Origin of the sequence: Thioalkalivibrio nitratireducens DSM 14787 (assembly GCF_000321415.2) — a bacterium.
GTDB classification, from domain to species: domain Bacteria; phylum Pseudomonadota; class Gammaproteobacteria; order Ectothiorhodospirales; family Ectothiorhodospiraceae; genus Thioalkalivibrio; species Thioalkalivibrio nitratireducens.
In genome coordinates this window covers 3,732,940-3,842,843 of sequence record NC_019902.2, presented here as the reverse complement: position 1 = coordinate 3,842,843, position 109,904 = coordinate 3,732,940, and the positions used below count along the sequence as shown (strand labels likewise).

Genomic DNA, 109,904 nt, shown 5'->3' with positions numbered 1-109,904 from the left:
CGGTGCCGGCGTGGCCGCCGCCGATCACGATCACGTCGAAGGGATTGCGCATGGTGCCGAGGAATACCGGGGTCGATTCGGCGCACAGTGTAGCAGCAGCGGCGTAAGACGTTGAATTGCCCTGCTGGTCCTGGCGGGGATTTCCGATGGGGAGTGGGGGGTGGGGAGTGGGGGGTGGGGAGTGGGGATGGGCGCCGGTGCCCCGACTTTCCTGTATGCGGTGCGGGCGGCTGGCGGCGATCCCGGGTTTCCGGGTATGTTCGCGGGCCATGAGCATACCCACCGTACCCGCGTCGCTCCGCCGCCTGGCCGGCAGGGCGATCGCGGATTTCGCAATGATTCGTTCGGGCGACCGGATCCTGGTCGGCCTGTCCGGCGGCAAGGATTCCCTCACGCTGTTGTGGCTGCTGCACGACCTGGCCCGTCGCGCGCCGGTGCGTTTCGAGGTCGGTGCGGTGACCATCGATCCCGAGATCCCGGGGTTCGAGCCCGGGCGGCTGCGCGACTACCTCGGGGCTTTCAGTATCCCGTATTTCTTCGTGTCCGAACCGATCGCGGACCTGGCCGGCAGGCACATGGGCAAGGATTCGTTCTGCGCGTTCTGTGCGCGCATGAAACGCGGCCTGATGTACCGCACCGCGCGCCAGCGTGGCTACAATGTGGTCGCGCTCGGCCAGCACCTGGACGACCTTGCCGAGAGTTTCCTGATGAGCGCGTTTCACGGTGGGCAGTTGCGCACGATGAAGGCGCATTACCGAATCGACGCGGGTGACCTGCGGGTGATCCGGCCTTTGGTCTACGTGCGTGAGCGCCAGACGCGCGACTTCGCCCGGACCGCGGGGTTGCCTGTGATCGCCGACAACTGTCCCGCCTGCTTCGCGATGCCGACCCAGCGCGAGCACATGAAGGCGCTGCTGGCGCGCGAGGAGGCGCAGCACCCGCGCCTGTTCCGCAACCTGCGCACGGCGCTCGATCCGCTGATGCGCGAGGGGCTGCCGGACGCATGGGAGGCAACGCAGCACGCGGGGTCACGGTCCGCGCCGGCAGGCGGCGCGGGTCCGGAGGGCGTGGCATGACGCGCCCGGCCCAGGCGGGGCACCGCCCGTGACGGTCCGGCGCGGGCGGCGGATCCGGGACCGGCTGCTCGGACTCGGGCTGCGCCTGCTGGCTGCGCTGCCCCTGCGCGCAAACCACGCGTTTGGCGGCGCGCTGGGCTGGATCGCCTGGGTGCTGCCGACGCGGATGGCACGGGTCGCGCGGATCAATCTCGAACTCTGCTTTCCCGAGCAGACGCCGGCCTGGAGGCGGCGGGTCGGGCGTCGCTCGATGATGGAAATGGGCAAGGCACTGACCGAGGCGCCCTGGCTCTGGCGAGCCGGGCCCGAGCGGCTACGGGCATTGTCCCCGTTCAAAACCGAATGCGACCTGTCGGCCACGCGCCCGCCGGGGCAGGCGCTGTTCCTGGTGGCGCCGCACCTCGGCTCGTGGGAATTCGCCGGGCTGCACGCAGCGAGTTATGGCCCGATGACCAGCCTCTACAGCCCGTTGCGGCAGCAGGAGATCGACCGCTGGATCCGCGAGGCCCGGGCTTCGACCGGCGCGAGCCTGGCCCCGGCGACCCGGGAGGGGCTGCGCCAGCTGCAGGCCGCGCGCGACCGGGGCGAGATGATCGGCCTGCTGCCGGACCAGAGCCCGCGCCGCGCTACCGGCGTGTATGCGCCGTTCTTCGGGCACCCGGCGCTGACGATGACGCTGCTGCCGCGCCTGCTGCGGGGGCGCAGCGATCGCGTGGTGTTCGCGTTCGCCGAGCGCCTGCCGCGCGGTTCCGGATACCGCTACCGCGAGATCGAGGCGGGTCCCGAGGTCGCGGACCCTGAACCGCAACGCGCGGCCGCAGCGATCAACCGCCTGGTCGAGGCACTCGTGCGCCAGTGCCCCGAACAGTACAACTGGGCCTACAAGCGTCTCAGCCCCGCGCCGGAAGGTCAGCCTGACCCATACCATCGCTGACCACCCTGTCGGTTGCGTGCAGCGACACGGGCCTTGCCCTTCATCGGAGGGTTTTTCTCCCCTCTCCCGCCTGCGTGCGACGGGTCAGCCGACGCCGCCGTAGTGCGCTGCGGATCCGAGCCAGCGGCGGATCAGGGCCTGGGTGCGCTGGCGGTCGGGGAACACCTGTCGGGCCAGCCGGGTCGCTGCTTCCATCAGATCCTGGTCGCGGCCCCAGTCCGCCACTCGATAGCCGCGTTCGCCGGTCTGGCGCGTTCCGAGCATTTCGCCGGGGCCGCGGATCGTCAGGTCGACCTCGGCGATCTCGAAGCCATCGTCGGTCCGGCGCATCGCCTCGAGCCGTTCCGTTGCGACTTCGCCGAGCGGCGGCCGGTATAGCAGCACACAGGCGCTGGCCCGGCGCCCGCGACCGACGCGTCCGCGCAGCTGGTGCAGCTGGGAGAGCCCCATGCGTTCGGCGTTCTCGATGATCATTAGGTTGGCGTTGGGAACGTCGACCCCGACCTCGATCACCGTGGTCGCGACCAGCAGGTCGATCGCGCCAGAGCGGAAACGGTCCATGACCGCGTCGCGTTCGGCTGGTTTCATCCGGCCGTGCACCCGTTCGACGCGCAGCTCCGGCAGCGCCGCACGCAGGCGTTCGGCGGTGGTTTCCGCGGCCTCCGCCTCCAGGGTTTCGGAGTCCTCGATCAGCGGGCAGACCCAGTAGGCCTGCACGCCGTCGCCGCAGGCGACGCGGATCCGGGCGATGACCTCGTCGCGGCGCTCGCTGCTGATCAGTGCGGTCTTCACCGGCGTTCGCCCCGGCGGGCGCTCGTCGAGCACCGACTGGTCCAGATCCGCGTACAGCGACATCGCCAGGGTCCGCGGGATCGGCGTCGCGGTCATGATCAGCTGGTGCGGCAGCAGCTTCGCACCCTTGTTGCGCAGCGCCATGCGCTGATGCACGCCGAAGCGGTGCTGCTCGTCGATGATCGTGAGCCCGAGGCGAGCGAACGCGACCTGTTCCTGGAACAGCGCATGGGTGCCGACCGCGAGCGCCCGCTCGCCCGAGGCGAGTCCCGACAAGAGTGTCTCGCGCTCGGACTTGCGCTGCCGGCCTCCGAGCCAGGCGATGGCGATGCCCAGCGGTTCCAGCCAGGCCGCGAGGTTGCGCAGGTGCTGGCGCGCGAGCAGTTCCGTCGGCGCCATGAACGCGACCTGGTGGCCGGTCTCGATCGCGGTGAGAGCGGCAGCGACCGCGACCAGGGTCTTGCCCGATCCGACGTCGCCCTGGAGCAGCCGGTTCATCGGCCGCTGCCGACCCAGATCCGTCTGGATCTCGGCGATCGTGCGCTGCTGGGCACCGGTCAGCGTGAAGGGAAGCTCGGCGACGACCTGCCGCCAGAGCTGTCCCGCGGGGCGCAGTGCCGGCGCGCGCCCGCGCGGTCGCGAGCCCGCGTGCAGCATCAGCGCCAGCTGGTGCGCGCACAGTTCCTCGAGCACCAGGCGGGTCAGCGCCGGGCTGCGGCGCGGCGCATGGGCTGGCAACGACCGGTTCGGGGGCGGCCGGTGCAGTGCCTCGAGTGCTTCGGCGAGATCGGGCAAGTCCCGCTCGCGCAGTTCGGGGAGCAGGTCGGGCAGACGGCCCGCTTCGGGCAGTGCGGCGCCGACCAGTTCGCGCAGCAGCCGCTGCGATACGCCTTCGGTGGCGGGATAGACCGGGGTCAGGCAGGGCTCCAGTGGCGGAGGCTGCCCGCGCAGTATGCGGTACTCTGGGTGCACGCACTCCGGCAGTCCCGGCATGCCGCGGATCTCGCCGTAGGCGCGCAGACGCACCCCGTTGCCGAAGGCCCGCTGCTGCCTCTCTCCGAAATGGAAAAACCGCAGCAAAATGCGCGCGCCTGCGTCCCCCAGGTGTACGAGCAGCATGCGCCGGCGGCCGTTGACCACCTCGGTTCCTTCTACCCGGCCCTCGAACAGCGCCGGGGACCCGGGACGCAGCGCGCGGATCGGGGTCAGGCGGGTGCGGTCCTCAAAGCGCAGCGGCAGGTGCAGCAACAGGTCATGGGTCCGAGCCAGCCCCAGCCGACCCAGTCGCTCTGCCTGTTTCGGGCCCACGCCACGGAGCGCGGTCAGCGGTGCGTCGAGATCCATTCAACGCGTTCCATTCGCGTGGGTCAGCCTTGGGGCAGGTACAGGATCGCGTCCATCTCGACCTCGGCTCCCTTGGGCAGTGCCGCGACGCCGATCGCGGCTCGGGCGGGGTAGGGCTCGCTGAAATACTCGCTCATCACCTGATTCACCAGCGGGAAATGGCTGAGGTCGGTCAGGAAGACGTTCAGCTTGGCCACATCGTTCAGCGTTCCGCCGGCCGCCGTGGCGATCGCGGCCAGGTTGTCGAGCACACGCCGTATCTGTGCTTCCATGCTGCCCTCGATCAAATCCATCGTCGCCGGATCCAGCGGGATCTGGCCCGAAACGTAGACCGTGGCATCGGTGCGCACGGCCTGGGAGTAGGTGCCGATCGCAGCGGGCGCGGCATCGGTCTGGACGATCGTTCGGGTCATGGGACTCTCCTTGGGGCCGTTGGGACTGGAGGGCGAAGATACCCGAAGCGGGCGCCGGGGTCAGTGTACCGGTGCGGGTTGGTCATCCCCGGCTGCGCTGGACTCGCAGCACGTCGTTCAGGCGCCGCAGCGAACGGATGACCTGGGCGAGGTGGCGGCGATCGCGCACGGTGATCGTGAAGGTCATCGCGGTCGAGTGGCCGTCGCGCTCGTTGAACGAGATGTGCTCGATGTTCGAGCCATGGTCGGCAATCACCGCCGCCATTTCGGCCAGCGCGCCGCGGCGGTTCGCGGTCTCGGCGCGCACCGAAACCGCGAATTCCGCCCCCGGCTCATTGGACCATTCGAGCGATACCGTCTTGTCGCTGCGCTCGCGGAGTTCGCCCAGGTTGCGACAGGCCTCGCGGTGGACCACCAGCCCGCGTCCCGCGCTGAGGATCCCGATCACCGGATCCCCGGGAATCGGAAAACAGCAGCGCCCGTAGTTGACGACGAGCCCCTCGGTACCCTTCACGGCCAGTGCCGATCCGGATCCCTCGCAGACTTCCTGCGCGGGTTCCTGTCCGACCAGCTGGCGCGCGACCAGGGCCGCCATCCGATTGCCGAGGCCGATCTCGACCAGCAGGCTGTCGATGTCGGGAATCTTCATCGCGTCGAGCACTTGGTCCATTCGCACCGGCGAGATCTGCCCCAGCCCCTGGCCCAGCGTGGCCAGCGCCTTCTCGATCAGGCGCCGGCCCAGTGCCGCCGCCTCGTCCGACTGCAGCGACTTCAAGCAGTGACGGATTCCCGAGCGGGCCTTGCCAGTGACCACGAACGACAGCCAGGCGGGGTTTGGGCGCGCGCCCGGGGCAGTGACGATCTCGACCGTCTGGCCGCTCTGCAGCCGCGCCGAAAGCGGCGCAAGCTGGCGGTCGATTCGCGCCGTGACACAGTGATTGCCGACGTCCGAGTGCACTGCGTAGGCGAAGTCCACCGGGGTTGCGCCGCGCGGCAGCACCATGATCTCGCCCATCGGCGTGAAGGTATAGACCTCGTCCGGGAACAGGTCGACCTTGACGTTCTCCAGAAACTCGATCGAGCTGCCGACGCTATTCTGGATCTCGAGCACGTCCTTGAGCCACTCGCGGGCCCGGCTCTGGGCGGTCATCGCGTGGTCATCGCCGGCCTTGTACTGCCAGTGCGCCGCGATGCCGCTTTCCGCCACCCGATCCATCTCCGCGCTGCGGATCTGGATCTCGATCGGGCTGCCGTGCGGCCCGAAGAGCACCGTGTGCAGTGACTGGTAGCCGTTCGATTTCGGGATCGCGATGTAGTCCTTGAAACGCCCGGGTACCGGCTTGTAGAGGTTGTGCACGACGCCCAGCGCGCGGTAGCAGGTGTCGACGTCCGCGACGACGATGCGCACCGCGAAGACATCGACGATCTTTTTGAACGGCTGGCGTTTGTCCAGCATCTTGCGGTAAATGCTGTAAAGCCCCTTTTCGCGCCCGCTGATCCGAGCCTCGATCCCGGCGGCTTCCATGCGGTGGGTAATCGCGGCCTCAATCTTCTGCATCGGTTCGCGCCGGTGGCCACGTGCTTGCCGCACCGACGCGTCGAGCACCGCGAAGCGGCGCGGGTACAGCGCGGCGAAGCCGAGCTGCTCGAGTTCCCGGCGCATGCGATTCATGCCGAGCCGCTGGGCGATCGGCGCATAGATCTCCAGCGTCTCGCGGGCGATCCTCCGGCGCTTGTCCGGCCGCATCACGCCCAATGTGCGCATGTTGTGCAGGCGGTCGGCGAGCTTGACCAGGATCACCCGGATGTCACGGGTGATCGCCAGCATCATCTTGCGGAAGTTCTCGGCCTGCGCCTCGGCCTTGGTCTGGAACTGCAGGTGGGTCAGTTTCGACACGCCGTCGACCAGGTCCGCAACTTCGGCGCCAAACTCCGCGCGGATGCGTTCCTTGCTGGTCCGGGTGTCCTCCATCACGTCGTGGAGGATCGCGGCCACGATAGCCCGGTGGTCCATCCGCATTTCGCCCATGGTCCGGGCGACCGCCAGCGGATGGTAAATGTACGGTTCCCCGGTCTTCCGCGTCTGCCCCTCGTGCGCCTCGGCCCCGAACAGGTAGGCCCGGTAGACCTCGTTGATCTGTTCGGGCGCGAGGTAGGATTCGAGTTCAGCGCACAGGTCGCTGATCAGGAATCGCGTGGAGTCGGTGGACGGTTCGGTGGCGGCCCCGACGAGGGTCGGCAGCGCGGAATTCATCGGCTCGGGGCTAACGCTCGTCGGCGTCGAGCTGCTCCAAGTGCCGGATCGTGCTGAAGTCCAGCATCTGCGGTTGCGGGCGCTCGTCCGGCTCGTCGAAAACCTCCGGGCCGACCAGGCCTTCCGCGATCTCGCGCAATGCGATCACGGTGGGCTTGTCGTTGTCGTCCGGCACCCGCGGGTCCTTGCCGTGGGAGATATGGCGCGCGCGTCGCGCGGCCATCAAAACCAGTTCGAAGCGGTTGTCGACGTGCTCGAGGCAGTCCTCGACGGTGATGCGGGCCATTTCGACTCCAGGAGGAAAAAGATCGGACCCCCCATCTTACGCCGAGGCAGCCCCCCCCGCCAACAGCGACCCGATCATCGTGCGGTAGCGGATCTCCTGCTCGACGGTGCGCAGCCGGTTCGCACGGAAGATGCTCTCGAGATCGCGCACCGCCTCGTCGAAATCGGTGTTCACCACGGTGTAATCGTACTCGCGGAAGTGTGTGCTGTCGGACTCGGCATCGCGCAGCCGGCGCTGGATCACCGCCTCATCGTCCTGACCGCGTCCACGGAGGCGGCGTTCCAGTTCGGCGCGTGAAGGCGGCAGGATGAAGATCGACTGGCATTCCGGGATCGCGGTCCGTACCTGGCGCGCTCCCTGCCAGTCGATTTCGAGAATCACGTCGTGTCCGGATTTCAGCTGCGCAGTCACCGCGGCCTTGGACGTACCGTAGAAATTGTCGAATACCTTCGCGTGTTCCAGCAGTTCCCCCGCCTCGATCATGTCGAGGAAACGCTCGGCGCTGACGAAGTGATAGTGCTGCCCCTCGACCTCGCCGGGCCGCGGGCGGCGCGTGGTGTGCGACACCGACAGCGCCACATGATCGAGCTGCTCAAGAAGCGCAGCCACAAGGCTGGTCTTGCCCGCACCGGAGGGTGCGGAAACGATGTACAGCGTGCCTCGCGGCAGGGGGCTCGGGTCGGTCATCACGGGATCCGGAACGGCACTCGGGCGCAGAGTGTACCCAGCCCGTGCCCGCATTGGCCACTGTGATCCGGTTGTGCCGGAACCGATGCACGTATCGCGTTGGCGCACTCGGGTGGCGCGGCTCGTGCCAGAACGGAATTCCCCGCTCCCGCGCCACGTCTTCGTCTGAACAAGGAGGCGCTCTGCAAGCCGGTGCCCGCGACGCTGTGGCGGGAGGCTTGCACGCAATGCCATGACATGGCCGAGAGAGATCGCGATGACCGAACGACCGCTCAGTGACGAAATGCTCAACGCCTTTGTCGATCGGCAGCTGTCTGCGGAAGACCGGCTGCACGTCCTGCGCGTGATCGCCGACGACCGTCATCTCGGGCAGGAGGTGTGCGACCGCCACCGGATCAAGGAGCTGGTGAGCCTCGCGTACTGCCAGCCGGGGCCGCCTCCCCGGGCGGTCCGGAGCTGCGGCCCGCGCTTCTGGCGCTGGTGGCGGTTCTAGACCGGCATCGGTCACGCAAGCGGGGGTTGGAGAGCGCGTTGCGCGAGCGCTCGGTCGGGACATGCATTGATCCGGCCTGTGACCCGATTCGCGTTTCGCGCACAAACCCCGCCGCGTCGAACATTGAGCATCCAGAGCGGACTTTGCCGTCAACGGCGCCGGCGTGACCTCGCCGGAGCTGGCGCACACTTGCGCGAGCGCCGGGGGCGGAAACGGCCAGGGGCCAGCGCGTGTGCGATTTTCCACGGTCCGGGCCGCGTGCGGCGACCGTGAATGGCGGTTCAGGCAGCGCGTGTGCCGGTGTTGCCGCGCGATGGTCCCGGCGTTCGCAGGCGGATCCGGTGCGGGAACTCGCGGGGGGAATCCTGATCGCACAAGTAGGGATAGCCTGAGCGCGTCCCGGTGTTTCCACGCGCTGTACTCCCACGCGCAAGGAGGTGTCACTATGAACCGCATGCAAGAACTCCTCTATCCCGACGATCCTGCCGAGGTGCGTCCGCGGCAGACACTCGAGTCGGGCACCCCAGGGGTGAATCCGATCAACGCCCCGGACGACCTGCTGCAATGGCTGCGTAGCGGCTGGAGCGACCTGTGGCAGGCGCCAGTGGCACTGCTGCACGGTCTGGTGGTGAGCGCAGCCGGAGTGTTTCTGCTCTGGGCGACCTGGGGCCAGCCCTGGCTCGGCGTTGCCCTGATCTTCGGTTTCCTGCTGCTTGGGCCGGTCCTGGCGGTCGGCGTGAATGACCTGGCCCGAAGGCTCGAACGCGGCGAACGCACGGGGTTCCGTACCGGTCTCGGGGCAATCGCGGAACTGGGCGGCGCGGCGTGGATTTTCGCAGCCGGTCTCGCGGCGCTCTTCCTGCTCTGGGCCAGTTTCGTCTGGCTCTGGATCGGCGTGATGAACGTTGGCACGATCGGCGGACCGGCGGCGTCGCCCGCGATCCTTGGAACGCCTCCCGCCGTTCTCTGGGCCATGCTCTCGACCCCGCAGGGCATCGTTTCGCTGATCGGCGCAATGGCCGCCTGGGCCGTGTTCGCGCTGGCGGTATTTGCCTTGAGCGTCGTCACTCTCCCGGCAATGCTCGACCGTCGCCGCGGCCTGGTGGATGCGGTGGCCACCAGCCTCCGGGCGCTGCGCAGTAACCTCGTGCCGCTGCTGTTCTGGGGGCTGATCATCACCGCGCTGTTCGCGGCCGCGCTCGTGACGGGCTTCATCGCGCTGATCGTGATCTTCCCGTGGCTCGGCTTCGCCATGTGGCATGGCTATCGAGCCATGGTGCGCCGCGACGATGCGGTGAAGTCCGGCGACGCGTCCGCTCTCGTGCACGGATAGCCGGCCTCGCGACCGCATGACCACGAGCCCGCTCGGGTGCGGGTGTACGGGGCCGAGGGCCATGCCCTTGGCCCCGTTTGCTTGAGCCGCTTCCTGGCGCCGCCGCAAGATCGGCCCACAGGACGGGAATGTCGAAAGTTGCCGGAGGGGCAGCCCAGCTCACCGGCCGACCCGGGCCGGAGGGCTGGACGCTTCGGCGGCGAGGCCCGGCACACGCTGCGGCTAGCGTACCGATTGGCATGCTGGCCGGCGTCGCCGGAAACCCGGGCCGGGTGTTGGCGGCGCACTCAGAAGATCATGACCTGATAACCGTCGGCAGCCAGCGCACGCAGGCTGGGCAGGCCCGCGGTTCCCGGGGCGTCATTGTCCTTGAGCATTGCGAAACCGGCCTGCTGCGCTTCACCGGCGGCACCGAAGAAATCCGAACAGGTCGCGGAGACACCGGCCACCTTGTCCTCCACCGTTTTGTACAACTGGTGCAACGGGTGGTCGGCGTTGGTGACCTGGGCGGCCCAGCGGGTTCCCGCGCCCAGGAAAATCACGGTGACATCGTCACCGTTTTGCTTGAAATCGTAGGCCACCCCGAGGGCGTTGAACACGCGTCCCAGAGCCTCGTCGCTGTTGGCCTGGGGATCGGACATCACCACGATCGCTGCTTTCATTTCGGTCTCCTTCGGTTGCTCGGTGTTGGTAACGCGCCGGCGAATCGCCTCCACGGCGCATCTGCAGATGCCTACGCCCACGCTCCGGTCTGGCAATGGCGGGACCGGAAGACGACGGCAGCACAGGAGAAGCGAAATTCCCCTCGCGCCCAAAAAAGCCACTACAACAGTAGGTGTTGTGCTGCGGGGCTCTCAGTCCGGCCTCCCGGCACGGCCCGTCCGCCGGACCGGCTTCTCTGCTCGGTGACGCCGTGACGGATGGCAGCGGCTTCCCGGCCGGATCCTGGGCCACGCCAGCTCCCGGTCACAAGGGACGTAATTAGGGGGAGCGGGCGCCGGCGCGTGGAGCGCTTGCTGCGCGAAAACCAGGAACAGTTGACGCGACAGGCCACCCACGATGCCCTGACCGGATTGCGCAATCGCCCTGCGCTGCAGCAGCACCTGGAACGGGCCGTCGTGTCTGCGCGGCGGGACGGCGCACGTCTGGTGGTTCTGATTCTGGACCTGGATCGATTTAAGAACATCAACGACAGTCTCGGGCATCCGTTTGGCGATCTGGTGCTCCGGGCCATAGGCGAACGGCTGCAAGAACGACACGGTCAGGGCGAGACGGTCGGGCGGTTCGGTGGAGACGAGTTTCTGATCGTGCTGGAGGATCTGTCCAAAGACCCCGTCGCCTACGTGACCGATCATGCCCAAAGCCTGCTAGATTGCATCGCCGAGCCATTCCAGACGGAGCGGCTGCGGAACCTTTATGTGGGTGGTAGCGTCGGCGTCAGCCTGTTTCCGGAGGACGGTACGGATGGCACCGTGCTGATCAAGAACGCGGATGCCGCGATGTACCAGGCCAAGGCGAAAGGCCGGAATACCTTCTGCTTCTATACCCAGGCACTTACCAGGGCCGCCAAGTCCCGCCTGACCCTCGAGACCCATCGGCGCAAGGCGCTCGAGAATGAAGAGTTCGAGGTGTTCTACCAGCCTCAGGTCAGGGTCGAATCCGGGCGATCGTCGGCGTCGAGGCGCTGGTTCGCTGGAGAGATCCCGAGCACGGAATGGTGTTGCCCGGGCGATTCGTGCCGGTCGCGGAAGAGACCGGGCTGACCAGGTCCGCCATGGGCCGGAACGCCCTCGCGTCGCGGGTGCGGCAGCGTAGGTGTGCCGCGGTCGGGGATATCACCCCGGTCGCACCCGTTTATCCCCGCCCGGCCTGATCCCCAGGATGTCTCGGTTGCCGATGTGGGCCTCGTGGAGCCCGTGCTGCAGTTGCCGCCGGGATCCCGCCGCGGCAGCCCGCCCCGAGTCGCCAGTCACGGCTGACTGCGGGTGCCGAGGCATGTACGGGAGATGCAATCGGTCGGGCATGGAGATCGCCTATACTGGGTAGTGCCGCGCGCGCTGCAGTATTCGGCGCGGTGGTTGGAATACAGCGTACCCGTGCCGGGGGGCGCACCGGGTCGGCGTTCCCCCGGCAGGATGGCGCATGACCCTTCACGGACCCTGATCCCGGCGTATTGCGCGAAACCGTTGGACGGTTGTCGAGGCGTATCGGGGCCGGGACTTGCGGCTTCGAGGGTATCGGGAGAGTATCCCCTTGCCGGTGGAGGAGCCCATGAAAACCCAACCCCGAAAAGGTCAGCGCAAGTCGAGGATCCGGGTTCCGTCGCAGCCCACGACGACTGAATACGTCTACCATTGGAACCGCATCATCGGCGTGTTGGTCGTGCTGGTGTTGCTGATCGGCCTGATTGGCTTCGCGATCAGTGGGTGGCTGTGGTCCCCGTCCGCGCTGCCCCGAGACACCGCGTTCGACGACGCGGATGTGCCTGTCGTCGGTCTCGAGATCGCCACTGAATCCGGTGAGCAGCACGTCGGAAAACCTGTGCCCGGACAGGCAGAGTCAAGCGTTGCACCGGCCCTCGAGGTTGCAACACCCCTCGAGACCGTCCCGCCCGTCGAGGCGGGCACGTCGGAGGGGCCAGCAGCACGCGAACCCGCCGACGACGAGCGGTCGCAGGTCTTCCTGCCGCCGGGCACGCGGGTCAATCTGCGCGCGGCACCCTCGCTCGCCAGCCCGGTGTTGCGCATACTCGACGCGGATTCGCAGCTGCGGTTTCTCGAAACCGCCGAGGACTTCTACCGGGTCCGCTCCGCCGACGGCGTCGTCGGCTGGGTCAGTCGGGATTTCTCATCGCGTACGCCGTATGCCACGCCTGTGCGTTGACTCGGGCACCCCCGCCGCGACGTGTCCTTCGGCCGGCGAAACGCAATACGGATCGAGTCCGTATCTGGATACCGCACCCGCGTCTGTGGACCCGTACGAACGGAATGTCAGCGTGATAGCCTGTCTCGACGGTACCGTGGCCTGCAGCGGATCGAGGAAGATGTCGATCAGCTCACGTGCCAAGAATAACTGTTCCCTGCTCACAGGGATATGATCACATGGGGCTTGACAGTTACGTCTGAGGCGCCGCTCCGAAGCGTTTGCAGAGCGAAATCCATGACCGAAGGAGATGAAGTGCTGTGGGTGGGACGGTACCCTACCCACCTGCGCGGTTTTTCAGCCTTAACCAGCCTGCAGGAAGGATATCGTCATGCACCGTTCACCACCGACTCCGTCCGCGCGTCTCGCCGGTGTTGCGGGGGCCGCACTGCTGGCCGCGCACCTGATCGGCGGCGCCTCTGACCGCGTCGAGGGTCAGATCGACGGCGACGCACGCAGTTGGCACGTGCTCGAGTTCGAGGGCGAGTCCACGGCCACTTTCCACGAGTTCAGCCATGGGATGATCGGCGTCTCGATCCAGGGGCATCAGGCACCGCGGTTTCAGGTGCAGGGGACGATCTCGATCGATTTCACGATCATGAACGATCAGGTGCTGGACGGGGCCGAAGTCGCGTATTTCCCGGAGCGTTCGATGACTCCGAACTACGCCAACGGGGGCGACGGCCGATTCGAGCTGCTGACGAGCGACCTCTCGGGTCCGGATGCGCGATTCGAGGGTCGCTTCGTGGGGACTTTGGTTCGCTTCGAGCGCATGGACGATGTGCCCGACCCGGATGACACCATCGAGGTGGAGCTGTATTTCGATGTGACCGCGACACGCGAGGAGTTCTGACCGGGGCGACCCTATCCTCTCTGTCGATGGCTGCGATTGTTCTGTTCCCGGGACGAACGGAAACGGGAGGTCTTCGATGCGACGGCGGCTGATGCTAATCAATGGCAGCCCAAAGAGTGCCGGCTTCCTCGGAGATGCGGAACGTGTAGCCGCCGGGCACGCGCAAGACCTCGGTGCCCAAGTGGACACACTGCACCTTCGCGAGGCGGCGATAGAGGAATGCATCGGCTGCTTCCAGTGCCTGAAGACGGGAACATGCTGCCACCGGGACGACATGGACGCGATCATCGAGCGGATGCTGGCCGCGGACGGATTCGTGGTACTGGGGCCGGTGCGGAACGGGCATGTCGCGGCCGGGTACAAGCGTTTCTATGAGCGCATCACGTATCGCGTCGGCTTCCCGTTGCTGATCGAAGACAAGTACACACTGGCGATTTCCTCCGTGGGCTATATGGGCGGCAAGGCCGCGTCGCGCCGGTTCCTCGGTTTGCAGGATGTATGTCATTCGCGGCTATCGGGACACCTGCATTTCGCGGTGGGAATCCCCTCGCGGCCCATCCATGACCGGCAGCGCGCACGGATATGCGCCGCTGTCGACCGGTTGCTCCGCGACATCGAGCGCAAGAAAGCCCGCGGATGGATCAACGCCGCGGGCTTTGCGCTGGACCGCTTTGCCATGCGCCGCCTCATGTTCGCGAAGAAACCGGATGTATATGCGAACGTGATCCGCCACTGGCGTGAAAAGGGGTATATGCGGTGACTTCCCGGGCCCTACGGGGGCACGACGTACGGGTTGCGGTATGCATCTGCACCCGCATCGAAAGAACCCTCGGCGCAGGACAGGAGGGGTTCGCCCTCAAGCAGCCCAAGTCCGGCAGGCTGCTAGATGGCCGTGTCCGGTGCCCTGGTGGCCCGCGGGCGATGTGACCGCGTACCGTAATCTCGCTCAGGGTCACGATGCATTTTCGACGAGCGCTCTCGCTTCGGTCCCGATCTCCGTTGGATTGCCGTCCAGCCCGAACGCGTTCACGCCATCCGGCCCCGAAACCACCACCGCCATGGGCCTCAGAGACGCAAGGATGTAACAATGACCCCTCTCGCGATCGCGCACGATCTCCAGCGTCTCGATGAGCACGATGGTCCGGTCGGCGTCGCGATGCAGCATCGTGGCCTTAAGCCGACGCATCGTTCAGCCGCCCGCCCGCATTGCCCGTAGCCCGCGCCAGATGGGCGGTGAAAACACCAGGCCGGCTGCGATCGCAAGAACCTGGAGCGGGATGACCCGAAGCCGGCCGCTGCCGTCGAAATCGAACACGGCGTCGACGAATTCAGGAACGATTCGGACCCGCCCGCCTTCGATATTCTGGAGGATTCCGGAGATGGGTCCGACGACCGCCCAGAGCTGACCCGTCTCCGCGGGATCGCCGGTGCCGATGCGCAGGTCCAGCCGCAGGTTCCGCCGGTCGACAGCACGCCAGAGGTCCATGGCCAGGCGCAGCACGCGCTGCCGGAACGGCTTCTGACGCAGCGCGGCGAACAGGTTCGGCGTCCGGGCGCGCCTGCGTTTCGCCGCACGCCCGACGGACCTGGCGTGCGCCCCAGCGTCAGTCATCGCCGGCGGCGCCCCGACCCCGGTCGGCACACGCACGTTCACCAGGCCGAATGCCCAGGTCAGGCGAAGCTCATTGCCGGCGGTCTCCGGCCAGACGACGCGAAACGTGAACGTTACCGGTATGACGAGGAGGCCGACCACGGTGGCCGCGACGACGAGCACAACCGCCAAAATCGCTCCGGCCACGTGTTATTCCGAAGGGCTCTTGCCCCCGTGCCCCGCGGCCGCCTTGCCCGCGCTCTCGATCACCTTTTCGAGCACGCTAGCGGTGCCGGACTTGATCGGTTCGACCCTGACGCCGTCCTTGTTGATCACGATCAGCGCGACCGGTTTTACGCCCCCGCCGCCGCCCGTGCCCCCGCCGGAGCCCGTGCCCTTGTCTGCCTCGCTGCCCTGGCCGGAGCCGACGCCGAACCCGAAGCCGACGTTGACCAGCGGGATCAACGTGTGGCCCTCGATCGTGATCGGCTCTCCAACCACGGTCTTGGTATTGAGCATACGCTCGATCTCGTTTACCGCCTTGTCGAACAGACTGCCGATGTCACTCATCCTGGCCTCCTTCGATTCCCCGCCTCATCGCCGAAGCATTGGCTGCAGCGTCCGTTCATTCTGCGCGCTCCGCGCCATCACCGATACCGTTTGCGGCGTTATTCGGCTGCTCTTTCCCGGAATCGACGGGCGGGTTCGGCGATGCAAGCAACGCCCATGCTGAAGACAGCCGCGCGGATCGTCCGGATCGCCGCTGTGGCGGGAATTGTGACAGGCTGTGGGGATATGTTGACTTCGGTTAATCGTATACTGGTCGTTTCCGACTGGATCGGAAAAACCAAGGATTAACTACATACGGGGGACTCAGCATGGGCTTGCGACCGAAATCCTTGCCAAACCGCAGGGCGTTGTTCATGGTGTTGGGACTTTTCTTCGGTTTGCTGCTTGGCGGCGGCCAAGCGTTTGCCGGCGATGCCCAGGCCGCGTTGGAACAGGCCCGCGAGGCCAGTAACTTGGTGCGCAGCGCCGAGCGGCATTTTCATTCCGGCCGATTGGAGCAGGCGCGGGACGAACTGGCCCAGGCCGAAGCCCTGCTCGAGGCCGCCGAGGCCGAGGGGGACTTGCCCCAGGTGCGTGGTGCGCGCAGCCGCTTCGACCGGCTCAATCAGAACGTGCAGCGCCGACTGGAACAAGCAGCCCCCGAACAGCCGGGCGCTCCAGCCGCCCCGGCCACGGCAGCGCCTCGAATGTCCGGTGCGCAGGCTCGCGACTACCGCTTGGTCGATCAGGATATGCGGCGCACGCGCGACCGGCTCACCACCCCACGCTGGTGGGATCTCAGCCAGTCCGACCGTGACCAGCGTCTGGCGCAAGCGACGACCGAAGCCGATGAATTCCGTGCCCGGCTCGATGCGCTCAATGCCGCACTGGATCCCGCCTTGTTGCAGGCCGACCCGGTCCATAACAGCGAGGCCGGGCTGACCGAGATTCGCGAGCTGATCGCTCAGCGCCGGGATGAAACCGAGCCGGCCGAGGAGGTTCCACCGGCGGTGGCCGCAGCCCTGGAGCTCAAGCAGACGCTCCTGGACCTGCATCAGGCCCACCGCGGTCGTTTCCAGGGTGTACACGGCAACAGCATGGTCCACGGCACGTCCATCGAAGAACAGTTGCAGGTCGGTCGTGACGCCATGGCCCAGCTCGATGCCCTGGATGGCGAGGTCATTCCGGCCATTCAGCCCACCATGCGGGCCATCGCCGAGCATTACGGCGAGACGGCCATGGCGATCAACAACTCCCTGCACGCCCTGGGCCTGTCGAATGAGCATCATTTCGGCAGCCAGTTCATGGATCTGTACCGGGGCATGGAAAACACTGCGAGGTCGCGCAGCGCCTCGGCCCAGGATCTGGTCCGACGGGCGAGCATGTTCACCGACCACATCGAAAGCTTCTCCGAGGAGATGCGTCTGCGCCGGCTCGGCGAAGCCCGCGAAATGCTGGTCCTGGGCCAGGCCTTCGATCCGACGGACCCCGAACTCAACCAGCTTCTGGCCCAGGTCGATGTCCAGTACGCGGCGATGGAGGAGCGCATCGAGCGCGACATCGATGCACGCCAGTGGGTGACCGATATCGGTGACTTTGCCGGCCCGGGTCAAACCGACGAACTGGCCCGTGCCGCGTTGGAGTTCTTCCGCGGCGCGCCGGCCTGGAACCCGGCCGGCCGCGGGGTCGAGGTTCTGGCCGTCTCCATCCAGGGCCAGTGGGATGTGGCCAACCGCGACTTGTTCGGCCGGCCCATCCAGTGGCGCGTGCCGGTGCACATGGTCATGACCAACCATGACATGAAGGAAGACAACATCGCCCGGGTCTACGAACTGAGCGTGCTGGCCCGCGAAGGCAGCCCGAGCCAGCCGGTCAAGGCGGCGCCGTTCGTCGACTACTGGGTCGGCAACTCCTGGAACATGCGGCTGAGCAACGTTCCGGCCCAGCCCTGAGCGAAGAGGAAACGCGCTTGTCCCGTGCAGGTTCACAGCGAGCCTGCACGGGGCGCTGAAGCCAACAGCAAAGCGGGTGGTGACCGATGAGCCGCGTCGGGCCGGTCCGTGTCGGCGCAGGCGTTGTGCATACTGCGGACCGTCTCGGCGCGGAGCGAACACCATAAGAGACGCCCGGGCGATACCCGGGCGTTTTTGTTCCGGCGGAAACTGGCCGGGCGAAAGGCCCGGCTCAGGCCGGTGTCACGGCTGCAACCGCTCCAGATCGAAACGGTCGGCGTTCATCACCTTGGTCCAGGCCTTGACGAAATCCTGCACGAACTTCTCCTGGTTGTCGTCCTGGGCGTACACCTCGGCGTAGCTGCGCAGGATGGAATTGGAGCCGAACACGAGATCGACGCGGCTGGCGGTCCACTTCACCTGGTCGGTCTTGGGGTCGCGAATCTCGTAGAGATTGTCGCCCGCCGGCTTCCAGGTGTAACCCATGTCGGTCAGGTTGACGAAGAAGTCGTTGGTCAGCTGACCCTCACGGTCGGTGAAGACGCCGTGCCTGGTGCCGCCGTGGTTGACGCCCAGCATGCGCATGCCGCCGATCAGCACGGTCATCTCGGGCGCGGTCAATCCCATTAGCTGGGCGCGGTCGAGCAGCATCTCCTCCGGCTTGACCACGTACTCCTTCTTCTCCCAGTTGCGGAAGCCATCCGCCAGGGGTTCCAGCGGGGCGAAGGAGTCGGCGTCGGTCATTTCCTCGGTGGCGTCGCCGCGGCCCAGAGTGAACGGCACCAGGATATCGTGACCGGCCGCCCTGGCCGCCTGCTCGATACCCACGCTGCCGCCCAGCACGATCAGGTCGGCGACGCTGGCGCCGGTGTCGGCGGAGAGCTGCTCGTAGACCTTCAGTACCTTGGTCAGCCGCTCCGGCTCGTTGCCTTCCCAGTCCTTCTGCGGAGCCAGACGAATGCGGGCACCGTTGGCACCGCCGCGTTTGTCGGAGTCGCGGAAGGTGCGTGCGCTGTCCCAGGCGGTGGCGACCATCTCGCCGACGGTGAGGCCGCTCTCGGCGATCCTCTGCTTGGCGGACTCGACGCAATAGCCGGTGTTGCCGGCCGGTACCGGATCCTGCCAGATCAGGTCTTCCTGGGGCGCGTCCGGACCGATGTAGCGGGTCTTGGGCCCCAGGTCGCGATGGATCAGCTTGAACCAGGCCCGAGCGAAGGCATCCTGGAAGCGCGCCGGATTCCTGCGGAAATCCTCGAGAAACTGCCGATAAACCGGATCCATTTTCATCGCCATGTCCGCATCGGTCATGATCGGGTTGTGACGAATGGAGGGATCCGTGGCATCGACCGGTTTGTCCTCTTCCTTGATGTCGACGGGCTGCCACTGCCAGGCACCGGCGGGGCTCTTCTTCAGCTCCCACTCGTGGTCGAGCAGCATGTCGAAGTAGCCCATGTCGAACTGGGTCGGATATTTGGTCCAGGCACCCTCGATACCCGAGGTCACCGCATTCGCGGCCTTGCCCTGCATGTTGGGGTTGCGCCAGCCGAGGCCCTGCTCCTCGACATCGGCCGCCTCGGGCTCGGGGCCGAGCGCCGCAGCGTCGCCGTTGCCGTGGCACTTGCCGACGGTGTGACCACCTGCCGTCAGCGCCGCGGTTTCCTCGTCATTCATCGCCATGCGGGCGAAAGTCTCGCGTACCTGCTTCGCGGTCTTGAGCGGATCCGGCTGACCGTTCACGCCTTCCGGGTTCACATAAATCAGGCCCATCTGCACCGCGGCCAGGGGGTTCTCCATGGTCTCGGGCTTCTCGAGGTCGCCATAGCGCCTGTCGGAGGGAGCCAGCCACTCCTTCTCCGCACCCCAGTAGGTGTCCTTTTCGGGATGCCAGATATCCTCGCGCCCGAAGGAGAAGCCGAAGGTCTTCAGGCCCATGTTCTCGTAGGCCACGTTGCCGGCCAGGATGATGAGGTCGGCCCAGCTGAGCTTGTTGCCGTATTTCTTCTTGATCGGCCACAGCAGCCGGCGCGCCTTGTCCAGGCTGACGTTGTCCGGCCAGCTGTTGATCGGCGCGAAGCGCTGGTTACCGGTGCTGCCGCCACCCCGGCCGTCGGCGATGCGGTACGTGCCCGCGGCGTGCCAGGACATGCGGATCATCAGGCCGCCGTAGTGGCCCCAGTCGGCCGGCCACCAATCCTGGCTCTCGGTCATCAGTGCGTGCATGTCCTTCATCAGCGCGTCGAAGTCGAGCTTCTTGACCTCCTCGCGATAGTTGAAGTCCTCTCTCATCGGGTTGGTCTTGCGATCATGCTGGTGGAGGATGTCCAGGTTCAGGCCTTCCGGCCACCAGTCCATGTTCGAATGGCCTGCGGCGGTGTTGCCACCGTGCATGACCGGGCACTTGCCGGTGTTCTGCTGATGATCCATGTCGCTCTCCGTTGGGGCTGCGTTGAGGTGGGATGCGGTTCGGGAACGGCTCCGCGTCGCGCCGAGGGTACTTCCGGGGCAAAGAGCAGCGTTGTCGATGCCCGGCCGTATCCGGCTGACGGGCGGCGGCCAGTGCCGCTGACTCTGAAAGTAGGCTGGGAGCTACATCAGCACAAGGCGAGATTTTCCATCATCGCGATAGCCACGCTGTATGGCGGCTGTCGGCCGCCGGGCAGGCGCGGTTGCGGTTCGGGCCCAGGGCCGGTTCGCTGGCCGCGCCCGTATGCAGGGCCAGGCTGGCTTCCAACGCCTTGTACCGGGTGCGTCATCACGGTCGCATGCAGTCCCATACCGTGTGCTGACCCGGCTCGCTTTGAGGTCGGTCACTGTCGCTGGCAGCAATCGAGGTTTCAAGTTGCCCCTTGGCGGTCTCCCGAGCGTTCGGCGTGAGTGGCTGCCCCTTGCAGGTACCCCGTTTGATGAAAGACGTTACACGGGGCGGTGGGCCGTTGCCCGAGGTCGGCAAGACTCTTGGAGCGCTGACTTCGCACGATAATCGGGCCCGAGCGACGAGCCCGCGCCCCCGCATTGTTGCCTCTGAGCACGAACGGTCACTCGGTCTCGCTCCCTTTTCGGACAAAGGCATATGAACACGCGGGGCATGACAGCAAGCCGATCCCGGCGCTTGTTTCGGGATCGAGGAAGGGCGCATCGGACGCCTCGGCCGGCGCGCCGCATCGGTATGCTTGGTGCTGGGTGACGCGCCGGGATCAGTTCCGGCCGGGGCGGTGCTCGAACGCCTGGGCGCCGAACAGCCCCGGCGCGGTCGGATCCGCCCCGCCGATGGACAGCAGCCGGTGCCAGACCGCTTCCACCGTGTGATCCATCACATGGCCTTCGCGCAGCACCGCATCCACGGCTGATTCCTGGCCGAGGCCGGCCTCGATCATCGCTTCGGCGAAGGGCTCCATCGGCCCCACGCCCTCGCGGTATTCGAAGCCGTCCCAGGTGATCTCGCCGCCGCGCTCCCGGGCGATGCGGGCCTCGCGGGTGAGCAGGTCGAGCACCGCCGCCGGGCTGTGCGCCCCGTCGCGCATCGATGCATAGGGCGGGTCGAACGCCCCCGGCGCGACCGCCTCCATTGCGTCCCACTCGGCGCCCAGCGCCGCTTCGGCCAGCGGTGCGGTGGACAGACAGGGCTGGCCGAAACAGCGCTCGGCAGCGGCGTCCCCGTCCAACTCGGCGCGCGACAGCCCGATCAAGTCGGTGGTGCGCCCCTGGATCGGACGGGTGACCATACGCAGGCTTACATGCGGGCCGGTGCCGAAATGCTCGGCCGGGGCCACCGGCGCGTCACCCGTGGCCTCGGCGATCTCGGCGTGGCGGGCGGGGCCCAGATTGAAGCGCGTGACCTCGACATAGCCCACCGGAACCGTGCCCCCGCCCGGACCGCCGGGAAGCTGATCCTCGCCATAGGTCAGCCGGTAGCGGACATGGGGAAGCGCGCCTTCCTCGGCCTCGAGCAGCAGGATCGCGGTGGTCAGCGGCCCCAGCCACTGGCCCGGCAGGAAGACCGAGGCGGGATCGCCCTCCAGCGAATCGAGGAGCCGGTTTTGCGCGGCCTGCGGGTCGAGAATGGTGAATCCCGGATGCGCGGGGAAGGCCTCCGCGGCTTCCGCCAGCGTCCGGGGCGCCGCCGGGGCAGCGTCGCCCTCGGCAGGGGGCGCCATGTCTTCGGCGGGCGTTGCCTGGGCGACCTCGCCCGACTGGATACGCGCAATCACCTCGATGCGCTGGCTGGCCAGCAGCCGGTGTTCGCCGCTCGAATGGTAGCGCAGCTCATATATGCCCGGTTCCTCGGGCGCGGTGCGGGTGATCGTGCCCTCGTCACCATCGACGGAATTCCGGATCCGCTGATAACGGCTGACGATGTCGTCCTCGTCCCGCTCGGCATCCACGATCACCACATGGCCGGAGACGCCGCCACCGATCTCGATCTCGAAGGACTCCTCGACCGTGACTTGTTCGGGCGCGGATAGCGTGACCTCGACATCGACCACCTCAACGAGTGCGCGCGCCATCAGGCGGTGGTCGCCGCCCATGTGGAAGCGCAGCTCATAGGTGCCGGGGTTGCTGGGCGCGGTGCGGGTGACGGTATCCTGCGCATCGACGGAGTTCCGGATGCGCTGATAGCGGCTGACGATGTCGTCGTCCTCCCGTTCGGGCGCGACGAGCACTAGGTGCCCCCCGCCCGGCGCGCTGACCGAGACCTCGAAACGCTCGTTGATGCTGACCTGTTCGGGCGCGGTCATCTCGGCGCCGGCATCGACGACCTCGATGGGAAAGCGCTTCACGAGCGCACGATCCTCGCGAATGTAATAGCGAAGCTCGTAGCTGCCCGGTGCCGCAGGGGCGGTGAAGTTCTTCTCGCCATCGCCGCCCACGGTATTGGTCATCCGCCCGTAGCGGCTGACCTCCTCGTCGCTGCCGACTGCGGCGAGCAGCATGTAATCGCTGTCGTCATGGCTGCCGGTGACGACCACGTCGAAAGCTGCGCCGACCGAGACCTCGTCGGGGGCCTTGATCTCCACGGTTATTTCGCGCTCGGCGGCCTCCAGGATCACGTCGAGATCCCGATCCGCCTCGCGCGTGGCGGTGACCAGTGCGCCGCCATACAGGTCGCCTTTTTCACCCTCGATGCGGTATTCGCCCGGTTCGAGGTGAAGCGGGAAGTTGCCGCCGCCCTCGTTGACGAAGCTCTCGGCGCTTTCACTGGCGATGTCGAGGACCGTCCATTCGACGCCCTGTAGTGTCTCGCCGGTTTCGCCATGTTCACCGCGCACCATGACAGTGGCGAGTAGCTTGGCCATCGCCACCTCGATCGGTCCCTCGGTCTGGGAAGTGACCTCGAACTCGGTGACGCCGGCGAAGGAGTCGTCGAACGCCTCGACAACATAGTCGCCTGGGTCGAGCTCGACATGGATGACGCCGCGGTTCGTGCCCGCATAGATCGTCTCGCCGCCGGTGGTGGTCAGGTCCCAGGTGATGGAACCGACCGGCTCCATGTCGCGTGCATCGAGCGCGTGAAGTTCCAGGTCGACGGGCCGGCTGGGCGCACTGATTCCGGCCAGCGCCTCGGTCAATTCCGCCCCGGAGTGGGTGATGAAGAGCTGCCCGCCGGTCTGCTCGGGCACGCAGGAGAGCGAAAGCACCGCCTCTTCCTCGAGCGCGAAGCCCACCACATGCGCACGGATGTCGATGCCCTCGGCCGCCATCTCGGCGGCCAGCGCGCAGGGATCGCCGCCGCAGTTTTCCAGCCCGTCGGTGATCAGGATGATGTCGGCCGATTCGGCGGTGCGCGGGATCAGATCGCGCGCCATCGCCATGGAATCGGTCAGCGGCGTCATGCCTTGGGGATTGAGCCCGCGGATGGTCGACGCCAGTTCATCGCCCGAGTGGGTTCCCAGCGGCAGCACCAGCTCGATGTCGCCGCAGTCGCCGCGGCGGTTATGGCCATAGGCAACGACCCCGATGGGTTGCTCGGGATCGCGGGTCGTGGCGTATTCGTCGATCACCTCGCGCGCAATCTCGATGCGCGACTTGCCGTCCTCGAGCTGCGCCCACATCGAGCCCGACGCGTCGAAGACAATCATCGTTGCCCGGTCGTCGGCAAATGCCGTAGCGCTCGCAAGCAGGGCCGCTATCGCCCCCGCACAGGCCCAAGCTGCAGTGCCACGCATTCGGAATTCCCCCAATTCTCGCCGACTAGTTCCAGGCGGCATGCCGCCACCTCTCGCAGCGCAGGGAGCCTAGCAAAGATGTCGCGCAAGGCAACCCGGCCAAGTGGGTTTGCCGCGCCTTCCTCGCCTCGCTGGGCAGAACGTTTTCCTTCCTCCCCTGCCGCTCCGAGCACGGTCCCGGCGCCCACGGGCTGGCGACGATCACCACCAGAACCGGTGCGCAACTGCGTTCGAGGGGGATTTGATGAACGCTTCGTCCGCCCGGCGGCGGAGCGATATCAACAACTCCCACGACCTGTCCGGCCAGTGCCCCCGAACGCAGGCAGCACGGCGTCGGTCAGGGGCAGTTCAGTTCGAACTCGACCTCAATGCCTTCCGGGTACGGGTACAGGCGGCCGGCGGCGTTATTGGCGGCAACCAGTAACGTCTGACCCGTATAACCCGTTTGACCGCTTTCGACCTCACCCATCAGACGGTGGTTGCTGTTGAGGGAAAGCTCAGATTGGGTCCGTCTTCCTGGTCGAGGCGCAGGTTGACCATCATGGCCTGACTGGGATCGAGGTCGGTCTCGCTGCGTTCTTCCTGCCCGAGCAGCTCCACCCTCAACTGGAAACCATCGCCCCGCCCGCGCACGGTCCAGGCGCCATGGCTGAGTTCGCAGGTCACCTGGGACACGGCATGTTCCTGGTCGTTCCAGCGGGCGTGGCCCATGATCCGGTCGCTTCCGCCAGAGGCCAGGGCCGGCTGCTGCTGCTCCCGGTCGCTGCCAGCTTGCTGCTGTGCACCGTCACCACCGCATGCTGAAAGCAGCAAGACCAGGCTCGTCAGGGTGATGCTCTGTGCAGGAAATCGTGTGAGCATGACCTGCCTAATAAGTGTTTGATGGGCCAGCTTTTTCGTGCAAGAAGACGGTCCCCGCCAACGACCCGAGTCGCCAGCGCCAGAGTATAGGGAGGACCAACGCCCTTTTCAGGCAAGGGGTTGCCGACCTGTCACCTACCGTGTGGGCGTTACACATGGGTAGGCGGACTTGGGCGGTACCTCGGCGAGCAGTGCATGGCGATCGGTGACGATCGATGTCCCGTGGCGCAAACCGGGCAATCCGCGCCTCGTCCGAGGTATGCGTTCAGCCCCCCCTGCCGAACTGTCATGGCGGGGGCGGCCATCCCCGATGATGAAAGAGAAGTAGGGAGGAAGAGGCCGAAGGCCGTCATCCGCCATCTGGCGCCAGGGTGGCCGCAGGGCCCCGGGGCGGCGGGTACGCCGTGTGGCGGATGACGCTGCCCTGTTCTGCCCTACGGGTTACCCGGGACGCGCGCCACGTTCTTTCACGTCAATCCTCGTGGTCCGCCTCTCCCCCAGAGGCGGAGGGGGACTGAACGGATACCGTCCGAGACGCGCAGCTCGCGGAGTTGCACCACCCGACCCGCGATGATCTGGACGCCGTTTCCGCAGACACGCCAGTATTGATCGTTCACCAGTCCGGGCACATCGGGGCGCTCAACTCGGCGGCACTTGAAGTTGCCGGCATCGATGCGGACAGCGAAAACCCGCCCGGTGGGGTGATCCGCCGCCAAGAGGGCTCGAGCGAGCCGAATGGTGTCGTCGAGGAGACCGGCTTTTTTGTCGCGCTGCAGGCGTTGCTCAGCTCGCTCGACGCCGATGCGGGCCGCTCGATCTTCCGCGCGGGTACCGAACTGGTGGCGTCCTACGGCTACACGACGGCACAGGAAGGGCGTTCCACACCGGCGTCCACACGGGTGATGCAGCTCGAGGCCCAGGAAAACGGGCTTGATATCGACGTCGTCGCCTACCCTGATGTACTCATCGACCGCGACTTTATCCTAGAAGCCGTATCCAGCGAGTACGCACACCGTTTCCGCGTTGGCGGGGGAAACTGACCATCGATGGCTCCCCACAGGGCTTTACCGCGCTGCGTGACCGGCCGTACTTCAAGCCGTCCCCGAACCTCCGGCCAGGCTACAAGGGATATGCAGCGGTTACCGACGATCAGGTGTTCGATGCGGTGGACTGGGCGTTCGCCCATGGGGTGCAACTGCTGACTCACTCGAACGGCGAGGGCGCCTCGGATCTGCTGATTGCTGCCATCGGCGTGGCGACTGACGCTCATGGCCGTGCCGACCGCCGACCGGTGCTGGTCCACGGTCAGTTTCTTCGCAAGGAGCAGGTCGCGGCATTGCATCGCCTCGATGTATTTCCGTCGCTGTTTCCGATGCACACCTTCTACTGGGGCGACTGGCACCGCGAGCGCACCGTCGGTCCCGTCGCGGCGGACAACATCTCCCCGACGGGCTGGGTGCAGGCGAAGGGAATGAAATTCTCCAGCCATCACGATGCGTCGGTGGCCTTTCCCAACTCGATGCGCATTCTCTCCGCCACCGTCACGCGACGCTCGCGCACGGGTGACATCCTCGGCCCCGCGCACCGGGTGGACGTGATCACCGCGCTCAAGGCGATGACGATCTGGCCCGCCTTTCAGCACTTCGAGGAAGATCGGAAGGGTTCCCTCGCACCCGGCAAGCTCGCGGACCTTGTGATTCTTTCCGACGATCCGACGGCAATCGACCCTGAAACCCTGGACCGACTCACCATCGTCGAGACGATCAAGGAAGGTAGAACGATCTACAGCGCGCGGGAGTCCGGAAACACGGACAGCCTCGCGTTCCGTCCCCCGCGCGACGGGTCCGATCCATTCGCCGCCTTCCTTCGCCAGGCCGCGGTTGCGTGCGACACCGAGGGTGCCGGTAACGGCCCGATGATCCGCGCCATGCGCCGGATGGCGGCCGAGGCCCCGCATGATGGGATGTGCGTCGCGGACGTGCTGGTCTCGGCGGTGGCGCGGATGTCCGAAGTGCGATGACGGCTGTCGTGAAGCGACCCGAAGCAGCCCGTCAGCGGGAACGGATGTGTGGCTGTAGTCGGACGTGAACCTGCCACTGGTGGGTATTCGGTATCGACATCCAAACCTGCCTGGCCTGCGGCGGTGCAGTGCGGATCATGGCCCGCATCAAATTGGCCGGCCTCTACTTTCAACTCGGGGAGGACCGGCCCGCGAGGCCCTTAAGCTGCGCGTGCCGGTGGACGGCTGGTTAAGCAACCAGTGCAGCGCGGGCATGCGGAAAACGTCACCCGGTTGGCGGCCGATCAGACGCCGGTATGCCTCTTTAGAAAATGCCGCCGCCGGTTCCTATTTCCAGAGTGCCTCGGCATCCAGATGCCGCGCGAGTTCCATGGCGTCGTGCAGAACCCGGCCGACGACAACCTGGTCGTCCTCCACCCGGTAAATCAAGAAATGCCGTGGGCGGCGCACAATGCCGGTTGCCGTTCGGGCGCGATCCCGGCTCAGATGCAGGTGCCAGGATCGCACGCCGTCTCCAAGCTCCGGCCGTTCGACGCTGCCGCTCCGATCAGGTTGGCTGGAGATGTCACGCAGCGCCGTGACCAGCAGGGTTTCGTAACGTTTGCGAGCCGCTTCTCCGAACTGACGTTGTGTCCAGGCGAGGATGTCGATGAGATCCGCCTGCGCGGTGGTGGAAAGTCGATAGCGCCCCATCAACCTGCCAACTTAACCCGGTTGGCAGCCTGCTGCCCCAGTTGGCCGATGACATCCTCGATATGGTCCTCGACGATATCGACATAGCGCCCAGCGGTGATATCGGCCCAGCCCTTTTCGGCGGCTTGCTGCAGCGCCTGAAGCTTGGCCGCTTCGAGCCGTTCGCGCTGCTCGATCAGGCGCAGCCCCTCGCGCAGCACCTCGCTGGCGTTCTGGTACCGACCCGATCGCACCAGGGTTTCGACAAGCTCTTGCTGATGGTCGCTCAGCACCACGTTTCGGGTCGGCATGGCGGATTGACTCCCAGGATGAAAACATCCCGAGCATAGCAGCATTGGCATATTATGCCAATACACGCGCTCAGCGCAGACTCGCTCCCCAGCCCCGACCGGGCTCGTCCAGACCCATCCCGAGAGAGCGTGCAACGGTATGTGACCCCCAAGGGGCAGGGTCCGTCTTCTCCGCAGTCGGTGGCTGTCCACGACCCTTTCCGGACAGCCGCCGGCAACAGATGAGTACCCTCTTTAGAGTGTAAAGCCGACGCTGCCCATCCGTCGTCGTGATCGACAGCAAGCCCTGCCGGTCTGTGGCGGAAACGGGAGTACTGTCTATCTTATTAGTATCACTATGCCGTCACGGACACCGACCCGGACATGGACGTCCAACTGCAGGGATGCGTCGCCGCTCCCTACCGCCGCCGTCGCCCCGCCGATACACCGCTGTATCGGGTGGTGCAAAACCACCTGGAGACCTTATCTCTCGCGGGGTCGGGATGAGTGGTGGGAGGCGCGGGTCCCCCCGCATGCGGAGCGTGAACTGAGGCGCTTTGCTCGTCCCATCCCTGGGACTCGCCCCCTTCCCGGGGGGCTTGCGCGAAAATCCGCTCCCGGCGGATTTTTCTCGAGTGTGGCATCCTGGCCCATGGCTTTGCCCGCGCCCGCTGTGACGCCTGTGGCCATGACGTTCTGATCGCCTTCTCCTGCAAAGGCCGGGCTGTCTGCCCGTCCTGCAACACGCGGCGCATGGCCGAGACTGCGGCACATCTGGCCGATCACGTTCTGCCTCGCGTGCCGGTGCGCCAGGGCAGGTGCTGTCCGTACCCAAGCGGCTACGCTATCACCTCCAGCACGACCCGGCAGCTCTCAACAGTGCCCTGCGCATTTTTCTGGATGCGATCGCGCACCACCTGCGCGGCAGCCTGGGTGCCAGTACCCAGGCACCCACCGGGGCCGTGGCCTTCCATCCACCGGTTCGGTTCCGCGCTGCACGAGCACACGCACTTCCATGTCGTCGTGATCGACGGCGTGTTCGAGCCCGCCCCGGAGCAGGGTGTCCGGTTCATCGCGGCGGAGGCCATCGACGCTGATGCCGTGCGGGTCGTGCAAACCCAGATCCGCCGACGGATCCTGCGGGCATTCGTGCGCCGTGGGCGGATCGACGCGCAGACCCGTAAAGAGATGGAAGCGTGGGACCACGGCGGCGGGTTCTCGCTGGATGCGAGCGTGCGCATCGAGGCCGACGACCGCAAGGGCCTGGAACGGCTGCTGCGCTACTGCGCTCGTCCTCCCTTCGCAGCCGACCGGCTGGAGGAGCTCGACCCGCAGCGGCTGATCTACCGTCTGCCCAAACCGGGTCCGGACGGGCGCACCCAGATCATCCTCTCGCCGCTGGAGCTGATCAGTCGCATCGCCGCGCTGGTTCCGCCGCCCCGGCAGCATCGCCATCGCAACTCAGGCGTACTCGCCCCGAACTCACCGCTGCGCCCCGCCGTCACCGCTCTGGCGCCCGAGGCCGTGGCGCCGGTGCCGGCATCCCACCGGGCGGTGAAAGCCGCAGCGGAGGATCCGCCCGAGACCATCCGGCGGTCCCCCGCCCGCTACCTCTGGGTGATGCTGCTGGCGCGCATCTACGAGGCGTTCCCGCTGACCTGCCCGCGGTGCGGGGCCGAGATGCGGATCATCGCCTTCATCACCGAAGCGGTGGACGTTCGGGCCATCCTGGAGCACATCGGCGAACCCGCCACCCCGCCCCGTACCGCCCAGGCGCGGGGTCCGCCGGAGTGGTACGAGGACGCTACGGAGCATGCCATCGTTGCCGAGGCAGGTTCTTCCGGCGATCCCTACGCCCAGCCCGCGCCGGAGTACGAACACGACCAGCGGGTGTCCTGGTAAAGCAGCCCGTGCGGGGCTGCTGGCCCCGCCGCTGCCCGCTTTCCGGAAACACGCCTGAAGCGCGCCGCAAAATCGGTTTCCAGTCCACCTGTAGCCGATTCCGGCCGCATAGTGCTGCCGACGCTGCTCAGAAGGGGCTTCCGTCGTGACTTGACAGGCCCCCGGACCGAAGGGATATTGCGGTGAAGGCGGTTGGATTTCCTATCCTTTCCTTTCGTACCCGTGCCATCCCCATGCCGTCGTGCTCTACCAGCGACGCACCACGAGCGCCCCCGTACCAACCAACGGCGCGTGAACCCCCCTGTGAGGTGGAAATCATGGGCGTGAAATAAGGTGATGGTGGGTGTCCTCTTCTACTGTCTCTCCCATTATTCATATCGAGAACTCAATGCGTTATAGCTATAAATGTCGGTTCGCGTCTCTAGGCTGTAAATTTCACCGACACGTCTAGCCTCGAGTGGGCTAAGCTTCAAGGAAGGCCGTGAGCCTGCCATTCCGCGGTACACGCAATCCGCCGGATCCAACCGCTGCCGACGCGACGTCCCTTGCGAGGCTGGTCGACACCACCATCCCTTGCGAGGCTGACCATGTTCCACACACGCCCTCTTCTCCTTCTGCTCGTGCTCGCCCTGGCACTCCCCGGTCTGCTCGCATGTGGTGAACCGGAGGCTCAGGCAGAGGGCGATGACCCCGAGCAGATGGCCCGCCAGGCACCGCCCGAACACGACCCCGAAGCGACCTACAAGGGCCGCACTGCGGCTGAGCACGCCGAACGCCTGGCCGATCTCAGCCACATGCGACAGCTCTCCGCCCTGGAAGACATCGCCGCTATGGGCGTGCACGGCCTGCCCGCACGCGAAGCCATCCACGCACTCATCAACGGGATCGAAGCCCGAAACCTGGACCCCCGGGTCGCGGAGCATGTCGAACTGGCGGCGCTGGGCACCCTGTACCACATCGAGGCCCCGGAGGCGCCCGCGATGGCACGCCAGCGGATCCTGGACCCCGGCTACAGCGAACGCACCGACACCTATCGGCGACTGATGGGCGCCGCCCTGAACAGCGGCATGGATCCAGAGAGCCTGGGCGCCGACATCATCGGGCTGGCGACTTCCGAGCCGGAGCATGCGGCGCGCCTGCTGCGCACCGAGGCACTGCCGGATACCGTCCAGGCCGATCTGGCACAGGCCCTATTCCCGCTGGACCACGACGCAGAGACCACCCGCTTTTTCCTCGAAAAGCTCGCCGACTTCGACTTCATCGAACCCGCCCAGACGCTGGACTACATCCGCTCCCATCGGGATCTGGCCCGCGAGAACAGCCGGGCCACACACAGCCTGCTGGTCACCATCGGGACCGAAGAGGCTCTGGATCTCGCGCTCGACGTCAGCGGCTCCACCGCGGTGGGCGAACCCCGGCTGGTCGGCCTGTTCGCCCAATCGGAGATGGGGGCGGAACGCGCGATGGAGCGAATGCTGGAGGCGGCCATGGCGTCCGAAACGCCTGAGGCCATCAAGGCTGCGACCGACGCCCTGGGGGGCCTCACCCGAGAGTTGATCCGGCCGTTCCGGGGGCGCACGGCAGAACCGGGAACCCCGGAGATGAACCTTGAGATCGTGCATGATCTGCATGTCGGGGCGCTGACCCGATTGATTCGGGAAGGCTCCACCGAGGCGCATCAGTCCCAGGGGATCGAGAGCCTCGGCGGGTATCTGCGCAACAACCGGGAGGTTCCGCCCAATCCGGCGCTGGAACCGGTCTTCGCGATCGCCACCAGTCCGGAGCACGGACGTGAGGCGAGGCTGAACGCCCAGCAGACCTTGCAGGCGACGGTGACCTCTTTCGGCGGGGCGCTCGAACGGGATCCGGAGTACGTCTATACGGAAACCGTCCGGATGCTATGGACCGGCACCGATGCCGAGACCACCGAGGTGGCGCAGCGGATCCTGGGTAGTGCGCGGCGCTCGTCGGAACACGCGGCCCTGGTCCTCGAACAGCTCAGCCTGACGATGGAGGCACACTTGGACGACTGGGCGGTCAACCCGGCCACGGCCGTGGCACTGAGCCTGGCGAGCATGGACGCCTTCGATCGCCACCCCGCCCGTGAACAGGGCACCGTTGTCGTGGGCCAGCTCATCGCCAGCGAGCAGGCCGACTTGGCGTTTCTCGAGCCGCCGATGAGGCGGCACATGAATACCCTGGCGAATGCAGGCAACAACTCCGCGACCGGCACCATCGGGCTGATTGGGCCCACCATCTTTGCCGAGCACGCGGCGCTGCATCGGGAATTCGAACCCGCCGCCTTCGCACGAATCATGCTGCAACAACCCGCCTGGCTAACCGACGAACCCGGGGCGGCCGAGCAGTGGCAGGACTTCCTGCAGCAAGTGGTCGCAGCCGACCGCGAGCACTTCAGCACCACGGCCCAGGAAGCGCTGGACGCCCTGTAGGCATCCGGCCCTTCCGCTACGCTACCCATCCAGGGTTCACAAAGGACATTGCCCCATGCCGATCCAGATCACTTATTCCCGCACCAGTCGACTGTTTGCGGCGGCGGCCGGCCTGTTCGTAACGACCGCGCTCATGAGCGCGCCGGTCGCGGCGCAGGACATCAGCGGCATGGACTCCCAGGACATCCGCAGCATGACACCGCTGGGTTCGCTCCACGCCACAGTCGGAACCGAAACCCTGGAGTGGACCACCCTCCATGGTGAAGTCGACGGCGAGACCCTGGCCTCGGCCAGTTGGCAACCCATCACGATGCCCGAAAGTCCCATGGCCCGAATGATGGCGAACATGGATGAAGAACAACGTCGCCAGATGGAAGAGACCATGGGCGCCGCCGGCGTGGGTGTCGACCGGCAGTACGTCCGCATACGCATCACCGGCTTCGATCCCGAATCCGGAAAGGTGCAACGCGCGGGGATGCTCTCGATCGAACTCGGGATGCTGGCCACCCGCGACATCGACGCCGTCCACGCACAGCCACACCAAGCGGACGTCTCCTACTACCGGAAAACCGACGACGGCGTCACCCTACTGGTCGCCGATACCCGCTCCGCCGGAGCCACAACGACCGTTGACTTCGACCACCTGGAATTGAACGACGGCAAAGGTTCCGCCGAAGGACGCTTCAGCGCAGACCTGTGCCCCATGCGGCAGGTCGTCCGCAACACCATCGAGCCCGAAAGCTGCATCACCCTCGAAGGGGAATTCACCACGCGACTGACGGAGCAGGAAGCCGTCAGCATGACGGGGCAATGATTGTCCCCTGACAATCTGCCGCCCCAGCAACCAGCCCGAGCGCCTCCAGAGGCCCGGGCCACCAGAAACCACCACGCATACAGCGGGGGTCCCACATGTTCAAGACCATGTCCTGTGTCCTGGGAGCGGTATTCGCTTTCGGCCTTATTATCGAGTCCGCCGCAGCCCGCGGCTATGTCCCCATCGGCGGAAACCAGGGAGCGAATTATACGCCGCAGAACCCCAATGACCCCGATTCCCGATCCGCCGACGAAGGCGGAGCCTCCAGCCGGCCCGATTCGGGCCGCTCCACTCACCAGCCGGGCCTGACCACCCCCTCCTCGGATGTGGTCGCCCCCTTACATGGCTCAGGACAAATCCCGGTTCAGGAACCGGGCCGAATCAACCCCGGGACCCGGAATGTGACGCCGGCGCAGGGCGTTGAAGGTCCAAGGGCGATGCCGAAACCGGGCGACCCCAGCTCCGGAAGAACGTCCCCCGGCGGGCGATAAGAGAAGCCCGATAAGATCATGGGTGTCCTCTTCTTTGTGCCAACGGGCCGCCGTGCCGGGTTAGGCGTTGCAATGCGCGCCAGACTTCTACCCGCTGAGATTCCGTCATCTCATGCAACGACAGGGCCACGACTGCGCCGTCGACCGGCCGGCTGAGCGAAAGCCGGCTCAGGTCGGCCTGCAGGCACTGGGCATGAGACGCGCGGCGACCGGCCAATTCGAGCATGGCCGGGGAGCGATCGACGGCGATCACGGACATCCCGGCATCGCTCAGATAGCGGCTCAAGGTTCCCGCACCGCAACCGGCATCCAGGGCCGTCACCACACCCCGTTTACGAAGATGCTCGACCACGCGCTTCCTGGCCTGACGCAGCAGCGCGTCCTGGAGCCAGCCCATCGTCTGGAGCGATCGCGCGATCTCCCGGTAGCGGTCGTCAGACATGACGGTCGATTGCGTTCCTTGCCATGCGGTTCCGCGATGGCTCGATCGGGCCTGCGTGGGTCGAGCCCCGGCGCAGCCACCACTCCACCACGAGCAGGTTCGGCAGCCAGCCCAGCCAGGCGGCCACCTGGTAGGCGGTCTCGAAGCCCAGGAAGGGCTCGAGCAGGACGAGCCACACCCGCAGGGTGACCGCGGCGAAGGTCAGCGCGAAGGAGCGCAGCATCCAGGCGCGGTGGACGGCGACGCGTCCCATCCCGATCGCGGTGACCCCTATCGCCGTGGCTGCAAGCCACAGGCCGCCGAGAATCATGAAACCGAGTTGAACCCCGATTCCCCCGTAGGCCAACCCGGACAGGAACAGACCGCCGATGCCCCCGGCCAGCACGCCCGCGGCGTACAGCGTTCCCGTCGCTCGGTGTATCCACGGCCTGCGCGCCCGGATCGAGGACAGGAACTGCCAGGGGCCAACCGCCAGCGCCACGGCGGCGCCGACCACATGCAGCAGGAACCAGAAAGCGTGCTCGCGGTAGAGCGGTAGCTGTTCGATAAAGCCATCGGGCATTCCCGGCCGCAGGTAGTGGAGGGAGAACAGCGCCAGCAGGCTGGCCAGGGTGGCGATCACGACGAACCTGGTTCGTTGCAGTCGGGGGGAGGATGTCGCCGTGTTCATTTCGTGTCGGGGTGCCCCGCCTCGGATGTGAACATCGTTAACATAAACGGTAGAGCATGATGTTGACGGTGTCAACACCGGGGGCTAGACTGATTTCCATGGCCAAGTCGCCGCCTTCCAAACGGACCACACCCAAGCGCCCCTCCGGTTCCGCTTACCACCACGGAGGGCTGCGGGAGGCCCTGGTGCAGGCGGCTGCGGAGATGGTGGAGGCCCAGGGTCCGCAAGGCCTATCGCTGCGCGAGGCGGCTCGGCGCTGTGGGGTGTCGCAGGCCGCACCGTATCGGCACTTCGCCTCGCGGGAGGCCTTGCGCGGGGCGGTCGCGGCCGCTGGGTTTCGGCGCTTCACGGACACCCTGTCGGAGCACGCCCAGGGCGCGACCGACCCGGAGCGGCGGCTGAAGCGGATGGGCCGAGGCTACGTCGCCTTCGCGCGGGCACATCCCGAGACCCTGCGCCTGATGTTCGGCCCCGAGTGCGCGGACACCGAGGATCCCGATCTGGAACAGGCGGCGAATGCGGCGTACGCGCTGCTGGAGGACTCGGTGGCGGCGCTGTTCCGGGAACGCGACCTTGCGCCATCGGACCAGCCTGTGGTCACCATCGGTGTGTGGGCCCTGGTTCACGGGCTGGCGCGTCTGTTGATCGATCTTCCGGGCGAGCCTCCGGGCCTGGCGGCTCTGGGTGCCGGCGGGGGTGTCGAGCAGGTGATCGACCGCGGTGTCGATGGTTTGTTGCATAGCCGGGAATCCCGACGCTGAGCCCGTCCGGGCGCTGTCGTCGCCGGGACGGGGGCCAATGCGCCCGCAACGATCAGCTGCACTTGGGCGCTGCGCGGACGATTACCCGTTTGCTGGTCGCATGCCGGCGCGGAGCGTCAACCGCCGCGCTGCACGGGCGGCAGATTGTCGCAACGTGTCGGTGCGGAGGTAGTGCCTATATCGCGGTGCAGAATCTCACCTTCGAACAGGTAGGTCACGGTGGCGAGGTTGATGTGGGGGTGAGGACGTACCGTGATGCCCTGTCCTGGCGGGAAGTCGGTCGGCCCCATGTGGGCGAAGAAGATCCAGGGCCCCACCATCGAGCGTTTCACGCTGGGCGGCAGCCTGCGCACCGAGAACCCGCCGAGATCCTTTTCCCGTGGTTGCAGCAGCATCTCCACTGCCTCCTCGCCATCTGTCGGTCCGCGGTCGTGCTCGGCCTGGGGATCGGTTCTGCCCATCGTCATGTCCGCCTCCATGGTGGTCGAGGGGCTTGCCGCCCCGTTCGCGTTGGGCATTCCTGGCTGCCTGTGGTCATAGGCCAGCCACCCACGGTCTTGGCTGGCAGACCGCGGTGCTGCCCTCGACCATGGCCGAGCCCGGGAGGGAATGCTAGTCAGACTCCCGAACCGTCAAACCCGCAGAAACAGCGGCCATCGCACAGGATGCCGCGTCACCCCACGCTGACGTCAGCTCATCGGTGATCAACACCGACGGATCCGCGCCACAATCCTGGCGATACCGTTGTATATCCGACCAGGTACCGAGATAGCCGATGAGTTGCGCCAACGTCCAGTCCGCCTTCATGACGAACTCAGGAGCAGCGAGCTCGTTGAGCGTAAACGGCAACGTCCAGCATTGCTCCTCTACATACCGACGCTCCGGCGGCCAGTACGCGCCGACGATGGGTTCGTACAAACGTCAAACCGCGGCATCCACTGCGGGACTGACCTGCATCAGTCCGTACCCCCAGGCCGCGAGCACGCCACCCGGGCGGAGCACGCGGGCTGCCTCGGCATAGAAGGCGGGAAAATCGAACCAATGCAGCGCCTGCCCCACCGTAATCAGATCGAATACCCCGGAATACGCAGGCCTGATGGGATTGGAGTCACGCGGCCAGAAATTGCGTTCGTTGGCCGCTCTTCTCTTCGCCCAGGGCGGCGAACGTTGGGTCCGCCGTTTAGGGACGCTGGCATCTCGGGCGATCCCGAGGGGCTGGTTCGCTTGCCCCCCCGCAAGCGAACCCCTGGGACCACGGTTAGGTCGTAGGAAGCCGGCAGTAGTTTCGACCAGACCGAGTGTTCCTTGGCGGGGGGTTACGACCAATGTCGTGAACTTTGGACCCCCGCAAACGGCAACGGGTTGATGTGCTTGGTTTTCCGTGGATACGAGCGGTCGGGCCGGATCGGTTCTGCATCGCGTGCGATCCAGACGAGCAGGTCGAGGCAACCTTGCGTATCCGCTGGATCCCAGAGCTGGAAGAAGCGCGTGCGCAGCTTGGCCAGCGCGGCACGGAAGTTGCCCTGATGGGGATGCTTGCGGTCCTCGGTAAATGCCGCGACCGTGGGCTGGGTCAGGGCCCCCGCGATGCTGGCCAGGGTGAGCGTGAGGAAGCGCTCGCCCATGAAGCTCGGAGCCAATTCGCCGCCGAGGGGAACGCCGTTACTGGCGTCAAAGTGGCTCACGTACAGCGCCATCGGGCGCTCGGTCGCGGTCTGGTTGCCCTGGGTGCCGAAGGTCTCGGCCAATTCCGGATCCAGGGGCAGGGGATCTTGGAGCCATCCACCGCCACCAGCCGGTACCCCATCCAGCGGGTGCCGGGAACCTGCTCCGTGAAACGGCTTACCACCTGTTGTTGCGGCTCGATCAGGGCCTCGTAGGGAAACTTCCGATAGGCTTTCGACACGGCCTGCTTGGTGACGCCCAGCGGCACGTCCTTGAGACCCAGCCCTTGGCACAGGGCATCGGCGCTGTTGCGCAGCGAAGCAATCGGGCCCGAGAGCAGCGACAGGGCCACGCGTTCAAAGGTCAGGGTGCGTTTGCGAGTGAAATCGGCGGGTTGGTAGCGGTGTTCGGCGATGAACTGGAGATCGTTCAGGGTGGATCGAACAGTATTAAGAACCATTCTCATGGAAGAAACCCGGTCCAGCCCGCGCTGTCAAGGCTTCTTTCAGGAATTCGCGCATCATTTTTCTCCATTCATGCTGGGTTCATTGGTAGAGAAATTATAACAAAAACAAATGTCTATCGCCTAAGTTCACGACATTGCCCGTTACCCGACACCCTGAGCGGCCTCCCAGGCGCTCGGTGTGAGAGGCTGAAGCCGATGCGCTGTCGGAGACTCCGACGGCAGGGTCGTTTATATTGCAAATATCGTTATCTTCAACCGCAACCGCCATCATGACGGCGTCAGGAGTTGCATAGCGCATGAAAACCGAAACTCTGCACCGCCGAGAGATCTGGAGCAAGTGGCTGCGTCTGTCCCATTGGACGCTGGCGCTGTCGACACTCGCACTGATGGCCACCGGTTGGTTGGTGCGCCACACGCCGAGCGTGGCTCAGACGGCTGCCGACTGGCACTATGTCGCCGGCAGTATTTTCACACTCGGGCTCGCACTGCGTATCTGGGTATTGTTCAGCGACAAGCTCATGGGCCGATGGCAGTTTCTGCTTGCGGATCTAGAGCCGAAAAAGATGCTGCAAATGCTGAAGTTCTACCTCTCTTTCGGCAAAGCCACCCTGCCACGCTGGTACGCCCACAACCCTCTCTGGGTGCCCGTTTACCTCATCTTGCTTGCGCTGATGATCCTGGTTGCCTTCACCGGTCATCTGCAAGGCTCTTATCCGGTCGTCTCTGGCATTTATCTGCCGGCAGTGCATGCCGGCATTGGCACGGTCATTGCGTTGTTCGTGCTGGCGCACATCATCGCCGTGTTCCTGCACGATCTCAAAGGCGGTGGCGACGACGTATCAGCGATGATCAGTGGTAAACGCCTGTTCGAAGTCAAACCGATCTCGACCCAAGAAATCAGCGGTGTGCACGAGGGTTCCCTCGATAGCCGGAAGTCCGGTCTGAAAAAAACCGCCGCACCCAGCAGGCAGAAAGACGATCGGGACGACTAATTGGCATCTTCGACGTGGTCGTAGCTACTGCCGTGCCACGTAAGCGGCTCCCGGCTGCAGAGTGATCTCGCGAGCATCGGAATCAGGCCACCATCGACCCTGATCTGCACCGACCGGGCCAGCGACCATGACCTCCATGAGACCGGTCCTGAGGAAGTGTACGGCGCTGGGCCGCGGAGGGCATGGGGAGGGTCGTCTTGTGCCCGCCGTGCTTGTCGCCCTGATGGCCGTTCTGCCACTCTCGGGCCTGGCGTCGGAGGAACCGGCGACGACCTCTTTGCTGATCGATGATTTCCAGCGTGACGATGGCCGCTCCCATCTCGTCACACGGTGGGGAGACATCACCGACCGCGTGATGGGCGGGCGCTCCGACATGGAGTAGGACTATCACGAAAGCGAGGCGAGGGCCGCGAGGAGATAGTCGAGGACGAGATGCTATGGCGGCAGCCCACGCGTCGTTCCGGTCTGTGGCTGGTGCAAGGACGCGACCGCCGCAACTGCCGTCCAACCCGTTCGCACGCCCGAATCCAGACCAGACCCCGGCATCGGTTTCGTCGAGCCGCGAACGCACAACGTCTGGCTGTCCCACCCACCGACACTCCGCTTCCCTGCCCCTCTGCCGCGGAACTCAGGCCGTTACGGACGGTTCCTACGCCGGTAATGGTTGTCCCCCGCGAACGCGCAGAACCCCGGAGGCCTGGATGTACCAGCTGGCGCTGACCCTTCCCCTTCTGATGCTCGCCGCAGTCGCGCTCCCGGCAGCTGCCGAGAACTCCGAGCGAGATACGCAGCCCCTGCTCGACATCGAGCTCTTCTTCAAGGATCCGCAGTACAGCGCGGCGCGCATCTCACCCGACGGAGAGACCGTCGCGTTTCGCAGCCACCATGCGGGCGCGATGAACCTCTGGGTCAAGGCCGTCGACGCGCCCTTCGATCAGGCGCGACCGGTGACCGCCCACGCCCGCTCGGTGGGCCGCCACTTCTGGAGCCGCGACGGGCGTTTTCTGCTCTACGCCCAGGATCGCGACGGCGACGAGAACTTCGAGATCAGGGCCGTGGACCCCCTCGCCGAACCCTCCGCCGATGCGGAGGTGCCGCCCTCGCGCGGGCTGGCCGGTGCGGAAGGCGCCCGGGCCATCGTGTATCACCTGCCCCGCGACGAACCCGACGTGATGTACGTGGGACTCAACGATCGTGATCCTTCGCTGCACGACGTGCATCGTGTCCATATCGCTGCGGCGGAGCGGGAGCTGATGGTACGCAACGATGCCGGTATCCAGCGCTGGCACTTCGATCAGGGCCGCCTGCGCAAGGCGTCGCGCACCACGGCGGACGGCAGCACCGAGATCCTGCGTGTGAGTGGCGAAGGGGAACTCGGCGAAGTGGTCTACCAGTGCAGCTTCCAGGAATCCTGCAGCCTCACGCGCTTCCATCCCGACGGACAGCGAATCTATCTTCGCACCAATGCCGGGCAGCGTGACCTCGTCGTGCTGGTGCTGTTCGACCCGGACAGCCGCGAGGAGCAGCAGGTGCACCAGGATCCCGAGCAGGAGGTGGACCTGGGTCGTGCGATCTTCTCGCAGCAGGACGATCGCCTGCTCGCGACGGTCTACGCGGGGGATCGCCAGCGCATCTACGCCCACGACGAGGACTTTGCGACCCACCTTGACCGACTGCAGGAGTTGCTGCCCGAAGGCAACCTCGACATCACCTCCACGAACCGCGACGAGACGCGCTGGACCGTGGCGCTGACGCGCGACACCGACCCCGGCACGGTTTATCTCTACGACACTGCGGACATGGCGCTGAGCGAGATCTACCGCGTGCGCCCGGACTTGCCGAGCGAGCACCTGGCGCAGATGGAGCCGATACGCTACACCGCGCGCGACGGCACCGAGATTCCGGCGTACCTGACCCTGCCGCCTGGCCAGAAGCCCCGCAACCTGCCGGTCGTCGTGCACCCCCACGGCGGGCCATGGCTGCGCGACACCTGGGGATACCGCGGGACGGTGCAGTTTCTCGCCAACCGCGGCTATGCGGTGCTGCAACCCAATTTCCGCGGCTCATCGGGCTACGGCAAGGAATTCCTGAACGCCGGCAACCGCGGCTGGGGCACCGGAGTCATGCAACACGACATCACCGATGGCGTGAAGCACCTGATTGACGAAGGCATTGCCGATCCCGACCGGATCGCCATCTACGGGGCCTCATACGGCGGCTTCGCAACCCTCGCGGGTCTCGCGTTCACGCCCGACCTCTACGCGGCCGGTGTCTCGGTGGTCGGGCCCTCGAACATCATCACGCTGGTCGAGTCCTTTCCCGCCTACTGGCGCCCGGGCATCGCGCGCTGGCAACGGCGGGTCGGCGACCCCGAGGATCCGGAAGACCGGGAGCGGCTGAAGGCGCAGTCACCCCTGTTCTCGGCCCAGCACATCCGTGCACCGCTGATGGTCGTTCACGGCGCCAACGATCCGCGTGTGGTCCAGGCCGAGTCCGACCAGATCGTGCGCGTTCTCAGGGATGCCGGTCACGACGTGGCGTATTACCTTGCCCCCGACGAGGGCCACGGACTGGTCGACGAGACCAACCGCCTGGCGGTGATGGCAGCGCTGGAGGACTTCCTCGCCGAGCACCTGGGTGGCCGGCTCCAGGACGCACACCCACAGAGGGTCGAGGAGCGGCGCGAGGCGCTGCGGGTAGACCGTTCCACGCTGGACTGAGACCACCGGCGACACCAAGTCTCGGGTTCGGGTTCGGGTTCGGGTTCGGGTTCGGGTTCGGGAAGCGGGGGCGGGGGCGGGGGCGGGGGCGGGGCCTGACCCGGGCTCCGGGCGGTTTCGGCCAGGCAAGCCTCCAGGCCTGCCTCCTCGGTGCCTGCCCGGCTTCAAGCCGGGGCAACCGGTCGCCCAACGACGCCCCGGCCCTGTTGGCAGGGATACGATCACATGGGGCGTGATATTTTACGGCTTGTCTCAAGCTTTGGTTGTGTCTCCTGCCGCCTGTGCCGCGCGTCGGTAGTGTGTCGGGTTTACGCAGGGTGTCGCAGTCGCCGGGGCAGGGTGCGAAACATTTTGACGCGCCGACCCGGAGAATGATCTCCACCCCCGAAGGAGATCCCCATGCGCCGCCGCCGACTTTCCTGCTCATCCGCACCGCCAGGCGACCTGCTCCCCATCGTCCGCCTCTGGCTTCTCCGAATGCTGGTGCCGCTCGGCGGCCACCGCGAGTTCGTTGCCGCGCACGGTCTGATGAACGACGCACTGGCCGAGGCGATCGGCCTGGGTGAATGGGTCGACCCGATGGGTCCGGAGTACGACCCGCGCGCGGTGCGCCTGGCGCTGCGGTCGCTGCACGCCGCGGCCGAACGCAGCCGGAAGCGTGTGACGGTGCCCGAACGCCTGCGCGCGAACACCGCCCGCCTGGCGGCGCTGGTGGGGCGGTCGGAGACCGACCGCCGGGTACTCGAGTTCGCGGTGCGGATCCACAACGAGCGGCTGCTCGACGATACCGCCGACTACCTCGGCCCGCTCTCCTCGGCCAAGGTGTTCCATGCGCTGGCGGGGCTGCTCGAGCTGCCGGAGCGCGAGGTGCGCGCTGCCCTCGGCGCCCAGGGGCGGCTGACGCTGGAGCGCAACGGCAGCGACCTGCTGCGGGGCAAGCTCGACCTGCTGTCACAGAAATTCGCCGACCACCTGCTGTCCTCGGAAGGCGACCCGGTCGGCCTGCTGCGCGACACCATCGCCCCGAGCCGGGCCCCGACGCTGGCGGCCCATGACTACGCGCACGTCGAGTCGTTCCTCGCCGTGGTGCGGCCCTACCTGCGCGACGCGCTGCTGCGCTACTGCGAGCGCGACACCCTGGCGATGGTCCGCCTGGCGCATTTCTTCGAGGGAGCCCGCTGAATGCCCAGCGCCACCACCCGTCGGACCCTCACGCGGCAATGGGAGCTACTGAAGCTGCTGCAGCGCCGGGGAGCCGGCAGCACCGCCGCGGATTTGACCGCGGCGCTCAACGCAGCCCGTGGCAGGGGCGGGCAGCAAAGAATGCGCGCAGCACGACCGCACCGGACTGGCTTGAGGAGGCAACCCCGGAGCGGCTTGGGGCAGCGTCTCGTTCCCAGGCAACGAGGTCAACGCGGATGACGAATGCGCAGTCGGCCCGGAGTCACGGTGATCAGTGCGCCTTGCTCCAGTTCCTCGCCATGACGGTCAAGCACGGCCAGCGTCGATGAGGCATGTTCCGACAGGCTCAGGCCAGACAAGCGCAGGATACCGGCGTGAGGAGCACCCTTCAGTATCGCGAGTTCCCCGAAATCCTTGTCGAGGGGCAGCAAGACGCGGCGTTGCTTGTGCGCGTACGCGAGAACAGCACCGTCGCCAGGATCTTGCGGCCAGTCTCCACACCATTCCACGTCGTGCCCTGCAGCCGTCAAGGCCTGTTTCAACTGGCCAGCAACGCAGGAATCGAGCAGAAACCTCAAGCGGCGGTCCGCGCAATGAAGGGCTCCACACGCTCATGCTCGACCATCCGGTGTGCATAGGTCAGGCAGGCACGGATGTCTTCCCACTCGAGCCAGGGGTAGGCGCCAAGGATGGCCTCCGGGGTGTCGCCCGCCGCCAGCATGCCCAGCACGTGCTCGACCGCGAGTCGGTGCCCACGGATGATCGGCTTGCCGCCGAAGATGTCCGGATTGACCGTGATACGCTCCAACAGATTCTCCATCGCGTATCTCGCCAAGGGGTGACTGGCTACCTTTCTAGTCTGCCGCCAGGTGGCGAGTCAACCAGGCCTCGTCCAGGCGCATCCCAGAGCTTGGAAAGGGTTCCGCCGAAGAACGCTGTTTTCGTTACGGGTCGCACGTCAAAGCGGAGCCTCTGAGCACTCTGTCGGATCGCGTTTCCCGCGATCATCTCTGGATGGCACAAGCGGGCAGCCACTGTCTGCTTTCTTCGTGGGCTCTTGCATGTGAACGTGGATGAGGATTTTCTTGATAATGGCCACGGACCCTGGGTTGTTCTGGATCCATAAGCAGCCACACCCGGATGATCTGTGACTGCCCGGTCAGGGCCGTGAAGCGCGCCCCGCGTGCGCAGGGGGCTCTCTCGGCGTCAGCACGCTGCGCACGAACCGGCTGAACTTGCCCGAGTGGGTCGATCGGGTGCCGGAGGTCGTGCCGGGCTATTCGGATCGGATTGTCTCGAAACTGGCGCATGAAGCCCACCTGAAGAAGCGCACCCTGACCAACTGGTACAACCAGCGGCCGACTTGGCTGGATCACGCGCACCGGGGTCTGGACGAAGCGGTGGCTGCGGCCTATGGGTGGACGGATTACACGCCCGACATGCCGGACCCGGAGATCCTGTCCCGGCTGCGGGCGTTGAACCTCGAGCGATCGAGCGACTGGCAGTAGCGGCGCTGGCAACGATTGTTGGGCGTTCCTTCATCCTGCGAGACCGGCCTGAGTGACCGGTTGCCGCCAGCCCCGCCGACCCTACCGGCCCCGGCCGCTGTGCCGGGGTTTTTCGTTGGGGGCGCGGGACTCGCGCCGGTCTAGGGCGCTGGCTTGGCTCTCCCGGTATCTGGCTACGCGGAAGCGCATGTAGACGAAAATCGGCTACACAGTGGCTACACGGACATCGGAAACAAAAAAGGCCACCTTGTCCGGTGGCCTAAGTGTTTGTTCTATGGTGCCGACGCGCAGAATCGAACTGCGGACCTGCCGATTACGAATCGGCTGCTCTACCAGCTGAGCTACGTCGGCGAGGAGCGAATGATAGCCGAGCGTACGGCCTGACAACAACGTTGCCGCGTCAGGATGGTTTGCGCGGAGCGACCCGGATGACCACGTCCACGCCCACGATCTCGAGCCCATTCGCCAGGGTCGGGAGGCCGGCTACATCGACCTGGGCCGGAGGCACGTCCTCGAGCCGGCCGGTATCCGTGTAAAAGAGGTGGTGGTGCGGATCCAGGTTCGAGTCGTAGAAGCGCTTTGCGGGGTCGATGATCACCTCGCGCACCAGGCCGTTTTCGGCGAACAGCTTTAGGGTGTTGTAGACCGTGGCTTTGGACACGCGGCTGGCCTGCCGGCTGAGCTGGGCGAGAATCTGTTCGGCACTGAGGTGCTGATGACGCGCGAACAACAGCGACGCGATTTCGATTCGCTGCTCGGTGGGGGAGATGCCGTGGCGGTCGAGCAGGTCGACGGCCTGCTCCCGCGGAAGACGCTCCACGCTGTTCTGTGACACGCTCATGGCAGGAGCATATACCAGCAGGTTAGACAAAGTCTAGTTCGTATTAAGGGGTCGCCCAGGGCGCGCAAGGCATGCGCAAACAGTCCGCGCGGTCGATCGCGAGGACGGGGGGCAGGTGGTAGAATTCGCGCATGGGTGCGCAGGTGAACCGAGAGATGGAGCGGGTGAAGGGAATCGAACCCTCGTCATCTGCTTGGGAAGCAGAGGCTCTACCATTGAGCTACACCCGCGTCGGCCCGCTATTGTATGCGCTCGATGTCCGACGCTCAACGCGCAAACGGGTTGCACCATGCAGATCATCCTGAACGGCGAGCCCTATACGTTCGCACCGCCGGCGGATTCCGGCGCGGCGACGCTCGGTCAGTTGCTGGCCCTGCTGGATCTGGCCGGGCGCCGGTTGGCCGTGGAGGTGAACGGCGAACTCGTCCCGCGAGGCGAGCATGCGACGTTCCGGCTGTCGCCGGAGGACCGTGTCGAGATCGTACAGGCCATCGGGGGCGGATGATCCGCCCCGTCACCGCCGGGCCGCAGCCCGGCCCAGAACCATCAACGCAGGGATCCGCATGACCGCTGTTGCTGCAACCGACGCTGCCGACACCTTCCGGGTCGGCGATCGAACCTTTGTCTCCCGCTTGTTGGTCGGCACTGGCAAGTACCGGGATCTGGAGCAGACCCGGCTGGCCATCGAGGCCAGCGGTGCGGAGATCGTGACCGTCGCGATCCGCCGTACCAACATCGGCCAGACTCCGGGCGAGCCGAACCTGCTCGAAGCGGTGCCGCCGGATCGGTACACGCTGCTGCCGAACACCGCCGGCTGCTACAGCGCCGACGAAGCGATCCGCACCTGCCGCCTCGCCCGGGAGCTGCTGGACGGTCACAGCCTGGTGAAGCTCGAGGTGCTGGGTGATCCGAAGACCCTTTATCCGGATAGCTTCGAGACGCTGAAGGCCGCGGAGATCCTGGTGGCCGAGGGGTTCGACGTGATGGTGTACACCACCGACGATCCGCTGCTGGCACGCCGCCTGGAGCAGGCCGGCTGCAAGGCGGTGATGCCGCTGGCGGCGCCGATCGGTTCCGGTCTCGGCATCCAGAACCGCTACAACATCCGCGAGATCGTCGAACAGGCGGGGGTCCCGGTGCTGGTGGACGCCGGTGTCGGCACCGCGTCGGACGCCGCGATCGCGATGGAACTGGGCTGCGACGGCGTGCTGATGAACACCGCGATCGCGGCGGCCCGTGATCCGGTGCGCATGGCGGGAGCGATGAAACACGCGATCATCGCCGGGCGCGAGGCCTTCCTGGCCGGGCGCATGGCGCCGCGGCGCCATGCCAGCGCGTCGTCACCGGAAACCGGCTACTTTTTTACCTGAACCGATGACGGGACCGGCCTCCGATCGGCTCGCTGTCGAGCGCCGGCGGGTGCGCAGCTTCGTGTGTCGCGAGGGTCGCCTCACCACCGGTCAGGCCCGTGCGCTGGAGACCCTCTGGCCGCGGTACGGTGTCGACCCGGGCGACGCGCCATTCGATCGCGCGGCGCTGTTCGGGCGCTGCGCTCGGGTCACGCTGGAGATCGGTTTCGGCAGCGGCGAGAGCCTCGCACGGCAGGCAGAGCAGGCACCGGAGCAGGACTTCATCGGGATCGAAGTGCACCGGCCGGGGGTCGGCCATCTCCTGGTCGAGATGGAACGCCGGGGGCTGGAGAACATCCGCATTTTCGACCGGGACGCGGTCGAAGTGCTCGAGCGCTGTATCCTTCCCGCGAGCCTGGACGCGGTTCAGATTTTCTTCCCGGATCCCTGGCACAAGAAGCGGCACCACAAGCGCCGGTTGATCCAGCCGGATTTCGTGCGGCTGCTCGCTTCGCGCCTGCGCCCCGACGGGCTGCTGCATATCGCCACCGACTGGGACGATTACGCGGCCCACGTCCAGGCCGTGATGGGTGTCGAGGACGGCGGGTTCCGGCCGGAAGGTCCGCAGCCGCTGCCCGCGCGGCCGGAGCGGCGGCCCGAGACCCGGTTCGAGCGCCGCGGCCTGCGTTTGGGCCACCGGGTCCACGACTTCCTGTTCAGGCGCAGGGGCTGATCCCCGCGCATCGAGGCGAGGCCGCGGGCGGGCCTCAGGCGGAGGCCTTGACTACCAGCACCGGGGATCGGGCGTTGCCGATTACGCGTTCCGAGACGCTGCCCATCAGCAACCGGGAGAGCCCGGTGCGGCCATGGCTTCCCACCACGATCAGGTCCGCGTTGCGGCGCGTCGCCACATCGGTGATCACTTCGTCCGGCCGGCGCCCTTCCTCGCGCAGGGCCTCGATGCCGATCCCTTCCGTCTCGGCCGCTTTGCGCACGCGTTCCAGTGCGGCGTCCGCCTCGGTCCGTTGTTCTTTCGTGCCATCGGGCGGCGCTACCGTGACCACCGTCAGCGGCAGGTTGCAGCGCCTGGCCAGGCGCACCGCCGAGTAGGCGGCGGCGTCGCCGAGCCGGGATCCGTCGGTGGCGACCAGAATGCGCTGTTCGGGCATCTGCGTTCCGCGGGGCACGACCAGCACGCTGCACGAGGCCAGCCCGATGACCTTGGCGGTCGAATCGCCGACCATCAGCCGGGCGAGGTCGCTGCGGGCGCGTCGGCCGATCACGATCACGTCGGCATGCTTTTCGTCGGCGACTCGCACCACTTCGTGGTAGGGGTCGGCGCCGTGCCGCAGGATCGTCTCGACGTGTATCCCGTCGGCGCGAGCCTTGCCCGCGAGTGCATCGATCTGTTTCTGGGCCTCTGTCTCGGCCTGCTGCACGCGGTCGGGCACCAGCGCCTCGTATTCCGGATTGGTCAGCACGACCCGGGTCACCAGGAGTTGCGCTTCGCAGTGTCGGGTCATGTCCACCGCGGCTGTTTCGGCCGCCGCGCTGTATTCGGAACCATCGGTGGCCAGCACGATGGTCTGGAACCGGCCAACGGGGGAAAGTTCTTGCATCATCACGCGACTCCTCAGTTCCACGGAATCTCACGAGAATACCTGAGCCCAGGCGGATCGGCACTCGCTCCGAGGTCCGCAATCGCTTCGGGTGGGGTGCTGGCGGGCGCTCGCTCGGGGCTGTGTCTTTGCTTCGCACCCCCAGTAATGAAATAATTTCCCGTTTCCGCGGCCGCAGCGGTCGCGTTGCCCGAGGCCACCGGTCGCGGTCGCGGGCCTCCCGAACGCCAGGAAACGTCATGGAGAATCTCACCCTGACCACGGACATGATCGTGGTGCTTGCCCTGCTTGCGTTCACGATCTTCCTGTTCGTGTCCGAGGTCGTGCGAGTGGATGTCGCTGCGGTGTCGGTGATGGTTCTGCTGGGGCTGCTGAGTCTGGTGCCCGGGCTCGGGGGCATTACCGACGCCGACCAGCTGTTCGCCGGGTTCGCCTCCAATGCCGTGATCTCGATCATCGCGGTGATGATCATCGGTGCGGGCCTGGACAAGACCGGAGTGATGCACCGCGTCGCGGCATTCATCATGCGGGTGGGGGGGGCTACGGAGCAGCGGATCATCCCGACTGTATCCGGCACCGTGGGCGTGATCTCGAGCTTCATGCAGAACGTTGGTGCCGCCGCGCTGTTCATGCCGGTCATGAGCCGGATCTCCAACCGGTTGGGGATCCCGCTGTCGCGTTTGCTGATGCCGATGGGCTTTGCCGCGATCGTCGGCGGCACGATCACGCTGGTCGGTTCCAGCCCGCTGATCCTGCTGAACGACCTGTTGCCGGAGGGCATGGAACCCTTCCATCTGTTCGACGTAACGCCGATCGGGCTCGCGCTGCTGGCGTCTGCGATCGTGTACTTCGTGGTGTTCGGGCGTTTCGTGCTTCCGTCGGCGGATACCAAGGGCAGCAGCGGCGAGAATACGGCAGAGTATTTTCAGCGGGTCTATGGGCTGAACTACCAGATCCGCGAGGCCAACGTCGCGAGCGACTGCGACCTGGTCGGGTTGACCGTGGCCGAGATCGAACAGCGCTTCGGCATCGTGATCATCGGCAGTCACCTGAAGGGCGACCTGCGCATGGGCCCCTGGAGCGGATATGAACTCGAGGCGGGTCAGGATCTGGCCGTGCTCGGCTCCCCGGAGGCACTGGGCCGGTTCCTGGATGCGACCGGGATCCGCCCGCGGCGCGAGCTGAAGGTGTTCGCGGATGCGATGGCCCCGGGCAAGTCCGGGGTGGCCGAGGTGGTCATCGCCCCGGGTTCCAGTCTGATCGGCAAGACCGTGACCGACGTCGCGATGCGCCGCACCTACGGCTTGTCCGTGCTGCGGCTGCAGCGGGGCGAGGAGCCGATCCGGGAAGGCCTGCGTGACGTGCCCTTGCGCGGCGCCGATACCCTGGTGGTGCACTGCGACTGGGAGTCCCTGGCCCGCCTGGAGGGCAACCGTGACTTCGTGATCGTGACCAGCGACTACCCCCGGGAGCAGCTGCGTCCCAGCAAGGTGCCGCACGCGCTTGCTTTCCTCGCGCTCGCGCTGGGCATGATTCTGTTCACCGACCTGCCGCTGTCGGTATCGCTGCTGACCGGCGCGCTCGGGATGATTCTGACCGGCGTGCTCGACATCGACGACGCCTACCGCGCGGTGAGCTGGAAGACAGTGTTCCTGCTGGCCAGTCTGATCCCGCTGGGTGCGGCCGTCGAAAATACCGGTACCGCGGCCTGGATTGCGCAGAACACGCTGGATCTGCTCGGGCAGGTCTCCCCCTGGGTGCTCCAGGCGACGATCTTCGCCTTGGCCACTTTTTTCACGCTGGTGATGTCGAATGTGGGCGCGACCGTGCTGCTGGTGCCGCTGTCGATCAACTTCGCGATGGCCGCCCAGGTCGCGGGCATGGAAGCGGATCCGCGGGTGTTCGCGCTGACAGTGGCGATCGCCACCTCGAACTCCTTTCTGATTCCGACGCACCAGGTGAACGCGCTGATCATGGGCCCGGGCGGCTACCGAGTGAAGGACTATCTCAGGGCCGGCAGCATCATGACGCTGCTGTTCATGGTCGTGGCGCTGGTAATGCTCAACATCGTTTTCTAGGTATCCTTTGCAACCATCCTATCGAGGAGAGACTCATGTCGCAGAAACATCCCGTCATCGCCGTCACTGGATCCTCGGGTGCCGGCACCTCCACCGTGAAGCGTTCGTTCGAGAAGATCTTCGAACGCGAACACATCCGGCCGGTCGTGATCGAGGGCGACAGCTTCCATCGCTACGACCGTCAGGCAATGAAGTCCGCGATGCAGGCTGCGGAGGCCGAGGGCAACCGGCACTTCTCGCATTTCGGGCCGGAGGCGAACCTGTTCGGACGCATCGAGGAGCTGTTCCGTACCTATGGCGAGACCGGCCAGGGCCAGAAGCGCTACTACCTGCACTCCGACGAGGAGGCGGCCTATCACAACCAGCGCCTCGGTACCGATCTGGGTCCCGGCCAGTTCACCCCCTGGGAGGAGATCGAGCCGGGCACCGACCTGATGTTTTACGAAGGCCTGCACGGTCTGGCCGCGGATGGTGAAGTCGACGTTGCTCGTCATGTCGACCTCGGGATCGGCGTCGTGCCGATCGTGAACCTGGAATGGATCCAGAAGATCTTCCGCGACAACGAGGAGCGCGGCTACAGCGCCGAGGCGATCGTCGACACCATCCTGCGGCGCATGCCGGATTACGTGAAGTACATCACTCCGCAGTTCTCCCAGACCGACATCAACTTCCAGCGCGTACCGACGGTGGATACCTCTAATCCGTTCATCGCCCGCGATATCCCGACACCCGACGAGAGCCTGGTGGTGATCCGGTTCCGGGATCCGAAGAAGTTGGGAACCGATTTTCCCTACCTGCTGAACATGGTGCACGACTCCTTCATGTCGCGGCCGAACACGCTGGTCGTGCCGGGTGGCAAGATGGGTCTGGCGATGGAGATCATCCTGGCCCCGATCATCCACGACATCCTCGACCGCCGCGGCTGATCGCTCCGAAGCCCCGCACCAGCGGGGCTTTTTTTCGGAGGCGCGAATGCTCGTTTAGGATCCAGGGCAAGGCATCACCGGAGATCGCCGGTTGTTCGGATTGCTCCATGACTGGCCCGCCCGGCAACTCGAGTGGGTGCGTGCGCGATTTGCCGGGCACACATTGATCGTGCACCGGGGGTTCCCCCGGGGCTGGCTGAAGGAGCAGTTGCGGCAGCCGGGCGGCGGTGGTCATCTGCGGCTGGGCTCGCGCCGGCTGCCGGCCCTGCGGCCGACTCCGATCGAGTGGCTGGCGCAGGGGCAGGTACTGCCGCTGGGGTTGCCGCTGCTGCTGCGGATCCGCGAACGCGACGCACGCGTCCGGCACCTTCACCGGCGGGTCGGACCGGTGCACCCCTCCGAGATCGCCTGGTTCCTCGATGAACTGGAAGAACGCCACCACGCCTGGCTGCGCTTCCTGCGCGGGCCGGGGCGCATCGAAACCCTTGCCGGTATCGCTATGGATGACAACGAGGTACCCACCATGCTGGAGCACCCGACCGGATGATCGCTTCCTCCCCCTTTCGAGCCGCTGCAGCGACTGCGAGCGAGCCGGCCGTGCTGGCCCGGTCCCTGGCCGACGCGCTCGCGCTGCCGGCGCCCGATTCCGGAACCCGAATCGGGCTGCTGTACGTCTCGGACTCGATGGCGCGCCACGGCACAGAACTGCTGGCCGCCCTTCGCGACGCCACGGGCGTGCACCAGTGGGTGGGTGCTGCGGGCGTCGCGCTGATCGCCAACCGGCGTGAATACTACGAGAGCCCCACCGCGGTGGCGATGGTGGGGGAACTGCCTCAGCACGAAGTACGGGTGATCGGTCCGGGTGTACAGTCCTTCGAGGCTTTGTGCGAGCGCTTGCAGGGGTTTCTGGGTCTGGACGACCCCGGGCGCCTGATCCTGCATGCCGACCCGGGCTTTACGGGCCTGGAGGATCTGTTGACCCGGGTCGATCGCGAGACCGCCTGGTTCTGCACTGGAGGGGTGGGATCGGGGCAGGGAGAAGTGGTGCAGTTTGCTGGAGAGGTGGTCAGCGGCGGGGTCTCCGGCCTGGCCCTTCGGGGCTCGGTTCCCCTGGCGGCCCGGCACACCCAGGGCTGTTCCCCGCTGCCCCGACAGTACCGGTTGAGCGAGACCTGGCGCAATATCATCGTGAAACTGGATGACCGTCCGGCGCTGCCGGTCTTCCGTGAAGTGATCGGCGACGTGCTGTCCCGGGATCTGCGTCGTGCGCTGGGGTACATCCACATCGGTCTGCCGATCAGCGGCTCGGATACCGGCGACTACCGCGTGCGCAACATCATCGGCATCGATCTGGACCGGGATCTGCTCGCTGTCGGCGAAATGCTCAGCCAGGGCAGCAACATCCTGTTCGTCCGCCGCGACGGGCAGGCGGCGCGCGAGGATCTGGAGCGCATGCTGGCAGAGATCCGCGCACAGTCCGGCAACGCGATCCGCGGCGGCGTCTACGTGAGTTGCCTCGGTCGGGGGCGCTACCAGTTCGGCGACGAGGGCGCGGAACTCGCGATCGTCCAGGACGCGCTGGGCGAAGTGCCGCTGGTTGGGTTCTTTGCCAACGGCGAGATCTTCGCCAATCGCCTGTATGGCTACACCGGAGTGCTGACCCTGTTCACCTGAACCTGACGTCGAGGGATCCGCAATGCAATACCGAACGCTCGGAAACGCCGGGATCGAGGTCAGCCTGATCGGGCTGGGCACGATGACCTGGGGCGAACAGAACACCGAGGCCGAGGCCTTCGAGCAGCTCGATTATGCGCTCGAGCAGGGCGTGAACCTGATCGACGCCGCGGAGATGTACCCGGTACCCCCGCGGGCGGAGACTCAGGGGCGGACCGAGACGTACATCGGGCGCTGGCTGCAGGCCCGCGGCTGCCGTGACCGGATGGTGTTGGCCACCAAGGTCGCCGGGCCCGCCGACATCCCCTGGTTGCGCGGCGGCCCGCAGCTGGTGCGCGATCAGATGGAGCGGGCGCTGAACGACAGCCTGCAACGCCTGCAGACCGACTACGTGGATCTCTACCAGGTGCATTGGCCTTCGCGCAGCACCAACTTCTTCGGCCAACTGGGATATCGGCACCAGTCCGAAGAAGCCGCAACCGGGATCGCCGAGATGGCCGCCGTGCTGGAAGATTTCGTCCGGCGCGGGCGCGTGCGCGCGATCGGGATCTCCAACGAGACGCCCTGGGGCCTGATGCAATGGCTGCGCGCGTCGGAGCAGGGCACCGCGCCCCGGGTGGCCAGCATCCAGAACCCCTACAATCTGCTGAACCGAAGTTTCGAGGCCGGGCTGGCGGAAATGGCGATCCGCGAACGGGTCGGCCTGCTTGCCTACTCGCCGCTGGCCTTCGGAACACTGACGGGCAAGTATCTCGGGTCGGTACGGCCAGCCGGTGCGCGGCTGACCCGGTTCGAACGCTTTTCGCGCTACAGTAATCCTCAGGGAATTGCCGCCACTGAAGAGTACGCGGCGCTGGCGCGGGCGCACGGGCTGACGCCCGCGCAGATGGCGCTGGCATTCATCAACCACCAGCCCTTCGTGACCAGCAACCTAGTCGGGGCCACGAGCGTTGGGCAGCTGGCGGAAAACATTGCGAGCGTCGACCTGACCCTGGACCATGCGGTGCTCGCCGGTATCGAAGAGATCCACGCCCGGTTCACCTATCCCTGCCCCTGACGGCGCCAGGCGACTGCGCGTTCCTCTTGCCCATCCTATTAGCTGGGACTAATATTCAACGGTTGGTTCTGACTTCGGGCCGGCACTCGATCCCCATTCTGCAGAGAGGCAAGTCGATGGAAAGCAAGACACCGAACCCGATGCCCAGCGCGCTGCGTCTCGGCCTGGCGGCGGCCGGCCTGATGCTGGCGGGCGCGACGATGGTCGGCTGCAGCGACCCGGTGGTGAGTTTCAGTGCACAGGTGCAGCCGATTCTCGACAACCGCTGCGTGGAATGTCACACGCCCGGGGAGCGCGGCTACGAGGAAAGCGGTCTCGAACTCGCCAGTTACGAGAGCCTGATGAAAGGGACCCGCTACGGACCGGTGGTCGAACCGGGTGAGCCGCTGATCAGCGTGCTCAACCAGCTGGTGGAAGGCCGTGCCGATCCGTCCATCTCGATGCCGCACGAGCGCCATCCGCTGCCTGCCTCGGAGATCGCCCTGCTGCGCGACTGGGTCGCCCAGGGCGCGAAAGACAACTGATTCTCCGTGCCGGCGCCGGCCTGGGGGCTGCGCTTCACGCCCGGCCTTGTCCCCGGGCGCCGGTGCCGCGCCGGCCGCATGTTCGGGTAATCATGAAAAATACCGTATAAACCGAAAGGAATCGCGTCCGTTTGGCTGAAAATTTGCATCTCCGAATATGGCGGAGTGCTTATACAATAGCCCCGTCACCCATACGGAAAAGGACGCTTCATGAATTCGATCCCGTTCCCCGATCTGCCCCGGCTACCGCTTCCGGTCCGGGTACTGTTCACTGGCTACCTGCTCGCCATCGGCGTGGGGCTGTTGATCGCAGGCGCCCAGATTATGCTCACCCACGGGATGGCCGACGGAAAGCCTGGGCTGTCGATCGATGACATCGTCTACAGCTACCACGGAAACCGTACCAACACTCGCCTCGAGTCGGCGCTGAACGGTTCCATGAAGGGGTATGCGCCCGACGAGGAGCGCCAGATCCTGATCGACTGGGCTCGCCGGGGTGCCCCGGCGAGCGACTGGGAGCCGACGATCCAGCCGATCGTCCAGCAGTACTGTGTCGCGTGTCATTCCACGATGCCCGGGATCGCGGACTACAATCATCTCGCAAACCTGCAGGAACGCGCAGAGATCGATACCGGCCCCACGGTGGCCAGCCTGACCCGCGTGTCGCATATCCACCTGTTCGGCATCAGCATGCTGTTCTTTGGCGTCGGCCTGATTTTCGCGTTTGCGCGGGGTTTCGATCCGATCTTCAAATCGCTGCTGATCGTCGCGCCGTTCGCGTTCCTGATCATGGATGTCGCTGCGTGGTGGCTGACCAAGTGGCAGCCCGGCTTCGGGTGGCTCGTCATGTTCGGTGGATTCGGCTACTCGGTGGCGTCGACCGTGATGATCTTCACATCGCTGTACCAGATGTGGCTGCTCCGGGTCCCGGAGGCCGAGCGTCAATGGGATACGGCCCCCGCGGCGGAGGTTTCAAGCCACCGCTGACCGTCGGACCCGCGCGGCGCGCTGATCCTCGTCCCCGCTCAAGGTAGAATTCCCGAATGAACCGGGTTCCGCTACCTCTGATCGACACGCACGTGCACCTTGATGTCGAGGCATTCGACGCGGATCGAGACGCCACGTTAGCACGGGCCCGGGCCGCCGGCGTGGCGGCCCTTGTGCTGCCGGCGATTACCCGCGGCTATTGGCCCGGTCTGGACGCGCTGGCAAATGCGCATACCGACCTGTTCCCCGCCTACGGGCTGCACCCGGTGTTCGTGTCCACGCACGCGGATCACGATGTCGAAGCCCTGGACCGTTGGCTGGATGACCACCCGGCGGTTGCAGTCGGCGAGATCGGCCTCGACGGCTTCGTGGCCGACATCGCCACCGGCGCGACCTGGGAGCGGCAGAGGGAACTGTTCCATGCGCAGCTGGACGTGGCCCTGAACCACGGGTTGCCGGTGATCATCCATGCCCGGCGCGCGCTCGACCAGGTGCTGAAGGCGCTGCGTGTCCGGCCGGGCCTGTCCGGGATCATCCATAGCTTTTCGGGCAGCCGCCAGCAGGCCGACCAGGCGCTCGGCCAGGGGTTCTGCCTCGGCTTCGGCGGCCCGGTCACCTATCCCCGCGCCAAACGGCTCCGGCGGCTGGTCGCCGAGTTGCCCGAGACGGCGCTGGTGCTCGAGACCGATGCCCCGGACCAGCCTTCCGTGAGCCACCGCGGCGAACGCAACGAACCGGCGTTCCTGCCGGAGATCGCGGACTGTGTCGCCGGATTGCGGCGCGTGTCCGTTGACGAGATCGCCCGCCTGAGCAGTGCCAACGCACGCCGCATTCTGCATCTGCCCATGCCGGCAGCGGCCTCGGCGTGATCGATCCGGAGGGACCTTACGCCGAGCGCACCCGGCTGCTCGTGGGCGCGGACGGACTCGCGGCGCTGCGGCGCAGTCACGTCTTTATCGCGGGACTGGGCGGCGTCGGCAGCTACGCGGCCGAGGCCATCGCCCGGGCCGGGATCGGGCGGATCACGCTGCTGGACCACGACGCGGTCTCCCCATCGAACCTGAACCGGCAGCTGGTGGCGCTGCGCTCGACGCTGGACCGCCCCAAGGTCGAAGTGATGGCGGCCCGGATCGCGGACATCGATCCCGGGATCGACGTGCAGTTCTCGACCGTGTTTCTGCGTCCGGATGGAATCCGGGATCACGTGCCCGTGGATGCGGACTACGTGATCGACTGCATCGATTCCATTGCCTGCAAGGCAGCACTCGTGGCCGCCTGCCAGGCCCGCGGCCAGCAAGTGATCTCCAGCATGGGTGCGGGTGGTCGCCTCGATCCCACGGTGATCCGGGTTGGACCGCTGGTCGCTACGCGGATGTGCCCGCTCGCTCGCCAGATGCGAAAACGCCTGAAACGGATGCGTGCCAGTCTCGAATACCCGGTAGTGTATTCGCTGGAACAGCCGCGCAAGGGCACCGAACATCGCCCGATCGACGGTCCGGTGCCGGGGAGAGCACGGTCGGTGAACGGTACGATCTCCCACCTGCCTGCGCTGTTCGGTCTGACCGCCGCGGGCTGCGTGATTCGAGGCCTTCTCGACCGGGATCGGACCGCACCGCTGTAGCCGCCCCACCACGCCCCTCGCGCAACAGGCAGAAAAGCCCCTGCCAGTCGCGGGAGAGGGGCTGGGGAGGGGGAAAGTCACGCCCTGCGCTCCAGGCGCGCAACCTCGGACTCGATCCAGTTTTCGACCTTGGCCAGGATCGCTTCCGGTTCGCGTCCCTCGCTCGCGATCGGTGGTCCGACCACCACGTCGATCACCCCCGGGTGTTTCACCAGGCTGCGCCGGGGCCAGAAGCTGCCGCTGTTGTGCGCGATCGGGATCACCGGGTAGCCACTGCGCGCCGCCAATACCGCGCCGCCGATGCGGTAGCGGCCGCGCTCTCCAGGCGCCACCCGCGTCCCCTCTGGAAAAAGGACCACCCACAGCCCGCGCCGAAGGCGATCGGTCCCGGCCTCGACCAGCGCATCGAGCGCACGGCGTCCCGCCTTGCGGTCCACCGGGACCGGGTCGACCATGCCGATCGCCCAGCCGAAGAAAGGGATGCGCATCAGTTCCCGTTTCAGCACCCAGACCTGCGGTGGCAGAATCTGCTGCAGGGCGATCGTCTCCCAGGCCGACTGGTGCTTGGCCATCACGATCGCGGGCGTCGGCTGCAGCAGGTTCGCGGCACCGTAGACCCGATGGCGCAGGCCGCAGGTCACGCCGAGCCACCAGACATTGAACCGGGTCCACTGGGACAGCGCCCGGTAGCGACCATGCCATCCGAACGGCAGCGCCAACGGCGCGACCAGCAACCCGAAGACGATTGTCGAGCCGGCGAACCCGACCCAGAACGCGATGGCGCGGAGCCTCGGCAGCATCAGCGATCTTTCCGGAACCGTCGGTGGCGGGCGGTGGCCTCGGTGCCGGGCCCATTCTGCTGCAGCTCCGTGTCGGGCCAGCGGCAGCGCGTCCACGGGGTCGCTGCGCAACCGCGCCGCCCAGTTGGGGCCATGGTGTTCACCCGGTCGCGAGCCGCGAAATGTCGGCGACCGAGTCGAACCGCGCGGCGAGCTGTCGCAGCAGCGCCAGCCGGTTCGCGCGCAGCGGCGGGTCGTCGACCATCACCAGCACGTCGGTGAAGAAGGCGTCCACCGGTGCACGCAGCCCGGCGAGTTCCGACATCGCCGCCACGTAGTCGCCCTGGTCGACCGCGGCAGCCACGCGCGGCTCGACTGCACGCAGCGCCTCCAGCAGCAGCTGCTCGGCCGGGGTCTGGAGCAGGGACTCGTCGATGTCGCCGCTGCCTTCGTCGCCGGCTTTGCGCAGCAGGTTATGGGTACGCTTGTTCGCCGCCGCGAGAGCTTCGGATTCCGGGCGGCTGCGGAACTGCTGCACGGCCCGGGCCCGGCGTACGAAGTCCAGCGGCACGTCGGGCTCGAGCGCAGCGACCGCCTCGAAGACCTCCGCGGCCATGCCCTGCTCCAGCAGGTAGCCGCGCAGTCGTTCCAGCACATAGGCGCGGACCCGGGCCACGGCTTCCGGCGCCTCCGCGACCCGGTCCGACACGCCCGAGGCCGCGGCCTGCAGCAGCGGCGTCAGGGCCAGCGGTTGCTCGCGCTCGATCAGGATTCGGAGCAGCCCCAGGGCGGCGCGGCGCAGCGCGAAGGGATCCCGGGCGCCGGTCGGTTCCTTGCCGATCGCGAAGATGCCGACCAACGTGTCGAGCCGGTCGGCGAGTGCCAGCGCCTGGGCGAGTGGACCCTCCGGCAGATCGCCACCGGCCTGGCGCGGCCAGTAATGCTGTTCCAGCGCCTGCGCCAGTGCCTCGGGCTCGCGGTCATGCTGCGCGTAATAGCGGCCCATCGTCCCCTGCAGTTCCGGGAATTCGAAGACCATGCGCGTGCCCAGGTCGCACTTGGACAGCAGGGCCGCGCGGCGTGCCAGCGCCGGGTCCAGCCCCATTGGCCCGGCCAGTCCCTCCATCAGTCGCGCCACGCGCCGGGACTTGTCGGCCAGCGTGCCGAGCCGGCGCTCAAACACGACGGTTTCCAGCCAGGGCTGACGGCTCTCCAGCGTTTCCCGGCGGTCCTGCTCCCAGAAGAACTCGGCGTCGGCGAAGCGCGGGCGCAGCACGCGCTCGTTGCCGCCGCGCACGGCCTCGGGGTAGCGCGAGCGGATATTGCTGATCACCACGAACTGCGGCAGCATCTTCCCGGCGGCATCTACCAGCGGGAAGTATTTCTGGTTGTCCTGCATCGTCGAGATCAGCGCCTCCTGCGGCACATCGAGGAAGCGCTCGTCGAAGCCGCCGGTCAGCGCGACCGGCCATTCCACCAGTGCCGTGACCTCGTCGAGCAGGGTTGGGTCGATCAGCGCCTGGCCACCGGCCGCTTCGGCCTCGGCCTGGATCTGTGCCGCGATCGCCGCGCGGCGATCGTCGAACGAGGCGAGCACCATGCCGTCGTGCTCCAGCACCCGGGCATAGTCGCCGGCATGCGCGAGTTCCAGTTCATGCGAGCTGTGAAAGCGATGCCCACGGGTACTGCGACCGCTGCGCAGGCCCAGCAGCTCGATCTCGACCAGCCGCTCGCCGTGCAGCAGCACCAGCCAGTGGACCGGGCGCACGAACTCCACGTCGCTGGAGCCCCAGCGCATCCGCTTCGGGGTGGGGAGTGCGGCTAGGCCGGCCGCGAGGATGCCGGGGAGCAGGTTCTCCAGCGACGCGCCCGGCCGGGCTTCCCGGTAGACCAGGTATTCGCCCTTGTCGGTGTTCTCGCGCTCGAGCGCTTCCACCTCGACCCCGCAGGAGCGCGCGAATCCCTCGGCCGCACGGGTCGGAGTCCCGTCAGCGTCGAACGCGGCGCTGACCGCCGGGCCGCGGCGTTCCTGGATCTGGTCGGGCTGGCGTGTCGGGATTCCGTCGAACAGCAGCGCCAGGCGCCGCGGGGTGGCGAAGGCGGTGACCGAGGCAGGCGCGATACCGGCTGCGCGCAGGCGCTGCAGGCATTCGTCGCGCAAAGCATCGCGCAGCGCAGGCAGCGCCTTCGGCGGCAGTTCCTCCATGCCGAGTTCGAACAGGAGAGGATGAAGATCTTCCATGGCGATGTCCGTCAGGCCCTTGCCGGGCGATAGCGTTCGGTGGGTAATGCGGTCGGGGCTGCGGTCTCAGGCCGCCTGCGAGGCGTGTGTAAGCAGCGGGAAGCCGAGCTTCTCGCGGCTTTCGTAGTAGGCGGCGGCCACCGCGCGAGCGAGTTCGCGCACACGCAGGATGAAGCGCTGGCGTTCGGTGACCGAGATCGCGCCGCGGGCGTCGAGCAGGTTGAAGCTGTGCGACGCGCGCAGTACCTGCTCGTAGGCCGGCAGCGGCAGACCCAGCGCGATCAGGCGTTCGCTCTCGGTGGCGTGCGTGTCGAACGCGGCGAACAGGTGTTCGCGGTCCGCCTGTTCGAAGTTGTAGACCGACTGTTCGATCTCGTTCTGGTGGTATACGTCGCCGTAGGTCACGACGGTGCCGTCGGGTGCCTCGGTCCAGACTAGGTCGAACACGCTCTCGACCCCCTGCAGGTACATCGCCAGCCGTTCCAGGCCGTAGGTGATTTCGCCGGATACGGGCCGGCAGTCGAGGCCGCCCACCTGCTGGAAGTAGGTGAACTGGGTCACCTCCATGCCGTTCAGCCACACCTCCCAGCCGAGGCCCCAGGCCCCCAGCGTCGGCGACTCCCAGTTGTCCTCGACGAACCGGATGTCGTGCACGGTGGGGTCGAAGCCGAGATGGCGCAGCGATCCCAGGTAGAGATCCTGGATATCGGGCGGCGATGGCTTCAGCAATACCTGGAACTGGTAGTAGTGCTGCAATCGGTTCGGGTTCTCGCCGTAGCGCCCGTCGGTCGGGCGCCGCGAAGGCTGTACATACGCCGCACGCCAGGGTTCCGGTCCGATCGAGCGCAGGAAGGTCGCCGGGTGGAACGTGCCGGCGCCGACCTCCATGTCATAGGGCTGCAGCAGCACGCAACCGTGCCGGGCCCAGTATTCCTGAAGCTGCCGGATCAGATCCTGAAAGGTGACCGTGGTGGGGTGCATGATGTGCCTGAATCGCAAGGAAAACGCTGGAGTATACCGGCCCGCCGGGGGCGCCTGCCAGCGGCGGGCCGGCAATCCGCCGGTATTCTGGCCCGTGGGCCGCGCACACGGGCTCCACGAGGCACCCACGCGCTCCGGGAGCAATCGCTCGGCCGGACGCGCGGACTATTTTGGGCTGGACCCGAAAACGGATCGTCCAGTGATGGGTTTCCCGTGATTGGCCGTGCCTGCCTGGCCCCCGGTATCCCCGACCGAGGTCGGCCGCTTGGGGTCGGTGCAGTTCCGCCTGGAACGGATTCTCCGCGGCGCGGCAGCGGGTTGGTTCCGGGGTCGGACGATCCGGGGCTATCCGGAGGCGCCGCCGCGCTGCGGGCGGGACCCGGGTGGCTTGCCGTCATGCGGTCGGAAGGGGATGACCCGCGCGGATCGTCGGGTTGCGTGCACCGGTTCCAGTACCTGGGCAACCAGTGCTTCGAACAGCAGCGCGCGCACCGCGCGTTCCGCCGCGGCGCTGTCCGGAGCCTGCTGCAGATCCGGTGGCGTGAGCCGTGCCGACTGGAGCACCCGCCGTGCTGCGTCGCCGCGCCACTCGGCTACGATATGTCCGGAGACGTTGTCGAAAATACGCAGCACACGGCTGGCATGTTCCAATGATGCTTGCAGTACAAGCATGGACCCCTCCCTGCTCGGTCGGTTTCGAACGCGAGTGCAAATGAGAATTATTATTACCCATCAGGATAGCCGGTGACCCCGGATTCGACAAGCGCTCCGCTACCGTCGCGCGCGCAGCGTTACCGCGCCACGCGCTTCGCGACCCTTGTCGCCGCAATGGTGAATTCGGCGCTGGCGGTAACCCAGATCGTCGCCGGCTGGCTGTTCCAGTCGCAGGCGCTGATCGCGGATGGCGTGCACACGCTCTCGGATCTGGTCAGCGATGGCGTGGTACTGGTCGCAGCGCGCAAGGCGTCGGCGTCGCCCGACCGGGATCATCCCTATGGCCACGGGCGCATCGAGACGCTGGCGACCGTCGTCGTCGGTGTGATGCTGGCCGTTGCCGCCCTGGGCATCGGCTGGGCCGCAGTGCAGCGTCTGCTGGCCTGGGAGATGGTGAGCGGCCCCGCTCCGGCGGCGCTGGCCTTTGCAGTGCTGACCCTGGTCGCGAAGGAGGGTCTGTACCAGTACACGGTACGGGTCGCGCGGCGCATCGGGTCTCCATTGCTGCACGCGAACGCCTGGCACCACCGCAGTGACGCGATCTCGTCGCTGGTGGTGCTGGTGGGCATTGGCGGAGCGGTGGCCGGCTGGCCCTGGCTGGATGCGGTCGCCGCGCTGGTGGTGGCAGTGTTCATTCTGCACATGGCCTGGCGCCTGGTGTTCAAGAGCGCCGCGGAGCTGATCGATACCGCGCTGGAGCCGGAACAGGTGGCAACGATACGGGATGCGATCGCCTGTGTGCCGGGCGTGAAGAGCGCGCACATGCTGCGCACCCGGAAGCTGGGCAACGAGGCGGCGGCCGACGTGCACATCCAGGTGGCGCCCCGGATCTCGGTCTCCGAGGGTCACCAGATCGCGGATGAGGTATACCGGTCGGTTCGGGCGAGCTTCCCCGCGCTGCGCGATGTGACCGTCCATGTCGATCCGGAGAACGACGAGGAGCAGGTGCGGTCGGTCGGTCTGCCACTGCGCCCGGAGATCACCGAATGCCTCCGGGGCGCCTGGGAAGGCGAGCCCGAGCTCGCATCGGTCGAGCAGGTGGGGCTGCACTACCTGGGCGGCCGCGTGCACGTGACCGTGACCCTGCGGCTCGACGACGAGGATGCCGGCGCGCAACTGAACCGGCGCGCGGTGCAACTGGCCGAGCGCCTGCGGCAGGGGGCGGATTTCAAGGATCAGCTCGGCGAGGTATTGATCCTGTACCGGGCGCGCACCAGGGATGGGCGCTCCTGAGCGCCGGTTGCACCATGGTGGTGCCTTCGCTGTTCCAGTCTGGTGCGTAGGACGGGCAAGGGTGTCATCATGGGCAATCCGGGCGCCAAACCATGGCTGGCACAAACCGTGCTTTTGGATTCGGCCGTAACGGATCGCCCGTACCTGTGCCCCGCGCCGGAGGGCTGCGTCCATACATCACGCTCAAGCCAAACGAAAGGAGACTCTCATGTCCGCAGCCGATGTGCTGAAAACCATCCAGGACAAGGAAGTGAAGTTCATCGACTTCCGCTTTACCGACAGCAAGGGCAAGGAGCAGCATGTGACTGTCCCGGCCCACGAGATCGAAGAGGATACCTTCGAGGATGGCAAGATGTTCGACGGATCCTCGATTGCCGGCTGGAAGGGCATCAACGAGTCCGACATGATCCTGATGCCCGATCCGGAGTCGGCGGTGCTGGATCCGTTCTTCGAGGATCTGACGCTGAACCTGCGCTGCGACGTGGTCGAGCCGGCGACCATGCAGGGCTACGATCGCTGCCCGCGCTCCCTGGGCAAGCGTGCCGAGGCCTACCTGGCCTCGACCGGTATTGCCGACACGGCGCTGTTCGGGCCGGAGAACGAGTTCTTCGTGTTCGACGACGTGAAATGGGGTGCCTCCCTCTCGGGTTCCTACTGCAGGGTCGATTCGAGCGAGGCTTCCTGGAACTCCGAGCGCGTCTACGAGGACGGCAACATCGGCCACCGGCCAACGGTCAAGGGCGGCTATTTCCCGGTGCCGCCGGTCGACAGCCTGCACGACATCCGTTCGACGATGTGCGACGTGCTCGACGAGATGGGGCTGCACACCGAGGTGCACCACCACGAGGTCGCGACCGCGGGGCAGTGCGAGATCGGTGTCGGTGCCGCGATGCTGACGCGCAAGGCCGACGAGGTCCAGATCCTGAAGTATGTCGTCCAGAACGTGGCCCACGCCCACGGCAAGACGGCGACCTTCATGCCCAAGCCGATCGTCGGTGACAACGGGTCCGGGATGCATGTGCACATGTCCCTGTCGAAGGACGGCGTGAATCTCTTCAGCGGCGACCTCTATGGCGGACTGTCGGAGACGGCCCTCTACTATATCGGCGGGATCATCAAGCACGCGCGGGCGCTGAACGCGTTCACGAACCCCTCGACCAACAGCTACAAGCGGCTGGTGCCCGGCTTCGAGGCGCCGGTGATGCTTGCCTACTCGGCGCGCAACCGTTCCGCGTCGATTCGCATCCCGTTCGTGATGAGCCCGAAGGCACGGCGCATCGAGGTCCGGTTCCCGGATTCCACCGCCAACCCGTACCTGGCCTTCGCCGCCATGCTGATGGCCGGCATCGACGGGATCCAGAACAAGATCCATCCCGGGGACGCGATGGACAAGAACCTGTACGACCTGCCGCCGGAGGAAGAGAAGAACATCCCGCAGGTCAGCAATGCGCTGGACAACGCGCTCGACGAACTCGATAAGGATCGCGCGTTCCTGACCGCGGGCGGCGTGTTCACCGACGACATGATCGATGCCTACATCGAGCTGAAGATGGAAGAAGTCACGCGCCTGCGCATGACGACCCACCCGGTCGAGTTCGATATGTATTACAGCCTGTAGCCGAGCCCGCACCAGCGGGCCTGGGTCACCCGGCAGCATGGGAGTTCCCGTGCTGCCGGTTTGCCCGTGGTTTCCGGTTCCGATCTTGCCCCGGGCAAAAAAAAAGCCGCCCCTGCCGAGGCGGCTCGATGGATCCGGGGTTGCCCCGGATCCTGCAGTACCGTCAGATCGCCTTCACCGCGCCGGCGGCCAGGCCCTTCGGGGTCTGCTGAATTTCGAAAGACACCTTCTGACCTTCGGCCAGGGTCTTGAACCCGCTTCCATCGATTGCGGAGAAGTGGACAAAGACGTCCTTGCCGCCATCATCAGGAGTGATGAACCCGAAACCCTTGCTTTCGTTGAACCACTTCACGACACCAGTATTCACAACCATAAACCTCGTTACTTAGAGAGAAACAAAAGTGAGCGGCTCGGCGGCAACCGTTCAACGGAAGCGACTGCTGATACAGATCCCACCACGATATGTCGCTTGTCGGCCTCTCACGCGCCTGACTATACGCCGGACTTCGCGTGAACGCCAATAAATCTCTTGCTTATTTTTCGTTGCTGTCGCTTTGCTTTGGCGATGGGTCGTCGCGCTTCGCTCCGGCGCCCGGCTGTTACCATGGTCGACGATGTGCGCCGATACCCCCCAATCCCGGATCCCGCGGCGCCTGGTGATGGTCCGCGATGGACCCGGGGCGCGGAACCGGGCCGCCGCGTGGTTACGGCGTCTGGCTTCGTCCTCTGACGTGGGATGGTTCGGGGCCTCGGTTCCCGATGGGCTGCCAGGAACGCGCCCGGCGCAGGCCGGCCACTGGCTGGGCCGCGAACTCGACGCGCTGGTGTTCGAGGGAGGAGCGATACCCCCGGTGGACGCGCTGGCCATTGCCGCGGGTCTGTTACGCGGCGGGGGCGTGTTCCTGCTGCTTGCGGGTGAACCGGCGCCGACGCCGTTCGGGCGGCGCCTGCGCCGGTTTCTGGCCGAGGACATCGTGGAGCGGGTTGCGGAGGACGGAACGTGGCCGGTTCCGGTGATCCCGTCGCGAGCTGAGGAGCGTCGGCTGAATGCGGGGCAGCGGCGCGTGTTCCGGGCGCTCGCGTGTGCCCCGAGCTGGCCCCCGCGGACTTGCGCGATACTCACCGCACCGCGCGGGCGCGGTAAGTCCACGCTGTTGGGAGCGCTGGTCGTCCACTGGCTGCTCCGAACTCCGCTGGACGTTCGGGTGACCGCTCCGAATCCGGACGCGATCCGCCCGCTGTTGGGCGAGGTTGAGCGCGGTGGGGGTACGCCGTGCCGGGGCGGCACCCGAGCCGCGGCTTTGTACATCGCGCCCGACGCACTGCTGGAGCGCGGGCTCGCCCCGGATCTGGTGGTAGTGGATGAGGCCGCAGCGCTGCCGGTGCATCTGCTGCGGCGCCTTGCGCGCCTGGCGCCACGCGTGGCGTTCGCCACCACCACGGCGGGGTTCGAGGGCAGTGGCCAGGGTTTCCGGCATCGATTCCTGAAGACGCTGCGCGACGATGGCCACCGGCTGCACGAGTTCCGCTTGGACTGGCCGGTGCGCTGGCCGCCCGGGGATCCCCTGGAAGACTGGGTCGACCGGCTATTCCTGCTGGACGCCGAGGCCAAGGCACCCGCAACCGCGCCTGGGAGGCCACCGTTGCGCATGCGCTGGGTCTCGGGCGCAGGCCTCGCCGCGAACGAGTCGCGGCTGCGGGCGGTGGTCGGACTGCTTTCCGACGCCCACTACCGCACGCGGCCGTCGGACCTGCGCCGCTGGCTGGATTCCCCGGAGCTGCAGGTGGGCGTGCTGGCCGAGACCAGGGGTGTCGGTATCGTCGGTGTGGTGCTCGCCCAGATCGAGCCCGGTCTGGAACCGGGTTTAGCCGACGCCGTGTGGTCCGGTCTGCGCCGGCCGCCCGGGCGATTCCTGCCCTGCGTGTTGGCCGAGCATGGAGCGCTGGCGGCGGCGCGGCGTCCGGCGCTGCGGGTGCTGCGCATCGCGGTCGACCCGCACTGGCAGCGTCGCAGGCTTGGCCGACGGATGCTGCGCGCTACCCTGGGCTGGGCCCGGCGGCGGGACGTTCCGGTCGTGGGCGCGAGCTTTGGCGCGGAACCGGGTTTGATCGAATTCTGGACGGGTGCGGGGTTTCGATGCCTGCGCATCGGTTTCCGGCGCGAGACCACCAGCGGCTTGCACGCGGCGGTCGTGTTTCGGGGCACCAGTTCGGAGGCCGCCGCCGATCTCGCGTGGCTGCGCGCGCGGGCGGCCCGCGACTGGCCGGTTTGGTGGCCGGCCCGCTGCGGGGCCTGGAAGCCGGGGTCGCCACGGCGGTCGCAGCCGATCTGCCATCGGCCGGGGTTGCCTGCACGGCGCTCGATCGGCGCTCGGTTCGTGCCTTTGCCCGTCTTTCCCGACCGTTCGAACTCGCGCTTCCGGCGCTGCGACGATGGCTGCATGCAGACCCGGAGCGGACTTCCGCTCTGCCCGCCCCGGAGCGGGCACTGCTCGACGCCGCGGTGCTGGAACTGGCCGGCTGGCCGGAGCTTTGTGCGCTCGCGGGTGCTTCGGGGCGCCGGGACGTGATCGGCATGCTGCGCGGCACCGTCGCAGGGCTTCTGGAGACGGATCCTTCCGCCGGCGCTGCGTGAGCGCCTGGTGTGGTGCCGGCGGTCGGAAGCGGATCCCGAGCCCGGGGCGGCCGTTCGCGTTCCTGCGGATCCCAACGGCGGAAGCGCGCAGGGTGTGCCGACGCTGGCGGTACGGCGACCCACGATCAGAATCCCAGACCCGGGCCATCGACAACGCCCGTGACCCGGCGGAGGCGAAGGGCGGAAGATGGCAGCACCATTCGCGGCCCGGCATTCGCGGCGCCCGCGACAACCCCGGTTTGGGCGCGGCGGATGACGGTTCCCAGTCTCTTCCACCCTGATAGGGATCGCATCGCAACGATGTGTGCGAAAGGGTTTGTTTTGTTGGCTCCGCCATTGGGCGACCGCCGAAGCTTTCATGGATTGCGAGGCGATCCATGGGGTCTGCGCATCCTTGATCGCCGCGGAGGTGGCCAGGCACCATGAAAGCTAGCTATCGGCGGACTCGAGCGCCTCCCAGCGTGCGTAGGCGGCAGCGAGTTCCTCCTCCAGTCGCTGCAGTGTCGTCTGCAGTTCCGGCACGCGGTCCGGGGCGTTGCGGAAGAGTTCGGGGTCCGAGAGCTGCCCCGCGAGGGCTTCGCGCTCCGATTCGAGTTGTTCGATGCGGCCCGGCAACTGCTCGAGTTCCCGGGCATCCCGGTAGGAAAGCTTGCGCGCAGCCGGCTTCGGCGGGGCCGGACTCCGGTCCGGCGGTGCCGGGGTTTGCGGTGTGCTCAGGGCGGGGGCGCCCACCGTTGGCCCGCTGGCCTGGATGCGCGTCTCCAGCAACGGGGCAGTGACGCGTTCCGGCAGGTCGGACCAGCCGCCGACGAATTCCTCGCAACCACCCTGGCCGTCCAGCACCAGCGTGCTGGTGACCACGTTGTCCAGGAATGCGCGGTCGTGGCTGACCACGATCACCGTGCCGGTGTACTCGATCAGAAGCGTCTCGAGGAGTTCCAGGGTTTCGACATCCAGATCGTTGGTCGGCTCGTCCAGCACCAGCAGGTTCGCCGGGCGCAGGAACAGCTGGGCCAGCAGCAGGCGGTTGCGCTCGCCGCCCGAGAGCGCCGAGACCGGCTGGCGCGAACGGGCCGGCGGGAACAGAAAGTCTTCCAGGTAGCTGAGCACGTGGCGCGTGACGCCGTTGACCGTAATCCGGTCGCGGCCCTGGCCGACCGTGTCCTGCACGGTCGCGTCTTCGTCGAGTTGGGCCCGCGTCTGGTCGAAGTACGCGATTTCGAGCTGAGTGCCGAGCGTGACGCTACCGGAGATCGGGGCGAGTGCACCCAGGAGCCCGCGCAACAGCGTGGTCTTGCCGGCCCCGTTGGGTCCGACGATCCCGAGCCGGTCGCCGCGCTGCAGCAGCAGGTCGAGGCCGCGGATCACCGGCACCCCGTCGTAGCCGAAGCTGGCGCGCTCCGCCTCGATCACGCGCCGGCCCGAGCGCTGCTCGGGTTTCAGCGCCAGCCGGACCTGGCCCTGACGTTCGTGCCGTTCGGCACGCTGCTGGCGCAGCCGCTCGAGGGCCCGGACACGCCCCTCGTTGCGGGTGCGCCGGGCCTTGATGCCCTGGCGGATCCAGGCCTCTTCCTGCGCCAGCTTCTTGTCGAACTCGGCATTCTGCCGCACCTCGGTCTCGAGCCTTTCGGCCTGGCGCTGGCGCAGCGCCTCCAGGCTGGGCGGGTGTTCATACAACTGCCCGCGGTCGAGTTCCACGATGCGGGTAGCCAGCCGCTCCATGAAGCCGCGGTCGTGGGTGATGAACACCATGGTCATCGCGGTGCCGGCGAGCATGTTTTCGAGCCAGGCGATCGCGGCGATGTCGAGGTGGTTGGTCGGTTCGTCGAGCAGCAGCAGGTCGGGATTCCGCACCAGTTCTCGCGCCAGCCAGACCCTGCGCCGCAAGCCCCCGGAGAGTTCGGCGAATGGCTGGTCGGGCGGGAGCTCCAGGCGCGACAGGGTGGTTTCTACGCGGTTTTGCAACGCCCAGCCGTCGATCGCTTCCAGTTCCGCCTGCACCCGGCCCATGGCCTCCAGGGCAGCCGTGCCCCCCTGGGCGGCCTCCAGGCTGAGGTGATGGTAGCGTTCGAGCAGGCGACCATTCTCGCCCAATCCATCGGCGACCACGTCGAAAACGCTGCCGTGAACGTCCTCGGGAAGCTCCTGGGTCAGGTAGGCGGTTACCAGTCCGTCGGTGCGCGTGCTCTCGCCGGAATCGGGGTGGATCCGGCCAGCGAGGATCTTCAGCAGCGTCGACTTGCCCTCGCCATTGCGGCCGACGATGCAGACGCGCTCGCCCGGGTTCAGGGCGAGATCGATGCCATCGAGCAGGGCTGCCAGGCCATAGGCCAGGCGGATGCCACGGAGCGTCACCAGTGCCAAGGGTTCAGATCTCCCGCATGCGCCAGGCGCTTGCGGCGCCGGCAAGGCTGAACAGGGCCAGTAGCAGGATTGCAAACTCGGTGCCGGCCAGTTGCGCCAGCAGCCCGAACAGGCCGCCGACCAGCAATAGCACGCCGATTACGGTATTGCTGACCGCAGTGAACGCGGCACGGGTCTGCTGGGTGGCCATGTCGACCAGATACGTCTTGCGGCCCAGGCGTACCCCCGCGTGACTCACACCGAGTACGAAAAAGAACACCGCGAAGACCCAGCCATCGAGCGCCGGCGCCATTCCGCTCCAGCTCGCGGTGGCCAGCACGATCCCGAGCAGTCCGGCGATCAGGCCGGACACGATCAGCACTTGGCGCGATGAGCGGTCGGACGCGCGACCCCAGATCGGGGCGCTGACCGCCGAGGCCAGTCCGGTCGCGAGGATCAGCAGGCCGAGGGTCACGAAGCTGCCCGAGGTCGCCGCCTCGGCGAGCAGTACGTAGAAAGGCAGGGCCAGCGCAGTGCTCATCAGCAGCGCGCGGGTCAGCACGAAGTGGCCGAAGTCGCGATCCCTCCAGAGCAGGCCAAGCGAACGTATCGCCTCGGAGACCGCGTTGCCGCCACCCTCGGTGGCACCCGGATGTTCGTGCAGTCCGGCGAATACCGCTGCCGACAGCCACCACACGCCGGCCGCGGCGGCGAGCAGCGCGGCAAACAGCCCGACTCCCGCATGCTCCAGATTCGCCAGGGTCAGATACAGGCCGAGGCCCAGCGTCGCAAGGCCCGCTGCCGATGCCGCATAGCCCATCACGGTGCCACGCCGCCGCTTCGCGATGGTTTTCCCGAGCACGTCCTTGGAGGCCACCGAGTTCACGCCCCGGGACAGCGCGAACACGATTAGCAGCGCCAGGATGGCCCAGCCGGCGGCCGCACCCTCCAGCGTCAGCGCGACGACCGCCATCAGGGCAACGGCCAGGCCCTGACCGACGCTGCCAAGCACCCAGAACCACTTGCGCACCGGCTGGCGCCGGATGGCCGCGGCAACGAACAGCTGCGGGATCAGCGATCCGGACTCGCGGATCGGCACCAGAAAGCCCGCGAACGCTGCAGGTGCACCCAGCGCCCCCAGCATCCACGCCAGCACCAGGCGTGCGGAGGCGAGCTCGTCCCCGACCTTGCTGAGCGTATTGGACACCAGGTGGACGAAAAAGTTGATCGGCTGGGCATTGCACGCCTCTTCCGGGATGTCGCTGCAGACACGGGCATCCTCATCGCCTGCGATGGTCTCGTACAGCGCGGTCATCGGCGTGTCGGAGGCAGGTTCGCGTGACATCGGTGTCTCGGGAGCCGATCGGGTGCGGGCCGCAGCCCTCAACCCTTCAGCGGCTCCAGTTCAGGGGCGCGTTGGGGTCGACGCCGGGCCGGAAAGGAATGCGGCGGTCGTGGTTCGTAAACTGGTAGACGTTGCCGATCCAGTTGTTGACCACTGCGAGCGCGCTATCGTGCCAGGTGTTGTCGAGTCGGCCCACCAGCAGCGGTTCTGGCAATTCGGGTGCCGGCACGCGCCGTTGCCGGGCCTGCTCGACGCGTTCGCGGTGTTCCTCCAGGATCGCCGCGGCCTGCGGTGACAGGTAGCGCTCGGGCAGCGGCGGGAATTCCTCGCGCTCGCCGTTTACGAAACGCAGTACCTCGCGCTTGTACTCTTTCAGCAGGCTGATGCTGTCGTATTCCGGGTGCCCCTGGAAGAACACCAGCCGGAACCCGTCCTCCGACACCGCGAGGTGCACGCCGGCTCGCTCGCTTTCGACCAGCACTTTCAACCGGTGGCGATCGAACTGCTCGCGGGATACGTCGTTGAAGCGCGAGTGGGGCACGTCGAAGCGGGTGTTCACGCCGGCCACCAGCGGATGCGTGCGGTCGACCACCCGATGGTCGAACACCCCCCAGAGCTTCGCGCCCCGGTGCCGGCGGCGCTCTCCGTAGCGCGACTGCATCACTGCATGGGTGGTTAGGCACGAGCACAGCGTGGAGGTGACGTTCTTCCAGGCCCATTCGACCACCTCTGCGAGCGGTTCCCAGAACGGCTCCAGCGCCAGGTCGGGCTGACTCACGTTCGCCCCGGTGATGATCAGCGCATCGAGGCCCTCGCGCTGGATGGTGTCGAACGTTTCGTAGTACCGCTCGACATGGGCCTGCCCCCCCGGGCCACGCGGCAGTTCGGCCAGCGTGAAGGGATGCATGTAGAACTGCGCGATCTGGTTGCTCTCGCCGACTAGGCGGAAGAACTGGCGTTCGGTGGCGGCCAGCGCGGCATCGGGCATCATGTTGAGCAGGCCGATGTGCAGCGCGCGGATGTCCTGGTGCAGCGCGTAGTCGTTGGGTAACACGGTACCGCCTTCCTTGCGCAGGCGTTCGAAGGTCGGCAGGTTGGAGTGGGCAACCAGCGGCATCAGATCCGCCCTCCGCGGTCCAGCGCGAGCTGCACCAGGTCGTCGAAGTCGGACGCCGACCCGACTTGTGCGACCTCGCTGCTCAGTACGGTGTAGCCGTAGTCCCGGGCAATCGCCTCGTAGCGCGGCAGCCGGGACTGGAACAGGTATGGAAACACCCAGCGGACGAAATCGTCGGGGTCGATCTGGGCCACGTAGTCGAGGTCGTGCTGGGACATGTAATGGGTCAACTGCTTGTCGAGGAAGGCCTCACGATAATACAGCGGCTTGGGTTCGCGTTCGGCCCGCGCAATCAGCGCGCGCTGGTTCTTGTCTGTGGCGCGGATGTACAGGAGCAGGGTGTGCTGTGCCAGGGTTTCGAGCACCTCCGGCGCATCCAGTTCGCTGACCGAGCCGCCGGCATCGTTGATGAAATGGGGATAGTCGAACAGAATCTGCGCCTTGTGAATGAAGTCCGGCACGTCCAGCATTGCCTGCACCTCGGCGGCATGGTGCAGGGCCTGGCGGCGCTTGAACTCGGTGAGCGAGAGCCCGCCGCGTTCGGGGTTGCCGAGCTTGCCCAGAAAACTGGACACGGGATGCAGGTTGTCGACGGTGATGTTGTTGATGATCTGGATCGAGTCGGCGCGCAGCAGGTCGCGCAGAAACGGAACCTGCATCGCCTGTGCCTTGATGTTGTCCAGGATCGGCTCGCTCAGGTAACGGGTGCCGATCCGGTAGTCGCCGGAATAATGAAACCAGTCTTCGCGCCGGAGCATGTTCGACAGGTGTGTCTTGCCGACCCCCGACATTCCCAGCAGGGTGATCCGGCGGTGCGGAAGATCCCGGTACTCGGCAGGTGTCAGACGCATAGGGTTCAGCGCCGCAGGATCAGCAGTACTCCCGCCACCAGAGCGAGAGCGCTCAGAACCAAGTGATCATACTGGAACCGAAGGCCCAGCAGTCCCTGCAGCCCGTACAGAACGAGCCAGATTCCGAGAAGCAGGGTGCCGAGATGACGCATCGGGCGGGTGTCTCCGTTGGCTGGGCGCTGGTGCTCGCGCGCGCTGCCGGCGATCGCGTGCCGGACCTGTGCGGGGCGTTATTCCAGGAAGGCATTGATGCGCTGCAGGTCGGCGAGGCTGAGGCTCCCGACCGCGCGCTGCAGGCGCAAGGTCTCGAGCAGGTAGCCATAGCGGGCCTCGGCATAATCGCGCTCGGCCCTGAAGACCTCGCGCAGGGCCAGCAACACGTCGACCTGGGTGCGCGTGCCGACCTCGAAGCCGGCCTGGGCCGATTCGAATGCTGCCTGCGTGGATTGCAGCGCCTGAGCCAGCGCCCGCGCCCTGGATGCGTTCGCGATCACCGAAAGGTAGCTGTTCCGGGTGTTCTGTACCGTCTGGCGCTGGGTAAACACCACCGTCTCCTGCGCTGCCTCGAACTGCTCCCGAGCTTCGCGGGTGATCGCGCTGACGCGCCCGCCGGTGTACAGGGGCACGTCCAGCCGCAGCCCGATCTGGGCGTCGGTGCGGTCGTTGAACTGCCCTCCGGGCACCGAGTTCACCCCGGAATAGCCGGTGTCGCTGACCGAGGCCCCCAGCCCCAGTGTCGGCAGCCCCTCCGCGCGCTGGCGCCCGATCTGTTCGCGGGCGACCTCGGCACTCAGGCGCTGTGCGTTCAGCTCCTGGTTATTCTCGAGCGCCGCCGAGACCCAGTCCTGGGGATCCATAGGGTCCGGCGAGGGCATGTCGAGGTGTTCTCCCAGGGCGGCGAGTTGGTCGTAATAGCGGTTGGTGATCACTGCGAGCTGTTCGCGCGCGAGGTTGAGCGCGTTCTCGGCCGCGATCTGCTCGGCAGACGCAATGTCAAACTGCGCCTGCGCTTCCTTCACGTCGGTGATCGCGATCAGCCCGACCTCAAAGCGCCGCTGGGTCTGCTCGAGCTGCCGGCTGATGGCCTCGCGCTCGGCCCTGCGGAACTCCAGCGTCTCCCGGGCGACCAGGACGCCGAAATAGGCTTCGGCGACGCGCAGGATCAGATCCTGCCGGGCGGCATCGAGTTCGGCCGCGGCACTGGAGATCTGCAGGTCCGCCTGGCGCACGCCGATCCGGTTTCGCTGGTCGAACAGGCTCTGGTTCAGGTTCAGCCCGATGCTGTGGCTGGAACCGTCGATGCTGCTGCTGCCGTCCGGGTCGGAGTAGAACGCACCGAGTTCGGCGTCGGCCGAGAGCTGCGGCAGCAGCGTCGAGCGTGCGATCGGTCTTGCCTCGAGCACCGCCCGGTACTGGGCCTCGGCCGCCCGCAGCTGGGCGTCCTCCATCTGGGCGTGCTCGAATACCTGCAGCAGGTCCTCGGCCTGGGCGGGCAACGCCCAGGTGGCGGCGAACACGGCGGTGGCGCACAGGGCGCGAAGCATTTTCATGGCAGGGATCCCCGGGAAATCGCGATCCGCATATGCTAGCAGAGCCCGGGCGTCAATGGGCGTGCCGGACCCCGGCAGGCGGCGACCGTCAGAAGACGAACTCGGGGCGCGGTTCGAAGCCCAGCAGCGGTTTCAGCCGGGTCTCGAACAGCGTCTCGGTGCGGTAGCTGTCCTCCGCGACCCGGATCACCAACCGGGCGTGCATCACCGGCGGGCGGCCCACCACCACGAACAGGCGCCCGCCCAGGCTCAGGCTCGACTGCAGGAACGGGTCGTAGTCCGTCATCGCCCCGTTGACGCTGATCACGTCGTAGCGGTTTCGCGGCGGTGTCCAGCCGGGTGACGCCGTCGCGGTTCGCAGAGAGGCATTGCCGATCCCGAGTGCTTCCAACCGCGCACGGGCCGCCAGGCGGAATTCGTCCACGCGCTCGACGCTGTCGACCTGCGCCGCGAGCCGCGCGAGGCAGGCGGTGACAAAACCGGAGCCGGTGCCAATCTCCAGCGCGGTTTCGCTGTCCCCGGGGGCCAGCGCCTGCAGCAAGCGCCCGACCACTCTCGGGGCCAGCATCGACTCGCCGTGACCCAGCGGGATCTCGGTATCCGCATACGCCAAACCCTCGCGGCCCGCGGGCACGAACGTTTCCCTGGGCAACGATTCCATGACGTCGAGGACGCGCATGTCGAGCACATCCCAGGGGCGAACCTGCTGCTCCACCATGTTCACGCGCGCCAGGGTGAAATCCATCGATCGGGTCCTCGTCGTATCCGCAAACGCCGCCGCAGGGTACGGCGACCGCCCGGGGGAGGCAAGTGGCTGCGTGCGCAGGGCATGGCGCTACGCCGCGTGTCGTGCGCCTGCGCGCGCTCGGTGGCCTTGGCAATGGGGAATCCTACCCGTTGTCTTTGACCGGACGGTCCACCATCCTTGCGCGATGACCGATCAATGCGAGACGAGGCAGCGGATCGTCGACAGCGCCTGCGACCTGATCCACCGCCGCAGCTATACCGGCGTGGGCGTCGCCGAGATCTGCGCGCAGGCCCGCACCAGGAAGGGCAGCTTCTATCATTTCTTCCCGAGCAAGCAGGACCTCAGCCTGGCCGTGATCGACGAGCTGCGGCGGATCCTGGACGAGCAGGTGCTGTCACCGGCCTTCGGACGCGACGTGCCGCCGCTGCGGAGGTTGGAGCGGTTCGTGGATCACCTCTGCGGTTTCCAGCAGGGGGCGATGGCCGCGACGGGCCGCATGCCCGGCTGTCCGTTCGGCAACCTGGCGCTGGAACTCGCCACCACCGACGAGGCCATCCGCCGCCGGCTCGGGGCCGTGTTCGCCGCGATTCGCACGCGTTTCGAACATGTGATCGAGGATGCGGTCGCGATCGGAGAGACGGGTCCGGTCGATGTCCGGGCGACCGCCGAGGCGATGCTTGCCTACATGGAAGGCATGCTGATGCTGGCCAAGACCGCCAACGACCCGGCGGTGATTCGGCGCCTGGGGCCGGCGCTGGCCCGGATTCGCATTCCCCCGGACTGACGTCAGGTGATACTGACCTCGTGCCTGCTGCGCCCGGCGGCGTTGCGCGCACCCGGGTTGTTTGCGCGGACCCCGTTGCATGCGCATGGGCAACCCGGATCCCGCCGTGCGGGGGGAGCGTCATCCTTCGCAGTGACGGGGGTGTTTTCATCCGCTCCGAGGCCGTGCAGCGGCTTCCGGTTTCAGCCGGGTCCGTTCGGAGCCTCGTCCTGCAGGCGCAGTTCGGCGATGGCGCGGATGCGCGCCCGGCGCAGCGCGGTGCCCAGGGCCGCACCCCGCAGCCCTTCCCGGGTAAGCGGTTCGGGTGATACCCCGGCGGCCGCACGGGCTGCCCGGCGCACCGCATCGGCTTGCGGGTAGGGACGGGTGGCGAATCCGGCACGCCCCCGGAAATCGGCCTCGACCGCCAGGAGAAAGGGTTCCAGGCCTTCGGGCCGGCGCAGCGTGTCGAGGCCTTCGATCAGTTTCAGTAGCGTTGCGGGGCGCAGTTCGAACACCCGGTGGACCAGCCCATGGTGCCGCGCCACCTTGATCGCGAGGTCGCGGTGGCGCTTCGGGATGCGCAGGCGCTGCGCCAGTTCCCGGATCAGCTGCACGCCGCGTTCCTCGTGGCCGTGATGGCCGGGCAGGATTTCGGCCGGGGTCGTGCCCTTGCCCAAGTCGTGTACCAGGGCTGCGAACCGCACCTCGGGGCTCTCGCTCAACCGCGTGGCCTGCTCCAACACCAGGAAGGTATGCACCCCGGTGTCGATCTCCGGGTGGTAGCGTGGCGGCTGCGGCACTCCGAACAGCCGGGCCAGTTCCGGGAACAGCACTTCGAGCGCTCCGGTGGCCCGCAACACCTCGAAGAATCGAAGCGGGGCGGGACTTGACAGCGCTTTCTCGCACTCGGCCCAGACCCGTTCGGGAACCAGCGCGTCGACCTCGCCGCTGGTCACCAGTTCGCGCATCAGGGCCTCGGTCTCGGGCGCGATGGTGAAACCGAAGGGGGATAGCTGTGCCACGAGCCGTGCGACCCGCAGCAGGCGCACCGGATCCTCGGCAAAGGCCGGCGACACGTGGCGCAGCACCCGGGCCTGCAGATCGGCCTGGCCACCGAACGGGTCGATCAGCCCGCCGTTGGCGGCCTCGGCGATCGCATTGATGGTCAGGTCGCGGCGCGCGAGATCCTGCTCCAGCGTGACCTCGGGTGCGGCGTTGAAGCGGAAGCCGTGATAGCCCCTCGCAGTCTTGCGCTCGGTGCGCGCCAGCGCGTATTCCTCGTGCGTCTGCGGGTGCAGGAAGACCGGAAAATCGCGGCCCACGGGGCGGAAGCCGCGTGCCTCCATCTCCGCCGGGGTGGCCCCGACAACCACGTAGTCCTTCTCGCGCACGGGGCGGCCCAGCAGGCGGTCCCGCACGGCTCCGCCGACCAGGTAGGTCTCCATGACGGCTAGCTTCCGACCCGGAGACCTATTCGCGCGTTCCGGTACGCAGGCGCTGCATCCGGGCCTGATGGCCCTCCTGGCCGAGGTAGGCGGGGGCCACGGCCTCGAGCAGGGTCGGGCAGGGCAGGGTCTCGCCGGTGCAGACGCTGTCCACCGACAGCGACGCGAGGTTGTCGCGCGACAGCGGCTTGCCAGGAACGAACTCGAACACCGTAGCCTGCAGTCGGCCGGCCCAGCCTGGCAGCGGCACGATCGGGCGCCGCCGCCGGGTCAGGCGCGCGGTGTAGCGCACCAGTTCGCGCAGCGTGTAGATGCGCGGACCGCAGAGCTCGAACCCTTTGCCGAACGTGGCCGGATCGTCGAGGCAGTTCACGAAGTGGTCGGCGACGTCACCGACGAAGACCGGTGCAAAGCGGGCCTCGGCGCGTGCCAGCGGCATGAACGGCGCGATCTTCAGCAGCCCGGCGAAGCGATTCAGGAACGAATCTTCGGGTCCGAAGATCACCGAGGGGCGGAACACCGTGACCGGGAACGCGCTGGCGGCGAATACCGCACGTTCGGCCTCGGCCTTGCTGCGCAGGTACTGGCTCGGCGGATCGGGCATGTCCGCCTTCAGCGCGCTCATCTGCACGAACCGGCGCAAGCCCTGGTCGGTCGCGGCCGCCAGCGCCTTCTCGGTCAGCTCAATATGGGCCTTCCGGAACCCGGACCCGTCGCGACCCTTCTCGTTCAGGATCCCGACGAGGTTGATGACCGCATCGGCCCCGGCAAAGAAATCTTCCAACGTGGCCGGATCGTGCGGGTCGCCCGCGGCCAGGTCCACCTCGGGCATGACCTTCAGGTCGCGATGCCGTTCCATGTGGCGCGTCAGTACGCGAACGGCCATGCCCCTGTCGGTCAGGCGCGCGACGATGTGGCGTCCGACGAAGCCGGTGCCCCCGAGGAGGCAAACACTCTTGATCGACATGGCGTGCACAACTCCCGTCCCGGAATCGCTTAGCGTACCCCTCTATACTACCGTGCATCGACCAGCGCCACACGCGCCACACGCGCCGCATACCGGCGGCGAACCAGACGAGGGCGACGCCATGGACGAATTGATCAGCATCAATCCTGCCACCGGAGAGCGGTTCGGCACGTTCCCGGTGCTGTCGGCCGACGGGTTGGAAGCGTCGCTTGCCCGAGCGGAGGAACGTTTCCCCAACTGGGCGGCGGTCCCGCTGGGCGAGCGGGTTCAGGCGCTGCAACGCCTCGCGGCGGTGCTGCGTGCACAGGCGGCCCCGCTTGCCCGGCAGGCGACCGCCGAAATGGGCAAGCGCCTCGCCGAAGCCCGGGCCGAAATCGAGAAATGCGCGGTCGCCTGCGACTATTACGCCGTGGACGGCCCCGGCTTCCTTGCCGACAAGAGGGTGCCGACGGATGCGGGGCGTTCGCTGATCGCCTGGCAGCCGTTGGGCCCGATCCTGCTGGTGATGCCCTGGAACTTCCCGTACTGGCAGGTGCTGCGGCAGGCCATCCCCGCGACGCTGGCGGGCAACACCGTGCTGCTGAAGCACGCGGCAAACGTGCCCGGTTGCGCGGCGGCGCTTGAGCAGGTGTTCCTGGAGGCGGGTTACCCCGAGGGCGTGTTCCGGAATCTGGCCATCCGCTCCGACGCGGTCGCCGGCGTGATCGCCGATCCCCGGGTGCGGGGTGCCAGCCTCACCGGGTCCGAGGGCGCCGGGCGCGCGGTCGCGTCCGCGGCCGGCAAGGCGTTGAAGAAGACGGTGCTCGAACTGGGGGGCTCCGATGCGTTCATCGTGCTCGCGGATGCGGACCTCGACCGGACCGTCGGGCAGGCGCTGAAAGCGCGTTTTCAGAACAACGGCGAGACCTGCATCGCCGCGAAGCGGTTCATCGTCGAGGCGGACGTCGCCGACGAGTTCGTCGCGCGGCTGCAGGCCGGGATCGAGCGGATGAAGGTCGGCGATCCGATGGCCGAGGACACCGATCTCGGTCCGCTGGCGCGCGCGGATCTGTGTGACGAGCTGCACGGCCAGGTGACCCGCAGCGTGGAGGTCGGCGCGGTCTGCCTCGCGGGCGGTGAGCGGCTCGACCGTCCCGGTTTCTACTATGCGCCGACGCTGCTCGACCGCGTGCGGCCCGGCATGGCAGCGTTCGACGAGGAGACCTTCGGTCCCGTGGCCGCGGTCACCCGCGCGGCGGACGCGGACGAGGCGGTCCGCCTCGCCAACGCGTCGCGGTACGGGCTCGGCGGCAGCGTGTGGACCCGGGACCGCGTGCGTGGCGAGGCGCTCGCACGCCGCCTGGAATGCGGCTGCGCGTTCGTGAACGGCATCGTGCGCAGCGATCCGCGGCTGCCGTTCGGGGGGGGTCAAGGATTCCGGCTACGGGCGCGAGCTTGCGGGGCTCGGCATCCGCGAGTTCGTGAACGCAAAGAGCCTCTGGGTCGACTGACTGCGCCGAAAAGCGCAACGAATGGCCGAGCGGAGGCGGCAGCAGCCCGTCATGAGCCGTGCGAGCAAGCATGGTCGGCTGGCGGGAGGCCCGCCCGGCGGATGACGCTGCGCTCGTCGGTCGTTGCGGTACGGAGCAGGACTCATGCTTTACGGCCGCACAACCATCCGATCGGGTGGCTGGGGGCACATGCCGCCAGCTACGTTCAGCCGCCGGTCATCGACATGAAGCGCAGCACCTTCTCGGGCTTCTCGTGGAACTCGTGCCGCTCGGGCTTCAGCGCGATCGCTTCGCGGATCGCGTCGTCGATGTCCGCATCCGAACACTCGGCGCGCAGTCGGGGCCGCAGTTGCAGGCTGTGCTCGTTGCCGAGGCAGGTGTAGATCGTGCCGTCCACCGAGAGTCGCACGCGGTTGCAGGTCGCGCAGAAATGCTGCGAGATTGGTGTAATGAACCCGATGTGCAGGTCGGTGCCGGCCACCTGCACGTAGCGCGCGGGTCCGCCGCCGGGCATGACCCCGGGCAGCAGGTCGAAGCGGCGCCCAAGGCGCGCCTTCAGTTGCTGCAGGTCGACGAAATGCCCGCTCGCCTCGCGCCCGGTGTCTCCCATCGGCATCGTTTCGATGAAGCGCAGCGTGAAGCCGTGCTCGAGGCAGAACTCGACCATGTCCTCGGCTTCGCCGTCGTTGATGCCGCCCATCATCACCATGTTGATCTTGATCGGGCGGAAACCCGCCGCTTTCGCGGCCATCAGTCCGTCGAGCACCTTTTCCAGCTTGCCGCCGGTGACCTGCCTGAAGACCTCGGGTTTTAGCGAGTCGAGGCTGACGTTGATGCGGCGAACGCCTGCGCCGCGCAGTGCCTCGGCCTCGCGGGCGAGCCGGGTCGCGTTCGTGGACAGGGAAATGTCGTCGACACCGGGCAGGGCCGACAGGCGCCGGGCCAGGGCCGGCAGATCCTTGCGCACCAGCGGCTCGCCGCCGGTCAGGCGGATGCGCCGCGTGCCGAGCCGCGCGAACGCCGCCATCACCCGCTCGAGTTCGTCGAACGTGAGCCAGTGTTCGGGCTCTTCGAAATCGCGGAAGCCGCGGGGCATGCAGTAAAAGCACCGCAGGTCGCAACGGTCGGTGACCGATACCCGGACGTACTCGATCCGGCGGCCGAAGGGGTCTGTCAGCGCATGATCACTCATGGCATTCAAGGATAGTCTGCATTCCGCGCGCCGCCAGTTCCCGGAAGAGGTACCACCGTACTTCCCACCCCTACCGGCCCCGGGACGGATCGCGTATAGTCGCGACCGGCTCCCGCCGGAGCGGGGCACGGATTTCTTTTCGCTTCAATAGCATACAGAAGGAGGATGGGATGGCTAAGGTTCTGATCGCCCAGGGCGGGGGCCCGACGGCGGTAATCAATCAGTCGATGGTCGGTGCGGTGCTCGAATCCCGCAAGTTCAACAACGTCGAACTGGTCTACGGTGCGTTCCATGGTGTGCGCGGCATCGTCGACGAGGAATTCCTCGATCTGACCCAGGAAACGACGCACAACCTCGAGATGGTCGCGAATACACCTTCGTCGGCGCTCGGTTCCACCCGCGACAAGCCCGACCTGAAGTACTGCCAGGAGATCTTCAAGGTTTTGCAGGCGCACGAAATCAACTACTTCTTCTATATCGGCGGCAACGACTCGTCGGACACGGTGCGCATCGTCAGCGAGGAGGCGCGCAAGGCCAACTACCCGCTGCGCAGCGTGCACATTCCGAAGACGATCGACAACGACCTGGTCGAGAACGACCACACTCCCGGATTCCCGTCCGCCGCGCGCTTCGTCGCTCAGGCCTTCATCGGCGCGAACCTCGACAACAACGCGCTTCCGGGCATCTACCTTGCGGTGGTGATGGGTCGACATGCCGGTTTTCTGACTGCTGCCTCGGCGCTGGGCAAGAAGTTCCCGGACGACGGCCCGCACCTGATCTACCTGCCGGAACGCGTGTTCGAGGTGGACAAGTTCCTCGCCGACGTGAAGGCGACGATGGATCGCTACGGCCGTTGCGTGATCGCGGTCAGCGAAGGCATCCATGATGCCGAAGGCGTGCCGATTGCGGTCAAGCTCGCGAAGGACGTCGAGAAGGACGCGCACGGCAACGTGCAGTTGTCCGGCACCGGTGCACTGGCCGACATGCTCTGCGACGAGATCCGGACCAAGCTGGGGGTCAAGCGCGTGCGCGGTGACACCTTCGGTTACGTGCAGCGCTCGTTCATCGGCTGTGTGTCCGACGTCGATCAGCGCGAGGCGCGGGAAGTCGGCGAGAAGGCGGTGCAGTACGCGATGTGGGGCGACCGCGACGGTTCGGTGGTGATCGAGCGCACCGGTTTCTACTCGGTCGACTATCGGCTCGCGCCGCTGGAAGCGGTGGCCGGCAAGACCAAGGTGATGCCGGATGAGTTCATCTCCGAGTCCGGCACCGATGTGACCGATGCCTTCCGGCTGTACCTGCGGCCGCTGCTGGGTTCGGGCATGCCCGATGCGTACCGCCTGCGCCAGAACCTGGTGTCGAAGGTGCTGCAGGGCTGAACACCCTCCCTGCCCGGGCACGCCCCACCAGCCCCTTCCCCGCCCGCGGGGGAGGGGCTTTCTTTTCTCCCCGGTCCTTCCCTGGGAGCGGGGGAGAGGATCAGCCGAGGGCCTTGAAGATCTCGTCGCGGATCGACTCCACCGAGCCGATGCCGGCAATCTTCACGTATTTCGGTGCAGCCGTGTCGCCGCTCGCGGCCCACTTCGAGTAGAATTCGACCAGCGGCTTGGTCTGGCTGTGGTAGACGTCGAGGCGTTTGCGCACGGTTTCCTCGTTGTCGTCGTCGCGCTGGATCAGATCCTCGCCGGTGACGTCGTCCTTGCCGTCGACCTTCGGCGGGTTGAACGTCACGTGGTAGGTGCGGCCCGATGCCGGGTGCACACGGCGCCCGCTCATGCGCTTGATGATCTCCTCGTCAGCCACGTCCACCTCGACCACGAAGTCCAGGTTGACGCCCTGTTCCTTCAACGCCTCGGCCTGCGGGATGGTGCGCGGGAAGCCGTCGAACAGGAACCCGTTGGCGCAGTCGGGCTGCTCCAGGCGCTCCTTGATCAGACCCAGAATGATGTCGTCGGACACCAGGCCGCCCGCGTCCATCACCTTCTTGGCCTCGATGCCCAGCGGCGTCCCGGCCTTGACCGCGGCGCGCAGCATGTCGCCGGTGGAGATTTGCGGAATGTTGTATTTCTCGGTGATGTACTGGGCCTGCGTGCCTTTGCCGGCACCGGGGGCGCCCAACAGAATCAGTCGCATGAGTTCGCTCCTTCAGCGGGTGGTGAATATGGTATGGTTCCGGGCCCGTGCGGCCCGGCGCACTGCGGGGCGGTACAGTACAGGGTCTGCTGTGGCAGGCACAAGGCTCACGTGCGCAACGGCCGGGCGACAGCCGCCGTTCGTGCCCCTAGAACGAGGTTGCGACCCCATCCATGCAAGCAGGTCCACGCGAAATCACCACCCCGTTCCGCCCGATCCCGCTGGAAATCCCGGAGGGGATGAAACCCAACGAGTTCTTCAACAGCACCGAGAACCTGGCGGATCTGGTGCACAACAACGGTCTGCTTGCGAATCCGGAAAACCTGCTGCTCTACCGCAAGGCGCTGGGGCACAGCAACGAGTTCGATTGCTCGATCATCTACAACACCTCGAAGGTCATTCTGGATCCGCTCGGCCGCCCGGTGCGGCGGACCCAGGTGCCGGCCGCGGTGCGGCACGTGTGGAACCGGATGAACGGGATCCTGATCGAGTACATGCTGGAGCGGTACCCGGACCCGGCGGATGTGCTGGTGCTGGCCGGCGAGGCGAGCCTGGATGCGACCTGGCCGCTGACCGCGCCCGGGGTGCCGAGCATTCGGATGCTGCACAACCATTTCATCGTGTTTCCGATGGGCGAGCTGCGGCAGGCACGCCTCGCCGACCCCGCGAACCCCAACCTGACCGACGGTGGTCAGCACAGCCTGTTCCAGCAGTACATGCGCGATGTCTACCGCGAATTCTTCACCCGGGCGCTGGAGCTGGAGATCCTGAAGCCGGCCGCGGACGAACATGCGCGGCTTGACCTGACCGGGTATCCGCAGGGGCTTCCGAGCTGGGAGATCCAGGGCGGCGCTGCGGCATTGCAGGACATCCGCTTCTGGCGCGAGTACGACGCGATCCTGAAGGGCTTTCTCGACTTCTACCGCACGTTCTTCTCGCAGGTCTCGACCCGCAACGCGCCGATGCCCGCGGACGTGCATTTCCCGCATCATGTCGAGGAAGTGCTGCTGTTCAACAACGACTTCCTGAAGACCGCGAAAAAGGTCCGCGACCGCTGCATCCACGACGCGCGCTACGCGAACGCGATCCGCTGGCAGCCGGCGTTCAAGCAGCTGATCTACCGCAACGACGACGGCCGGCTGATCGTGACCATCAGCCAGAACTCGATCGGCAACGCGATCACGGAGCTGCTGGGCGTGGTGGTCAACCGGGTACCGGACGCCGCGGCCTACGAGCGCAGCGAGCCGGCGCTGATCGAGAAACTGCTCGAGGTGCGCCAGCGCCTGATCGAGGCCGACCTCGGCGACGGCATCGCCACCGACTACTGGCCCGCGGGGTAGCGCGGGCCGGCAAGCCTGGAAATGCGCGCCTGCCCCCGCCTCCAGACAGGATCAGGCGACCGACTGGTAGTAGAGGTTCTGCGGGTGGTTCGCCTGGGCGAAGAAGAACCAGCGCTCGGCGAGCAGCCCCAGATACTGCACCGCGAACGCGGCGACCAGCACGGGGGTCGCGTCCACGGTCATCAGCATCGCGAGCGCCAGCAGGGCCGCCGGGATCGCGAACACGCCGATCAAGAACGCCCATTTCACTGCGCGTACGAAGCCGGCGGAGCGGTGGTGGAAGAACTCGCGGGTGTTGAACGAGCCGCCCATGAAGCCTTGCGACTTCTGCTCGATGCGCGGGTGCTTGACGCCGATCGCGGTCTGCAGCGACGAGATCGGCTTGATCCGGGCGTTGCGGATCAGCGAGGCGGCGCGGCTGACCAGCGCGAGCAGCGTCAGGATGATCGCCCAGCCGGCGAGGAAGGACACCAGGTCAGTCTGGGCCCAGGCGGCGTAGGCGGCGGCCAGCGTAAAGCCCGACGCGCCACCCAGCAGCGTGTAGTTCACCACGGTCAGCGGCGAATGCCATTCCTGCAGGAACTTCACCGCTGCGTAGATCATCGCGGTGCTCAGAAACAGCGCGAACGCGAGCAATGCACCGAGGGCGCCGAGCAGCACCGTGGCCAGCACGTTGTACCCGCCCGGCAGTGTTCCCAGCGACGGGTTGAAGCCGGTCCAGTGCGCGAGCCCGTACAGGAACACGACGGCCATGAACGCCGGCAGCACGATCACCTCGCGCGACAGCCACGAGGTACGCCATTTGGTCGCCGTGCGCCACGCGCGCTCGGGGCGCCCGAGATGAAAGAACGACGCGAACAGACCCAGCACCAGCAGCGCCAGCGCCAGCAGGCTGCCATGAGCGTAGAACTCCGGTCCCTGACTGGGCACGAGCTCGAGCAGGCCGTAGGACTCGACCGTAAACAGCGCCAGGAACAGTCCCTGGCCGGCGCCGATCAAGGTGGTGAGGAAGATGACCGAGAAAGCAGGATGCATGATCAGTTCGTCCGTGGTTACCAGCTGGTGACGTCGTCGAGCGAGGGTTCGTCGCGCCCGGGCTTCGGAAGCTTGCTGTCGATCTTCAGCGGGTTGTCGGCGCGCTCGAGTTCATCCTCGCGCACGGTGATTCGCGTCTTGTGCCGCGGCAGGTAGTGGTTCGCCGGCTTGGTTCCCCATTCCGGCATCAACTGGTAACCGCCGTTCTCGCGGATCGCCTGCGACACTTCGGAATCCGGGTCGTGGATGTCGCCGAACAGGCGTGCGTGAGTCGGGCAGGCGCGCACGCAGGCCGGCTTGCGATCCCACTCGGGCAGCGCGTCGTCGTAGATCCGGTCGACGCACAAGGTGCATTTGGTCATCACCTTGCGCTGGGCATCGACCTCGCGCACGCCGTAGGGGCAGGCCCAGGAGCAGTACTTGCAGCCGATGCACTTGTCGTAGTCGACCAGCACGATGCCGTCCTCCTTGCGCTTGTACGAGGCGCCGGTCGGGCAGACCGGAACGCAGGGCGGCTCCTCGCAGTGCAGGCAGGACTTCGGGAAATGCACGGTCTCGGTGTTCGGGTACTCGCCGACCTCGAAGGTCTGCACCCGGTTGAAGAAGGTGCCGGTCGGGTCGGCGGCGTAGGGGTTCAGGTCCACCAGCGGGCCGGCGTCGCCCGAGGTATTCCACTCCTTGCAGCTGGTGACGCAGGCATGGCAGCCGACGCAGACGTTCAGGTCGATGACCAGTGCGAGCTGGGTCATTTCTTGCCTCCTTTGCCGGCCAGGAAGTTCCAGACGCGCGGTCTTTTCGGCTGGCCCGGGTAGGGTTTCAATGTCGCGAACTGCGGTGCGGTCACCTCGGGTTCGTCGGCGCCGGCCTTGTAGATGCGCACGCGCACGTCGTACCACGACGCCTGTCCGGTGACCGGGTCGGAGTTGGAGATCGGGCCGTTCGCGCCCGGCAGTTCCTCGGAGATCAGGTGGTTCAGCAGGAAGCCCTTGCGCGCCTCGTTCGACCGGGGTGCGAGATTCCAGGCGCCGGCCGCCTTGCCGATCGCGTTCCAGGTCCAGACCGTTCCCGGTTCGACCGCCTCGGAATGTTTGGCCATGCAGCGCACCTTGCCCCACTGGCTCTCGACCCAGATCCAGTCGTCGTCCTCGATGCCGGCGGCCTTCGCGGTACGGGTGTTCACGAACAGCAGGTTGTGTGCGTGGATCTGGCGCAGCCAGGCGTTCTGCGAATCCCAGGAGTGGTACATCGCCATCGGGCGCTGGGTGATCGCCGCCAGCGGGTAGGCGTGCTTGTCAGTGGCCTGGCATTCCAGCGGATCGTAGAAGAACGGCAGCGGGTCGAAATAGGTCTCGACACGATCGGCGAGGTGTGCGGGCGGGCGCTTCGACGGCCCCTTGCCCTGCGCCGCGGCGCGGAACTTCATCAGTACCTCGGAATAGAGGTGGATCAGGATCGGCTCGGCGTAGCGGGTGATGCGGTTGCGCTGGGACCATTCGAGGTAGCCCCTGTTCCAGTTGCGCATGTACTGGTAGCTCCGGGGGAGCTCGCAATGGAACACGCAGTTGTTCTTCGCGTACATCTCCCACTGGTTCGGGTTCGGCTCGCCGCGCATGAACTTCTCGCCGCCCCTGCCGCGCCAGCCGGCGAGGAAACCGATTCCGGAGCCCGGTTCGGTCTCGTGGTTCACGATGAAGTCCGGGTAGTCGCGGTACTTGCGCTTGCCGTCGGCGGTCACGAACGCGGGCAGCTTCAGGCGCGAGCCCAGTTCGATCAGCACCTCCTGGAACGGCTTGCACTGGCCGGTCGGCGGCACCACCGGGATGCGCACCGAGTCCACCGGCCCGTCGTACTCGGAGATCGGCCGGTCGAGCATCGACATCACGTCGTGGCGCTCGAGGTAGGTGGTGTCCGGCAGGACCAGGTCGGCGAAGGCGGTCATCTCGGACTGGAACGCGTCGGCGACGACCAGGAACGGAATCTTGTACTCGCCGTTCTCGTCCTTGTCGTTCAGCATCTTGCGGACCTCGACGGTGTTCATCGTCGAGTTCCAGGCCATGTTGGCCATGAAGATCAGCAGGGTGTCGATCGGGTAGGGGTCGCCGCGCCAGGCGTTGGTGATCACGTTGTGCATCATGCCGTGCACGGCCAGCGGGTACTCCCAGGAGAAGGCTTTGTCGATGCGCACCGGCCCGCCCTGTTCGTCGACGAACAGATCGTCCGGGTCGGCCGGCCAGCCGAGCACCATGCCGTCCAGCGGCTGCCCGGGGCGGATTCCCTCCGGCCCCTTCGGCGTGCGCGCGCAGGGCGGGATCGGACGCGGGAACGGCGCCTTGTGGCGGAAACCGCCAGGGCGGTCGATGGTGCCGAGCAGCGACATCAGGATCGCGAGCGCCCGGATCGTGTGGAAGCCGTTCGAATGCGCGGCGAGCCCGCGCATCGCGTGGAACGAGACCGGGTTGCCGGTCACGCTCTCGTGCTCGACGCCCCAGGAATCGGTCCAGGCGATCGGCAGTTCGATGCGCTGGTCGCGCGCGGTCACGCCCATTTCGTGGGCGAGGCGGCGGATCGTGCCGGCGGGAATGCCGGTGATGCGCGCGGCCCACTCCGGTGTGTATTCCTGCACGCGCTCCTGCAGCAGCTGGAACGCCGGCTTTGCCGGGGTGCCGTCGTGCAGCTGGAACTCGCCGAGCAGGTAGGGGTCGGCGTCCGTGCTGTGCGTCACGACCGGCCGGTCGGTGCGGCGGTCCCACCAGAGCTTGTCCTGCGGGTCGTAGCAGCCGTCGTCGGGGGGCACCTCGGCGCGCAGGAACATCCCGAATTCGTCGTTTTCGGGGTTAACGTTCACCAGTTGCCCGGCGTTGCTGTAGCGCACCAGGAAGTCGCGGTCGTACAGGCCCTTCGCGATGATCTCGTGGATGATCGCGAGCAGCAGCGCGCCGTCGGTTCCCGGGCGGATCGGCACCCATTCGTCGGCGATCGCCGAGTAGCCGGTGCGCACCGGGTTGATCGAGATGAAGCGCCCGCCCTCGCGCTTGAACTTGGAGATCGCGACCTTCAGCGGATTGGAGTGATGATCCTCGGCGGTGCCGAGCATCACGAACAGCTTCGAGCGCTCGAGGTCGGGGCCGCCGAACTCCCAGAACGAGCCACCGATGGTGTAGATCATTCCCGCGGCCATGTTCACCGAGCAGAAGCCGCCGTGCGCGGCATAGTTCGGCGTGCCGAACTGCTTCGCGAACAGCCCGGTCAGCGCCTGCATCTGATCGCGGCCGGTGAACAGCGCGAACTTCTTCGGGTCGGTTTCCCGAAGCCGCCCCAGGCGTTCCTCGAGCATCGTGAAGGCTTCGTCCCAGGCGATCGGTTCGAAATCGCCGGCACCACGCTCCGCGCCGGGCCTGCGGCGCAATGGCTGGGTGAGGCGAGCGGGCGAGTACTGCTTCATGATCCCCGACGAGCCCTTGGCGCAGATCACCCCGCGGTTGATCGGATGATCGGGATTGCCGTCGATATAGCGGACCTTGCCGTCACGCAGGTGCACGCGGATCCCGCAGCGGCACGCACACATGTAACAAGTGGTATTTTTCACTTCCTGCGAGGGGGTCTGTGGCATGATATGGCCCGCCTTGAATGATCAGTAAATCACGATATACTCCGTGCAGTATGCGGGGGCCCGGAGGGCCCGACAAGGCAATTTTTTTTATCCATCCATAAGCACCCAAGGAATGTGGACATGGCTGAGCCGTTCGCCGGCTTCACCCGACACGAGAGTCAAATCGCTACCCGGATCCCGTTCGGACGCTACGTGCGGGGCAAGCCGATGAAGGCCGTGGTCGCCAGCGTCGGCGGGGTGGACGCGGACGATGGCGGGCGGGTTGGTCTATGAAGATTTGCATCGTATCGGACAGTCACGACCGCGGCCCGATGCTGGCGCGGGCGATCGAGGCCGGTGCCGCCGAGGGTGCCGAAGCGGTGATCCACTGCGGCGATCTGATCGGCGGCAATACGCTGAGGGCGTCGCTGAAGCTGGGCCTGCCGATCCACGCGGTGCACGGCAACAACCTCGGCGACCCGGTGGCGATCTCGCGCATTGCGCACCAGTCCAATGGCCTGCTGACCTATTACGGGCACGACGGCATCATTACCCTGGGCGGTCGCCACATCTTTGTAACCCATTACCCTCATTATGCCCACGCGATGGCCTGCACGGGCGACTACGATCTCGTGTGTTGCGGGCACAGTCACGAGCCCGAGATACGGCAGCAACCGCATGTGAAGAACGGCTCGACCTGGGTCGTGAACCCCGGCACCGTGGCCGGTCTTGGTGCTCCCGAGGCCACCTGGGCGCTGGGAGACCTCGACAGCATGGCTTTCGAGATCCGCCTGACGCCGGCGGTGGAGCACGCGAAGGCCTGACGCTGAGGCGGGACGGCACCCGATGCCGCCCGGTCGCGATACATTGCCCTGGCGGCATCTGGAACCACCGGCCGACACGCCGTCATCTATACTGTCAGGTTCGCGGCTGCTTGTTGGGTGTCGGACCATCCGGGGGCGCCCCGCGTATCGACCGAATCGGGCCTTCGGCGGCACCCGTCGTAATGCCCGGCGCCGTGACGATCCGGACCGGAGCCTACAGGGCGCCGAGTCGGCCCCGGATCACGGCACCGCGCGGAGCGTGACCGCCCCTTCCGGTTCCGCTGGGCGAGGCTCGCGGTTTGCAAGAGCGAGACGAGCAGGCAGGATGGCGCAAAATTCCCGATGGCGGTACTGTGGTTTTCCGAGTGGTTGACGCCTGCTTGCGGCGCGTGGGTCAACCGTCGGGCCTGAACGGCCACCCGATCGGGGCCGAGAATCTCGAGTAGTTCGCTGGCCAGACGAAGAAGGAGTCACGATGACGAGCGATAGCCCTCACAAACCCTTGCCATCACACAAAGCCCTGCCCGGGACCATGTTGCAGCAGCCCACCGAGGCCCCGCCGCTGGTCACCGTCTCTTCCTCGGCACTGTGCGTGATGACCGATTTCCGGAAGGTGCCGGTCGCGACGATCGGCCCGACTGCAACGCTGAACGAGGCGACCGAGGCGATGATCAAGCGGGGTGTCCGCCTGCTGCTGGTCGTTGACGAGATGGATAACGTCGTCGGCCTGATTACCGCGCGCGACACCCAGGGCGAGAGGCCGATCCAGCTGATCCATGAGCACGGGGGACGGTACGGTGATCTGCAGGTGCGCGACCTGATGGCGCCTGTGGATGCCATCGACCTGCTGGACATGTCCCGGGTGATGCGGGCGGAGGTGGGTGACATCGTCGCAACGCTGAAGGACTGGGGGCGTCAGCACGCGCTGGTAGGCGAGATCGATCCGAAATCGGGAGCGAATCGCATCCGCGGCATGTTCTCGGCGACGCAGATCGGTCGCCAGCTCGGGCTTCCGGTCCAGACCTTCGATGTCGCACGGACCTTCGCCGAGATCCAGGCCGCTCTGTCGAGAGAGTATTGATCAGCCTTCCCCGGCACCGGGGAGGGCTGATCCCCCAACCCACCGACCAGGCACTGCCGTGCCCGGTGCCGGGCGCGCGACCCGTTCCCTTGGATTGCGCTGATCCGCGACCCCGCGTGTCCTTCGTTGTTTCGCGGCCTCGAATCAACCCGCGCCAGCACCAGACGAGCCACAGAAGGCGCGGGAACACACCCAAGTGGTATTGAACCCGTTATGGAAACGCTGAACAAGGGGGCCTGTCATTGCGAGCGAAGCGCGGCAATCCAAGCGGCGTCAACGAAATCATTGCCTTATGGACCGCCACATCGCTTCGCTCCTCGCGATGAGGAATTAATCAGCGCTTCCTTATGTTTTCCCGGGCTTTCCGTGCCTTTCCGTGGCTGATTCCCACTTCAGCAGAAGGGGGTTACTTCTGGTTCAGGTTCTGGTAGTAATCCATCAGGATCTGCGCCACTTCAGGCCGGGAGAACTCGGGCGGAGGGGCCTCGCCACGCCCCAGCATCTCCCGTACCTTGGTGCCGGACAGGAGCACGAAGTCTTCCTTGGTGTGGTCGGGCACGTCGCGCATCATCACCACGCGGTTGAGTTTCTTGGAGTACGCGGTGTGGTCGGCGCGGAAGATTTCGATGTCGAGTGCGTCGGGCGGCACTTCGCTGTCGAATATGGTCTGGGCATCGAAGGCCCCATAGTAGTCGCCGACCCCCGCGTGGTCGCGGCCGATGATGAAATGGGTCGCCCCCATGTTCTGTCGGAACAATGCGTGGAGGACTGCCTCACGCGGCCCTGCATAGAGCATGTCGAAGCCGTAGCCGGTGATCATCACGGTGTTGGGGGGGAAGTAGAGCTCGGCCATTTTGCGAATCGCGGCATCACGCACCGGGGCCGGGATGTCGCCGGGCTTGAGCTTGCCAAGCAGCATGTGGATCACCACGCCGTCGGCCTCGAGCTGGTCCATCGCCATTCGGCACAGCTCCTCGTGGGCGCGGTGCATCGGGTTGCGGGTCTGGAAGGCGACCACCTTGTTCCAGCCGCGCTCGGTGATCTCGTTGCGGATCTCGACGGCGGTGCGGAAGGTGTCCGGGAAGTCATCCTGGAAATAAGAGAAGTGCAGCACCTCTATCGGGCCGGAGACGCAGACACGGCCGACGCTGTTGAAGGCGGCGACACCGGGATGTTCGCGGTCGGTGGTGCCGTAGACCTTCTCGGTGATGGTCGCCATCTGTTCGGCGGTGAACTCCTCGATCGCCTCGACCTCCTGGATCGCGAGGACCGGGTTGCCTTCCATGTTGGGATCGCGTAGCGCGATGCGCTTGGCGCCGCGGATGGCGTCGGCGTTCTCCAGCAGGTTGACCACCGGGACCGGGAAGAACAGGCCGGTGGTGGTCCGCATGTTTTCGGCGCAGCCCATTGCGTCGGCGACATCCATGAAGCCGTTTAGCGGGGTGAAGTAGCCGCCCCCCAACATCACGGCGTTGCCGGCAGCAGCAGAGCTGATCATTACGGAGGGGAGGGTTTCGGCCTCTTTCATGAGGGCGTGATGTCTTTCGGTATCGTAGACGAAGAGGGGCTTCAGGGTATCCGCGCCATGTGGCTTGATCATGGGGCTCTATCTCCTACCAACTATGGATGTTGAGATTGCTTGGATCAGCGGCACTGCCGCCGTGTATGGGGTGGCCAGGTCGCCTGCGACCGCGCCGGCCTGCACAAAGACAAGCGGCGGTAACGTAGCACAAGATGGAACATAACGGGCCAGGGATTTCAACCGGTCTGCCGGTTCCGGACTTATGGGTGGGCTCCGGCGCGTTCGTTAGTTCTCGCCGTGCGCGGCAGGAAAATCCTGACTTCGCATGGTGCCACCGACCCCGGACGATGTGGATTGGGCAGCGCGGATCTGCTGCGCTGGTCGGTCGGGCCCGGTGCCTCACGACTACCCGGTGGGCAGAAATCCCCCTGAACCCGGCGCCCCGCTGGTTCCGCCGCGATCCGGCCCGCCCGTTGCAGGTGGGCGGTCCGATCGGCCAACGTCGAGACCCGCGGTGCAAATCTGCTCACCGGGGCCCCCGCCCATAAGCTGCACTTATGCTAACGCAAATAACTTTGATTTGATCCCAAAATTGGAATGCAACAGACTCCGTGCGCCATTTCCGATACACCGAGGAGACCAGAGCCCGTGATCACAAGCAACCCCTTCGCCGAACTCGCCGCTGTCATTCCACCGGCCGTAATGCAGGTGTACGTCGTGCTGATGGTCGTCCTGGTAGTCGGCGGCACGATTCTCGACATGATGCACAAGAAGAGTGCCAAGTACTTCTTTGAGAACGCAAAGAAATCTCAGGAAAACGCGACTCGCACCGTCGGTGGCGGTGAGAAGGCCGGAATCGCGGTCAAGACGCTCGCGAACGAGGTGCTGACCTCGGGCGAGTTCGCGAACCCGCAGCGCCGGATGTCCCACCTGCTCACGATGTACGGCTTCATCATCTTTGCGGTTACCACCGCAATTCTGATCTTTGGCTATCCGGCGGATGCGGCGCCCGCGATCCTGCCGCTGCTGTGGCACCTTGGCGCCATTCTGCTGGCCGTAGGTGGCTACTGGTTCTGGTTCTTCATCCGCGTCGACGTATCTGCCGAGGGCCGTCCCTGGTACCGGCTGGCGCGTGCTGACCTGTTCATCGTCTCGCTGCTGACGACTGCAACATTCGCGATCCTGTGGTCGCTCACCCAGGGCGCCGGCACCATTGGCTGGCTGTTCTTCGTCCTGTTCGTGGCGGCCACCACCACGCTGTTCGCCACGGTCTACTGGTCCAAGTTCGCGCACATGTTCTTCAAGCCCGCCGCGGCCTATCAGAAGCGCCTTACCCGGGCCGATGGTTCCGCAGAAAACCTGCCGACCCTGACCCGCGACGATCCCGAGCAGCAGAAGCGGCATTCGATGGAACTGCTGCGCGATGCTCCGATGGATATGGGCCTGGGCATCAAGCGTGAAGCGCCTAACCACTACTGAGTCATTCAGCTGATCAACAGCATTCTGATCGAGGATTGTCATGCCAACTTTCGTCTATATGACCCGCTGCGATGGCTGTGGGCACTGCGTCGACATCTGCCCGTCGGACATCATGCATATCGACCCGACCTATCGTCGTGCATACAACATCGAACCCAACATGTGCTGGGAATGTTTCTCCTGCGTCAAGGCCTGCCCGCATCACGCTATCGACGTGCGCGGTTACGCCGACTTCGCCCCGCTCGGGCACAGCGTTCGGGTGCATCGCGATGAGGAGCGCGGCACCATCGGATGGAAAATCAAGTTCCGGGACGGCAGGGAAAAGAACTTCCTGTCGCCGATCACGACCAAGCCCTGGGGCAAGCACATTCCGAAACTCGCGGACGTGCCCGGGCCGGACAAGACCGCCCGCGAAAGCCAGCTGCTGTTCAACGAGCCCAACTACATCCGCATGGATGACGGGGATCTGTATACGCTGGAGACCGCCGGCCTCAAGCTGAAAGAAGGGGTGTACTACTAATGGCTTATAAGACTATCGTCGAAGACAACATCGACATCCTGGTCTGTGGCGCCGGCCTGGGCGGCACGGGCGCAGCCTTTGAAGCCAGGTATTGGGGCCAGGACAAGAAAATCATCATCGCCGAAAAAGCCAATATCGATCGCTCCGGCGCGGTCGCCCAGGGGCTGTACGCAATCAACTGCTACATGGGAACCCGCTGGGGCGAGAACAACCCCGAGGACCACGTACGCTACGCCCGCATCGACCTGATGGGTATGGTGCGCGAGGACCTGCTGTTCGACATGGCGCGCCACGTCGACTCCGCGGTGCACCAGTTCGAGGAATGGGGCCTGCCGCTGATGCGCGATCCCAAGACGGGTGCCTATCAGCGCGAAGGGCGCTGGCAGATCATGATTCACGGCGAGTCCTACAAGCCGATCGTCGCCGAGGCTGCGAAGAAGTCCGCGGACCAGGTCTACAACCGGATCTGCGTTACGCACCTGCTGATGGACGAATCCAAGGAAAACCGGGTCGCCGGCGCCGTTGGCTTCAACGTGCGCACCGGGAACTACCACGTGTTCAAGTCGAAGGCGGTGATCGTCGGTGCCGGTGGCGCATCCATGATCTTCAAGCCGCGTTCGGTCGGTGAGGGTGCCGGTCGCGTGTGGTATGCGCCGTGGTCGTCGGGCTCTGCCTATGGGCTGCTGATCAACGCCGGCGCCAAGATGACCCAGATGGAAAACCGCATCGTGCTGGCGCGCTTCAAGGACGGCTACGGCCCGGTGGGCGCGTACTTCCTGCACCTGAAGACCTACACGCAGAATGGTTTGGGTGAAGAGTACGAGTCCAAGTGGTGGCCCGAGCTGCAGGAAATGGTCGGCAAGGAATACCTGGATCCGGAAGTGTCGCACCGGACGCATCGCCCGATCCCGACCTGCCTGCGTAACCATGCGTTCATCAGCGAAGTGAACGCGGGTCGTGGCCCGATTCACATGATCACCATGGAAGCCTTCCAGGATCCGCATCTCGAAGAAGTGGGCTGGGAGAACTTCCTTGGAATGACCGTTGGCCAGGCCGTGCTGTGGGCGGCGACCGACGTCGATCCGAAGAACGAAAACCCCGAGCTGACCACGTCGGAACCGTACGTGATGGGTTCTCACGCCACCGGTTGTGGCGCGTGGTGCTCCGGCCCCGAGGACGTGTCGCCCCCCGAGTATTTCTGGGGCTACAACCGCATGACCAGCGTGGAAGGCCTGTTCGGCGCTGGCGACGCGGTGGGCGGCACCCCGCACGCGTTCTCGTCCGGCTCGTTCACCGAAGGGCGTTTGGCCGCGAAGGCTGCGTGCAAGTACATCGATGACGGCAAGGCGCAGGGCATCCGGGTCTCCGACAAGCAGATCAACGATCTGAAGGAAGAGATCTACAAGCCGATGGAGCACTACAAGGTCTACCATAATGAAGTGGTTGCCGGCTCGGTGAACCCGAACTTCATCAATCCGCGGCAGGGCCTGGACCGCCTGCAGAAGCTGATGGACGAATACTGCGGTGGCGTGACGGTCAGCTATATGACCAACGAAAAGCTGCTCCACATCGGACTCAAGAAGATGAAGGTTCTCGAAGAGGATCTGGAGAAGCTGGCCGCCGAGGACGTCCACGAGCTGCTGCGTGCCTGGGAACTCAAGCACCGTTTGCGCACCGCCGAAAGCGTGTTCCATCACACGCTGTTCCGCAAGGAAACGCGCTGGCCGGGTTACTACTACCGTGGCGACGCCATGAAACTCGACGACGAGAACTGGCATGTGCTGACCGTCTCCCGTCGCGATCCGAAGACGGGCGAGTACACCATGGAAAAGGCACCGTGCTACCACTTGGTCGGCAAGGACGACTGACCGGAAGCCGCGGCGGGGCCGGGATCGGCCCCGCCGCCCTTGGCAGGACCGGCAAGGGCCGGCGCCGATGCGCGCCGGTCCTTGCTGGCCGTTCCGTCCGCGACTGATTACAGGGCTCTTTTGACATGACGACTGCAGGTGACGCTCCGGTAACGAAGGAGACGTCAACGAATATTACCGAGCTTTCCGATGACCAGATCACCGAAATCGCCCACCCCATGTGGGGCGACCTGGTCAAGTATTCCAACAAGGGCCAGTACGGGAAGTTCGTCCGGAAGTTCTCCTACAACCTGCTGTTCGGCCTCAACGAGGTGGAAGTGGGCAAGCAGTTCGCGAAGAGCGAACTGACGCGTAACCTGAGCGAGGACTGGGACTACCTTGGGATCATCCGCCGTGGCGAACACGTTACGGTATTGTACCGGGTCCGAAGCAACAAGAAGGAAGGCGAGTGGCTCGGACGGATGGTGCTTGGCTACGAGCAGGGAGAAGTGCGCATCTTTGGCGCGTCCATTTTCTGACAGTGCAGGCTGAGCAATGACAAAAGACGTAATCGAGCCGAACAAGTACGTGGAGCTGACCTACAAGGTCATCGACGCGAAATCTGGCCAGACTCTGACGCTGGTCGAATTTCCGTTGGGCTACGTGCATGGCGTCAACGAGATTCTTGCGCCGCGGGTGATGGCCGAGTTGGAAGGCAAATCCGCGGGCGATACCATTGAAGTGCCGATCGACTGCAACGAGATTTACGGGCCGCGCGATGAGTCTCTGGTGATCACCGATCGCATCGAGAACGTTCCTGAAGAATATCGCGAGGTGGGTACCGCGATCCTGATGGAAAACGATAAAGGTCAAACCAAGAACTTCCTGGTGACCCGCGTGGACGCGAGGACGATCACCATCGACGGCAACAACCCGCTATGCGGCAGGGAAGTGATCTTCAAGCTCGAGATTCAGTTGGTGCGTGATGCGACCGACGAAGAGATCGAGCATGGCGGCAAGGTGGAGACGGGTCCTGAAGTGAGCGGTGGGCGCGCCGTGCCCATCTGAAGCACAAGGGCCGGTTCGCGGGCTGAGCGCGAGCGAAGCCCGACGCGGGGACCGCGGATGGCAGTGCGCACCACCCGCGCGGGGCGACCTGCCGCGGCGAACGCACGCATGAACACTCTGCCCGCAACCGCGCCTGCCCGTACAGCGTTGCGAAAGTTCCGGTCTGTCAGTGAGCGTGGGGGGCTGACATCGGTGTTTTCATTCCCCCCTTTTCCAGTGAGACGAGGTGAAGCATGAGTCAAGCAACCCCAAAGAAGCGCCCGGCCGTTCCCGAGGGCAAGACGCGTTTCCTGACCACGCGGCAGAAGGCGCCGAACGAGAAAGGCTATGTGGGGTACGACACCATCTGGGAATCGTTTCAGAAAGAGGCCCCATATACCACGCCCAAGCGGCCCTGAACCCAGCGGTTGCGTGAACGGCCGCATGCGCGGCCGTTTTTTTTCGTTGGTGTTTGGCAGCAGATGACCGGCGCGTCCCACGGGTCTGCCTAGCCCTCGTTCCGCGCCAACGCCGGCGATGCGCGGTTCCCGGCCGCGTTCGGGAACCACCGCGCGGGTCGGGAGCTGGGATGTGTCGGTAGCGCCGCCAGCGTCTCGCGGCGCCGGACGGGTGGATCAGGAGCTGGGGGCAGGGCGGCGCGGCCGGCGGCCTCCACCGGGCCTGCCCGGTCCGCGGTCTGGCGTTCTGCCGCCCTCCCGGGCGCTGCCACGCGGCGCCCGCCCCCGGCGTTCGTCGGGTTTGCGCCGTGCGCGCGGAGGGGGGCGCTTCAAATCCGCCGGAAGATCCTCGGGGTAGAGCATTTCGGTCGGGATGCGGCGGCCTAGGTAGGCCTCGATGTCGGGCAGATAAAACGCGGAATCTTCGCAGCCGAAGCTGATGGCGTCACCTTCCGCGCCGGCGCGGGCGGTGCGGCCGATGCGGTGCACGTAGTCCTCGCCCGCTTGCGGGAGATCGAAGTTGAAGATGTGGGTCACGTCGGGGATGTGCAGGCCGCGGGCGGCGACATCGGTCGCGACGAGATAGCGGTACTTGCCTTCGGCGAACTGGGACAGCAGTCGGCTGCGCTTGGTCTGCGGCACGTCGCCCGAGAGCAGGGCGGCTTTCAGTTCGTTGGCGTTCAGCCAGTCGCAGACACGCTCGGCCCAGTGCTTGGTGTTCACGAACACGATCGCGCGCTCGGGCTGCAGCTTGCGGGCAAGGCCGATCAGCAACGGAATCTTCTGCTCGTTGGCCGGGTAGTAGATGACCTGGCGGATCCGGTCCGCGGTCACGGTCTCCGCCTGCGCCTGAACCTTTTCCGGGTTGTTCATGTGCTCGTAAGCCAGCTCCATCACCCGCCAGGACAGCGTGGCCGAGAACAGCATCGACTGGCGCTGGGTTGGTGGCGAGCAGCGCCGCAGCAGGTAGCGAATGTCCTTGATGAAGCCGAGGTCGAACATGCGGTCTGCTTCGTCGAGCACCACCACCTCGGTGCGTTTCAGGCCGAACACGCGCTGCTTGTGGTAGTCGATGATGCGGCCGGGCGTTCCGATCAGCACGTCGGCCCCCGCCTGCAGTTGTTCGCGCTGCTGTTCATAGCCAGTGCCGCCGTAGGCGAGCGCGAACTTCAAGTCGGTGTGGGCGCCCAGCAGCAGGGCGTCCTTATGGATCTGGATCGCCAGCTCCCGTGTCGGTGCCAGCACCAGCATGCGCACATCGTCGCGGCGCCGGTCCGGCGGCGGGGGATGTCGCAATAGCCGGTTGAACGCCGCCAGCAGGAACGCCGCCGTCTTGCCGGTGCCGGTCTGGGCCTGGCCGGCGACGTCGTGGCCCGCCAGCGCGATCGGCAGGGTCAGCGCCTGGATTGGCGTGCAGTATTCGAAGCCGGCTTTCCGGATGCCCTGCAGGACCGCTTCGGGCAGATCGAGATCGGCGCAGCGGCTGCGCTCCGGGGTCGTATCGGTCATGGATTTTCCAGGGGCAGAAACTGCCGGTTCACTTGAATTCACCTGCGATTGTGTTCGATAGTAGCGGGCGTGAGCGGACCCGCGTTCCGCGCCCCGCAGCCCATTGACGAGGATTCGGAGTGAGCGAAAACATTCATCATATCTCGGACGCCAGTTTCGAGGAGGACGTTCTCAAATCGGACCGGCCGGTGCTGGTCGACTACTGGGCCGAGTGGTGCGGCCCGTGCAAGATGATCGCCCCGATCCTGGACGAGATTGCTCAAGAATACGATGGCAAACTCAAGGTTGCCAAACTCAACATCGACGAGAACCCCGGGACGCCACCCCGGTACGGGATCCGCGGGATCCCCACGCTGATGCTGTTCAAGGATGGCGACGTCGAGGCGACCAAGGTCGGCGCACTGAGCAAGTCGCAGCTGACCGCGTTCCTCGACCAGCACCTCTGACCTGACACCGGCTGCGTCGGCGCGGCCGGTTCCGTGGCGCCGGGCCGGCAATGCCTGGCGCCGAGGCTTGCCTGGAGCGCCAAGCTCGCCTATATTCCGCGGGTGCGTCCGATTCGCGGCGCCTCCCGCCCCCTGCCAAGCCCATCGCGATCCGATCGATCGCCCGGCGATCCTGCACCTACTCACGTTGACGACAGCGCCCCCTCCATGAACCTGACCGAACTGAAGCAGAAGACTGCTGCCGAACTCGTGGCCTTTGCCGAGTCCCAGGGCATCGACAACATGTCCCGGGCGCGAAAACAGGACATCATCTTTTCCTTGCTGAAGGCTCACGCAAAGAACGGCGAGCCGATCTTTGGTGATGGGGTGCTGGAGATCCTGTCCGACGGCTTCGGATTCCTGCGCGGCGCGGACAGCTCTTACCTGGCGGGTCCGGACGATGTCTACGTATCGCCCAGCCAGATCCGGCGCTTCGGGCTGCGTACCGGAGATACCATCTCGGGCAAGATTCGCCCGCCGAAGGACAACGAGCGCTATTTCGCGCTGCTGAAGGTCTCCGAAATCAACTTCGAGCCGCCGGAGAATGCACGGCACAAGGTGCTGTTCGAGAACCTGACCCCGCTGCACCCGAACGCGCGCATGCGCATGGAGCGCGGCAACGGCTCCACCGAGGATATCACCGCCCGCGTGATCGATATGGTGGCACCGTTCGGCAAGGGCCAGCGCGGGCTGATCGTGTCGCCGCCGAAGGCCGGCAAGACGCTGATGCTGCAGAACATCGCGCAGAGCATCGCGACCAACTACCCGGACTGCTACCTGATCGTGCTTCTGATCGACGAGCGCCCGGAAGAGGTCACCGAGATGACGCGGATGGTGCAGGGCGAGGTTGTTTCCAGTACCTTCGACGAGCCGGCCACCCGCCACGTGCAGGTCGCCGAGATGGTGATCGAGAAGGCCAAGCGCCTGGTCGAGCACAAGCGCGATGTGGTCATCCTGCTCGACTCGATCACGCGTCTGGCGCGCGCGTACAACACCGTGGTGCCCAGCTCGGGCAAGGTGCTGACGGGTGGCGTCGATGCCAATGCCCTGCACCGCCCGAAGCGCTTTTTCGGCGCCGCTCGCAACATCGAGGAGGGGGGCAGCCTGACCATCCTCGCGACCGCGCTGGTGGACACGGGCTCCAAGATGGACGAGGTGATCTACGAGGAGTTCAAGGGCACCGGTAACATGGAGATCCACCTGGATCGACGCATCGCCGAGAAACGGGTCTACCCGGCGATCAATGTGAACCGCTCCGGTACCCGCCGCGAGGAACTGTTGACCGAACCCGACGAGCTCCAGAAACTGTGGATCCTGCGCAAGTTTCTGCACGGCATGGACGACCTCGAGGCGATGGAGTTCCTGCTCGGACGCATGCAGTCCAGCAAGACCAACGCCGACTTCTTCGACATGATGCGGCGCGCCTGAGACGCCGGACGCTACGGCCGGGATTTTGCGGCTGGCTCGACTTCGGCTGGCCCCAGCTCCGAAAAGTCGGTGATACGGTCCAGCCGCAGGAACCGGCGCCGGTGCAGCTGATCGCGCAGCACCAGGTATTCGCCATGGCGCCGTGTACGCAGATCCTCGGGGTACACCACCTCGAGATGGGTGACGGCCCGTCCGATCCAGCGCAGGCGCAGCGCGCGCCGGCGCACGATGGCCAGCTCCAGTTCCGAGTACCGCTCGCAGTCCATCGGCGAGTAGGGTGGCGGCCGTGTCATTCACCCTCCCGCCAGACTGCGATCTCGGGTTCTTCCCCGGAACCCGAATCGATGCGCCGGAACACGATCGGCGAGCAGCAGACCGCGCAGTCCTCGATCCATTCGCGTTCCCCGCTGACCATGTCGACGCTCGTTTCGCCCGGCTCGCCGCACCAGGGGCAGGGGTAACTGACGAATTCAACGGGGCGGGTCATGATCGTTCAGGAAAATCTGCAGCAGGTCGTTCAGGAGCTGCAGTCCTCGGGGGCTGGTGCGGAGCTGCCGTGGGTCGCGGCACAGCAGCCCGCGCTCGCGTGCCTCTTCCAGTTGCGGCGCGAGTGCCTTTGGAGTGAGCCCCGTGCGTTCCGGAAACAACTCCGCAGGTACGCCGGCGGTCAGGCGCAGCGCATTGAGCATGAACTCGAACGGCAGCGTCTCGCGTGCAACCGGGGTCGCGGTCATCGCGGCGGGGTCGCGCAGATAGGCCTCGGGCTGCCGAGGCTTCGCCAGGCGCCGGATGGTTCCGTTCGCCACGTCTGTCAGCTTGCCGTGGGCGCCCGCCCCGATGCCGAGGTAGTCGCCGAACTCCCAGTAGTTCAGGTTGTGCCGGCATTCGTTGCCTGTCTTCGCATAGGCTGAGACTTCATAGCGAGTATAGCCCGCGTCCTGCAGAAGGGACTGGCCGTGCGAGAACAGCGCGTCGACGGTCTCGTCGGCGGGAAGCGGCGGGGGGTGGGCCGCGAACAGGGTATTGGGCTCGAGTGTCAGCTGGTACCAGGAGACGTGGCTTGGGCCCGCGGCCACGGCCGTCCGGAGGTCGGTCAGGCCCTGTTCCAGCGACTGGCCGGGCAGCCCGAACATCAGGTCCAGATTCAGGTTTTCGAAGCCGGCGGCGTGAGCCTGGGCGATGGCGGCATGGGCATCGGCATCGTCATGAATCCGGCCGATCCGGGTCAGCATGCCGGGATCGAAGCTCTGGACGCCCAGCGACAGGCGGTTCACGCCCGCCTCGCGGTAGCCGCGGAAGAACCCGCGCTCGGCGGTCCCGGGGTTGGCCTCCAGCGTGATCTCGAGGTCCGGCCGCCAGGGCAGGCGCGCGCGCAGGCCGGCGAGCAGGCGGTCGATCGCCTCGGGCGAGAACAGGCTGGGGGTGCCGCCCCCGATAAAGATGCTCTCGAGCCGGCGACCCCAGACTGCCGGGAGCTGGGACTCGAGATCCCGCAGCAGGGCCTCAACGTAGTCCTCTTCGGGGAGATCGCCGCGGACCGCGTGCGAGTTGAAGTCGCAGTACGGGCACTTGCGCAGGCACCACGGCAGGTGCACGTAGAGCGCGAGCGGCGGCGGGTGCTGCAGCCACGACCCAGTGGCGGCAGGGGCGGACGCGCGGGTTCCGGTCGCCGCAGGGTTCGGCATGGCTCCGCTCCTCAGGTGGCGCGCTGCAATGGGCACGCGCCGTTGCCTGCACCACCCATGGGCATCAGCCGCGCGCCATGCGCCGGGTCAGCTGCGCCACCATCGCATTCAGCGCCTGGGCCCGGTGGCTGCGCCGGTTCTTCACCTGCTCCGGGACGTCCGCCGAGGTCCGTCCGTACTGCGGCAGAATGAAGATCGGGTCGTAGCCGAACCCTCCGTGGCCCGAGGGCTTGGTCGCGATCAGGCCCTCCCAGGTCCCTTCGGCCAGGATCGGAGACGGGTCCTCTGCGTGCGCGAGGAAGGCCATCACGCAGCGGAAGCGCGCGGTGCGCTGGGGGCGCGGCACGCCCGCCAGAGCCTCGAGCAGCTTTTCGTTGTTGTCGGTGTCGTCGGCGTCGGGGCCGGCATAGCGTGCGGAATAGATCCCCGGCTGCCCGTTCAGGGCGTCGACCTCGATCCCGGAGTCGTCGGCCAGCGCCGGCATGCCGGTATGCGCCGCCGCGTTCCGGGCCTTCAGGATCGCGTTTTCGACGAAGGTGAGTCCGGTCTCCTCGGCTTCGGGGACCGACCAGTGCGACTGCGGGATCAGCTCGATGCCGATCGGCTGCAGCAAGGTCGTGAATTCGCGGATCTTGCCGGGGTTGCCGGAGGCCAGCACGAGGGGGGTCATGTTCATCGGTTCTCTTGCTTCGTGGTCTGTCGGTCGTGACGGGCGTGACCGCCGCTCAGGCGGCCAGCGCTTCCTGCTGTTGCGCGATGATTTCGCGGATGCCTTTCTCGCCGAGCTCCAGCATCGTGTCGAGTTCGTCGCGGCGGAAGGCATGGCCTTCGGCGGTGCCCTGGATCTCGATCACGCCGCCGGCCTCGTTCATCACCAGGTTCATGTCGGTCTCCGCCTGCGAGTCCTCGTCGTAGTCGAGGTCCAGCACCGGCACGCCCTGGTAAATGCCCACCGAGATCGCGGCGAGTTGCCCGTGCACCGGGTTTCGTTTCAGCAGGCCGGACTTCAGGCAGCGCGCCACCGCGTCGCGCAGCGCGACATAGGCGCCGCTGATCGCGGCCGTGCGGGTGCCGCCGTCCGCCTGCAGCACGTCGCAGTCGATGATCACCTGGCGCTCGCCCAGCGCCTCGAGGTCGACCACCGCGCGCAGCGCCCGCCCGATCAGACGCTGGATCTCCATCGTCCGGCCCCCGAGCTTGCCGCGCGCCGCCTCGCGTACCATGCGGTCGTGGGTCGCGCGTGGCAGCATGCCATACTCCGCCGTGACCCAGCCACGACCCTTGCCCTTCAAAAACGGCGGTACCCGGGATTCAACGGTCGCGGTGCACAGCACACGGGTATCACCGAACTCCACCAACACCGAGCCTTCGGCATGGCGGGTGAAATGGCGGGTGAAGCGTACCGGACGCAACTGATCCGGCTGACGGCCGCTGGGGCGCATGAGCAGTCCTTGGGGCGTGAATGAAACCCGCTAGTATACGGGAGCCGATCGGTCTGCGGGGCTACAATGGCGCTTCTCATGTTTAGGATTCGTTCCAGAAGGGGGGCTAGATGATAGCCAGCATGACCGGATTCGCGCGCCACGCGCTGGAGGTCGAGGGCCAGTCGCTGGTCTGGGAACTGCGCAGCGTGAATCATCGCTACCTCGACCTTCGCCTGCAGATCCCGGAGGCGCTCCGCGAACTGGAGCCGGAGTTGCGGACCGCGTTCCAGCAGGCCGTCGCGCGCGGCAAGGTCGATGCGCAGCTGCGCGTCGAGGCGGCCCGGGCGGACGCGCAGGTCGCATTCGATGCGGGGCGTGCGAAGGCATTGATCGACGCCATTGGCGAGATCGACCACATGATGGTGAACGGCGCCCGGGTCTCGCCGCTGGAGATCCTGGGCTGGCCGGGCGTGCTCGAGCCGCCGGGCAGCCCCGATGCCGAAATACTGCGCGACGCGGTGCTGCAGGGGCTGCGCGCGGCAATTGCGGATCTGAATGCGATGCGGACCGCCGAGGGCGAAGGGTTGTGCCAGCTGCTCGAACAGCGCCTCGAAGCCCTTGTCGCACAGGTGGCGCAGATTCGCGAACGCCGTCCGGCGATCGTGCACGAACAGCGCGAGCGACTGCAGGCGAGGATCGCGGAACTCGATCTGATACTGGATCCCCAGCGTCTCGAACAGGAGGTGGCGCTGCTTGCACAGCGGCTCGACGTGGACGAGGAGCTCGATCGCCTCGACGGCCATGTGGCCGCGATGCGGGAGATCCTCGAGCGCGATGAGCCGGTGGGGCGCAGGCTCGATTTCCTGATGCAGGAGTTCAACCGGGAGGCGAATACCCTGGGTTCGAAGTCACACGACCTGGACACCACGCGGGCGGCGATGGAGATGAAGGTGCTGATCGAGCAGATGCGCGAACAGGTCCAGAACGTCGAATAGCACCGCCCCGAGGCCTTGAAAAAACCGGCGTGCGGCCCCACGTTCGTGACAGGAAAACGAGATACCCCTGGAGGTGGAACCATGGCACTGATGCGTTACGAACCCTGGAGCCTGTTGAACCAGCTGTCGCGCGAACTCGAGCGCATGCAGGGAGCGGATCAGGGCGAGGAGCCGGCGATCACCGCGGACTGGAGTCCGGCAGTGGACATCCGTGAGGAGTCGGACGGCTACGTGCTGCACGCCGACCTGCCGGGCGTCGACGCGAAGGATATCGAGGTGCACATGGAGAACGGCGTCCTCACGATCCGCGGCGAACGGCGCCACGAAAGCAAGGAGGAGCGCGAGAACTACAAACGCATCGAGCGCGTCAGAGGTACTTTCTTCCGGCGCTTTTCGCTGCCGGATACTGCGGACTCCGACAATATCTCGGCGCGCTGCGAGAACGGTGTGCTGGAGGTCCGTATTCCGAAGCACGCCAAGGTGCAGCCCCGCCGGATCACGGTGGAAGGCTGAGGCGCCCGCTCCGCGGGCGCAGCGGGAGGCTGCGTCGTCCGGAACTCCGGTCGGCGCACCTTCGGCTGTGCGGATGTTTGCGCGGCCGGTGATCCGGATCAATCATGGAGCTCCTGCCAAGTGAGCCACGAGGACAAGTGACCCGGCGATGCAATTCAGGGACTACTACAGGATCCTGGGCGTGAGCCGAAGCGCCAGCCAGGACGAGATCAAGAAGGCCTATCGGCGCCTGGCGCGCAAGTACCATCCGGACGTGAGTCAGGAGGCCGACGCGGAGGCGCGTTTCAAGGAAATCAACGAGGCCAGCGAGGTCCTTGGTGATCCGGAGCGCCGTGCCGCCTACGACCGGCTCGGTCCGGACTGGCGCGGGGGGCAGGACTTCCGGCCGCCCCCGGGATGGTCCGGCCAGGCGGGTGCGGGCGGCGCCTCGGGCGGTGGCTTCGACGGCTTCTCCGATTTCTTCGATTCGCTGTTCGGCGGCCGGCCCGGGGGGCGCCGTGCCGGGCCCGGTTTCGGTGCCCGCGGCGCGGACCGTTCGGCAGTGGCCGAGATCAGCCTGGAGCAGGCGCTGCACGGTACCGAACTGACGGTGAACGGTGCCGCCGGCGAGGGTCGGCGCGTCCGGATTCCTCCGGGTGCGCACAATGGCACGCGCCTGCGGGTGAAGGGGCAGGGCGATCCGGGGATGGGCCCGGGGTCCGCCGGCGACCTGTTGCTCGAGATCCGCGTGCGGCCGGATCCTCGCTACCGGCTCGAAGGCCGCGACCTCTACCGGGATGTCCCGATCACGCCCTGGGAGGCGGCTCTCGGTTCGACCATCGAGGCTCCGACTCCGCAGGGCACGGTGAAGCTCAGGATTCCCGCCGGGTCGCAGTCCGGCAAGATGATGCGCCTGAGGGGCCGCGGGCTTCCGGGCAAAACCCCGGGCGACCTGTACCTGCGGCTGATGATCGAGGTTCCGCCGGCCGCAGAGGCCGGACAGTGGTACGAGGAGATGGCGCGGGTGTCCTCGTTCCGGCCTCGGGAGGGGTTGCAACCCTGAGGTCGCGTGGCATGAAGGCGGACCGTCACGCGCGCGGCCGCTGGCGATTCGTGCGGCCGCTGGCGATTCGTGCCGTGGATGCGGAGTGGTGCGATGATGGCGAAAACGATTCTGACCCTTCTGGCCCTGTTGCTGACCGCCGCACCGGTACAGGCACAGCTGCCTGCGGCAATCGATGGCGAGCCGTTGCCGACGCTCGCGCCGATGCTGGAGCGCACCGTGCCCGCCGTGGTGAATGTAGCCACCCGCGCGCTGGTGGTGGAACCGGTCAGTCCGCTGTTCGACGATCCGTTCTTCCGGCGTTTTTTCGATCTGCCTTCGCGTCAGCGCGAACGGATCCGGCAGGGCCTGGGGTCCGGCGTGGTCGTCGATGCCAGGCAGGGGTTGATCCTGACCAACAACCACGTGATCCAGCGTGCCGACGAAATCGTGGTGACCCTGCACGACGGGCGCCGTTACGATGCCGAGGTGATCGGCGCCGATCGCGAGACGGACATCGCCTTGATCCGCATCGATGCCGAGGGGCTGCAGGCGCTGCCGTTCGCCGACTCCGACGCGCTCCGGGTCGGCGACTTCGTGGTCGCGATCGGCAACCCCTTCGGACTCGGGCAGACCGTCACCAGCGGCATCGTCAGTGCGCTGGGGCGCAGCGGTCTCGGCATCGAGGGCTTCGAGGATTTCATCCAGACCGACGCGTCGATCAATCCCGGCAATTCGGGCGGTGCGCTGGTCAACCTGCGCGGCGAACTCGTCGGAATCAACACCGCGATCCTGGCGCGCGGTGGCGGCAATATCGGCATCGGCTTCGCGATTCCCATCAACATGGCCCGGCAGGTCCAGGAACACCTGATCACGGATGGCGTGGTCACCCGCGGGCAGCTCGGGATCGCCGTCCAGGATCTGACGCCGGATCTGGCCCAGGCCTTCTCCCTGCAGGTATCCAGCGGAGCCGTCGTCACCCGCGTCGAGCCCGGCTCGCCCGCCGACCGGGCGGGGCTGAGGTCGGGGGACGTGGTGCTCGAAACGGGCGGTCGCCCGGTGCGCAATGCAACCGACCTGCGCAATCGCATCGGGCTGTTGCGGGTCGGGACCGAGGTCCGGTTGCGAATCCTGCGCAACGGCCGGGAGCAGTCCGTGGTCGCTCGTATCGAGGCTCCGCAGCGCCAGGAACTCGACGGTGCGTCGATCGACGCGCGGCTCGGTGGCGCGCAGTTCGCCCGAATGCTGCAGCACGACGGCGAACCGAGGATCGTGATCAGCGCGGTGGAGCCGCGCTCGGTGGCGGCCCGTGCCGGTCTGCGCGAGGGCGACGTGGTGCTGTCGATCAACCGACGCGAAGTCAGCGAACTCGAGGATATCCGGGCGGCGGCGCAGGCCGGCCGTGGCGGGCTGCTGCTGAACATCCAGCGCGGCGACGGTGCGTTCTTTCTGATGCTCCAGTAGCTCAGGCAGCAGGGGTGGCAGGCCGTTGCGCCGTGTGCTCAGCGCCCCGGGGTGTTCTGTTCCACCCAGCGTTCGCTGCCGTCCGGGAGACGTTCGCGCTTCCAGAACGGGGCCTCGTGCTTCAGGCGTTCCAGGATCTCCGAGCAGGCATCGCGGGCCGCGACCCGGTGGGCCGACCAGACGGCGACCAGCACCAGCGTGTCGGCCGGTTCGATCGGGCCGACCCGGTGTGCCACCTCGCAGGCTTCCAGGGGCCACTTTGCCTCGGCTTCGGCCACGATCCGTTCCAGTTCGCGCTCGGTCATCCCCGGGTAGTGTTCGAGGAACATCCCCCGCACGTCGCGCTCCTCGTTGAAATCGCGCATGCGCCCGACGAATACCGAGGCCGCGCCCAGCCGGTGCAGGGGCAGCCCGCGTTCCCGCTCCTGGATCACCGCCCAGGGGTCGAACGGCTCGGGATGGAGGCGCACGGCCATATCGGCCTAGCCGCCGGTGACCGGGGGGAAGAACGCGACCTCGTCGCCGTCGGCCACCGCGCTATCGAGGCGGGCGTGGGCCTGGTTCACGGCGGCCATCAGCCGCGGCGGCGGCGGTGCCCGGTGCAGGTGCTGCCAGAGTTCGGCGACCGTCGTGATGCCGTCGGATGGCACCTCGTCGCTCGCACGGCCCACGTCCTCGCGCAGGCGGGCGAAATAATGCACGGTAATCGTCACGATACGGACCTACACATCGACGGGCCTGTCGAGCATTATAGCGGGATGGGCGAATTCACACATTTCGACGCGAACGGGCGGGCGCACATGGTGGACGTCGGCGCCAAGCCGGTCAGTCACCGGGTCGCGGTCGCCGAGGGAACGATCCACATGCAGCCCGAGACGGCGGCGCGGATCCGCGCCGGAGACCACCGCAAGGGCGACGTGCTCGGTGTGGCCCGGGTCGCCGGTATCATGGCCGCCAAACGCACCGGGGAACTGATCCCGCTCTGCCATCCGATCGGGCTGACCCGGGTGGCGCTGGATTTCGATACCTGCGCGGACCGGGTTCGGGTGCAGGCGACCTGCGAGGTGCAGGGCCAGACCGGGGTCGAAATGGAGGCGCTGACCGCGGTCAGCGTGGCCCTGCTGACCATCTACGACATGTGCAAGGCGGTGGATCGCGGGATGCGCATTGACGGCGTGCGGCTGCTGGAGAAGCACGGCGGTCGAAGCGGCAGCTGGGTCGCGCCCCCCCAACCGGGAGAACCGAAATGAAATGGCTTTTGCGTCTGCTGAGCCTGCTCGGCGTCGTGGTGCTACTTGCGGCGGTGGTCGCGGTGTTCCTCGTGGCCACCTTCGACCCCGGCGCGTACCGTGAACGCATCGAGGACCGGGTGACCGAGGCAACCGGCCGCGAATTCCTCCTTGCCGGCGACATCGGCCTGACGCTGTTTCCCACGATCGGACTGCGCCTGGAGGACGTCAGCCTTGCCAATGCGCCGGGGTTCGGTGACGCGCCGTTCGCCGCGGCCGAATCGGTTGATGTCGCGGTGGCGATGCTGCCCCTGCTGCGCCGGCAACTGGAAGTGCTGCGTATCGATGCGGACGGGGTCTCGCTGTCGTTGACCCGCGAACAGGATGGCCACAACAACTGGGACGACCTGGCCGAACGGCTGGCCGGAGATGCCGCGCCGCCCGGTGCCGGCAACGAGCGGGGCGATCGGGAGCGTGCCGTGCTGGGCGATTTCTCCGTGGCAGGCATGGACCTGACCCGGGTGCGGGTCGAATGGGACGATCGCCAAGCCGGCACGCGCATGGTGCTCGATCCCGCGAACCTGCGGCTGCGGCAGTTCCAGCCCGGCGCGGATGCGCCGCTCGAGATCGACGGCTCCATCCGGCTGGAGGAACAGGGGGAGGAGACCGGTGCGATGCATCTGCGCCTCGACGCCCTGTTGAACGCCGACCCCGCGGCCCAGCGGTATGCGTTGCGCAACCTTGCATCCGACCTGGAACTGCAACTGCCGGGCATGGCAGGGCTGCTGCAGTCCCGTTTCACCACCGATGTGTCGCTGGACTTGGCCGCCGGCGTGTCCCGTATCGAAGGGCTTTCCGCGGCACTCGGAGGGATGGAGCTGGTGGGGCGGCTGGAGATTCGTGAACTTGGGCGCGAGACCCTCGCGTTCGAGGGGCAGCTGCGCAGCAACACCTTCAACCCGCGCCTGCTGCTTTCCGAACTGGGCCTGAGCGTCCCGGATACCACCGACCCCTCGGCGCTGCAGCGGATGGAAC

109 protein-coding genes, 2 tRNA genes and 4 pseudogenes (2 of these 115 only partly in view) are annotated in these 109,904 nt (G+C 66.4%); 57 read left to right on the top strand and 58 right to left on the bottom strand.

Translation table 11 applies throughout. From position 1 onward, the window contains the following. Positions 1–52, bottom strand: partial view of a tRNA uridine-5-carboxymethylaminomethyl(34) synthesis enzyme MnmG gene (mnmG, locus tag TVNIR_RS17570; protein WP_015260426.1) — the 5' portion only. Its footprint begins 1,820 nt before the window's first position; only the first 52 of its 1,872 coding nucleotides appear in the window; it begins with the start codon at positions 50–52; the stop codon falls past the left edge of the window. 217 nt (positions 53–269) lie between these two features. On the opposite strand from mnmG, the gene TVNIR_RS17565 reads away from it, so the two are divergent. Further along, positions 270–1,076, top strand: a complete 807-nt coding sequence (locus TVNIR_RS17565; protein ID WP_043740888.1) for a tRNA 2-thiocytidine biosynthesis TtcA family protein — start codon at positions 270–272, stop codon at positions 1,074–1,076. A 28-nt stretch (positions 1,077–1,104) separates the two neighbouring features. Continuing rightward, a complete protein-coding gene (locus TVNIR_RS17560; protein ID WP_015260424.1) occupies positions 1,105–2,010 on the top strand; it encodes a lysophospholipid acyltransferase family protein in 906 nt (301 codons plus the stop codon). 84 nt (positions 2,011–2,094) lie between these two features. Here TVNIR_RS17560 and recG read toward each other — a convergent pair whose 3' ends face one another. From recG to gmk, 5 genes are all read right to left on the bottom strand, one after another. Continuing rightward, a complete protein-coding gene (gene recG, locus TVNIR_RS17555) occupies positions 2,095–4,146 on the bottom strand; it encodes an ATP-dependent DNA helicase RecG (protein ID WP_015260423.1) in 2,052 nt (683 codons plus the stop codon). 23 nt (positions 4,147–4,169) lie between these two features. Continuing rightward, entirely contained in the window at positions 4,170–4,559 is a 390-nt protein-coding gene (locus tag TVNIR_RS17550; protein WP_015260422.1) for a Rid family detoxifying hydrolase, read from the bottom strand. Between the two features lie 82 nt (positions 4,560–4,641). Then, positions 4,642–6,813 carry a bifunctional GTP diphosphokinase/guanosine-3',5'-bis pyrophosphate 3'-pyrophosphohydrolase gene (spoT, locus tag TVNIR_RS17545; RefSeq protein WP_015260421.1) on the bottom strand — a complete coding sequence of 724 codons (2,172 nt, stop codon included), beginning with the start codon at positions 6,811–6,813 and terminating at the stop codon, positions 4,642–4,644. A gap of 10 nt (positions 6,814–6,823) precedes the next feature. Beyond that, positions 6,824–7,099 carry a DNA-directed RNA polymerase subunit omega gene (rpoZ, locus tag TVNIR_RS17540; protein ID WP_015260420.1) on the bottom strand — a complete coding sequence of 92 codons (276 nt, stop codon included), beginning with the start codon at positions 7,097–7,099 and terminating at the stop codon, positions 6,824–6,826. Positions 7,100–7,135: 36 nt separating this feature from the next. Further along, the gene (gmk, locus tag TVNIR_RS17535) at positions 7,136–7,786 is read right to left on the bottom strand and encodes a guanylate kinase (protein ID WP_043739911.1); all 651 of its coding nucleotides are present in this window, start codon (positions 7,784–7,786) and stop codon (positions 7,136–7,138) included. A gap of 256 nt (positions 7,787–8,042) precedes the next feature. On the opposite strand from gmk, the gene TVNIR_RS17530 reads away from it, so the two are divergent. Together TVNIR_RS17530 and TVNIR_RS17525 are read left to right on the top strand one after the other, a co-directional pair. After that, entirely contained in the window at positions 8,043–8,279 is a 237-nt protein-coding gene (locus TVNIR_RS17530; RefSeq protein WP_043739910.1) for an anti-sigma factor, read from the top strand. Between the two features lie 445 nt (positions 8,280–8,724). Beyond that, complete coding sequence (locus tag TVNIR_RS17525; protein WP_015260417.1) at positions 8,725–9,612, top strand: DUF2189 domain-containing protein; 888 nt, start codon at positions 8,725–8,727, stop codon at positions 9,610–9,612. Between the two features lie 287 nt (positions 9,613–9,899). Here TVNIR_RS17525 and TVNIR_RS17520 read toward each other — a convergent pair whose 3' ends face one another. Continuing rightward, positions 9,900–10,274 carry a DsrE family protein gene (locus TVNIR_RS17520; RefSeq protein WP_043740884.1) on the bottom strand — a complete coding sequence of 125 codons (375 nt, stop codon included), beginning with the start codon at positions 10,272–10,274 and terminating at the stop codon, positions 9,900–9,902. Positions 10,275–10,616: 342 nt separating this feature from the next. On the opposite strand from TVNIR_RS17520, the gene TVNIR_RS17515 reads away from it, so the two are divergent. The 5 genes from TVNIR_RS17515 (at position 10,617) to TVNIR_RS17500 (ending at position 14,147) form a co-directional block, all read left to right on the top strand. Next, on the top strand, positions 10,617–11,375 hold the full coding sequence (locus TVNIR_RS17515) for a GGDEF domain-containing protein (protein WP_015260415.1): 759 nt from the start codon (positions 10,617–10,619) through the stop codon (positions 11,373–11,375). Beyond that, positions 11,327–11,485, top strand: a complete 159-nt coding sequence (locus TVNIR_RS21355; protein ID WP_418081182.1) for a hypothetical protein — start codon at positions 11,327–11,329, stop codon at positions 11,483–11,485. The genes TVNIR_RS17515 and TVNIR_RS21355 overlap by 49 nt, the downstream gene beginning before the upstream one ends. A 386-nt stretch (positions 11,486–11,871) precedes the next feature. Next, positions 11,872–12,495, top strand: coding sequence for an SH3 domain-containing protein (locus TVNIR_RS17510; RefSeq protein ID WP_237251831.1), 624 nt, complete (start codon positions 11,872–11,874; stop codon positions 12,493–12,495). Positions 12,496–12,865: 370 nt separating this feature from the next. Further along, positions 12,866–13,387 (top strand): hypothetical protein, encoded by a 522-nt coding sequence (locus TVNIR_RS17505; RefSeq protein WP_015260413.1) that lies wholly within the window; start codon positions 12,866–12,868, stop codon positions 13,385–13,387. 76 nt (positions 13,388–13,463) lie between these two features. Further along, complete coding sequence (locus tag TVNIR_RS17500) at positions 13,464–14,147, top strand: flavodoxin family protein (protein ID WP_052316656.1); 684 nt, start codon at positions 13,464–13,466, stop codon at positions 14,145–14,147. Between the two features lie 192 nt (positions 14,148–14,339). Here TVNIR_RS17500 and TVNIR_RS17495 read toward each other — a convergent pair whose 3' ends face one another. From TVNIR_RS17495 to TVNIR_RS17485, 3 genes are read right to left on the bottom strand one after another with little or no spacing between them, the layout of a single operon-like run. After that, positions 14,340–14,552 (bottom strand): hypothetical protein, encoded by a 213-nt coding sequence (locus TVNIR_RS17495; RefSeq protein ID WP_015260411.1) that lies wholly within the window; start codon positions 14,550–14,552, stop codon positions 14,340–14,342. A 24-nt stretch (positions 14,553–14,576) separates the two neighbouring features. After that, positions 14,577–15,185, bottom strand: coding sequence for a DUF2953 domain-containing protein (locus tag TVNIR_RS17490; RefSeq protein ID WP_015260410.1), 609 nt, complete (start codon positions 15,183–15,185; stop codon positions 14,577–14,579). A gap of 3 nt (positions 15,186–15,188) precedes the next feature. Continuing rightward, positions 15,189–15,548 carry a GerW family sporulation protein gene (locus TVNIR_RS17485; RefSeq protein WP_015260409.1) on the bottom strand — a complete coding sequence of 120 codons (360 nt, stop codon included), beginning with the start codon at positions 15,546–15,548 and terminating at the stop codon, positions 15,189–15,191. A 353-nt stretch (positions 15,549–15,901) separates the two neighbouring features. Between TVNIR_RS17485 and TVNIR_RS17480 the strand changes: the two genes are divergently transcribed. After that, positions 15,902–17,479 carry a hypothetical protein gene (locus TVNIR_RS17480; protein ID WP_015260408.1) on the top strand — a complete coding sequence of 526 codons (1,578 nt, stop codon included), beginning with the start codon at positions 15,902–15,904 and terminating at the stop codon, positions 17,477–17,479. A 243-nt stretch (positions 17,480–17,722) separates the two neighbouring features. Here TVNIR_RS17480 and katG read toward each other — a convergent pair whose 3' ends face one another. The 5 genes and pseudogenes from katG to TVNIR_RS21350 form a co-directional block, all read right to left on the bottom strand. Beyond that, positions 17,723–19,903 carry a catalase/peroxidase HPI gene (gene katG, locus TVNIR_RS17475; protein ID WP_015260405.1) on the bottom strand — a complete coding sequence of 727 codons (2,181 nt, stop codon included), beginning with the start codon at positions 19,901–19,903 and terminating at the stop codon, positions 17,723–17,725. Positions 19,904–20,673: 770 nt separating this feature from the next. Then, positions 20,674–23,556 (bottom strand): VWA domain-containing protein, encoded by a 2,883-nt coding sequence (locus tag TVNIR_RS17470; RefSeq protein ID WP_015260404.1) that lies wholly within the window; start codon positions 23,554–23,556, stop codon positions 20,674–20,676. A gap of 424 nt (positions 23,557–23,980) precedes the next feature. Then, positions 23,981–24,112, bottom strand: a complete 132-nt coding sequence (locus TVNIR_RS21075; RefSeq protein WP_015260403.1) for a hypothetical protein — start codon at positions 24,110–24,112, stop codon at positions 23,981–23,983. Further along, positions 24,112–24,456, bottom strand: a complete 345-nt coding sequence (locus TVNIR_RS17465) for a hypothetical protein (protein WP_169794307.1) — start codon at positions 24,454–24,456, stop codon at positions 24,112–24,114. Before TVNIR_RS17465 ends, TVNIR_RS21075 begins: the two co-directional genes overlap by 1 nt. A gap of 330 nt (positions 24,457–24,786) precedes the next feature. After that, positions 24,787–24,919 (bottom strand): annotated as a pseudogene (locus TVNIR_RS21350) (DNA helicase UvrD); the annotation flags it as partial. A 136-nt stretch (positions 24,920–25,055) separates the two neighbouring features. Between TVNIR_RS21350 and TVNIR_RS20980 the strand changes: the two are divergent. Next, a complete protein-coding gene (locus TVNIR_RS20980; RefSeq protein WP_052316655.1) occupies positions 25,056–25,544 on the top strand; it encodes an amidohydrolase family protein in 489 nt (162 codons plus the stop codon). Then, positions 25,499–26,524 carry an amidohydrolase gene (locus tag TVNIR_RS20975; protein ID WP_211263213.1) on the top strand — a complete coding sequence of 342 codons (1,026 nt, stop codon included), beginning with the start codon at positions 25,499–25,501 and terminating at the stop codon, positions 26,522–26,524. The genes TVNIR_RS20980 and TVNIR_RS20975 overlap by 46 nt, the downstream gene beginning before the upstream one ends. A gap of 327 nt (positions 26,525–26,851) precedes the next feature. On the opposite strand, the gene TVNIR_RS17450 is transcribed toward TVNIR_RS20975, so the two are convergent. Both TVNIR_RS17450 and TVNIR_RS17445 read right to left on the bottom strand, forming a co-directional pair. Beyond that, on the bottom strand, positions 26,852–27,217 hold the full coding sequence (locus tag TVNIR_RS17450) for a type II toxin-antitoxin system RelE/ParE family toxin (RefSeq protein ID WP_015260401.1): 366 nt from the start codon (positions 27,215–27,217) through the stop codon (positions 26,852–26,854). Next, positions 27,217–27,507, bottom strand: coding sequence for a type II toxin-antitoxin system ParD family antitoxin (locus tag TVNIR_RS17445; RefSeq protein ID WP_015260400.1), 291 nt, complete (start codon positions 27,505–27,507; stop codon positions 27,217–27,219). Before TVNIR_RS17445 ends, TVNIR_RS17450 begins: the two co-directional genes overlap by 1 nt. Positions 27,508–28,113: 606 nt before the next feature. Between TVNIR_RS17445 and TVNIR_RS20905 the strand changes: the two are divergent. The 3 genes and pseudogenes from TVNIR_RS20905 to TVNIR_RS17430 all read left to right on the top strand — a co-directional run. Continuing rightward, positions 28,114–29,388, top strand: a pseudogene (locus tag TVNIR_RS20905) (transposase); the annotation flags it as partial. A gap of 587 nt (positions 29,389–29,975) precedes the next feature. Further along, positions 29,976–31,838 (top strand): hypothetical protein, encoded by a 1,863-nt coding sequence (locus TVNIR_RS17435; protein WP_083499501.1) that lies wholly within the window; start codon positions 29,976–29,978, stop codon positions 31,836–31,838. Between the two features lie 55 nt (positions 31,839–31,893). After that, complete coding sequence (locus TVNIR_RS17430; RefSeq protein ID WP_015260397.1) at positions 31,894–32,652, top strand: hypothetical protein; 759 nt, start codon at positions 31,894–31,896, stop codon at positions 32,650–32,652. A gap of 507 nt (positions 32,653–33,159) precedes the next feature. Here the strand turns inward: TVNIR_RS17430 and TVNIR_RS17425 are convergent. Together TVNIR_RS17425 and TVNIR_RS17420 are read right to left on the bottom strand one after the other, a co-directional pair. Continuing rightward, positions 33,160–33,585: a class I SAM-dependent methyltransferase gene (locus TVNIR_RS17425; protein WP_015260396.1), complete on the bottom strand. Its 426-nt coding sequence runs from the start codon at positions 33,583–33,585 to the stop codon at positions 33,160–33,162. After that, complete coding sequence (locus TVNIR_RS17420; protein WP_015260395.1) at positions 33,578–34,207, bottom strand: DUF2306 domain-containing protein; 630 nt, start codon at positions 34,205–34,207, stop codon at positions 33,578–33,580. The genes TVNIR_RS17425 and TVNIR_RS17420 overlap by 8 nt, the downstream gene beginning before the upstream one ends. 233 nt (positions 34,208–34,440) lie before the next feature. On the opposite strand from TVNIR_RS17420, the gene TVNIR_RS17415 reads away from it, so the two are divergent. Next, complete coding sequence (locus tag TVNIR_RS17415) at positions 34,441–35,016, top strand: TetR/AcrR family transcriptional regulator (protein WP_015260394.1); 576 nt, start codon at positions 34,441–34,443, stop codon at positions 35,014–35,016. Between the two features lie 179 nt (positions 35,017–35,195). Here the strand turns inward: TVNIR_RS17415 and TVNIR_RS17410 are convergent. The 5 genes and pseudogenes from TVNIR_RS17410 to TVNIR_RS17395 all read right to left on the bottom strand — a co-directional run. Then, a pseudogene (locus TVNIR_RS17410) lies at positions 35,196–35,477 on the bottom strand (pirin family protein); the annotation flags it as partial. Between the two features lie 151 nt (positions 35,478–35,628). Continuing rightward, a complete protein-coding gene (locus TVNIR_RS17405) occupies positions 35,629–35,934 on the bottom strand; it encodes a hypothetical protein (RefSeq protein WP_052316653.1) in 306 nt (101 codons plus the stop codon). Between the two features lie 3 nt (positions 35,935–35,937). Then, positions 35,938–36,342: a methyltransferase domain-containing protein gene (locus TVNIR_RS19400; RefSeq protein ID WP_211263129.1), complete on the bottom strand. Its 405-nt coding sequence runs from the start codon at positions 36,340–36,342 to the stop codon at positions 35,938–35,940. After that, positions 36,333–36,713 carry a hypothetical protein gene (locus TVNIR_RS20270; protein WP_211263128.1) on the bottom strand — a complete coding sequence of 127 codons (381 nt, stop codon included), beginning with the start codon at positions 36,711–36,713 and terminating at the stop codon, positions 36,333–36,335. Before TVNIR_RS20270 ends, TVNIR_RS19400 begins: the two co-directional genes overlap by 10 nt. Next, positions 36,698–37,147, bottom strand: coding sequence for a hypothetical protein (locus TVNIR_RS17395; RefSeq protein WP_157092307.1), 450 nt, complete (start codon positions 37,145–37,147; stop codon positions 36,698–36,700). The genes TVNIR_RS20270 and TVNIR_RS17395 overlap by 16 nt, the downstream gene beginning before the upstream one ends. Before the next feature lie 296 nt (positions 37,148–37,443). Here TVNIR_RS17395 and TVNIR_RS17390 point away from each other — a divergent pair, with 296 nt between their 5' ends. The 4 genes from TVNIR_RS17390 to TVNIR_RS17375 all read left to right on the top strand — a co-directional run bounded on the left by TVNIR_RS17390 (position 37,444) and on the right by TVNIR_RS17375 (position 42,041). Beyond that, a complete protein-coding gene (locus tag TVNIR_RS17390; RefSeq protein WP_015260389.1) occupies positions 37,444–38,139 on the top strand; it encodes a cytochrome b/b6 domain-containing protein in 696 nt (231 codons plus the stop codon). A 199-nt stretch (positions 38,140–38,338) separates the two neighbouring features. Beyond that, positions 38,339–38,521 carry a hypothetical protein gene (locus TVNIR_RS17385; protein ID WP_015260388.1) on the top strand — a complete coding sequence of 61 codons (183 nt, stop codon included), beginning with the start codon at positions 38,339–38,341 and terminating at the stop codon, positions 38,519–38,521. 319 nt (positions 38,522–38,840) lie between these two features. Continuing rightward, positions 38,841–40,859, top strand: a complete 2,019-nt coding sequence (locus TVNIR_RS17380; RefSeq protein WP_015260387.1) for a S9 family peptidase — start codon at positions 38,841–38,843, stop codon at positions 40,857–40,859. A 399-nt stretch (positions 40,860–41,258) separates the two neighbouring features. Beyond that, positions 41,259–42,041, top strand: a complete 783-nt coding sequence (locus tag TVNIR_RS17375; protein ID WP_043739907.1) for a hypothetical protein — start codon at positions 41,259–41,261, stop codon at positions 42,039–42,041. Between the two features lie 227 nt (positions 42,042–42,268). On the opposite strand, the gene TVNIR_RS17370 is transcribed toward TVNIR_RS17375, so the two are convergent. Both TVNIR_RS17370 and TVNIR_RS17365 read right to left on the bottom strand, forming a co-directional pair. Then, positions 42,269–42,619, bottom strand: a complete 351-nt coding sequence (locus tag TVNIR_RS17370) for a DUF5615 family PIN-like protein (protein WP_043739906.1) — start codon at positions 42,617–42,619, stop codon at positions 42,269–42,271. Next, complete coding sequence (locus TVNIR_RS17365) at positions 42,616–42,861, bottom strand: DUF433 domain-containing protein (RefSeq protein WP_015260384.1); 246 nt, start codon at positions 42,859–42,861, stop codon at positions 42,616–42,618. The genes TVNIR_RS17370 and TVNIR_RS17365 overlap by 4 nt, the downstream gene beginning before the upstream one ends. Positions 42,862–43,276: 415 nt before the next feature. On the opposite strand from TVNIR_RS17365, the gene TVNIR_RS17360 reads away from it, so the two are divergent. Continuing rightward, entirely contained in the window at positions 43,277–43,549 is a 273-nt protein-coding gene (locus TVNIR_RS17360) for a hypothetical protein (protein ID WP_015260383.1), read from the top strand. A 275-nt stretch (positions 43,550–43,824) separates the two neighbouring features. Here the strand turns inward: TVNIR_RS17360 and TVNIR_RS17355 are convergent. The 3 genes from TVNIR_RS17355 to TVNIR_RS17345 form a co-directional block, all read right to left on the bottom strand. Next, a tRNA-Thr gene (locus TVNIR_RS17355) sits at positions 43,825–43,900 on the bottom strand. Between the two features lie 49 nt (positions 43,901–43,949). Then, complete coding sequence (locus tag TVNIR_RS17350; RefSeq protein WP_015260382.1) at positions 43,950–44,390, bottom strand: Fur family transcriptional regulator; 441 nt, start codon at positions 44,388–44,390, stop codon at positions 43,950–43,952. 156 nt (positions 44,391–44,546) lie between these two features. Continuing rightward, positions 44,547–44,620: transfer RNA gene (locus TVNIR_RS17345), tRNA-Gly, on the bottom strand. Positions 44,621–44,679: 59 nt separating this feature from the next. On the opposite strand from TVNIR_RS17345, the gene thiS reads away from it, so the two are divergent. The 3 genes from thiS to trmB are packed head-to-tail and all read left to right on the top strand — an operon-like array spanning position 44,680 to position 46,472. Continuing rightward, positions 44,680–44,895, top strand: a complete 216-nt coding sequence (gene thiS / locus TVNIR_RS17340) for a sulfur carrier protein ThiS (protein ID WP_015260381.1) — start codon at positions 44,680–44,682, stop codon at positions 44,893–44,895. A gap of 58 nt (positions 44,896–44,953) precedes the next feature. Then, the gene (locus tag TVNIR_RS17335; protein ID WP_015260380.1) at positions 44,954–45,760 is read left to right on the top strand and encodes a thiazole synthase; all 807 of its coding nucleotides are present in this window, start codon (positions 44,954–44,956) and stop codon (positions 45,758–45,760) included. 4 nt (positions 45,761–45,764) lie between these two features. After that, the gene (gene trmB, locus TVNIR_RS17330; RefSeq protein WP_015260379.1) at positions 45,765–46,472 is read left to right on the top strand and encodes a tRNA (guanosine(46)-N7)-methyltransferase TrmB; all 708 of its coding nucleotides are present in this window, start codon (positions 45,765–45,767) and stop codon (positions 46,470–46,472) included. A gap of 34 nt (positions 46,473–46,506) precedes the next feature. Here trmB and TVNIR_RS17325 read toward each other — a convergent pair whose 3' ends face one another. Beyond that, positions 46,507–47,361 (bottom strand): universal stress protein, encoded by an 855-nt coding sequence (locus TVNIR_RS17325; protein ID WP_015260378.1) that lies wholly within the window; start codon positions 47,359–47,361, stop codon positions 46,507–46,509. Between the two features lie 236 nt (positions 47,362–47,597). Here TVNIR_RS17325 and TVNIR_RS17320 point away from each other — a divergent pair, with 236 nt between their 5' ends. The 9 genes from TVNIR_RS17320 to TVNIR_RS17280 all read left to right on the top strand — a co-directional run bounded on the left by TVNIR_RS17320 (position 47,598) and on the right by TVNIR_RS17280 (position 56,225). Continuing rightward, entirely contained in the window at positions 47,598–49,436 is a 1,839-nt protein-coding gene (locus TVNIR_RS17320; protein WP_015260376.1) for an SLC13 family permease, read from the top strand. A gap of 35 nt (positions 49,437–49,471) precedes the next feature. Then, the gene (locus TVNIR_RS17315; protein WP_015260375.1) at positions 49,472–50,362 is read left to right on the top strand and encodes a phosphoribulokinase; all 891 of its coding nucleotides are present in this window, start codon (positions 49,472–49,474) and stop codon (positions 50,360–50,362) included. A 91-nt stretch (positions 50,363–50,453) separates the two neighbouring features. After that, the gene (locus tag TVNIR_RS17310) at positions 50,454–50,909 is read left to right on the top strand and encodes a hypothetical protein (RefSeq protein WP_015260374.1); all 456 of its coding nucleotides are present in this window, start codon (positions 50,454–50,456) and stop codon (positions 50,907–50,909) included. Next, the gene (locus tag TVNIR_RS17305; protein ID WP_015260373.1) at positions 50,906–52,036 is read left to right on the top strand and encodes an FIST signal transduction protein; all 1,131 of its coding nucleotides are present in this window, start codon (positions 50,906–50,908) and stop codon (positions 52,034–52,036) included. The genes TVNIR_RS17310 and TVNIR_RS17305 overlap by 4 nt, the downstream gene beginning before the upstream one ends. A 22-nt stretch (positions 52,037–52,058) precedes the next feature. Next, a complete protein-coding gene (locus TVNIR_RS17300) occupies positions 52,059–53,093 on the top strand; it encodes an NADP(H)-dependent aldo-keto reductase (protein ID WP_015260372.1) in 1,035 nt (344 codons plus the stop codon). Positions 53,094–53,209: 116 nt separating this feature from the next. Continuing rightward, on the top strand, positions 53,210–53,617 hold the full coding sequence (locus TVNIR_RS17295) for a c-type cytochrome domain-containing protein (protein ID WP_015260371.1): 408 nt from the start codon (positions 53,210–53,212) through the stop codon (positions 53,615–53,617). Between the two features lie 210 nt (positions 53,618–53,827). Then, positions 53,828–54,604, top strand: a complete 777-nt coding sequence (locus TVNIR_RS17290; protein WP_015260370.1) for a hypothetical protein — start codon at positions 53,828–53,830, stop codon at positions 54,602–54,604. A gap of 56 nt (positions 54,605–54,660) precedes the next feature. Beyond that, positions 54,661–55,473: a TatD family hydrolase gene (locus tag TVNIR_RS17285; protein WP_015260369.1), complete on the top strand. Its 813-nt coding sequence runs from the start codon at positions 54,661–54,663 to the stop codon at positions 55,471–55,473. Beyond that, positions 55,470–56,225, top strand: coding sequence for a tRNA threonylcarbamoyladenosine dehydratase (locus TVNIR_RS17280; RefSeq protein WP_015260368.1), 756 nt, complete (start codon positions 55,470–55,472; stop codon positions 56,223–56,225). Before TVNIR_RS17285 ends, TVNIR_RS17280 begins: the two co-directional genes overlap by 4 nt. A gap of 77 nt (positions 56,226–56,302) precedes the next feature. Here the strand turns inward: TVNIR_RS17280 and TVNIR_RS17275 are convergent, their stop codons facing one another. The 4 genes from TVNIR_RS17275 to TVNIR_RS17255 form a co-directional block, all read right to left on the bottom strand. After that, positions 56,303–57,025, bottom strand: a complete 723-nt coding sequence (locus TVNIR_RS17275; RefSeq protein ID WP_043739904.1) for a lysophospholipid acyltransferase family protein — start codon at positions 57,023–57,025, stop codon at positions 56,303–56,305. Positions 57,026–57,164: 139 nt separating this feature from the next. Next, positions 57,165–59,246 carry a glycine--tRNA ligase subunit beta gene (gene glyS / locus TVNIR_RS17270; protein WP_015260366.1) on the bottom strand — a complete coding sequence of 694 codons (2,082 nt, stop codon included), beginning with the start codon at positions 59,244–59,246 and terminating at the stop codon, positions 57,165–57,167. 66 nt (positions 59,247–59,312) lie between these two features. Beyond that, a complete protein-coding gene (glyQ, locus tag TVNIR_RS17265; RefSeq protein ID WP_015260365.1) occupies positions 59,313–60,227 on the bottom strand; it encodes a glycine--tRNA ligase subunit alpha in 915 nt (304 codons plus the stop codon). 345 nt (positions 60,228–60,572) lie between these two features. Further along, complete coding sequence (locus tag TVNIR_RS17255; RefSeq protein WP_043739901.1) at positions 60,573–60,899, bottom strand: hypothetical protein; 327 nt, start codon at positions 60,897–60,899, stop codon at positions 60,573–60,575. Positions 60,900–60,971: 72 nt separating this feature from the next. Between TVNIR_RS17255 and TVNIR_RS17250 the strand changes: the two genes are divergently transcribed. Continuing rightward, complete coding sequence (locus TVNIR_RS17250) at positions 60,972–62,174, top strand: cation diffusion facilitator family transporter (RefSeq protein WP_015260363.1); 1,203 nt, start codon at positions 60,972–60,974, stop codon at positions 62,172–62,174. 208 nt (positions 62,175–62,382) lie between these two features. Continuing rightward, positions 62,383–63,792 carry a glutamate--ammonia ligase gene (gene glnA / locus TVNIR_RS17245; protein ID WP_015260361.1) on the top strand — a complete coding sequence of 470 codons (1,410 nt, stop codon included), beginning with the start codon at positions 62,383–62,385 and terminating at the stop codon, positions 63,790–63,792. 163 nt (positions 63,793–63,955) lie between these two features. Here the strand turns inward: glnA and TVNIR_RS17240 are convergent, their stop codons facing one another. Next, positions 63,956–64,159: a cold-shock protein gene (locus TVNIR_RS17240; RefSeq protein WP_006746338.1), complete on the bottom strand. Its 204-nt coding sequence runs from the start codon at positions 64,157–64,159 to the stop codon at positions 63,956–63,958. Positions 64,160–64,406: 247 nt separating this feature from the next. Between TVNIR_RS17240 and TVNIR_RS17235 the strand changes: the two genes are divergently transcribed. Then, entirely contained in the window at positions 64,407–66,362 is a 1,956-nt protein-coding gene (locus TVNIR_RS17235; RefSeq protein ID WP_471545567.1) for a GNAT family N-acetyltransferase, read from the top strand. Between the two features lie 494 nt (positions 66,363–66,856). Here TVNIR_RS17235 and TVNIR_RS17230 read toward each other — a convergent pair whose 3' ends face one another. The 7 genes from TVNIR_RS17230 to TVNIR_RS17205 form a co-directional block, all read right to left on the bottom strand. Continuing rightward, positions 66,857–68,791 (bottom strand): ATP-binding cassette domain-containing protein, encoded by a 1,935-nt coding sequence (locus tag TVNIR_RS17230; RefSeq protein ID WP_015260358.1) that lies wholly within the window; start codon positions 68,789–68,791, stop codon positions 66,857–66,859. A 4-nt stretch (positions 68,792–68,795) separates the two neighbouring features. Continuing rightward, positions 68,796–70,115 (bottom strand): MFS transporter, encoded by a 1,320-nt coding sequence (locus TVNIR_RS17225; protein WP_015260357.1) that lies wholly within the window; start codon positions 70,113–70,115, stop codon positions 68,796–68,798. A 46-nt stretch (positions 70,116–70,161) separates the two neighbouring features. Beyond that, entirely contained in the window at positions 70,162–71,232 is a 1,071-nt protein-coding gene (gene metA, locus TVNIR_RS17220) for a homoserine O-succinyltransferase MetA (RefSeq protein ID WP_015260356.1), read from the bottom strand. Then, on the bottom strand, positions 71,232–72,083 hold the full coding sequence (locus TVNIR_RS17215) for a hypothetical protein (RefSeq protein ID WP_015260355.1): 852 nt from the start codon (positions 72,081–72,083) through the stop codon (positions 71,232–71,234). Before TVNIR_RS17215 ends, metA begins: the two co-directional genes overlap by 1 nt. Positions 72,084–72,088: 5 nt before the next feature. After that, on the bottom strand, positions 72,089–72,235 hold the full coding sequence (locus tag TVNIR_RS20080; RefSeq protein ID WP_015260354.1) for a hypothetical protein: 147 nt from the start codon (positions 72,233–72,235) through the stop codon (positions 72,089–72,091). A gap of 78 nt (positions 72,236–72,313) precedes the next feature. Then, a complete protein-coding gene (locus TVNIR_RS17210) occupies positions 72,314–73,633 on the bottom strand; it encodes a TolC family outer membrane protein (RefSeq protein ID WP_015260353.1) in 1,320 nt (439 codons plus the stop codon). Between the two features lie 88 nt (positions 73,634–73,721). Then, positions 73,722–74,378 (bottom strand): protein-L-isoaspartate O-methyltransferase family protein, encoded by a 657-nt coding sequence (locus tag TVNIR_RS17205; RefSeq protein WP_015260352.1) that lies wholly within the window; start codon positions 74,376–74,378, stop codon positions 73,722–73,724. Between the two features lie 187 nt (positions 74,379–74,565). Here TVNIR_RS17205 and TVNIR_RS17200 point away from each other — a divergent pair, with 187 nt between their 5' ends. Then, the gene (locus tag TVNIR_RS17200) at positions 74,566–75,165 is read left to right on the top strand and encodes a TetR/AcrR family transcriptional regulator (protein ID WP_015260351.1); all 600 of its coding nucleotides are present in this window, start codon (positions 74,566–74,568) and stop codon (positions 75,163–75,165) included. Positions 75,166–75,347: 182 nt separating this feature from the next. Here TVNIR_RS17200 and TVNIR_RS17195 read toward each other — a convergent pair whose 3' ends face one another. Together TVNIR_RS17195 and TVNIR_RS17190 are read right to left on the bottom strand one after the other, a co-directional pair. Then, the gene (locus tag TVNIR_RS17195) at positions 75,348–76,592 is read right to left on the bottom strand and encodes a multifunctional CCA addition/repair protein (protein ID WP_015260350.1); all 1,245 of its coding nucleotides are present in this window, start codon (positions 76,590–76,592) and stop codon (positions 75,348–75,350) included. Positions 76,593–76,617: 25 nt separating this feature from the next. Further along, positions 76,618–77,559 carry a complex I NDUFA9 subunit family protein gene (locus TVNIR_RS17190; protein WP_043739900.1) on the bottom strand — a complete coding sequence of 314 codons (942 nt, stop codon included), beginning with the start codon at positions 77,557–77,559 and terminating at the stop codon, positions 76,618–76,620. Positions 77,560–77,680: 121 nt separating this feature from the next. Between TVNIR_RS17190 and TVNIR_RS17185 the strand changes: the two are divergent. Further along, a pseudogene (locus TVNIR_RS17185) lies at positions 77,681–79,049 on the top strand (NAD-dependent succinate-semialdehyde dehydrogenase). 205 nt (positions 79,050–79,254) lie between these two features. Here the strand turns inward: TVNIR_RS17185 and moaA are convergent. Continuing rightward, positions 79,255–80,241 carry a GTP 3',8-cyclase MoaA gene (gene moaA, locus TVNIR_RS17180; protein ID WP_043739898.1) on the bottom strand — a complete coding sequence of 329 codons (987 nt, stop codon included), beginning with the start codon at positions 80,239–80,241 and terminating at the stop codon, positions 79,255–79,257. Positions 80,242–80,411: 170 nt separating this feature from the next. On the opposite strand from moaA, the gene TVNIR_RS17175 reads away from it, so the two are divergent. Beyond that, entirely contained in the window at positions 80,412–81,620 is a 1,209-nt protein-coding gene (locus TVNIR_RS17175) for a 6-phosphofructokinase (protein WP_015260346.1), read from the top strand. 100 nt (positions 81,621–81,720) lie between these two features. On the opposite strand, the gene adk is transcribed toward TVNIR_RS17175, so the two are convergent. Beyond that, positions 81,721–82,374 carry an adenylate kinase gene (gene adk, locus TVNIR_RS17170; RefSeq protein WP_015260345.1) on the bottom strand — a complete coding sequence of 218 codons (654 nt, stop codon included), beginning with the start codon at positions 82,372–82,374 and terminating at the stop codon, positions 81,721–81,723. A gap of 173 nt (positions 82,375–82,547) precedes the next feature. Here adk and TVNIR_RS17165 point away from each other — a divergent pair, with 173 nt between their 5' ends. Continuing rightward, entirely contained in the window at positions 82,548–83,714 is a 1,167-nt protein-coding gene (locus TVNIR_RS17165) for a hypothetical protein (RefSeq protein WP_015260344.1), read from the top strand. A gap of 51 nt (positions 83,715–83,765) precedes the next feature. Here the strand turns inward: TVNIR_RS17165 and TVNIR_RS17160 are convergent, their stop codons facing one another. Genes TVNIR_RS17160 through TVNIR_RS17150 form a run of 3 tightly spaced genes read right to left on the bottom strand, consistent with a single transcriptional unit; the run spans position 83,766 to position 88,359 of the window. After that, on the bottom strand, positions 83,766–84,749 hold the full coding sequence (locus tag TVNIR_RS17160) for a dimethyl sulfoxide reductase anchor subunit family protein (RefSeq protein WP_015260343.1): 984 nt from the start codon (positions 84,747–84,749) through the stop codon (positions 83,766–83,768). Between the two features lie 17 nt (positions 84,750–84,766). Beyond that, entirely contained in the window at positions 84,767–85,498 is a 732-nt protein-coding gene (locus TVNIR_RS17155) for a 4Fe-4S dicluster domain-containing protein (RefSeq protein ID WP_006746318.1), read from the bottom strand. Then, positions 85,495–88,359, bottom strand: a complete 2,865-nt coding sequence (locus TVNIR_RS17150; protein WP_043739896.1) for a molybdopterin oxidoreductase family protein — start codon at positions 88,357–88,359, stop codon at positions 85,495–85,497. Before TVNIR_RS17150 ends, TVNIR_RS17155 begins: the two co-directional genes overlap by 4 nt. 120 nt (positions 88,360–88,479) lie before the next feature. Here TVNIR_RS17150 and TVNIR_RS19920 point away from each other — a divergent pair, with 120 nt between their 5' ends. The 3 genes from TVNIR_RS19920 (at position 88,480) to TVNIR_RS17140 (ending at position 90,243) form a co-directional block, all read left to right on the top strand. Continuing rightward, positions 88,480–88,632 carry a hypothetical protein gene (locus TVNIR_RS19920; RefSeq protein WP_015260341.1) on the top strand — a complete coding sequence of 51 codons (153 nt, stop codon included), beginning with the start codon at positions 88,480–88,482 and terminating at the stop codon, positions 88,630–88,632. Continuing rightward, positions 88,629–89,162 (top strand): metallophosphoesterase family protein, encoded by a 534-nt coding sequence (locus TVNIR_RS17145; RefSeq protein ID WP_015260340.1) that lies wholly within the window; start codon positions 88,629–88,631, stop codon positions 89,160–89,162. Before TVNIR_RS19920 ends, TVNIR_RS17145 begins: the two co-directional genes overlap by 4 nt. Positions 89,163–89,637: 475 nt before the next feature. Beyond that, positions 89,638–90,243, top strand: coding sequence for a CBS domain-containing protein (locus TVNIR_RS17140; protein WP_043739895.1), 606 nt, complete (start codon positions 89,638–89,640; stop codon positions 90,241–90,243). 406 nt (positions 90,244–90,649) lie between these two features. Here TVNIR_RS17140 and sat read toward each other — a convergent pair whose 3' ends face one another. Further along, positions 90,650–91,843 carry a sulfate adenylyltransferase gene (sat, locus tag TVNIR_RS17135; RefSeq protein ID WP_015260338.1) on the bottom strand — a complete coding sequence of 398 codons (1,194 nt, stop codon included), beginning with the start codon at positions 91,841–91,843 and terminating at the stop codon, positions 90,650–90,652. Positions 91,844–92,467: 624 nt separating this feature from the next. Here sat and TVNIR_RS17130 point away from each other — a divergent pair. From TVNIR_RS17130 to TVNIR_RS20075, 6 genes are all read left to right on the top strand, one after another. Further along, positions 92,468–93,244: a hypothetical protein gene (locus tag TVNIR_RS17130; protein WP_043740867.1), complete on the top strand. Its 777-nt coding sequence runs from the start codon at positions 92,468–92,470 to the stop codon at positions 93,242–93,244. 40 nt (positions 93,245–93,284) lie between these two features. Next, positions 93,285–93,764, top strand: a complete 480-nt coding sequence (gene aprB / locus TVNIR_RS17125; RefSeq protein WP_043739894.1) for an adenylyl-sulfate reductase subunit beta — start codon at positions 93,285–93,287, stop codon at positions 93,762–93,764. Then, positions 93,764–95,632, top strand: a complete 1,869-nt coding sequence (gene aprA, locus TVNIR_RS17120; protein ID WP_015260335.1) for an adenylyl-sulfate reductase subunit alpha — start codon at positions 93,764–93,766, stop codon at positions 95,630–95,632. The genes aprB and aprA overlap by 1 nt, the downstream gene beginning before the upstream one ends. Positions 95,633–95,757: 125 nt before the next feature. Then, the gene (locus TVNIR_RS17115; protein ID WP_006746310.1) at positions 95,758–96,150 is read left to right on the top strand and encodes a hypothetical protein; all 393 of its coding nucleotides are present in this window, start codon (positions 95,758–95,760) and stop codon (positions 96,148–96,150) included. A gap of 16 nt (positions 96,151–96,166) precedes the next feature. Beyond that, entirely contained in the window at positions 96,167–96,679 is a 513-nt protein-coding gene (locus TVNIR_RS17110; RefSeq protein WP_043739892.1) for an FKBP-type peptidyl-prolyl cis-trans isomerase, read from the top strand. A 233-nt stretch (positions 96,680–96,912) separates the two neighbouring features. Next, positions 96,913–97,077: a hypothetical protein gene (locus TVNIR_RS20075; protein ID WP_006746308.1), complete on the top strand. Its 165-nt coding sequence runs from the start codon at positions 96,913–96,915 to the stop codon at positions 97,075–97,077. Positions 97,078–97,293: 216 nt separating this feature from the next. Here the strand turns inward: TVNIR_RS20075 and TVNIR_RS17105 are convergent, their stop codons facing one another. Continuing rightward, positions 97,294–98,625, bottom strand: a complete 1,332-nt coding sequence (locus tag TVNIR_RS17105; RefSeq protein WP_043739891.1) for a DEAD/DEAH box helicase — start codon at positions 98,623–98,625, stop codon at positions 97,294–97,296. Positions 98,626–98,744: 119 nt separating this feature from the next. Here TVNIR_RS17105 and trxA point away from each other — a divergent pair, with 119 nt between their 5' ends. Together trxA and rho are read left to right on the top strand one after the other, a co-directional pair. Then, a complete protein-coding gene (gene trxA / locus TVNIR_RS17100) occupies positions 98,745–99,071 on the top strand; it encodes a thioredoxin TrxA (protein WP_015260331.1) in 327 nt (108 codons plus the stop codon). A 207-nt stretch (positions 99,072–99,278) separates the two neighbouring features. Continuing rightward, a complete protein-coding gene (rho, locus tag TVNIR_RS17095) occupies positions 99,279–100,538 on the top strand; it encodes a transcription termination factor Rho (protein ID WP_015260330.1) in 1,260 nt (419 codons plus the stop codon). An 11-nt stretch (positions 100,539–100,549) separates the two neighbouring features. On the opposite strand, the gene TVNIR_RS17090 is transcribed toward rho, so the two are convergent. The 5 genes from TVNIR_RS17090 to rph all read right to left on the bottom strand — a co-directional run bounded on the left by TVNIR_RS17090 (position 100,550) and on the right by rph (position 103,665). Continuing rightward, positions 100,550–100,831, bottom strand: coding sequence for a transcriptional antiterminator, Rof (locus tag TVNIR_RS17090; protein ID WP_015260329.1), 282 nt, complete (start codon positions 100,829–100,831; stop codon positions 100,550–100,552). Further along, positions 100,828–101,025, bottom strand: a complete 198-nt coding sequence (locus TVNIR_RS17085) for a CPXCG motif-containing cysteine-rich protein (protein WP_015260328.1) — start codon at positions 101,023–101,025, stop codon at positions 100,828–100,830. The genes TVNIR_RS17090 and TVNIR_RS17085 overlap by 4 nt, the downstream gene beginning before the upstream one ends. Further along, positions 101,009–102,223, bottom strand: a complete 1,215-nt coding sequence (gene hemW, locus TVNIR_RS17080) for a radical SAM family heme chaperone HemW (protein WP_015260327.1) — start codon at positions 102,221–102,223, stop codon at positions 101,009–101,011. The genes TVNIR_RS17085 and hemW overlap by 17 nt, the downstream gene beginning before the upstream one ends. 64 nt (positions 102,224–102,287) lie before the next feature. After that, the gene (rdgB, locus tag TVNIR_RS17075; protein WP_015260326.1) at positions 102,288–102,899 is read right to left on the bottom strand and encodes an RdgB/HAM1 family non-canonical purine NTP pyrophosphatase; all 612 of its coding nucleotides are present in this window, start codon (positions 102,897–102,899) and stop codon (positions 102,288–102,290) included. Between the two features lie 49 nt (positions 102,900–102,948). Further along, positions 102,949–103,665 carry a ribonuclease PH gene (rph, locus tag TVNIR_RS17070; RefSeq protein WP_015260325.1) on the bottom strand — a complete coding sequence of 239 codons (717 nt, stop codon included), beginning with the start codon at positions 103,663–103,665 and terminating at the stop codon, positions 102,949–102,951. A gap of 110 nt (positions 103,666–103,775) precedes the next feature. Here rph and TVNIR_RS17065 point away from each other — a divergent pair, with 110 nt between their 5' ends. The 4 genes from TVNIR_RS17065 to TVNIR_RS17050 all read left to right on the top strand — a co-directional run bounded on the left by TVNIR_RS17065 (position 103,776) and on the right by TVNIR_RS17050 (position 107,640). Further along, entirely contained in the window at positions 103,776–104,642 is an 867-nt protein-coding gene (locus TVNIR_RS17065) for a YicC/YloC family endoribonuclease (RefSeq protein ID WP_043739890.1), read from the top strand. Between the two features lie 81 nt (positions 104,643–104,723). Continuing rightward, positions 104,724–105,155: an Hsp20/alpha crystallin family protein gene (locus TVNIR_RS17060; protein ID WP_015260323.1), complete on the top strand. Its 432-nt coding sequence runs from the start codon at positions 104,724–104,726 to the stop codon at positions 105,153–105,155. 148 nt (positions 105,156–105,303) lie between these two features. Beyond that, on the top strand, positions 105,304–106,197 hold the full coding sequence (locus TVNIR_RS17055) for a DnaJ C-terminal domain-containing protein (protein WP_015260321.1): 894 nt from the start codon (positions 105,304–105,306) through the stop codon (positions 106,195–106,197). A 93-nt stretch (positions 106,198–106,290) separates the two neighbouring features. Beyond that, complete coding sequence (locus tag TVNIR_RS17050; RefSeq protein ID WP_015260320.1) at positions 106,291–107,640, top strand: DegQ family serine endoprotease; 1,350 nt, start codon at positions 106,291–106,293, stop codon at positions 107,638–107,640. Between the two features lie 38 nt (positions 107,641–107,678). On the opposite strand, the gene TVNIR_RS17045 is transcribed toward TVNIR_RS17050, so the two are convergent. Both TVNIR_RS17045 and TVNIR_RS17040 read right to left on the bottom strand, forming a co-directional pair. After that, positions 107,679–108,116: a molybdenum cofactor biosynthesis protein MoaE gene (locus TVNIR_RS17045; protein ID WP_043739889.1), complete on the bottom strand. Its 438-nt coding sequence runs from the start codon at positions 108,114–108,116 to the stop codon at positions 107,679–107,681. Between the two features lie 6 nt (positions 108,117–108,122). Continuing rightward, positions 108,123–108,353, bottom strand: a complete 231-nt coding sequence (locus TVNIR_RS17040) for a MoaD/ThiS family protein (RefSeq protein WP_015260318.1) — start codon at positions 108,351–108,353, stop codon at positions 108,123–108,125. Between the two features lie 45 nt (positions 108,354–108,398). Here TVNIR_RS17040 and moaC point away from each other — a divergent pair, with 45 nt between their 5' ends. After that, positions 108,399–108,890, top strand: a complete 492-nt coding sequence (moaC, locus tag TVNIR_RS17035; RefSeq protein ID WP_015260317.1) for a cyclic pyranopterin monophosphate synthase MoaC — start codon at positions 108,399–108,401, stop codon at positions 108,888–108,890. Continuing rightward, positions 108,887–109,904, top strand: the 5' portion of a protein-coding gene (locus TVNIR_RS17030; protein WP_015260316.1) for an AsmA family protein. 1,202 nt of this gene lie beyond the right edge of the window; 1,018 of the gene's 2,220 nt are visible here — the first part of the coding sequence; its start codon is at positions 108,887–108,889; the stop codon falls past the right edge of the window. Before moaC ends, TVNIR_RS17030 begins: the two co-directional genes overlap by 4 nt.

What these genes read in the sequence shown, in the direction of transcription:
- recG (WP_015260423.1), bottom strand. Translation starts at nt 4,146, where the DNA reads ATGGATCTCGACGCACCGCTGACCGCGCTCCGTGGCGTGGGCCCGAAA.
- TVNIR_RS17305 (WP_015260373.1), top strand. Translation starts at nt 50,906, where the DNA reads ATGATCGCTTCCTCCCCCTTTCGAGCCGCTGCAGCGACTGCGAGCGAG.
- TVNIR_RS17285 (WP_015260369.1), top strand. Translation starts at nt 54,661, where the DNA reads ATGAACCGGGTTCCGCTACCTCTGATCGACACGCACGTGCACCTTGAT.
- TVNIR_RS17210 (WP_015260353.1), bottom strand. Translation starts at nt 73,633, where the DNA reads ATGAAAATGCTTCGCGCCCTGTGCGCCACCGCCGTGTTCGCCGCCACC.
- TVNIR_RS17105 (WP_043739891.1), bottom strand. Translation starts at nt 98,625, where the DNA reads ATGACCGATACGACCCCGGAGCGCAGCCGCTGCGCCGATCTCGATCTG.
- TVNIR_RS17525 (WP_015260417.1), top strand. Translation starts at nt 8,725, where the DNA reads ATGAACCGCATGCAAGAACTCCTCTATCCCGACGATCCTGCCGAGGTG.
- TVNIR_RS17390 (WP_015260389.1), top strand. Translation starts at nt 37,444, where the DNA reads ATGAAAACCGAAACTCTGCACCGCCGAGAGATCTGGAGCAAGTGGCTG.
- TVNIR_RS17160 (WP_015260343.1), bottom strand. Translation starts at nt 84,749, where the DNA reads ATGCATCCTGCTTTCTCGGTCATCTTCCTCACCACCTTGATCGGCGCC.
- TVNIR_RS17065 (WP_043739890.1), top strand. Translation starts at nt 103,776, where the DNA reads ATGATAGCCAGCATGACCGGATTCGCGCGCCACGCGCTGGAGGTCGAG.
- TVNIR_RS17175 (WP_015260346.1), top strand. Translation starts at nt 80,412, where the DNA reads ATGGCTAAGGTTCTGATCGCCCAGGGCGGGGGCCCGACGGCGGTAATC.
- TVNIR_RS20270 (WP_211263128.1), bottom strand. Translation starts at nt 36,713, where the DNA reads ATGGCGCTGTACGTGAGCCACTTTGACGCCAGTAACGGCGTTCCCCTC.
- TVNIR_RS17290 (WP_015260370.1), top strand. Translation starts at nt 53,828, where the DNA reads ATGAATTCGATCCCGTTCCCCGATCTGCCCCGGCTACCGCTTCCGGTC.
- TVNIR_RS20075 (WP_006746308.1), top strand. Translation starts at nt 96,913, where the DNA reads ATGAGTCAAGCAACCCCAAAGAAGCGCCCGGCCGTTCCCGAGGGCAAG.
- rpoZ (WP_015260420.1), bottom strand. Translation starts at nt 7,099, where the DNA reads ATGGCCCGCATCACCGTCGAGGACTGCCTCGAGCACGTCGACAACCGC.
- TVNIR_RS17365 (WP_015260384.1), bottom strand. Translation starts at nt 42,861, where the DNA reads ATGGAGAATCTGTTGGAGCGTATCACGGTCAATCCGGACATCTTCGGC.
- TVNIR_RS17090 (WP_015260329.1), bottom strand. Translation starts at nt 100,831, where the DNA reads ATGACACGGCCGCCACCCTACTCGCCGATGGACTGCGAGCGGTACTCG.
- aprA (WP_015260335.1), top strand. Translation starts at nt 93,764, where the DNA reads ATGGCTTATAAGACTATCGTCGAAGACAACATCGACATCCTGGTCTGT.
- TVNIR_RS17055 (WP_015260321.1), top strand. Translation starts at nt 105,304, where the DNA reads ATGCAATTCAGGGACTACTACAGGATCCTGGGCGTGAGCCGAAGCGCC.
- TVNIR_RS17190 (WP_043739900.1), bottom strand. Translation starts at nt 77,559, where the DNA reads ATGTCGATCAAGAGTGTTTGCCTCCTCGGGGGCACCGGCTTCGTCGGA.
- TVNIR_RS17430 (WP_015260397.1), top strand. Translation starts at nt 31,894, where the DNA reads ATGCCGATCCAGATCACTTATTCCCGCACCAGTCGACTGTTTGCGGCG.
- TVNIR_RS17335 (WP_015260380.1), top strand. Translation starts at nt 44,954, where the DNA reads ATGACCGCTGTTGCTGCAACCGACGCTGCCGACACCTTCCGGGTCGGC.
- glyS (WP_015260366.1), bottom strand. Translation starts at nt 59,246, where the DNA reads ATGGAAGATCTTCATCCTCTCCTGTTCGAACTCGGCATGGAGGAACTG.
- TVNIR_RS17295 (WP_015260371.1), top strand. Translation starts at nt 53,210, where the DNA reads ATGGAAAGCAAGACACCGAACCCGATGCCCAGCGCGCTGCGTCTCGGC.
- TVNIR_RS17255 (WP_043739901.1), bottom strand. Translation starts at nt 60,899, where the DNA reads ATGCTTGTACTGCAAGCATCATTGGAACATGCCAGCCGTGTGCTGCGT.
- rdgB (WP_015260326.1), bottom strand. Translation starts at nt 102,899, where the DNA reads ATGAACATGACCCCCCTCGTGCTGGCCTCCGGCAACCCCGGCAAGATC.
- TVNIR_RS17425 (WP_015260396.1), bottom strand. Translation starts at nt 33,585, where the DNA reads ATGTCTGACGACCGCTACCGGGAGATCGCGCGATCGCTCCAGACGATG.
- TVNIR_RS17445 (WP_015260400.1), bottom strand. Translation starts at nt 27,507, where the DNA reads ATGCCGACCCGAAACGTGGTGCTGAGCGACCATCAGCAAGAGCTTGTC.
- glnA (WP_015260361.1), top strand. Translation starts at nt 62,383, where the DNA reads ATGTCCGCAGCCGATGTGCTGAAAACCATCCAGGACAAGGAAGTGAAG.
- katG (WP_015260405.1), bottom strand. Translation starts at nt 19,903, where the DNA reads ATGGATCATCAGCAGAACACCGGCAAGTGCCCGGTCATGCACGGTGGC.
- TVNIR_RS17205 (WP_015260352.1), bottom strand. Translation starts at nt 74,378, where the DNA reads ATGGATTTCACCCTGGCGCGCGTGAACATGGTGGAGCAGCAGGTTCGC.
- spoT (WP_015260421.1), bottom strand. Translation starts at nt 6,813, where the DNA reads ATGAATTCCGCGCTGCCGACCCTCGTCGGGGCCGCCACCGAACCGTCC.
- TVNIR_RS17320 (WP_015260376.1), top strand. Translation starts at nt 47,598, where the DNA reads ATGGAGAATCTCACCCTGACCACGGACATGATCGTGGTGCTTGCCCTG.
- TVNIR_RS17350 (WP_015260382.1), bottom strand. Translation starts at nt 44,390, where the DNA reads ATGAGCGTGTCACAGAACAGCGTGGAGCGTCTTCCGCGGGAGCAGGCC.
- TVNIR_RS17520 (WP_043740884.1), bottom strand. Translation starts at nt 10,274, where the DNA reads ATGAAAGCAGCGATCGTGGTGATGTCCGATCCCCAGGCCAACAGCGAC.
- rph (WP_015260325.1), bottom strand. Translation starts at nt 103,665, where the DNA reads ATGCGCCCCAGCGGCCGTCAGCCGGATCAGTTGCGTCCGGTACGCTTC.
- TVNIR_RS21355 (WP_418081182.1), top strand. Translation starts at nt 11,327, where the DNA reads ATGGTGTTGCCCGGGCGATTCGTGCCGGTCGCGGAAGAGACCGGGCTG.
- TVNIR_RS17495 (WP_015260411.1), bottom strand. Translation starts at nt 14,552, where the DNA reads ATGCTGCATCGCGACGCCGACCGGACCATCGTGCTCATCGAGACGCTG.
- TVNIR_RS21075 (WP_015260403.1), bottom strand. Translation starts at nt 24,112, where the DNA reads ATGGGTGAGGTCGAAAGCGGTCAAACGGGTTATACGGGTCAGACGTTA.
- TVNIR_RS17380 (WP_015260387.1), top strand. Translation starts at nt 38,841, where the DNA reads ATGTACCAGCTGGCGCTGACCCTTCCCCTTCTGATGCTCGCCGCAGTC.
- TVNIR_RS17375 (WP_043739907.1), top strand. Translation starts at nt 41,259, where the DNA reads ATGCGCCGCCGCCGACTTTCCTGCTCATCCGCACCGCCAGGCGACCTG.
- TVNIR_RS17050 (WP_015260320.1), top strand. Translation starts at nt 106,291, where the DNA reads ATGATGGCGAAAACGATTCTGACCCTTCTGGCCCTGTTGCTGACCGCC.
- TVNIR_RS20080 (WP_015260354.1), bottom strand. Translation starts at nt 72,235, where the DNA reads ATGCGTCATCTCGGCACCCTGCTTCTCGGAATCTGGCTCGTTCTGTAC.
- TVNIR_RS17145 (WP_015260340.1), top strand. Translation starts at nt 88,629, where the DNA reads ATGAAGATTTGCATCGTATCGGACAGTCACGACCGCGGCCCGATGCTG.
- TVNIR_RS17485 (WP_015260409.1), bottom strand. Translation starts at nt 15,548, where the DNA reads ATGAGTGACATCGGCAGTCTGTTCGACAAGGCGGTAAACGAGATCGAG.
- TVNIR_RS17045 (WP_043739889.1), bottom strand. Translation starts at nt 108,116, where the DNA reads ATGGCCGTGCGCCTCCATCCCGAGCCGTTCGACCCCTGGGCGGTGATC.
- TVNIR_RS17470 (WP_015260404.1), bottom strand. Translation starts at nt 23,556, where the DNA reads ATGATTGTCTTCGACGCGTCGGGCTCGATGTGGGCGCAGCTCGAGGAC.
- metA (WP_015260356.1), bottom strand. Translation starts at nt 71,232, where the DNA reads ATGCCGCTGGTTGCCCACTCCAACCTGCCGACCTTCGAACGCCTGCGC.
- moaC (WP_015260317.1), top strand. Translation starts at nt 108,399, where the DNA reads ATGGGCGAATTCACACATTTCGACGCGAACGGGCGGGCGCACATGGTG.
- TVNIR_RS17275 (WP_043739904.1), bottom strand. Translation starts at nt 57,025, where the DNA reads ATGCTGCCGAGGCTCCGCGCCATCGCGTTCTGGGTCGGGTTCGCCGGC.
- TVNIR_RS17325 (WP_015260378.1), bottom strand. Translation starts at nt 47,361, where the DNA reads ATGATGCAAGAACTTTCCCCCGTTGGCCGGTTCCAGACCATCGTGCTG.
- moaA (WP_043739898.1), bottom strand. Translation starts at nt 80,241, where the DNA reads ATGAGTGATCATGCGCTGACAGACCCCTTCGGCCGCCGGATCGAGTAC.
- sat (WP_015260338.1), bottom strand. Translation starts at nt 91,843, where the DNA reads ATGATCAAGCCACATGGCGCGGATACCCTGAAGCCCCTCTTCGTCTAC.
- TVNIR_RS17155 (WP_006746318.1), bottom strand. Translation starts at nt 85,498, where the DNA reads ATGACCCAGCTCGCACTGGTCATCGACCTGAACGTCTGCGTCGGCTGC.
- TVNIR_RS17200 (WP_015260351.1), top strand. Translation starts at nt 74,566, where the DNA reads ATGACCGATCAATGCGAGACGAGGCAGCGGATCGTCGACAGCGCCTGC.
- TVNIR_RS17480 (WP_015260408.1), top strand. Translation starts at nt 15,902, where the DNA reads ATGGTGTTGGGACTTTTCTTCGGTTTGCTGCTTGGCGGCGGCCAAGCG.
- TVNIR_RS17395 (WP_157092307.1), bottom strand. Translation starts at nt 37,147, where the DNA reads ATGAGAATGGTTCTTAATACTGTTCGATCCACCCTGAACGATCTCCAG.
- TVNIR_RS17140 (WP_043739895.1), top strand. Translation starts at nt 89,638, where the DNA reads ATGACGAGCGATAGCCCTCACAAACCCTTGCCATCACACAAAGCCCTG.
- TVNIR_RS17110 (WP_043739892.1), top strand. Translation starts at nt 96,167, where the DNA reads ATGACAAAAGACGTAATCGAGCCGAACAAGTACGTGGAGCTGACCTAC.
- rho (WP_015260330.1), top strand. Translation starts at nt 99,279, where the DNA reads ATGAACCTGACCGAACTGAAGCAGAAGACTGCTGCCGAACTCGTGGCC.
- TVNIR_RS17530 (WP_043739910.1), top strand. Translation starts at nt 8,043, where the DNA reads ATGACCGAACGACCGCTCAGTGACGAAATGCTCAACGCCTTTGTCGAT.
- trmB (WP_015260379.1), top strand. Translation starts at nt 45,765, where the DNA reads ATGACGGGACCGGCCTCCGATCGGCTCGCTGTCGAGCGCCGGCGGGTG.
- TVNIR_RS17315 (WP_015260375.1), top strand. Translation starts at nt 49,472, where the DNA reads ATGTCGCAGAAACATCCCGTCATCGCCGTCACTGGATCCTCGGGTGCC.
- TVNIR_RS17215 (WP_015260355.1), bottom strand. Translation starts at nt 72,083, where the DNA reads ATGCGTCTGACACCTGCCGAGTACCGGGATCTTCCGCACCGCCGGATC.
- TVNIR_RS17150 (WP_043739896.1), bottom strand. Translation starts at nt 88,359, where the DNA reads ATGCCACAGACCCCCTCGCAGGAAGTGAAAAATACCACTTGTTACATG.
- TVNIR_RS17130 (WP_043740867.1), top strand. Translation starts at nt 92,468, where the DNA reads ATGCAGGTGTACGTCGTGCTGATGGTCGTCCTGGTAGTCGGCGGCACG.
- thiS (WP_015260381.1), top strand. Translation starts at nt 44,680, where the DNA reads ATGCAGATCATCCTGAACGGCGAGCCCTATACGTTCGCACCGCCGGCG.
- aprB (WP_043739894.1), top strand. Translation starts at nt 93,285, where the DNA reads ATGCCAACTTTCGTCTATATGACCCGCTGCGATGGCTGTGGGCACTGC.
- TVNIR_RS17085 (WP_015260328.1), bottom strand. Translation starts at nt 101,025, where the DNA reads ATGACCCGCCCCGTTGAATTCGTCAGTTACCCCTGCCCCTGGTGCGGC.
- TVNIR_RS17550 (WP_015260422.1), bottom strand. Translation starts at nt 4,559, where the DNA reads ATGACCCGAACGATCGTCCAGACCGATGCCGCGCCCGCTGCGATCGGC.
- adk (WP_015260345.1), bottom strand. Translation starts at nt 82,374, where the DNA reads ATGCGACTGATTCTGTTGGGCGCCCCCGGTGCCGGCAAAGGCACGCAG.
- TVNIR_RS17450 (WP_015260401.1), bottom strand. Translation starts at nt 27,217, where the DNA reads ATGGGGCGCTATCGACTTTCCACCACCGCGCAGGCGGATCTCATCGAC.
- glyQ (WP_015260365.1), bottom strand. Translation starts at nt 60,227, where the DNA reads ATGCACCCCACCACGGTCACCTTTCAGGATCTGATCCGGCAGCTTCAG.
- TVNIR_RS17195 (WP_015260350.1), bottom strand. Translation starts at nt 76,592, where the DNA reads ATGGAGACCTACCTGGTCGGCGGAGCCGTGCGGGACCGCCTGCTGGGC.
- TVNIR_RS17235 (WP_471545567.1), top strand. Translation starts at nt 64,407, where the DNA reads ATGTGCGCCGATACCCCCCAATCCCGGATCCCGCGGCGCCTGGTGATG.
- hemW (WP_015260327.1), bottom strand. Translation starts at nt 102,223, where the DNA reads ATGCCGAACCCTGCGGCGACCGGAACCCGCGCGTCCGCCCCTGCCGCC.
- TVNIR_RS19920 (WP_015260341.1), top strand. Translation starts at nt 88,480, where the DNA reads ATGGCTGAGCCGTTCGCCGGCTTCACCCGACACGAGAGTCAAATCGCT.
- gmk (WP_043739911.1), bottom strand. Translation starts at nt 7,786, where the DNA reads ATGACCGACCCGAGCCCCCTGCCGCGAGGCACGCTGTACATCGTTTCC.
- TVNIR_RS17435 (WP_083499501.1), top strand. Translation starts at nt 29,976, where the DNA reads ATGTTCCACACACGCCCTCTTCTCCTTCTGCTCGTGCTCGCCCTGGCA.
- TVNIR_RS17500 (WP_052316656.1), top strand. Translation starts at nt 13,464, where the DNA reads ATGCGACGGCGGCTGATGCTAATCAATGGCAGCCCAAAGAGTGCCGGC.
- TVNIR_RS17165 (WP_015260344.1), top strand. Translation starts at nt 82,548, where the DNA reads ATGCAAGCAGGTCCACGCGAAATCACCACCCCGTTCCGCCCGATCCCG.
- TVNIR_RS17115 (WP_006746310.1), top strand. Translation starts at nt 95,758, where the DNA reads ATGACGACTGCAGGTGACGCTCCGGTAACGAAGGAGACGTCAACGAAT.
- TVNIR_RS17565 (WP_043740888.1), top strand. Translation starts at nt 270, where the DNA reads ATGAGCATACCCACCGTACCCGCGTCGCTCCGCCGCCTGGCCGGCAGG.
- TVNIR_RS17060 (WP_015260323.1), top strand. Translation starts at nt 104,724, where the DNA reads ATGGCACTGATGCGTTACGAACCCTGGAGCCTGTTGAACCAGCTGTCG.
- TVNIR_RS17505 (WP_015260413.1), top strand. Translation starts at nt 12,866, where the DNA reads ATGCACCGTTCACCACCGACTCCGTCCGCGCGTCTCGCCGGTGTTGCG.
- TVNIR_RS17225 (WP_015260357.1), bottom strand. Translation starts at nt 70,115, where the DNA reads ATGTCACGCGAACCTGCCTCCGACACGCCGATGACCGCGCTGTACGAG.
- TVNIR_RS17300 (WP_015260372.1), top strand. Translation starts at nt 52,059, where the DNA reads ATGCAATACCGAACGCTCGGAAACGCCGGGATCGAGGTCAGCCTGATC.